This window comes from Myxococcus sp. CA033 (assembly GCF_013336625.1).
GTDB lineage: Bacteria > Myxococcota > Myxococcia > Myxococcales > Myxococcaceae > Myxococcus > Myxococcus llanfairpwllgwyngyllgogerychwyrndrobwllllantysiliogogogochensis.
This window is the reverse complement of the sequence record NZ_JABUMU010000001.1, coordinates 916,260-1,031,263: the sequence shown is the minus strand read 5'-3', so window position 1 is coordinate 1,031,263 and position 115,004 is coordinate 916,260. Positions and strand designations below refer to the sequence as shown.

At 69.1% G+C, this 115,004-nt stretch carries 98 protein-coding genes (2 of these 98 cut by a window edge); 59 read left to right on the top strand and 39 right to left on the bottom strand.

Translation table 11 applies throughout. The annotated features are described in order from the left end of the window. A protein-coding gene (locus tag HUA78_RS46175) for a hypothetical protein (protein WP_254623536.1) crosses the window boundary here: on the bottom strand, positions 1-502 show its beginning. The gene continues 989 nt to the left of window position 1, outside the view; 502 of the gene's 1,491 nt are visible here — the first part of the coding sequence; the start codon lies at positions 500-502; its stop codon lies beyond the left edge, outside the window. Between the two features lie 332 nt (positions 503-834). Between HUA78_RS46175 and HUA78_RS04020 the strand changes: the two genes are divergently transcribed. Continuing rightward, positions 835-1,242, top strand: coding sequence for a response regulator (locus HUA78_RS04020; protein ID WP_141649448.1), 408 nt, complete (start codon positions 835-837; stop codon positions 1,240-1,242). A 24-nt stretch (positions 1,243-1,266) separates the two neighbouring features. Here HUA78_RS04020 and HUA78_RS04015 read toward each other — a convergent pair whose 3' ends face one another. After that, complete coding sequence (locus HUA78_RS04015) at positions 1,267-1,593, bottom strand: PilZ domain-containing protein (protein WP_141649449.1); 327 nt, start codon at positions 1,591-1,593, stop codon at positions 1,267-1,269. 270 nt (positions 1,594-1,863) lie between these two features. On the opposite strand from HUA78_RS04015, the gene HUA78_RS04010 reads away from it, so the two are divergent. The 11 genes from HUA78_RS04010 (at position 1,864) to HUA78_RS03960 (ending at position 10,743) form a co-directional block, all read left to right on the top strand. Then, positions 1,864-2,283: a hypothetical protein gene (locus HUA78_RS04010; RefSeq protein WP_174453648.1), complete on the top strand. Its 420-nt coding sequence runs from the start codon at positions 1,864-1,866 to the stop codon at positions 2,281-2,283. 17 nt (positions 2,284-2,300) lie between these two features. Next, complete coding sequence (locus HUA78_RS04005; RefSeq protein WP_174475695.1) at positions 2,301-2,783, top strand: ATP-dependent helicase HrpB; 483 nt, start codon at positions 2,301-2,303, stop codon at positions 2,781-2,783. A gap of 9 nt (positions 2,784-2,792) precedes the next feature. Beyond that, entirely contained in the window at positions 2,793-3,596 is an 804-nt protein-coding gene (locus tag HUA78_RS04000; RefSeq protein WP_174453106.1) for a flagellar M-ring protein FliF, read from the top strand. 94 nt (positions 3,597-3,690) lie between these two features. After that, on the top strand, positions 3,691-4,125 hold the full coding sequence (locus tag HUA78_RS03995; RefSeq protein ID WP_371745489.1) for a hypothetical protein: 435 nt from the start codon (positions 3,691-3,693) through the stop codon (positions 4,123-4,125). A 217-nt stretch (positions 4,126-4,342) separates the two neighbouring features. Then, complete coding sequence (gene sctQ, locus HUA78_RS03990; RefSeq protein WP_246137797.1) at positions 4,343-5,419, top strand: type III secretion system cytoplasmic ring protein SctQ; 1,077 nt, start codon at positions 4,343-4,345, stop codon at positions 5,417-5,419. An 8-nt stretch (positions 5,420-5,427) separates the two neighbouring features. Beyond that, positions 5,428-5,841, top strand: a complete 414-nt coding sequence (locus HUA78_RS03985; protein ID WP_174475694.1) for a flagellar biosynthetic protein FliO — start codon at positions 5,428-5,430, stop codon at positions 5,839-5,841. Further along, positions 5,838-6,560 (top strand): type III secretion system export apparatus subunit SctR, encoded by a 723-nt coding sequence (gene sctR, locus HUA78_RS03980; RefSeq protein ID WP_141648565.1) that lies wholly within the window; start codon positions 5,838-5,840, stop codon positions 6,558-6,560. The genes HUA78_RS03985 and sctR overlap by 4 nt, the downstream gene beginning before the upstream one ends. A gap of 4 nt (positions 6,561-6,564) precedes the next feature. After that, positions 6,565-6,834, top strand: coding sequence for a flagellar biosynthetic protein FliQ (locus HUA78_RS03975; RefSeq protein WP_141648564.1), 270 nt, complete (start codon positions 6,565-6,567; stop codon positions 6,832-6,834). Continuing rightward, on the top strand, positions 6,831-7,625 hold the full coding sequence (locus HUA78_RS03970) for an EscT/YscT/HrcT family type III secretion system export apparatus protein (RefSeq protein ID WP_141648563.1): 795 nt from the start codon (positions 6,831-6,833) through the stop codon (positions 7,623-7,625). Before HUA78_RS03975 ends, HUA78_RS03970 begins: the two co-directional genes overlap by 4 nt. Further along, on the top strand, positions 7,622-8,671 hold the full coding sequence (locus tag HUA78_RS03965) for a flagellar biosynthesis protein FlhB (RefSeq protein ID WP_174475693.1): 1,050 nt from the start codon (positions 7,622-7,624) through the stop codon (positions 8,669-8,671). Before HUA78_RS03970 ends, HUA78_RS03965 begins: the two co-directional genes overlap by 4 nt. Beyond that, positions 8,668-10,743 (top strand): flagellar biosynthesis protein FlhA, encoded by a 2,076-nt coding sequence (locus HUA78_RS03960; protein WP_174475692.1) that lies wholly within the window; start codon positions 8,668-8,670, stop codon positions 10,741-10,743. The genes HUA78_RS03965 and HUA78_RS03960 overlap by 4 nt, the downstream gene beginning before the upstream one ends. A 6-nt stretch (positions 10,744-10,749) precedes the next feature. Here the strand turns inward: HUA78_RS03960 and HUA78_RS03955 are convergent, their stop codons facing one another. The 6 genes from HUA78_RS03955 to ligA form a co-directional block, all read right to left on the bottom strand. Further along, entirely contained in the window at positions 10,750-11,100 is a 351-nt protein-coding gene (locus HUA78_RS03955) for an HU family DNA-binding protein (RefSeq protein ID WP_141648560.1), read from the bottom strand. Between the two features lie 124 nt (positions 11,101-11,224). Next, complete coding sequence (locus HUA78_RS03950; protein ID WP_371745488.1) at positions 11,225-12,607, bottom strand: YhjD/YihY/BrkB family envelope integrity protein; 1,383 nt, start codon at positions 12,605-12,607, stop codon at positions 11,225-11,227. A 698-nt stretch (positions 12,608-13,305) separates the two neighbouring features. After that, complete coding sequence (locus HUA78_RS03945) at positions 13,306-16,107, bottom strand: Rne/Rng family ribonuclease (protein ID WP_174475691.1); 2,802 nt, start codon at positions 16,105-16,107, stop codon at positions 13,306-13,308. Between the two features lie 553 nt (positions 16,108-16,660). Next, positions 16,661-17,104, bottom strand: a complete 444-nt coding sequence (locus HUA78_RS03940; RefSeq protein WP_141645932.1) for a DUF3052 family protein — start codon at positions 17,102-17,104, stop codon at positions 16,661-16,663. Then, complete coding sequence (locus HUA78_RS03935) at positions 17,101-17,388, bottom strand: acylphosphatase (protein ID WP_141645931.1); 288 nt, start codon at positions 17,386-17,388, stop codon at positions 17,101-17,103. The genes HUA78_RS03940 and HUA78_RS03935 overlap by 4 nt, the downstream gene beginning before the upstream one ends. 12 nt (positions 17,389-17,400) lie before the next feature. Further along, positions 17,401-19,425: an NAD-dependent DNA ligase LigA gene (gene ligA, locus HUA78_RS03930; RefSeq protein WP_174461502.1), complete on the bottom strand. Its 2,025-nt coding sequence runs from the start codon at positions 19,423-19,425 to the stop codon at positions 17,401-17,403. A gap of 584 nt (positions 19,426-20,009) precedes the next feature. Here ligA and rho point away from each other — a divergent pair. The 3 genes from rho to HUA78_RS46170 are packed head-to-tail and all read left to right on the top strand — an operon-like array spanning position 20,010 to position 22,531. Further along, positions 20,010-21,635 (top strand): transcription termination factor Rho, encoded by a 1,626-nt coding sequence (gene rho, locus HUA78_RS03925; protein ID WP_174453115.1) that lies wholly within the window; start codon positions 20,010-20,012, stop codon positions 21,633-21,635. 22 nt (positions 21,636-21,657) lie between these two features. After that, positions 21,658-21,972, top strand: coding sequence for a hypothetical protein (locus tag HUA78_RS03920; RefSeq protein WP_141645929.1), 315 nt, complete (start codon positions 21,658-21,660; stop codon positions 21,970-21,972). A 58-nt stretch (positions 21,973-22,030) separates the two neighbouring features. After that, positions 22,031-22,531: a tetratricopeptide repeat protein gene (locus HUA78_RS46170; protein WP_174475690.1), complete on the top strand. Its 501-nt coding sequence runs from the start codon at positions 22,031-22,033 to the stop codon at positions 22,529-22,531. Positions 22,532-22,559: 28 nt separating this feature from the next. On the opposite strand, the gene HUA78_RS03910 is transcribed toward HUA78_RS46170, so the two are convergent. Next, the gene (locus HUA78_RS03910) at positions 22,560-23,792 is read right to left on the bottom strand and encodes an AI-2E family transporter (protein ID WP_174467071.1); all 1,233 of its coding nucleotides are present in this window, start codon (positions 23,790-23,792) and stop codon (positions 22,560-22,562) included. A 221-nt stretch (positions 23,793-24,013) separates the two neighbouring features. Here HUA78_RS03910 and HUA78_RS47645 point away from each other — a divergent pair, with 221 nt between their 5' ends. After that, positions 24,014-24,883 (top strand): GIY-YIG nuclease family protein, encoded by an 870-nt coding sequence (locus HUA78_RS47645; RefSeq protein WP_174453119.1) that lies wholly within the window; start codon positions 24,014-24,016, stop codon positions 24,881-24,883. 95 nt (positions 24,884-24,978) lie between these two features. On the opposite strand, the gene HUA78_RS03900 is transcribed toward HUA78_RS47645, so the two are convergent. The 4 genes from HUA78_RS03900 to HUA78_RS03885 all read right to left on the bottom strand — a co-directional run bounded on the left by HUA78_RS03900 (position 24,979) and on the right by HUA78_RS03885 (position 27,656). Then, a complete protein-coding gene (locus HUA78_RS03900) occupies positions 24,979-25,437 on the bottom strand; it encodes a hypothetical protein (RefSeq protein WP_141645926.1) in 459 nt (152 codons plus the stop codon). Between the two features lie 14 nt (positions 25,438-25,451). Continuing rightward, complete coding sequence (locus HUA78_RS03895; protein ID WP_174475689.1) at positions 25,452-26,249, bottom strand: permease; 798 nt, start codon at positions 26,247-26,249, stop codon at positions 25,452-25,454. A gap of 105 nt (positions 26,250-26,354) precedes the next feature. Next, positions 26,355-26,852, bottom strand: coding sequence for a hypothetical protein (locus HUA78_RS03890; protein WP_174461499.1), 498 nt, complete (start codon positions 26,850-26,852; stop codon positions 26,355-26,357). A gap of 18 nt (positions 26,853-26,870) precedes the next feature. Then, on the bottom strand, positions 26,871-27,656 hold the full coding sequence (locus tag HUA78_RS03885) for a glutamine amidotransferase (protein WP_246137498.1): 786 nt from the start codon (positions 27,654-27,656) through the stop codon (positions 26,871-26,873). 58 nt (positions 27,657-27,714) lie between these two features. Here HUA78_RS03885 and HUA78_RS03880 point away from each other — a divergent pair, with 58 nt between their 5' ends. From HUA78_RS03880 to HUA78_RS03870, 3 genes are read left to right on the top strand one after another with little or no spacing between them, the layout of a single operon-like run. After that, positions 27,715-29,205: an aldehyde dehydrogenase family protein gene (locus HUA78_RS03880; RefSeq protein WP_174475688.1), complete on the top strand. Its 1,491-nt coding sequence runs from the start codon at positions 27,715-27,717 to the stop codon at positions 29,203-29,205. A gap of 31 nt (positions 29,206-29,236) precedes the next feature. Continuing rightward, positions 29,237-30,703: a glutamine synthetase family protein gene (locus tag HUA78_RS03875; protein WP_174453125.1), complete on the top strand. Its 1,467-nt coding sequence runs from the start codon at positions 29,237-29,239 to the stop codon at positions 30,701-30,703. A 23-nt stretch (positions 30,704-30,726) separates the two neighbouring features. Beyond that, positions 30,727-31,911, top strand: coding sequence for an iron-containing alcohol dehydrogenase (locus tag HUA78_RS03870; RefSeq protein ID WP_174475687.1), 1,185 nt, complete (start codon positions 30,727-30,729; stop codon positions 31,909-31,911). Positions 31,912-31,962: 51 nt separating this feature from the next. On the opposite strand, the gene HUA78_RS03865 is transcribed toward HUA78_RS03870, so the two are convergent. The 4 genes from HUA78_RS03865 to HUA78_RS03850 all read right to left on the bottom strand — a co-directional run bounded on the left by HUA78_RS03865 (position 31,963) and on the right by HUA78_RS03850 (position 35,328). Next, positions 31,963-32,559: a hypothetical protein gene (locus HUA78_RS03865; protein ID WP_246137497.1), complete on the bottom strand. Its 597-nt coding sequence runs from the start codon at positions 32,557-32,559 to the stop codon at positions 31,963-31,965. Positions 32,560-32,741: 182 nt separating this feature from the next. Continuing rightward, positions 32,742-34,025, bottom strand: coding sequence for an Nramp family divalent metal transporter (locus HUA78_RS03860; protein ID WP_174453126.1), 1,284 nt, complete (start codon positions 34,023-34,025; stop codon positions 32,742-32,744). A 14-nt stretch (positions 34,026-34,039) separates the two neighbouring features. Continuing rightward, complete coding sequence (locus HUA78_RS03855) at positions 34,040-34,531, bottom strand: hypothetical protein (RefSeq protein WP_174453127.1); 492 nt, start codon at positions 34,529-34,531, stop codon at positions 34,040-34,042. 116 nt (positions 34,532-34,647) lie between these two features. Then, on the bottom strand, positions 34,648-35,328 hold the full coding sequence (locus tag HUA78_RS03850; protein ID WP_174453128.1) for a hypothetical protein: 681 nt from the start codon (positions 35,326-35,328) through the stop codon (positions 34,648-34,650). Positions 35,329-35,690: 362 nt separating this feature from the next. On the opposite strand from HUA78_RS03850, the gene HUA78_RS03845 reads away from it, so the two are divergent. Then, positions 35,691-36,422, top strand: a complete 732-nt coding sequence (locus tag HUA78_RS03845) for an HAD family phosphatase (RefSeq protein ID WP_174475686.1) — start codon at positions 35,691-35,693, stop codon at positions 36,420-36,422. Between the two features lie 293 nt (positions 36,423-36,715). Here HUA78_RS03845 and HUA78_RS03840 read toward each other — a convergent pair whose 3' ends face one another. The 6 genes from HUA78_RS03840 to HUA78_RS03815 all read right to left on the bottom strand — a co-directional run bounded on the left by HUA78_RS03840 (position 36,716) and on the right by HUA78_RS03815 (position 43,741). After that, positions 36,716-38,560 (bottom strand): glycosyltransferase family 39 protein, encoded by a 1,845-nt coding sequence (locus HUA78_RS03840; protein ID WP_174475685.1) that lies wholly within the window; start codon positions 38,558-38,560, stop codon positions 36,716-36,718. Beyond that, positions 38,557-39,507 carry a hypothetical protein gene (locus HUA78_RS03835; RefSeq protein WP_174467062.1) on the bottom strand — a complete coding sequence of 317 codons (951 nt, stop codon included), beginning with the start codon at positions 39,505-39,507 and terminating at the stop codon, positions 38,557-38,559. Before HUA78_RS03835 ends, HUA78_RS03840 begins: the two co-directional genes overlap by 4 nt. Further along, a complete protein-coding gene (locus HUA78_RS03830; protein ID WP_141645914.1) occupies positions 39,494-40,006 on the bottom strand; it encodes a hypothetical protein in 513 nt (170 codons plus the stop codon). The genes HUA78_RS03835 and HUA78_RS03830 overlap by 14 nt, the downstream gene beginning before the upstream one ends. Positions 40,007-40,080: 74 nt before the next feature. Continuing rightward, positions 40,081-41,055: a CarD family transcriptional regulator gene (locus HUA78_RS03825; protein ID WP_141645913.1), complete on the bottom strand. Its 975-nt coding sequence runs from the start codon at positions 41,053-41,055 to the stop codon at positions 40,081-40,083. A 72-nt stretch (positions 41,056-41,127) separates the two neighbouring features. Further along, a complete protein-coding gene (locus HUA78_RS03820; protein ID WP_141645912.1) occupies positions 41,128-41,340 on the bottom strand; it encodes a hypothetical protein in 213 nt (70 codons plus the stop codon). An 88-nt stretch (positions 41,341-41,428) separates the two neighbouring features. Then, positions 41,429-43,741 (bottom strand): serine/threonine-protein kinase, encoded by a 2,313-nt coding sequence (locus tag HUA78_RS03815; RefSeq protein ID WP_174475684.1) that lies wholly within the window; start codon positions 43,739-43,741, stop codon positions 41,429-41,431. 131 nt (positions 43,742-43,872) lie between these two features. On the opposite strand from HUA78_RS03815, the gene HUA78_RS03810 reads away from it, so the two are divergent. Both HUA78_RS03810 and HUA78_RS03805 read left to right on the top strand, forming a co-directional pair. Next, positions 43,873-44,871 carry an App1 family protein gene (locus HUA78_RS03810; RefSeq protein WP_174461490.1) on the top strand — a complete coding sequence of 333 codons (999 nt, stop codon included), beginning with the start codon at positions 43,873-43,875 and terminating at the stop codon, positions 44,869-44,871. Further along, positions 44,868-45,803: a hypothetical protein gene (locus tag HUA78_RS03805; RefSeq protein WP_371745487.1), complete on the top strand. Its 936-nt coding sequence runs from the start codon at positions 44,868-44,870 to the stop codon at positions 45,801-45,803. Before HUA78_RS03810 ends, HUA78_RS03805 begins: the two co-directional genes overlap by 4 nt. A gap of 3 nt (positions 45,804-45,806) precedes the next feature. Here the strand turns inward: HUA78_RS03805 and HUA78_RS03800 are convergent, their stop codons facing one another. Next, a complete protein-coding gene (locus HUA78_RS03800) occupies positions 45,807-47,123 on the bottom strand; it encodes a hypothetical protein (RefSeq protein WP_174468003.1) in 1,317 nt (438 codons plus the stop codon). A gap of 343 nt (positions 47,124-47,466) precedes the next feature. Here HUA78_RS03800 and HUA78_RS03795 point away from each other — a divergent pair, with 343 nt between their 5' ends. Then, positions 47,467-49,269, top strand: coding sequence for an acyl-CoA dehydrogenase family protein (locus HUA78_RS03795; protein WP_141648207.1), 1,803 nt, complete (start codon positions 47,467-47,469; stop codon positions 49,267-49,269). 10 nt (positions 49,270-49,279) lie between these two features. Here the strand turns inward: HUA78_RS03795 and HUA78_RS03790 are convergent, their stop codons facing one another. Then, a complete protein-coding gene (locus HUA78_RS03790) occupies positions 49,280-49,987 on the bottom strand; it encodes a PilZ domain-containing protein (protein ID WP_141648206.1) in 708 nt (235 codons plus the stop codon). Positions 49,988-50,251: 264 nt separating this feature from the next. On the opposite strand from HUA78_RS03790, the gene mraZ reads away from it, so the two are divergent. The 18 genes from mraZ (at position 50,252) to ftsZ (ending at position 77,590) form a co-directional block, all read left to right on the top strand. Further along, positions 50,252-50,704: a division/cell wall cluster transcriptional repressor MraZ gene (gene mraZ / locus HUA78_RS03785; protein WP_141648205.1), complete on the top strand. Its 453-nt coding sequence runs from the start codon at positions 50,252-50,254 to the stop codon at positions 50,702-50,704. Positions 50,705-50,750: 46 nt separating this feature from the next. Beyond that, on the top strand, positions 50,751-51,137 hold the full coding sequence (locus HUA78_RS03780; protein ID WP_141648204.1) for an STAS domain-containing protein: 387 nt from the start codon (positions 50,751-50,753) through the stop codon (positions 51,135-51,137). A gap of 4 nt (positions 51,138-51,141) precedes the next feature. Further along, positions 51,142-52,056 carry a 16S rRNA (cytosine(1402)-N(4))-methyltransferase RsmH gene (rsmH, locus tag HUA78_RS03775; protein ID WP_174475683.1) on the top strand — a complete coding sequence of 305 codons (915 nt, stop codon included), beginning with the start codon at positions 51,142-51,144 and terminating at the stop codon, positions 52,054-52,056. Next, positions 52,053-52,466 (top strand): cell division protein FtsL, encoded by a 414-nt coding sequence (locus HUA78_RS03770; protein WP_141648202.1) that lies wholly within the window; start codon positions 52,053-52,055, stop codon positions 52,464-52,466. Before rsmH ends, HUA78_RS03770 begins: the two co-directional genes overlap by 4 nt. After that, positions 52,463-54,481 carry a penicillin-binding protein gene (locus HUA78_RS03765; RefSeq protein WP_174475682.1) on the top strand — a complete coding sequence of 673 codons (2,019 nt, stop codon included), beginning with the start codon at positions 52,463-52,465 and terminating at the stop codon, positions 54,479-54,481. The genes HUA78_RS03770 and HUA78_RS03765 overlap by 4 nt, the downstream gene beginning before the upstream one ends. 51 nt (positions 54,482-54,532) lie before the next feature. Beyond that, positions 54,533-56,056, top strand: a complete 1,524-nt coding sequence (locus HUA78_RS03760) for a UDP-N-acetylmuramoyl-L-alanyl-D-glutamate--2,6-diaminopimelate ligase (protein WP_141648200.1) — start codon at positions 54,533-54,535, stop codon at positions 56,054-56,056. 32 nt (positions 56,057-56,088) lie between these two features. Further along, entirely contained in the window at positions 56,089-57,492 is a 1,404-nt protein-coding gene (gene murF / locus HUA78_RS03755) for a UDP-N-acetylmuramoyl-tripeptide--D-alanyl-D-alanine ligase (protein ID WP_174453136.1), read from the top strand. Next, positions 57,492-58,670: a phospho-N-acetylmuramoyl-pentapeptide-transferase gene (mraY, locus tag HUA78_RS03750; RefSeq protein ID WP_141648328.1), complete on the top strand. Its 1,179-nt coding sequence runs from the start codon at positions 57,492-57,494 to the stop codon at positions 58,668-58,670. Before murF ends, mraY begins: the two co-directional genes overlap by 1 nt. Positions 58,671-58,693: 23 nt before the next feature. Then, positions 58,694-60,061, top strand: coding sequence for a UDP-N-acetylmuramoyl-L-alanine--D-glutamate ligase (gene murD, locus HUA78_RS03745; protein ID WP_174461486.1), 1,368 nt, complete (start codon positions 58,694-58,696; stop codon positions 60,059-60,061). 4 nt (positions 60,062-60,065) lie between these two features. Beyond that, positions 60,066-61,229, top strand: a complete 1,164-nt coding sequence (ftsW, locus tag HUA78_RS03740) for a putative lipid II flippase FtsW (RefSeq protein WP_141648326.1) — start codon at positions 60,066-60,068, stop codon at positions 61,227-61,229. After that, positions 61,226-62,371 (top strand): undecaprenyldiphospho-muramoylpentapeptide beta-N-acetylglucosaminyltransferase, encoded by a 1,146-nt coding sequence (gene murG, locus HUA78_RS03735; RefSeq protein ID WP_141648325.1) that lies wholly within the window; start codon positions 61,226-61,228, stop codon positions 62,369-62,371. Before ftsW ends, murG begins: the two co-directional genes overlap by 4 nt. Beyond that, positions 62,368-63,786, top strand: a complete 1,419-nt coding sequence (murC, locus tag HUA78_RS03730) for a UDP-N-acetylmuramate--L-alanine ligase (protein WP_174461485.1) — start codon at positions 62,368-62,370, stop codon at positions 63,784-63,786. The genes murG and murC overlap by 4 nt, the downstream gene beginning before the upstream one ends. 5 nt (positions 63,787-63,791) lie before the next feature. Beyond that, positions 63,792-64,727, top strand: coding sequence for a UDP-N-acetylmuramate dehydrogenase (gene murB / locus HUA78_RS03725; protein ID WP_174453139.1), 936 nt, complete (start codon positions 63,792-63,794; stop codon positions 64,725-64,727). Next, positions 64,724-65,680 carry a D-alanine--D-alanine ligase gene (locus HUA78_RS03720; protein WP_141648322.1) on the top strand — a complete coding sequence of 319 codons (957 nt, stop codon included), beginning with the start codon at positions 64,724-64,726 and terminating at the stop codon, positions 65,678-65,680. The genes murB and HUA78_RS03720 overlap by 4 nt, the downstream gene beginning before the upstream one ends. Before the next feature lie 137 nt (positions 65,681-65,817). Further along, the gene (locus HUA78_RS03715; protein WP_174453140.1) at positions 65,818-66,672 is read left to right on the top strand and encodes a cell division protein FtsQ/DivIB; all 855 of its coding nucleotides are present in this window, start codon (positions 65,818-65,820) and stop codon (positions 66,670-66,672) included. A 44-nt stretch (positions 66,673-66,716) separates the two neighbouring features. Continuing rightward, positions 66,717-67,949 carry a cell division protein FtsA gene (gene ftsA / locus HUA78_RS03710; protein WP_141648320.1) on the top strand — a complete coding sequence of 411 codons (1,233 nt, stop codon included), beginning with the start codon at positions 66,717-66,719 and terminating at the stop codon, positions 67,947-67,949. 373 nt (positions 67,950-68,322) lie between these two features. Continuing rightward, positions 68,323-75,921, top strand: a complete 7,599-nt coding sequence (locus tag HUA78_RS03705; RefSeq protein WP_174475681.1) for an Ig-like domain-containing protein — start codon at positions 68,323-68,325, stop codon at positions 75,919-75,921. A 442-nt stretch (positions 75,922-76,363) separates the two neighbouring features. Continuing rightward, positions 76,364-77,590, top strand: a complete 1,227-nt coding sequence (gene ftsZ, locus HUA78_RS03700; protein WP_141648353.1) for a cell division protein FtsZ — start codon at positions 76,364-76,366, stop codon at positions 77,588-77,590. Between the two features lie 19 nt (positions 77,591-77,609). Here ftsZ and HUA78_RS03695 read toward each other — a convergent pair whose 3' ends face one another. Beyond that, a complete protein-coding gene (locus HUA78_RS03695) occupies positions 77,610-77,993 on the bottom strand; it encodes a hypothetical protein (RefSeq protein WP_246137771.1) in 384 nt (127 codons plus the stop codon). 141 nt (positions 77,994-78,134) lie between these two features. On the opposite strand from HUA78_RS03695, the gene HUA78_RS03690 reads away from it, so the two are divergent. Genes HUA78_RS03690 through HUA78_RS03680 form a run of 3 tightly spaced genes read left to right on the top strand, consistent with a single transcriptional unit; the run spans position 78,135 to position 80,512 of the window. Then, positions 78,135-79,487, top strand: coding sequence for an acetyl/propionyl/methylcrotonyl-CoA carboxylase subunit alpha (locus HUA78_RS03690; protein WP_141648352.1), 1,353 nt, complete (start codon positions 78,135-78,137; stop codon positions 79,485-79,487). Positions 79,488-79,529: 42 nt separating this feature from the next. Next, the gene (locus HUA78_RS46160) at positions 79,530-79,742 is read left to right on the top strand and encodes a biotin/lipoyl-binding carrier protein (protein WP_141648351.1); all 213 of its coding nucleotides are present in this window, start codon (positions 79,530-79,532) and stop codon (positions 79,740-79,742) included. Positions 79,743-79,747: 5 nt separating this feature from the next. Then, entirely contained in the window at positions 79,748-80,512 is a 765-nt protein-coding gene (locus HUA78_RS03680; protein ID WP_174475849.1) for an enoyl-CoA hydratase/isomerase family protein, read from the top strand. Positions 80,513-80,542: 30 nt separating this feature from the next. Here HUA78_RS03680 and HUA78_RS03675 read toward each other — a convergent pair whose 3' ends face one another. Together HUA78_RS03675 and HUA78_RS03670 are read right to left on the bottom strand one after the other, a co-directional pair. Further along, positions 80,543-81,136, bottom strand: coding sequence for a response regulator (locus HUA78_RS03675; protein ID WP_141648350.1), 594 nt, complete (start codon positions 81,134-81,136; stop codon positions 80,543-80,545). A gap of 103 nt (positions 81,137-81,239) precedes the next feature. Next, on the bottom strand, positions 81,240-83,024 hold the full coding sequence (locus HUA78_RS03670; protein WP_371745486.1) for an FHA domain-containing protein: 1,785 nt from the start codon (positions 83,022-83,024) through the stop codon (positions 81,240-81,242). Between the two features lie 66 nt (positions 83,025-83,090). On the opposite strand from HUA78_RS03670, the gene HUA78_RS03665 reads away from it, so the two are divergent. Beyond that, positions 83,091-84,734, top strand: coding sequence for a rhomboid family intramembrane serine protease (locus HUA78_RS03665; RefSeq protein WP_254623534.1), 1,644 nt, complete (start codon positions 83,091-83,093; stop codon positions 84,732-84,734). A gap of 49 nt (positions 84,735-84,783) precedes the next feature. Here HUA78_RS03665 and HUA78_RS03660 read toward each other — a convergent pair whose 3' ends face one another. The 3 genes from HUA78_RS03660 to HUA78_RS03650 form a co-directional block, all read right to left on the bottom strand. Next, positions 84,784-85,782 carry an RNA ligase (ATP) gene (locus tag HUA78_RS03660; protein WP_174475678.1) on the bottom strand — a complete coding sequence of 333 codons (999 nt, stop codon included), beginning with the start codon at positions 85,780-85,782 and terminating at the stop codon, positions 84,784-84,786. A 116-nt stretch (positions 85,783-85,898) separates the two neighbouring features. Then, positions 85,899-86,774 (bottom strand): hypothetical protein, encoded by an 876-nt coding sequence (locus tag HUA78_RS03655; RefSeq protein WP_174465912.1) that lies wholly within the window; start codon positions 86,772-86,774, stop codon positions 85,899-85,901. Between the two features lie 2 nt (positions 86,775-86,776). Next, positions 86,777-88,036, bottom strand: coding sequence for a hypothetical protein (locus HUA78_RS03650; protein ID WP_174475677.1), 1,260 nt, complete (start codon positions 88,034-88,036; stop codon positions 86,777-86,779). Positions 88,037-88,273: 237 nt separating this feature from the next. Here HUA78_RS03650 and HUA78_RS03645 point away from each other — a divergent pair, with 237 nt between their 5' ends. From HUA78_RS03645 to HUA78_RS03630, 4 genes are all read left to right on the top strand, one after another. Next, positions 88,274-90,583 carry a glycosyltransferase family 39 protein gene (locus tag HUA78_RS03645; protein ID WP_174475676.1) on the top strand — a complete coding sequence of 770 codons (2,310 nt, stop codon included), beginning with the start codon at positions 88,274-88,276 and terminating at the stop codon, positions 90,581-90,583. Continuing rightward, positions 90,580-91,497 (top strand): ABC transporter ATP-binding protein, encoded by a 918-nt coding sequence (locus HUA78_RS03640; protein ID WP_174475675.1) that lies wholly within the window; start codon positions 90,580-90,582, stop codon positions 91,495-91,497. The genes HUA78_RS03645 and HUA78_RS03640 overlap by 4 nt, the downstream gene beginning before the upstream one ends. Before the next feature lie 3 nt (positions 91,498-91,500). Beyond that, positions 91,501-92,301 carry an ABC transporter permease subunit gene (locus tag HUA78_RS03635; protein WP_141645500.1) on the top strand — a complete coding sequence of 267 codons (801 nt, stop codon included), beginning with the start codon at positions 91,501-91,503 and terminating at the stop codon, positions 92,299-92,301. 221 nt (positions 92,302-92,522) lie between these two features. Then, the gene (locus HUA78_RS03630; protein ID WP_174475674.1) at positions 92,523-93,575 is read left to right on the top strand and encodes an SPFH domain-containing protein; all 1,053 of its coding nucleotides are present in this window, start codon (positions 92,523-92,525) and stop codon (positions 93,573-93,575) included. A gap of 75 nt (positions 93,576-93,650) precedes the next feature. Here HUA78_RS03630 and HUA78_RS03625 read toward each other — a convergent pair whose 3' ends face one another. Next, positions 93,651-95,426 carry a chromosome segregation protein SMC gene (locus HUA78_RS03625; RefSeq protein ID WP_174453149.1) on the bottom strand — a complete coding sequence of 592 codons (1,776 nt, stop codon included), beginning with the start codon at positions 95,424-95,426 and terminating at the stop codon, positions 93,651-93,653. A gap of 30 nt (positions 95,427-95,456) precedes the next feature. Between HUA78_RS03625 and epmA the strand changes: the two genes are divergently transcribed. From epmA to HUA78_RS03610, 3 genes are read left to right on the top strand one after another with little or no spacing between them, the layout of a single operon-like run. Continuing rightward, on the top strand, positions 95,457-96,461 hold the full coding sequence (gene epmA, locus HUA78_RS03620; protein ID WP_174475673.1) for an EF-P lysine aminoacylase EpmA: 1,005 nt from the start codon (positions 95,457-95,459) through the stop codon (positions 96,459-96,461). Further along, a complete protein-coding gene (locus HUA78_RS03615; protein ID WP_141645496.1) occupies positions 96,458-97,201 on the top strand; it encodes a 1-acyl-sn-glycerol-3-phosphate acyltransferase in 744 nt (247 codons plus the stop codon). The genes epmA and HUA78_RS03615 overlap by 4 nt, the downstream gene beginning before the upstream one ends. Next, positions 97,198-97,887 (top strand): inorganic pyrophosphatase, encoded by a 690-nt coding sequence (locus HUA78_RS03610; RefSeq protein ID WP_174453152.1) that lies wholly within the window; start codon positions 97,198-97,200, stop codon positions 97,885-97,887. The genes HUA78_RS03615 and HUA78_RS03610 overlap by 4 nt, the downstream gene beginning before the upstream one ends. Positions 97,888-97,947: 60 nt before the next feature. Here HUA78_RS03610 and HUA78_RS03605 read toward each other — a convergent pair whose 3' ends face one another. Continuing rightward, positions 97,948-99,018 (bottom strand): hypothetical protein, encoded by a 1,071-nt coding sequence (locus HUA78_RS03605; RefSeq protein WP_174453153.1) that lies wholly within the window; start codon positions 99,016-99,018, stop codon positions 97,948-97,950. A gap of 122 nt (positions 99,019-99,140) precedes the next feature. Here HUA78_RS03605 and HUA78_RS03600 point away from each other — a divergent pair, with 122 nt between their 5' ends. Continuing rightward, a complete protein-coding gene (locus HUA78_RS03600; protein ID WP_174453154.1) occupies positions 99,141-99,656 on the top strand; it encodes a hypothetical protein in 516 nt (171 codons plus the stop codon). A 6-nt stretch (positions 99,657-99,662) separates the two neighbouring features. Here HUA78_RS03600 and HUA78_RS03595 read toward each other — a convergent pair whose 3' ends face one another. Continuing rightward, positions 99,663-100,598, bottom strand: coding sequence for a TonB C-terminal domain-containing protein (locus HUA78_RS03595; RefSeq protein WP_371745485.1), 936 nt, complete (start codon positions 100,596-100,598; stop codon positions 99,663-99,665). 746 nt (positions 100,599-101,344) lie between these two features. Here HUA78_RS03595 and HUA78_RS03590 point away from each other — a divergent pair. From HUA78_RS03590 to HUA78_RS03575, 4 genes are all read left to right on the top strand, one after another. Continuing rightward, complete coding sequence (locus HUA78_RS03590; RefSeq protein ID WP_141645492.1) at positions 101,345-102,790, top strand: nicotinate phosphoribosyltransferase; 1,446 nt, start codon at positions 101,345-101,347, stop codon at positions 102,788-102,790. Positions 102,791-102,815: 25 nt separating this feature from the next. After that, on the top strand, positions 102,816-103,787 hold the full coding sequence (locus HUA78_RS03585; protein ID WP_174475672.1) for a nicotinamidase: 972 nt from the start codon (positions 102,816-102,818) through the stop codon (positions 103,785-103,787). A gap of 107 nt (positions 103,788-103,894) precedes the next feature. Continuing rightward, positions 103,895-106,375 (top strand): type VI secretion system tip protein VgrG, encoded by a 2,481-nt coding sequence (gene tssI, locus HUA78_RS03580; protein ID WP_174475671.1) that lies wholly within the window; start codon positions 103,895-103,897, stop codon positions 106,373-106,375. Between the two features lie 24 nt (positions 106,376-106,399). Next, on the top strand, positions 106,400-109,084 hold the full coding sequence (locus HUA78_RS03575) for a peptidoglycan-binding protein (RefSeq protein WP_174475670.1): 2,685 nt from the start codon (positions 106,400-106,402) through the stop codon (positions 109,082-109,084). Between the two features lie 24 nt (positions 109,085-109,108). Here HUA78_RS03575 and HUA78_RS03570 read toward each other — a convergent pair whose 3' ends face one another. The 4 genes from HUA78_RS03570 to HUA78_RS03555 all read right to left on the bottom strand — a co-directional run bounded on the left by HUA78_RS03570 (position 109,109) and on the right by HUA78_RS03555 (position 113,311). Continuing rightward, positions 109,109-109,807 (bottom strand): hypothetical protein, encoded by a 699-nt coding sequence (locus HUA78_RS03570; protein ID WP_174475669.1) that lies wholly within the window; start codon positions 109,805-109,807, stop codon positions 109,109-109,111. A 289-nt stretch (positions 109,808-110,096) separates the two neighbouring features. Then, positions 110,097-111,215, bottom strand: a complete 1,119-nt coding sequence (locus HUA78_RS03565) for a glycerate kinase (RefSeq protein WP_141645487.1) — start codon at positions 111,213-111,215, stop codon at positions 110,097-110,099. A 239-nt stretch (positions 111,216-111,454) separates the two neighbouring features. Further along, positions 111,455-111,952 carry a YkgJ family cysteine cluster protein gene (locus tag HUA78_RS03560; protein WP_141645486.1) on the bottom strand — a complete coding sequence of 166 codons (498 nt, stop codon included), beginning with the start codon at positions 111,950-111,952 and terminating at the stop codon, positions 111,455-111,457. 51 nt (positions 111,953-112,003) lie between these two features. After that, positions 112,004-113,311 (bottom strand): class I SAM-dependent rRNA methyltransferase, encoded by a 1,308-nt coding sequence (locus HUA78_RS03555; RefSeq protein ID WP_174461468.1) that lies wholly within the window; start codon positions 113,309-113,311, stop codon positions 112,004-112,006. Between the two features lie 30 nt (positions 113,312-113,341). Here HUA78_RS03555 and HUA78_RS03550 point away from each other — a divergent pair, with 30 nt between their 5' ends. Next, positions 113,342-113,881 carry a hypothetical protein gene (locus tag HUA78_RS03550; protein WP_141648065.1) on the top strand — a complete coding sequence of 180 codons (540 nt, stop codon included), beginning with the start codon at positions 113,342-113,344 and terminating at the stop codon, positions 113,879-113,881. Between the two features lie 81 nt (positions 113,882-113,962). Then, a complete protein-coding gene (locus tag HUA78_RS03545; protein ID WP_141648064.1) occupies positions 113,963-114,514 on the top strand; it encodes an FxsA family protein in 552 nt (183 codons plus the stop codon). Positions 114,515-114,532: 18 nt separating this feature from the next. Here HUA78_RS03545 and HUA78_RS03540 read toward each other — a convergent pair whose 3' ends face one another. Next, a protein-coding gene (locus HUA78_RS03540) for an acyltransferase (RefSeq protein ID WP_371745484.1) crosses the window boundary here: on the bottom strand, positions 114,533-115,004 show its 3' end. It continues 632 nt past the right edge of the window; 472 of the gene's 1,104 nt are visible here — the last part of the coding sequence; its start codon lies beyond the right edge, outside the window; the stop codon is at positions 114,533-114,535.

Sequence of the window (115,004 nt, the reverse complement as noted above, 5' to 3'; positions counted from 1 at the left end):
CGTCGAGCACGGGAAGCTCGTCGGTCCGGCTTCGTCGTGGAGGGCTGCCAGGCGCGCGGCGCAGCTCCAGCACGCCTCGTTCCAGCAGGGCCTTGAGGACGACCTTCACCTCGATTTCAGGCAGCCGCGCCGCGAGGGCGAGCTGGGGCACCGCGTGGACTCCGTCGACGAAGGACGCGATGTGGGCCTCGAACGGGTGGAGGGGCTGCAACGCGATGTTCAGTCCGGCACGAAGGTGCGGCACGGTGTCCGCGTCCATGGGCACGGTGAATCGCGCGGTGGCCAGGTCCTGCGGCGCGGGGCGCTGGGGCGGCGGCCTGGGCACTTCCATGGTCCTGCTGCGCTGGGGTGGGGAGAGCAGGGCCCGGACGATGGTGGGCTCCGTGACGATGTACTCCCCGCTGGCCTGCTCCGGGTCCAGGAGCAACCCGCAGAACTCACACTGGAAGTCGTCCCCTTCCACCGTGCCCCTGCACTCTGGACATTCTAGTTTTGCGGCCATTTCGGGCCCATCATAGCGCTCCGGGACCCCCATCACCTGACGCCTCGCGGGGAGGGGTGAAAATGGGGGCCCGGGGGGCGCGTCCGGAGGGACAAGGCGGCTTCATCCCCCTGTCAGACTGGCTGATGAGCGGGCGGGCATGGAAGTCAGGCATCCCCTCTCCCGTTGGCTTACGTATGGCTGATGCGTGGTGCTCCACACAAATGATGGAGCAACCCTGGTGCGCGTGGTGTCGGCGGGGCTATACCGCGCGCGGCAGGTGGCACCGGCAGTGGGGGTGGCGCGCCCGCGAATCATCGTCCCTCTGAGGTCCAGAGTCGCGCCGGAGAAACATGGTTGGCATGTCCCAGGCACCCTTCCACATCCTGCTCGTCGAGGATGAACCGGTCATCCGGGAGCTGGTGCGCTCGATGTTGAGCGACGGCACCGTGGAGGTGGTGTGCGCGGCCAACGGGCTGGAGGGACTGAAGCTGGCGCGCAGCCGGACCTTCCACCTCATCCTGATGGATGTGGTGTTGCCGCAGCTGGACGGAATCTCCGCGTGTCGCATCCTGAAGAGCGACCCCGTCACCGCGACGGTGCCGCTCTACATGCTCACCGCGAAGGCGAAGAAGTCGGACATGGAGAGCGCCACGCTGGCGGGCGCGGACGGCTACATCCACAAGCCCTTCCGAGGCGCGGAGCTGATGGCGCTGGTGGAGCGCCTGCGAGTGGCCTCGCCTCGCTCGGAACCGGCCTGAAGCGACGGGGACGGACCTCCCCGCTCAGGGCAGGCGCGGATGGAGGAAGCGCGCCAGGGCGATGAGGTCGTCCCAGTCGAGCTCACCGAACTCCAGGGCCACGCCGTCCGCTTCCCGGCGGCGGATGGTGCAGGTGGTGACGATTTCCTTGTCCCCTGGCAGCGGCAGGCTGAGCGTCAGCTGGCGCTGGGCATCTCCGGGGTGCGCGAGCAGGAACAGCCCCGCCATGGAGACATCGCGGGCGCGGGCCATGACGGCGCGTCCTGGCAGGAGCACTTTCACGGGGAGGGACGCCTCGACGCGCGGGTGGAAGCGCTCGGCGATATGGGGTCCACCATTGGAAGTGTTCATCGGCTCAGCTCCTCACTGCGACAGGGTGCGACAACTCTGAGGCACCTTGCGTGCGAGGCAAGTTTCCGTCCTCGCGCCGCCGTCCCGTGAGACGGACGCTCCTCCCGGCCCCTGGAGTTTTCCTGGCGCGCGCGACGCGGCCATGAGCGCGGGATTGCTTGGGTTTTCATCTGGCACGTCGCCTGAAGAGCCCCCTGCGCAACCCGCCGCCGGAGGCAGCTCTTGGACCCGAACCACCGCAGGCTTCAGTCGCTCAGCATCACCCCCACCATGCCTCGGCAGACGCCGCGCAATGACTTCGGCACGGTGCTGGCGCACGCGGCCCACCAGGTGGTGAGCAAGGGGGCGGGGCTCGTGGGCGGGATGATTCCATCGGGTCCCATCCTGAGCGCGGCCGTCTCCAGTACGAAGATGGCGGTCTCCTCGGTGGTGCCGATGGGAGCGACGACCACGTCGGCCGCGTCCACGTCCGCAGCGGGCGCCTCGCTGGGGACGCCGACGGGCAACGGGGATGCGTGGGACCTGCTGGAGGCGCAGAAGGCGCTCAGCGCGGACGGCCAGAAGTTCAACGCGGCCTATCTGCAGCTCCAGAACGAGATGCAGCGGGAGAGCCGCGAGCACAACGCGGTCTCGAACATCATGAAGGTCCGCCACGACTCGGCGAAGGCCGCCATCAACAACATCCGCTGAGAGGGGCGCGGCGAGCAATGAGCGTGGACAAGGTGGGAGCGGTGAGCGGTGCGGGCCTGGCGTCCGTGGAGCCCGGCCGGGAGCGATTCGACAAGGTGCTGGAGGGAGTCCGGGCCCCCGCGCGCGAGGCGACGACCTCGGTGACGACGGAAGGCGTGGCGCGTCCGCCCGTCGAGGCCACGAGGGGCGTGGCTCGGGCCGAAGGCGGGGGGACGCAAGCCCCGGCGGGATGTTCGGAGGCGAGGACGGGGACGCGGGTGGACTCCGTCCAGACGGCGCGAGAGCAGCAGGCCGCGCAGGCATTGGAGCGGGTGGGGCAGGCGCAGAAGCGCTTGGACCACATCCTGGAGCTGGCGGAGTCGGGTCGCGACTTCACGCCGGGGGAGTTGCTCTCGTTGCAGGCCCAGGTCTACCGGGCGAGCCAGGAGCTCGACCTCGCCGGCAAGGTTGTCGAGAAGGCGACCGGCGGCGTCAAGCAGGTCCTGCAGACGCAGGTTTGAGGAGCGCGCATGTCTTCGAGTTCCCTCCGCTGTCTGCTCTTCCTGTGGCTCTTGTGCGCCACCGCGTGTCGAGAGCGCATCCAACATGGCCTGGATGAGCGGCAGGCCAACGAGCTGCAGTCCGTGCTCATCGAGCGAGGGCTGGATGCTCGCAAGGTGCCGGAGGCGGGCAAGAAGCCGTCCTGGGCCATCGAAGTCACGGGAGACCAGTCGTCGGACGCGGTGCGTGTCCTCGCGGAGCTGGGGCTGCCGAGGCCCGCGGCGGAAGTGGGCTGTGATGTCTTTGGTGGCAGCGGACTGGTGCGCACGCCAGTGGAGGAGGGCGTCTGCCGGGTGCGCGTGTTGGAGCGGGGCCTGGAGAAGACGCTCCAATCCGTGGAGGGAGTGCTGCTGGCGCGAGTCCACCTGGTGGTGCCTCCAGCGCCACGACCCGGGCAGACAGCGGTGCCATCCAAGGCCTCGGCGATGCTGCGAGTGACGCCGGGCAGTGCGGCGAGGGTGCGTCAGTCCTCGGACGTCTTGAAGGCGCTCCTGGCGGGAGGTGTGGAGGGGCTCTCCTCCGACGCGGTGTCGCTGCTGGTGGACGAGGTGCCCGCGCGGGTGGAGGTGGCTTCGGCGGGTGGCCTGTCTTCTTTGTCCAGACTGCGGGTACTGCTCGCCGTGCTGGGGGTGTTGGTGACGGGGCTGTCGGGAGCCTTGGTGTGGGCGACGCTGCGGATGCGTCACTACCGGGAGCGGAGCGTGGTGCCTGCCGCGCCGCCGGTCCCTGCTCGTCCCGTGCTCTCGGCTGGAGCGGCTCGCAAGGTCGCCTGAGCAGGCGACGGAGAGACTCATCATGGATGCGACACGTGTGGGTCGGGCATCGCGCCCGGCGAGGAAGGGTGTGCCCGCTCCGACCCAGGAGCCGATGCCCGCTCCGGTTCCGAATCCGCTGGCGGAGCAGGCGACGACGATTCGTCGTCAGCCTCCAGCGCTCCCGTTGGAGCGCTATGCGCTGGTGGCATGGGTCCTGGGACGGGAGCGAGCGGGAGAGCTCCTGGAAGGTTTGGGAACGGAGGCCTTGAAGCGAGCCAAGGCGCATTTGCGGCGCATCGCCGCGCTCCCGTCCGCGCAGCGACAGGCGAAGGTCGCGAAGGAGTTCGGCGAGAGGAGCGATGCGGCGACGAGGCTGAAGGCCTTGATGGACGAGGTTCCGGAGCTGCTTCGCAAAGAGGTGTTCCGTCGTCTCCCGGCCTATCACCGGACCCTGTTTCCGGGTCGCAAGGTGGAGCCCGTGGACCCGCTGGCGCCACCGTTATTGTCGGCGCTCGCCGAAAGACTCATCCGGGAAGCCACGCGCTGAAGTCCTCGCGTGGCGCCGTCCTGGCCCGTGTACGCGGCATCCCAGGCGCGGATGCCCATTCACTCCAAACCCGCGTCACCACGAGCGCCCCTCCTGGCGGGCGTCGTGCACGAGCGGGGTGTCACCCCTTGCCCTTGGCGAACCTTCGATGAATTCAGAGACAGAGCCCTCCCATTCTCCCGAGCCACGTCGGCTGCGACGGTTGGGGGCGCGCCGGATGAGTCGGGCGCACGTCGTGCTTTCGCGGCGGCCCCGCGTGGCGAGCCTGGGGCGTGAGGCCCTGGACGAAATCTGCGCGGCGCTGGGCCGGGAGCTGAGTTGCTCGGTGACGGCCGAGGCCCGGTTGCTGGATGCCATGGTCTCACCCGTGAATGGGCTGCAGCGGCCTGCGGTCTTCGTCCTGCTGGAGCTGTCGGCGGTGGGGGGAGTTGCGGTGCTGGAGTTGGAGCCCGCGCTGGCCGTTGCCGCGCTGGAGCGAATCGCCGGCCCGGGTGGCAAGCCGGGAGTGGCGACAGAGCTGGCGAGGCTGGAAGAGGCGACGCTGGCGTATCTGGTGCTGGTGGCGCTCTCCGCTGTGCGCTCCAAGTCGCCGCTGTATCCCGCCCTGGCGCCCCGGCTGTCCGCCGTGACGATGCGACGTGAGGACGTCGTGGCTCGGCTGCGGGGGCGGCAGCCGCTGGTGGGCGTGGAGCTGGATGTTTCGGTGGGGCCGGTGCGTGCGGGAGGACGGCTGTTGCTTCCCTCACCGGTGCTGCAGTCGGTGTTCCAGGAGTTCCCAGTGGAGCGCGACACGAGCGTCGCATCGGAAGTGCTCGCCGCGGCTCTGAAGATGAGGTGCCTCATCGGACAGACGCCCCTGTCGCCCCAGGCCATGGATGCGCTCGCGGTGGGGGATGTCGTTGTCTTTGAAGGCGTGCGTCGCGAGGACACGCGCCTCTTCGGCCCCGGACGGCTGGTGGCCCGGGGCTTCTCGCTCGCGGGGACGTTTCAGCCCGAGGGTTTCTCGCTGTCCCGTGCGCGTGTCCGCGTGCATTTCCAGGAGTCGAACATGGTGGTGGTGAACGAACGAGGCGAGGGCATTCCCCCGCTCCCCGTGGACGTGGAGGTGGAGTTGACGCGGGTGCTGGTTCCACTCTCGGAGCTGGCGGCGTTGAAGCCGGGCGTCCTGCTCCCGTTGCACATCAATGCCAGTGAGCCGGTGTTGTTGCGCGTGGGAGACCGGGTGGTGGCGCGCGCGGAGTTGGTGGACCTCGAGGGCGAGGTGGGCGCTCGTGTCCTGGCCCTGTTGCCGTGAGTGAGCACATGAATGTCCGGCGCGCGTCGCTCTCTCCTCGCACGCGCCTTCAAGTCGCGACGCTGCTCGTCCTCGGGTTGGCCTTGCTGGGGCCCCTGGGCGGAGTGTCCGTGGTGTCCACGGCTCGGTGGCTCCTGATTCTGGGGACACTCTGTGGCCTGGGGTGGTGGTGGTTTCGACGGGGGGCCCAGGGGCCCCGCGTGGCAAGTGCCGAGCGGATGCAGGTCATCTCCCGGGCAGGCCTGTCGCCTCGTTGTGGCCTTGCGCTGGTGGAGGTCGAGGGGCGGGGCTTTCTCGTGGCCTTCGGTGATGCGTTCGCGGAGGTCCATCCGCTGCCCGAGCGGGAGGAGGTGCCACGGACCTTCGCCCAGGCGCGGCGACCGCGTCCGGGGCGTGGTCTCCGGAAGGGGATGAGCTCATGACGGGCGGCCTGGGAATGCTGGCGCCAGTCATGGCCGTGGCGTCGGAGGGGGCGCTCAGCCAGCAGTCCTATGCGGGAAGCCCGCTGTCGATGATGGGCATGCTGGCGGTGATGTCACTGCTGCCGTTCGCGGTGTTGATGTTGACGAGCTTCTCGAAAATAGCGGTGGTGTTGTCGCTGGCACGCTCGGCCATGGGAACCCAGCAGGCGCCGCCCACGCTGGTGCTGACGGGACTGGCCGCGGTGCTGACGGGCCACATCATGGCCTCGGTGATGGAGCGGACGTACGACGCGGGGCAACGCGCCTATCAGGAGCTGGAGGCCGGCTCGGGCGTGCGGATTCTCGATGCGGCGGCACAGGTGGCGGAGCCGCTGCGCGGGTTTCTCGTGAAGCATGGCAGCCCCGAGGAACGCGCTCGTTTCGTGGACCTGGCGCGAGAGCTGCGTCCCCCAGAGGAAGTGGACTCGGTGCGCGAGACGGACCTCTTCGTCATCATTCCCGCCTTTGTCATCACGGAGTTGAAGGAGGCCTTTCAGATTGGCTTCCTCGTCTTCCTCCCGTTCCTGGTGCTCGACATGGTCATCGCCAATGTGTTGCTCGCGCTGGGGATGCAGACGTTGTCGCCTGGCCAGGTGAGCCTGCCTTTCAAGATTCTTCTCTTCGTGGCCGTGGATGGCTGGTCGCTGCTCGCGCGCGGCCTCATCCTCGGTTACCGGTGACTCGATGACCCAGGATGTGTTGTTGACCCTGGGGCGTGAGGCTTTGCTGTTGATGGTCCTCGCGTCCTTGCCACCCATTGGGGCCAGCCTATTGGTGGGCTTCCTGTCGAGTCTCTTTCAGGCGACGACGCAGCTTCAGGAGAGCACGCTATCGGTGGTGCCGAAGCTGTGTGCGGCGGTGGTGGCGTTGGTGCTCTCCGGGCCGTGGATCGCCGGGCAGTTGACGCGATTCACACAGCAGCTCCTGATGCTCATCTCCGAGGTGTCGGCGTGAGCCTGGAGTTGCTGCGCGCCCACCTGGAGGCGCTGGGCCCGGACGCGGTCGCCGTGGCGCTGTGTGCCGCACGGCTCCTGCCCGTGGCCTTCCTGTGTCCGCTGTTGGGAGGGCAGGCCACGCCCACCACGGTGCGGCTGGGCTTGGTGTTGTCGCTCTCGCTCTTCCTGCGGGCGGAAGGTGGCGTTGGACTGGCGGAGCCCGTGACTTCGTCGCTGGAGTTGGGGGGATGGGTGTTGCGAGAGCTGGCCTACGGGGTGTCGGTGGGGCTGGTCGCGGCGCTGCCGTTCGATGCGGCGCGAATGGGGGGGCGATTCATCGACCTGCTTCGCGGAACGTCCGCGGAGGCCAGCCTTCCGCTGGCGGGGAGTCGGGAGTCGGCCACGGGCGAAGGGCTCTATCATCTGCTGGTGGGACTGGTGACGTCGGGGGCGGTGGCTCCGCTGGTCTTCGGCGCGTTGGTGCGTGGCTTTGGCGTGGTGAAGCTGGGGGCCTTCGTGCCCACGGAAGCGGCGACGTTGCATCTCGTCGTGCTCGCGGGCGGCGCGCTGGCCACGGGACTGGCGGTGGGCGCGCCGATGGCGGCCGCGATGCTGACGGTGGATTGCTTTCTGGCATTGGCATCGCGCGCGGCGCCGCAGGTGAACCTCCAAGAACTGGGGGCTCCGTTGCGAATCCTGGGGGGCGGCGTGGTGCTGTGGTTGGGCATCGGGATGCTGTGTGAGCGACTGCTGGCGGAGGTTCTCTCCACGGAGGGCACGCTCTCCTTGCTGGGGAAGCTGGCCCAATGAGTGGAGAGAAGACGGAGTTGCCGTCGGCCAGACGCCTGCGTGAGGCGCGCCGCAAGGGGCAGATTCCCCGCAGCCGGCTGTTGTCCTCCAGCGCGGTGATGTTGGGGGGCGTGCTCGGGTTCATCTCGGGCGCGCCGGGGATGTTCGAGCGTCTCCAGGAGTGGACATCGCGGCTGTTCCTGGTGCAGCAGCCGGAGGGCGCCTGGGAGGAAGGGCTCTGGATTTTCGTGCGCCTGAGTGCGCCGGTGCTGGGGGGCGCGTTCGCGGCGTCACTGGCGGTCTCCGTGGCCACCGTGGGATTCGAGGTGAACCCGAGCCATGTGGCGCCGAAGCTGGAGCGCGTCAGCCTCTCCTCAGGACTGAAGCGCCTCTTCAGCGTGAGACCGTTGAAGGAGCTGGGCAAGGCGTTGCTGGTGGTGTGGGTGGTGGCGATTCTTGTCTGGGGCGAGGTGGAGTCGGTGGGGCCGGACGCGCTGCGCACCGCCTGGCTGGCCGGAAGTGAGGGGCTGCCACTCATGCTGGAGCAACTCACGGAGCTGATTCGCCGCGTGGCCTGGGTGCTGCTCGTGCTCGGCGTTGGAGACTACGTGCTCGCCAGGCGGAGCCACCTGCGCGAGCTGATGATGAGTCGCGAGGAGCTGAAGCGCGAGCACAAGGAGAGTGAAGGGGACCCACGGCACAAGGGACAGCGTCGGGCCTTGCACCGGCAGCTGGCTCAAGGGGGGCCGGCACGAGGGGTGCAAAAAGCCACTGCCGTGGTGGTCAATCCAACGCATCTGGCGGTCGCGCTTCGCTACGACGCGCGGGAGTGTGAGGCGCCCTACCTCGTCGCGAAGGCCCGGGAGGAGGACGCCTTGATGCTTCGGGAGGAGGCCCAGCGGCTTGGAGTGCCGGTGGTCCGAGACATTCCGTTGGCGAGAAGCCTCATCCACTACGACATCGGGGAGCCCATTCCCGAAGAGCTGTACCAGGCCGCGGCGGTCGTCTTGCGCACGGCGATGGAGTCGCGGGACGCGGACGGTGTCCCCCGGAGACAGACCTCATGAAGGTGTTCGCGAAGTGGTTGGTGAAGGCGCGAAGCTCGTCGGACCTCGTGCTGGCGGTGGCGATGGCGGCGGTGCTGGGGGCGCTCATCATTCCCCTGCCGGCGTGGCTGCTGGACGTGGGGTTGGCGGTGAACCTGGCGGCGGCGGTGGCGTTGCTGGTGGCGTCGTTGAGGGCCAGGGACGCGCTGCAGGTGACGTCATTTCCCTCGCTGTTGTTGTTCACCACGTTGTTCCGACTGGCGCTCAATGTCTCGTCCACGCGGCTGGCGCTCGCGGAGGGGCACGCGGGCGAGGTCATCCAGGCGTTTGGTGAGTTCGTCGTCCAAGGAGACTACGTGGTCGGCGGCGTGGTGTTCGCCATCCTTTCGCTGGTCCAGTTCCTGGTGGTGGCGAAGGGCGCGGAGCGTGTCGCGGAGGTGTCCGCGCGCTTCACCCTGGACGCGATGCCGGGCAAGCAGATGTCCATCGACGCGGACCTGCGAGCGGGGGCCATTGACCAGGCCCAGGCACGGAAGCGGCGGAGGGACCTGGAGCGGGAGTCTCAGATGTTCGGCGCCATGGATGGCGCGATGAAGTTCGTGAAGGGAGACGTCATCGCGGGCCTCGTCATCGTCGCGGTGAACCTGCTGGGCGGCTCGCTCATCGGCGTCCTGCAGGGAGGGATGACGTTCTCGGAGGCCGCGGCGACCTTCGCGCTCATCGCCATCGGAGATGGCCTCGTGTCCCAGGTGCCGTCCCTGTGCATCACCGTGGCGGCGGGACTCGTCGTCACGAGGGTGGCGTCGGAGCGGGAGGAGGACTCGCTGGGCTCGGAGATTGGCTCGCAGTTCTTCGGTGAGGCCCGGACACTCTGGGTCGTGGCGGGATTGTGTGTGGCGCTCGCGTTGATGCCGGGCATGCCGCACCTGACCTTCTTGCTGCTGGCGGCGGGACTGGTGGGACTCGGGCGCGTCCTGCAGCGAGGACTGCCCCGAGAGGGCGCGGCGACGCGCGGCGGGGATGCGACGGGTTCCAAGGAAGGAGTCGAGGAGAAGGCGGGGGCTGCTCCGGAGAGCGCCGTGGTGCCCGTGGGAGTGTCTCCTCTCACGCTTGACCTCGCGCCGGACCTGACAGTGCTGGCGGAGTCGGCGGCTGGGGCTTTCGTGCACCAGACCTTGAACGCCGTGCGCGACGAGCTCTTCTTCGAGCTGGGCGTGCGCATCCCTGGCATCCGGGTGCGGACCCAGGCGGCCTACCTGGGCACCGGGGAGTACCGCATCCTGGTGGACGAGGTGCCGGCGGGAGGCGGGCAGCTGAGTGTGGGCGTGCTCTATGCGATGGTGCCTCCCGACGAACTCGCGTTCCTCCAGGTGAAGGCGGAGGCCGCGGTGGAACCGTCGACGGGCAGGACCATCAGCCGCGTCCCTGAAGCGGGGCGGGGACCCGTGGAACTCGCCCAGGTCCAGGTCCTGCGGCCCGAGGAACTGCTGGCGGACCATCTGAGAGGCGTTTTGCGGAGCCGGGCCGCGGACCTGCTGGGCCTTCAGGATGTCCAGGGGCTGCTGGATGGCCTGGAGACTCGTGCTCCCATGCTGGTGAAGGAAGCGCTGCAGAAAGTCCCTCTGCCGCTGCTGGCGGACGTGCTGCGAAAGCTCCTCCAGGAAGGCGTCAGCATTCGAGACCTGCGAGCCATCCTGGAGGCGCTCGTCTCACCCACCACGGAAGGAGACGCCTCCGCGCTCGCCGAGCGCTGTCGTCAGGCCCTGCGCCGCTACCTCAGTCACAAGTTCGCGCCCACCGGGCCGCTGTATGCGTACCTCGTGGACCCGGAGGTGGAAGAAATCCTGCGGTCCACCGGACCTCGGGGACCCGCGCCAGACCCGGACCGGGTGGCGGAAATCCTGGAAGGCGTCCGACAGGTGGCGACAGGAGGAAGGGCGGTGCTGCTCACCGCGCCAGACGTCCGGCGGTCACTGCGAAGGCTTTGCGAGGGAGCGTTTCCGGAAGTGGCCGTGCTCACCTATGGGGAGCTGGACGGCGCCCTTCAGATTCGTCCCATCGGCAGGCTTTCGCCCGTGCCGATGGGGTCCTGAGTCGACTCAGAGGCCCGTGCCGGTGCTGCCGGGGCTCTTGCTCTCAGGGGAGGGCAAGTCGCTCTGGGCCTGCTGGGGGGCGGGACGGTTGACCCGGTCCCTCAGTTCCTTGCCCGTGCGGAAGAGCAGGCCCCGCTTGGGCTTCACCGGGATGACCTGACCCGTCTTCGGGTTGCGTCCCTGGTAGCCCTGGTAGTTCTTCACGTGGAAGGCGCCGAGGCCGCGAATCTCGATGTTCTCACCGCGACAGAGGGCATCCTTCATCGACTCGAAAATCGTCTCGATGGTGGCCTCAGCCTGCTTCTGCGTCACGCCCCGCTTGGCCACGAGGATGTTGATCAGATCGGACTTGAGCATCGGACGCTCCCGCAAACCCGGTGACCCCTTGGCGACAGGGCACTCTGGCCCGTGGTGAATCAGGAAAACATAACAGAACGCGCCGGCACTGCAAGCAGGGTGGACTCCCAACCACCTAGAAACTTTACGGATTTCCGCCTGCCGCCACCTTGGTGGGGGCAGAAGGGGCCGTGTCCGCCAATCCGGGCCGCAAGGGGACCACCAGGTCGGTCCACCGTGTCTGACGCAGGCGCTCGACGCCGAGGCAGTCCGCCTCCTGGAAGAAGTGCTCCACCTGCTCGAAGCCCGCGGCTCGCGGTCCATCCCAGGTATCCGCGCCTCCGGAAATCATCACCCCGTGCACGGCGAGGGTGGTGTCCGCGAGGGTGAGTGAGGCTGGATCCCTCGCGGGCCGCAGTCCTCCCCGGCGTTGGCGCTCCAGCAGCCCCGCGGCCTCCATGCGGTCCACGACTTCGTGGACGAGCGACTCGGGGACGCGAAGCCGGGTCGCCAGCTCGCGGGGCGTGGGAGCAGGCCCCCCATCCACCCACGTCAGCGTGGTCTCCTGGGCGATGCGGGAGGCCACCAGCTCATGGGCCCGGGGGTGGGTGCCGAACGCGAAGAGGGAGTCGCGGAAGGCGGTGTGCTCGACGGCGTAGGAGAGCCGCGCGCCGAAGAGCAGCAGCAGCCAGCTCACGTAGACCCAGGCGAGAAAGAGGGGAAGGGCGCTCAGCGAGGCATAGAGCAGGTTGTAGCGGAAGCTCCGTGCGGCGAACTCGGCGTAGAGGGACTTGGCGACCATCCACCCGAGCCCGGCGACGAGTCCTCCCGCGAGGGCGGAGCGCACCCGGACGTGCGCATAGGGCGTCCAGAAGTACAGCATCGTCAGCCCCACCACCGCGACGAGCGTGGTGCCCAGGGCGATGAAGGCTCCGGGATACGGCAGGCTCTGCAAGACGCCTCGTACCGCCCGGGTCCCCGTGAAGGAAGCGGCCAGGAAGATGGGCCCCAGCAGCAACAGGCCGGCGTAGATGAGCAGGCGGATGCCCCACGGGCGCTGGCGGCGGATGCCCCACAGCTCGTTTACCGCGCCGTCGATGTGGCGCAGCAGCGAGCCCGCGGACAGGAGGATGGCCAGGAAGCCGATGCTGCCGATGGCCACCGAGTTGCTCTGGTCGAGGAGCCGGTTGAGCACCGCGGCGGACTTCTCCTGGACGCCTGGTGCGAGCAGCTCGCGGACGACGGAGCGCAGCCGTTCCTCGAAGCGGTCCTGGTGGAAGGCATTCAGCAGGACCAGGCCGACCGTCAGCAGGGGCACCAGCGAGAACATGCTGATGTAGGTGAGGGCGGCCGCGCGAAGCCGGAGGTTCTCTCCCCGAAACCCCTGGCCCACGGTCCTCGCGGCGAGCACGGTGTCCGTCGCGAAGCGGCCCACCGGAGTGCCCTCGATGGGTGCCCAGACGCGCAACGCCCAGGCTCGTGCCCGGTCTCGGGTGTTTCGCAGCCATGAAAGCGGAGTCTGGGCCACGGCCGCTCTCAGGTACGCCAGCCCACGAAGGGGCGCGCCCCTCGAAGGCAGGGGAGAAGGGGGCGGCGACAGGAGGTCTGGAGCGGAGCGGAGATGAGGGTCATCCGGAACGGAAGTGGGGCAGGGACGTCGACGACGCTCCGCGACATGGAGCGGCAAGGCTAGTCAAACCCGAGCCTCCTGGGCCAGCCCACCCCAGTGACGAGGGTGACTGGGGCACACCGCCCGACATCCCCGCCCGGCCCCAAGGGTATGGCCAGGACGTGAGGCCGCCGCTCTCATGGCCCTCGAGTCGGAGGTGAGGTGCCTCGGCCGCGAAGGCGTGGCTTTTGGGGGGGCACGACGGAAGACCCGGTGCCAGGTTCGAACCTTGTCACCGACGAGCCGTGGACCTTGTTGGGGCGAAGGTTCGCCCGAGTACCTGGCGCCGGTTTGGCGAGATGCCTCAGGGGAGTTTTGGGCGCTGGCCTGGCGAAGCCTTGCGTGAAGACTCCTGCCCGCCTTTGGGCGAGGCCGCGCGCAAGCGACTGGCTCTGGCGAATGAGACCTTGCTGGCTCTCGAACTCGCCCTGACTGCGAGCGCGGGATGCGCCGCCCTCGGGACAGAGGGCGGCGCCAATCTCAACCCTCACCCCTCAGCGAGGTGAGGGTTCGATGGGGTGGGGATGCGATGGCATCACCCACTCCACCGTGGAGCCTCAGGCCGTGCCGCCCGAGGGGTCCGAGCCGCCCTGACCAGAAGCCGGAGGCGTCGAGCCGCCACCACCGCTCTCGCCGCCACTTCCTCCGGACGTACCCTGGCCACCGCCGCGCTCACCGCGACGCTCGCCGCGCTCACCTCGTTCGCCGCGCTCACCACCGCGGTCGGCACGCTCGCCGCGCTCACCACCACGGTCCGCACGCTCAGCACCACGTTCGCCGCGCTCACCGCCACGGTCCGCACGCTCGCCGCCGCGCTCAGCACCACGGTCCGCACGCTCAGCACCACGGTCCGCACGCTCAGCACCACGGTCCGCACGCTCGCCGCCGCGCTCACCACCACGTTCGCCCCGCTCGCCGCTCCGGTCTCCGCGAGGACGGTCGCCGCCACGCTCCGGGCGTCGGCCGCCACCGCCACCGCTACCGCCACCGCTACCCCCGCCGCCACCGCCACCGCCTCCGCCGCGGTCATCTCGCCGGTCGCCGCCCCGGTCCCGGTCCCTGCCACCACCTCGGCGGTTCTGGTCCTGGCGTCCGAAGCCACCGCTGTCCGGCTTGCGATGCTGCATCGCCAGCTCGCCATCACCCGAGCCCGGTGACGACGCCACCTTGTGCTCCGGCCCCGTGGCCGAGCGTCCGTAGATGTCGTACTGCTCGCGGTGGTAGTTCTGCTGCGCCTTGACCTGGATGGACTTGTTGTAGCGGTCCATCAAGTGCCGCAGCTCGTTGCGCTCCTCGCCCTGGAGCAGGCGCGCCACTTCCGCGTTGCAGTTGATGACCAGCGTGGAGTCCTTGTAGCCCGGCGCCTCCCGGCGAATCTCGCGGAAGATTTCGTACGCCACCGTGGTGGCCGTCTTCACGAAGCCGTTGCCGTCGCAGTACGGGCAGTCCTCGTGCAGCACCCGGCCAATGGACTCGCGCACGCGCTTGCGCGTCATCTCCACGAGACCCAGCTCGGAGATGCGCAGCACGTTCGTCTTCGCCTTGTCGCGCCCCAGCGCCTCCTGCAGCGACTTGAAGACCTTGTCCCGGTTCTGCGCCTTCTCCATGTCGATGAAGTCGCAGATGATGATGCCGCCGATGTTGCGCAGCCGGAGCTGGTAGACGATCTCCTTGGCCGCCTCGACGTTGATCTTGGTGATGGTCTCCTCGAGGCTCTTCTTGCCGACGTAGCGGCCCGAGTTGACGTCGATGGCGGTGAGCGCCTCGGCCTGATCGATGATGAGGTAGCCGCCGCTCTTCAGCCACACCTTGCGCTGAGTGGCGCGCTGCAGCTCCTGCTCGATGCCGTACGCGTCGAAGACGGTGTCGTCGCCCTCGTGCAGCGCCACCCTGTCCCGCAGCGCCGGGTCCTGCGCCGTGACGAAGCCGAGGATGCGCTCGTACTCCTCACGGTCGTCGACGACGAGCTTCTCCACGTCGTGCGCGAACAAGTCGCGCGTGGCGCGCAGGATGAGGTCCAGGTCCGGATGCAAGAGGCCCGGCCCGCCCCGCTTCTCGTTCTTGCGGACGACCTGGTTCCACACCTCGATGAGGAACCGGATGTCGCTCTCGAGCTTCTCCTGCGGCACGTTCTCCGCCACCGTGCGCACGATGAAGCCCGTCCCGGGCGGCCGCAGCCGGTCCACGATTTCCCGCAGACGCCGGCGCTCCTTCTCGTTGGAGATGCGGCGGCTGATGCCCACATGGTCCACCGTGGGCATGAACACCAGCTGACGGCCGGGAATCGAGATGTGCGAGGTGAGGCGCGCGCCCTTCGTGCCGATGGGGTCCTTGGAAATCTGGACCACGACCTCCTGGCCCACCTTCAGCAAGTCCTCGATCTTGTCCGTCCGGCGCTGCTTGACCTTCTCCTTGCCGCCGCCTTCGTCGTGCTTGTCCCGGCGCTTGTCGTCCTGCTTGTGCCGGCCCTTGTCCTTCTCCTTCTCGCGGGCGCGCGGCTCACGCGCCTCCCGGGCCTCGCGCGGGGCGCGGCGCTCTCCGGAGACCTCGGCGGGACGCGCGGCGACGGCCGCCTCCTCACCCGTCGGAGGAGGAATCAGCTCGCTCAGCGCGGTGGCCGCGTGCGGCGGCGGCTCGGGCGGAATCATCGCCACGGCCAACGCGGTGGCCGTTTCGTCGGAGAGGGGCGTGGACTCGGGGGAAGCCTCGGACGTGCCCTCCGTCGGGGATGTCTCGAGCACCGCGACGGCCACGGACGCCGTCTCCACGACGGGCGCCGCCGGCTCGGCGGACACGGTCACCTCGGTCGCGACCACCGTCACGGTGGCCTCGGCGGCGGCCGCGGGGGCCTCCTCGACCGACTCACCGCCCGGGGCCTCGGTGGGGGCTGACGGCACCTCGATGGACGGCGCGGTCGCCGCCAGCTCCATGATGGTGTCGCGCGGCAGGGACTCGGTGCGGTGGGCCTGGTCCTCACCGGCCAAATCCGCCGCTTCCGCCTCCACGTCCACGCTCGGACCCGCGTCCCGTGCCGCTTCTTCGGCGGCATCGGCCTCGGACTCGGTGGGCACGTCGGGGGCGTCCTCGTGCTCTCCCTCCGTCAGCTCGAACTGGGCCCGGGCGAAGTCCGGGTCATAGACGACGTCGCTGACGTAGAGGAAAGCGGCCTTCTCCAGGCCGATGTCCACGAAGGCCGCCTGCATGCCGGGGAGCACCCGGACCACGCGGCCCTTGTAGATATTTCCGACGACGCCCTTGTCCTTTTTACGCTCGAGGTAGAACTCCGCGATGTGCCCGTTCTCGACGAGCGCCACGCGGGTCTCCCGACCCGCGGCGTTGATGACGAGGATGCTGCTCATGGACGAATCCTGGACGCGCGCGCGGTAGGGCGGACCTCACCGGACGGGAGGCGGCAAGACGCCGCGCCTCCGAGCACGCTGCGAAGGGAGAGGCGGCCTCCGGTGGCCCTCCAGTCAGGACGGCCTTCCCGGTCTGTCCGGGTACGGCTCGCGTCACGCTGTCGAGGGCCAAGGGGACCACCGCCTGCTCCTCCGAATTTAGTCGCTCCGCTTTGCGACCGGCACCCTGCCGGGCGGAGCCTTGTCTTCAACCGCGTTCGAGGTCCTCCACCACGCGCGTGCCGCCCGCTCCTTCCTTCCACACCCGGTCGGTGCCCTTCAGTGGGTCACCTTGGGGGGGCGACTGGAGCCCCGGCGCAGCCGACGCGCCCGGAGGTATCCGGGAACGCAACCCGTCAAAAATTCACGACTGGGCGTGACCTTCGCCAATGCGGAGTGTCACACAAGCGCCCAGAAACACGGGGAGTTTTCCACGCCCCCGGCACACGTGTAAAGCCGAGAAACGGCATCCATCCACTGTCGGGCAGATGCCGGATGCCTCCCTGGCGGGTTCTCAGGCCTGGGCGGGGGCCTGCTTGCCGCCTGACGGCTTGTCCAGTCGCCCACGCGGCCGGCGCACGAGCCTCAGGCCCGTCCACGTCGAGTCGATGACGCAGATTTTGTTGTCGACCAGGCCGATATCCAGCGCGGCCTGGCGCACGAAGTCCTCGGAGAGGTTCGTCTTCACGCCCTCGCCGCCGGGCCAGCAGACCCAGATGCCGCCGGTGAGGGCCATGGCGCGCGCCAGGGCGGGCAGCCGCTGCACCAGCTCCTGCGCGTCCTGGGAGAAGAAGAGGATGACATCCAGGCCCGTCACCGCGGTGATGAGGAACTCCACCCCGTCCGGCAGCGGATTGAGCTTCTGCACGAAGCCGCGCGGCGGGTTGATGACGGAGACCTTGGAACCGGCCCGGATGCCCAGCATGGCCGGCAGGGATGCCAGCGCGTAGGGCGTCATGATGTGCGCTCCACGATGAAGTGACTGTACTCGCCAGTGGCCTCGCCGTCCGTGCGCCCGACGCTTTCGACACGCGCCTGGGACGGACCCCGGTGACACCAGCGGATGAATTCTTCCATCATTCCAGGCTCACCCTCCACCACCGCCTCCACGGAGCCGTCCGAGCGGTTGCGCACCCAGCCTACGAGACCCAGGCGCGTGGCCTCCACGCGGGCGCTCTCCCGGAAGAAGACGCCCTGCACCTTGCCCTGGATGCGCAGCGTTGCCCGCCGCGTGCCGCTCATGGACTGAATGCCTCACCCTCTGACGTCCGTCTGCAACAGCTGCAGGAACGCCTGCTCGTCCAGGATTCTTACCCCGAGTTCCTGGGCCTTCTTCAGCTTGGTGCCGGCATCCTCCCCGGCCACCACGAAATCGGTCTTGCGCGAGACACTTCCGGCCACCTTCCCACCCCGACGCTCCACCTCCTCCTTGGCCTGGTCCCGAGTCATACCTGTCATCGAGCCGGTGAGCACCACCGTCTTTCCGACGAAGGGGCCGCCCGTGCTGACCTGGGGCGGGGCGGGGGAGACCCCGGCGTTGAGCAGGGCGAGGATGGCCTCCCGGTTCTGGGGCTCCTGGAAGAAGGCGTGGATGACCTGGGCCATGACGGGGCCCACATCCTTCACCCGGGTGATGTCGTCCAGTGACGCCTCGAAGAGCTGGCGCACATCCGGGAAGCCCTCCGCGAGCGCCTTGGCCGTCGCGTCGCCCACGTGTCGGATGCCCAGCGCGTAGAGGAAGCGGCGCTGGGTGGTTCCCTTGGAGTGCTCCAGCGACTCCAGGAGGTTGTCCGCGCTCTTGTCACCCATGCGCTCCAGCGTCAGGAGCTTCTGCTTGGTGAGGCTGTACAGGTCCGCGAAGGTCTTCACGGTGCCGGTGGCCACCAGCTGCGCGGCCAGCTTGTCGCCCAGGCCTTCGATATCCATGGCGATGCGGCTGGCGAAGTGGCGGATCTTCTCCACCAGCTGCGCGGGGCAGGACGCGCCCGTGCAGCGGATGACCGCGCCGTCCTCGTCCTTCACCGCGGCGGCTCCACAGACGGGGCAGTGCTTGGGGAACTCGAAGGGCTGGGAGCTCTCCGGGCGCTTGGAGAGCACCGTGGAGACGATCTCCGGAATCACGTCTCCAGCGCGGCGCACGAAGACGGTGTCGCCCTTGCGCACGTCCTTGCGGCGCAACTCGTCTTCGTTGTGCAGCGTGGCGCGCGCCACGGTGACGCCGCCCACCTTCACGGGCTTCAAGTGCGCCACGGGGGTGAGCGCGCCGGTGCGGCCCACCTGGATGCCGATATCGAGCACCTCCGTGGACTCCTCCTCCGGAGGGAACTTGTAGGCCACCGCCCAGCGGGGGCTCTTGGAGACCTGGCCCAGCCGCTTGCGCTGGTCCTCGTCGTCCACCTTCACCACCATGCCGTCCACCTCGAAGGGCAGCTCATGGCGGCCCTTCAGGGAGGCGTCATAGGCCTTTCGCACGCCGTCGATTCCCTCGGCGCGCACGTAGCGGTTGATGGGCAGGCCCAGCGACTTCAAGTACTCGAGCTTCTCGATGTGGGACTTGAAGGCGGGCACGCCCTCGGTGGGGACGCACTCGTAAAGATAGACGGAGAGGGGGCGCGCGGCCGTCTCCTTCGGGTCCAGCTGGCGCAGGCTGCCGGCCGCCGCGTTGCGGGGGTTGGCGAAGAGCGGCTCGCCTTCCTCTTCCCGCTTCTCGTTGAGCTTCCGGAAGTCCGCCTTGCGGATGAAGACCTCGCCGCGCACCTCCAGCAGCGCGGGCACCTTCACGTCGTCCAGCGGGAACAGCTCCATGGGCAGGCTGCGGATGGTGCGCAGGTTGCCGGTGACGTCCTCGCCCGTGGTGCCGTCGCCGCGCGTGGCGCCCTGGACGAAGACACCCTTCTCGAAGCGCAGGGCGATGGCGAGTCCGTCCAGCTTGGGCTCACACACGTAGGTGACGCCAGGCTGGCCCAACAGCTTGCGCACGCGCTCGTCGAACTCTACCAGCCCCTCGTCCTCGAAGAGGTTCGCGAGCGAGAGCATGGGGACGCGGTGGACCACCTCGCCGAACTCGTCGGCCGCCTTGCCGCCCACGCGCTGGGTGGGGGAGTCCGGCGTCTGGAGGCTGGGGTGTTTCTCCTCCAGGCCCTGCAGCTCGCGCATCAACGTGTCGTATTGCGCGTCGCTGATCTCCGGCGAGTCGAGCACGTAGTAGCGGTGGTTGTGGTGGGCCAGCTCACGACGGAGCTCGCGGGCTCGTGCTTCTGCGGTCTTGAAGTCGTCCACGGTGGGCGGTCCTTACCCCAAATCGCCCCCTGCGAGGGCGTGTCCAATGCCGCGCAATCTAGAGCGTCCCTCCGACATCGCGTCGAGCCCGTTCCCGGACGTAGGGGCCACGCGCTCGCGGACACCCTGGCACGTAGGCTGTGAATCGCGCCGGGGGTGAGGGCCCGCGAGGACCTGGCACCGGGGCGCCGTGCGGGGATGCCCGGGAGGGCACCTGCGAGGGCTCACGGACCGCGAAGCAACCTCGCGGGTCCTGGTCCCCGGGTCTGAAGTGTCCCTGGTGACGGTGGAAATGTCTGGCGACGGGCTCCTGTTGCTCCAGGAGGAAGAGTCCGTGCCAAAGGCCTCAAGATGCCTTGACAGGCCAGGAGGGGGTCAATAACGTCCCCGCGCGGTTCATTGGCGCAGGAGTTTCGACGGCGCCATCTCTTCCCCAAACCACCGGCCCGCGCCCGCGCAGTCCCGTTCAGGGATTCCGGTAGGGCTGTCCTCCTGGAAGGTGCTTCCGAGGCCGCGCGGAATCTCCCCCGGCAATCGAGCGTCCGAGTCCTCGGGCACCCCACCAATCCCCAAGCGTTCCAGACATGCGCAAAGCCCGTACTTCGAGAGAGAAGGCCGCCGACGTCGTAGTTCCCGTCGAGGCCGACGACAAGCCCCGTCGCAAGCGCGCGGCGGCGAAGACCGCCGAAAGGGAAGATACCGAGAAGCCCTCCCGCACCCGCCGCCCCCGCCGCGACGAGGAAGTCAGCGCGGAGCCGGAGGCCGAGGTGAGCGCCGAGCCGCCCCGCCCGGTCCTGACCCCCATTTCCCGTCCCGTCCGCGACGACGACATCCAGGAGGCGCGTCTTTCCTCTGGAGAGGACGATTCGCCGGCGGCCACGCTGCCTCCCGCGCCGGAGGTCCCCGACGCGCCCGCGATCACGGAAGTCAGCCGCGACGGCGCGCCGATGCAGGTCATCAAGCTCAATGACCTGAAGCGGATGAAGATCACGGACCTGTCCAAGATGGCCCACGACGTGGGCATCGAGAACTACCAGGGTCTGAAGAAGCAGGACCTCATCTTCGCGCTGCTGGGCGGCATCGCGGACAAGCGCTTCGAGGTCCACGCCGAAGGCGTGATGGAGATGCTCAGCGACGGCTTCGGCTTCCTGCGCAGCTCCGACAGCGACTACCAGCCCAGCCCGGACGACATCTACGTGTCTCCGTCGCAGGTGCGCAGGTTCAACCTGCGCCCGGGCGACACGGTGACGGGCCCCATCCGCCAGCCCCGCGAGGGCGAGCGCTTCTTCGCGCTCCAGAAGGTGGACAAGGTCAACTTCACGGACCCGATGTCGGACGCGGCGCGCGAGCGCATCCTGTTCGACAACCTCACGCCGCTGTATCCGACGCGCAAGCTCAAGCTGGAGCACGAGTCGTCGGAGATGACCACGCGCATCATCGACATGTTCTGCCCCATCGGTCTGGGACAGCGCTGCCTCATCGTCGCGCCGCCGAAGGCCGGCAAGACGGTGCTGCTGCAGAACATCGCGCACGCCATCAGCCGCAACCACCCGGACGTGTACCTCATCGTGCTGCTCGTGGATGAGCGCCCGGAAGAAGTCACGGACATGGAGCGCAGCGTGCGGGGCGAGGTCGTCTCCTCCACGTTCGACGAGCCCGCCACGCGGCACGTGCAGGTGGCGGAGATGGTCATCGACAAGGCCAAGCGCCTCGTCGAACAGAAGTACGACGTCTGCATCCTGCTCGACTCGATTACCCGTCTGGCGCGCGCCTACAACACGGTGGTTCCCGCGTCCGGAAAGATTCTCTCCGGCGGCGTGGACGCCAACGCGCTGCACAAGCCCAAGCGCTTCTTCGGCGCCGCGCGCAACATCGAGGAAGGCGGCTCGCTGACCATCATCGGCACCGCGCTCATCGACACCGGCAGCCGCATGGACGAAGTCATCTTCGAGGAGTTCAAGGGCACGGGTAACTCCGAAATCGTCCTGGACCGGAAGCTGATGGAGAAGCGCATCTTCCCGACGCTGGACATCAACAAGTCCGGCACGCGCAAGGAAGAATTGCTCTTGTCGCCGGGCGATCTCGTGCGCATCACTGCGCTGCGCCAGGTGCTCCACCCGTTCACTCCCATCGATGCGATGGAGTTCGTGCTCAAGCACATGCGTCCGACGCCGACGAACGCTGACTTCCTCGGCTCGATGAACCGGTAAGCCACCGCCCATCGGAGGGTCCATGTCTCGTCCCATGTTCGTCCGTCTGCTTCCCCTCTTCATCGGGATGTCACTCGGAGGTGGACTGGGATGCGATGTGGACCCCCTGGGGCCGCTGGATGACGCGCCCCCGGTGCTGTCCGACCGGACCTGCTACTCGGATGACGACTGTGTCGCCAATGCCTGCTGCGGGCTGGGGACCGCCGTCACCCACGCGGATGAAGGCCCGAGCTGTGGCGGTGTGAGCTGCACGGGCGGGTGCCCGGAAGGCTCCATCGACTGTGGCCGCTGCATCCCCTTCTGTCGTGGAGCACGCTGCGACGCCGCCTGTCAGTGAGGCGACTCCCGCGGCCTCACGCCTTTCATGCCGCCATGCGGGCTGCGAAGCTGGGGCGGTGACGACGACCGAACTGGAGTGGGAGCGGCGCATCGCGGAGCTGTGGGCCTCTTTCGACGGGGCTGCTCCCGGTGACTTCCTCGCCCGCGTGGAAGCGCTCTCGGCGGAGCTGCCGGTGGGGCATCCGCGAGCACTGTTCGAGCGGGCGTCGGCCCACGACTCACTCGGACAGGAAGCGCTGGCCGCGCCGCTGTATCGACAAGCCCTGGCCTCGGGACTGAGTGGCGGCCTGCGGCGCCAGGCCGTGATTCAACTGGCCAGCACGCTGCGCAATCTGGGCGAAGTGCAGGAGAGCGTCGCGCTCCTCACCGCCGAGCGGGCCGTCGGGTCCGATGAACTCGATGACGCTGTCTCCGCGTTCCTCGCGCTGTCGCTCGTGGATGCCGGACGCGAGCGGGAGGCGGTGGGGCTCGCGCTCGGTGCACTGGCGCGTCATCTGCCGCGCTACAACCGCTCTCTCTCGAACTACGCCAAGGCGCTCGGGGGCAGGGCTCCGTAGTCGTCTCGCGCGGGAGACGAAGGGGTGCTCAGGCCGCCGGAGTCCGCTGGCCGGTGACCGTGGCCGGCTCGGAGGAGGGGAGCGTCACCACGGGCTGCGGTTGCGCCTTGAGGCGGGCGTAGTCGAAGCAGGCCACGAGGATGGCGGTGATGGGCACGGCGAAGAGCGCGCCCACGAGGCCAAAGAGTCGTTCTCCCGCGATGAGCGAGAAGGCGACGATGACCGGATGGATGCGCGCGGCCTGCCCCATGATTTTGGGGTTGAGGAAGTACGCCTCCACCGCGTGGATGCCGATGATCCACACCAGGATGGCCAGGCCCTTCTTGAAGCCGTCCGCCATCGCGATGAGGACGATGGGCACCGAGCTGAGGATGGTGCCGAAGATGGGGATGAGGCTGAAGAACGTGGCGATGGTGGCCAGCAGGAAGGCGAACTTCACCCCGAAGAGCAGCAGCCCCACGAAGGTCAGCGCGCCGTTGACGACGCAGATGGTGACCTGACCCCGCACGACGCCGGACAGCGAGCGGTCGATTCGCTCGGCGAGCTGCCTTGCGTCGTGCGCGTACTCGGCGGGCACCAGGGTGCCGCAGTACCGGCGGATGGCCTGACCGTCGATGGAGAAGAAGGCCGCCACCATCAGCACGAAGAACAGCGTGAAGACGCCCGCGGCGACCCCGGCGATGATGCTGCGGGACACGCTGACGATGTCCCCCAGGTTCTCCTGCACCAGCGACGAGACGCGCTTCACCGTGTCACTCAGCAACTGCTCCAGGTCCAGCGCGAGGCTGAAGTGCCCTCCGCCCGCGGCGTCCGCGCCCTCCAGCGCCCGGTTCGAGAGCGCCACGGGAATGCCGTAGTCGCTGAGCCATGCCTCCCCGCGCTGCGCGAGCACCTGCACCTGCTCCGGCGTGAGCGTGTTGGCCAGTGCCATCGTGTCCCGGCTGACGCGCGCCATCTCCCGGTAGAGTTGGGGAACCAGCGCCACCAGGAAGAGATACACGCCGACGAAGAAGCCCGCGTAGATGAGCAGGATGGCCGCCCAGTGGGGGACGTTGCGTCCGGCGACCTTCAGCCGGGTGATGCGAGAGACGAGCGGCTGCACCAGGTACGCGATGAGAGCCGCGCCGGCGAAGGGCATCACCACCGAGCGGAACGTCACCAGGGCCGCCGCTACGACGAGCCAGAGTGCACCCAGGATGAGCAGGCGCTTGCGGCGGTCGGTGGTGGGCGTCGGAGGCGGGGTGTCCAGTGGCTGCAACATGCCTCGGGCTTACGGCAGTGCCCGCGCGCTGACAAGGCCCGGCGTCCCTGGTTCTCGTCCGCCCTCCGAGCCGGGGGGCTGCTCCGGTTCCAAGCGAGCGGAAAGTTCGTGGTCCCAGCTTCCTGACGAGGGGACCGCTCACGACTGCTTGTATCGACTGACTTCAAGCCCGGTCTTCAAGCAGACTTCGAGGGGTATTCCGCTGGCTCAGGAGGGGCGTGGTGGCAGGAAAGACCATCAAGTTGTTCTTCGTGGACGGGGACCCCAGTGGTTTGCGGGTTGCGGACGTCATGAACTGGGCGGGTATTGCCCTGGCCGTTCCGCGAAACCATCTGCCCCAGTTCAAGTCGCGCAAGGAGGCCGTGCGCCCAGGGGTGTACATCCTGCTCGGCGATGACCCGGACGCGGTGGGGGAGGTGCGTGGCTACATCGGTGAGACCGAAGCGCTGGGTCTGCGGCTCGCCCAGCATGCTCGGGACTCCTCGAAGGAGTGGTGGACCGAGGCCGTGGTCTTCACGTCGAAGGACGGCAACCTCACCAAGGCCCATGCGAAGCACCTGGAACTCGCGCTGCACACGCTCGCCAGCGAGGCGGCTCGGGTCAACCTGACGAATGGCGCCGCTCCTTCGGGCGCCGCGCTCCCCGAGTCGGACCTGGCTGACATGGAAGGCTTCCTCGAATACGTGCGGCTCACGCTTCCCCCGCTGTCTGGACGTGCGGGCCAGATGCTTGAGCCACGGAGTGGGACGCGGACGAGCGGGCCCGAGTTCACCTATTTGGTGCTCAAGGCGCAGGCTCGGATGCGGAGGTCCTCCGAGGGATATGTCGTGCTGCGCGGCTCGACGGCGGTCCGGAAGACCTACGACTCGATTTCGAAGGGGTACCGGGCGCTCCGCGAAGGGCTTATTCGCGACGGCACGCTGGTCCCTCACGAATCCGCCGAACTGCTTCTGTTCCGCACGGATGCTGTCTTCACCAGCTCTTCGGCGGCGGCCGTGGTGGTCGCTGGCTCTCCCCAAAGCGGCCCTGCTGGGTGGCGACTGCCGGATGGGACGAGCCTGGGTGCCGTCGAGGCCGCTGAACTCGAATAGCCGTCGTCCGTGATGGCTCGGTTCGTTGCTCCTCGACTCGCGATACGAGACGTCGGAAGTCGCGCGTCAGGTCGCTTCCTATTGGCGAGACCTGCTTACGCCTGGGCGCCCTGGGCGAGCCGGAGCTTGGTCTCCAGCTTGTCCAGGCAGATCTGCATCTGTTTGCGTTTGACGCGGCCCTCGGTGGCTTCTCCCAGGCTCAGCATCTGCTCCGTGAGCCAGCGCGCGAGGAACAACAGCGACAGCCGGTCCTCCGGCGCCAGTCCTCGTTCGAGGTAGCGCTTGTTGCGCATGTAGTCGTCGAACGCGTCCGTCTCGTGCATCAGCTCCCACCGCGTCAGTCGCAGCGCTTCGGTGTAGACGACCGGCGCGGGGCGCGGATGAGGCTCGGTGAACAGGGGCGCGAAATGGCCTCCCGTGTCCAGGTCCACCTCCTCCACCGGCGGCGGCCACTTCTGGAGGTCCTGCGCCAGCAGCTTCGCCACCTCCTCCACGAAGTGGTCCATGAGCGGCACGGGCTTCAGGTCGAAGAGGCGGTCCCAGCGCGAGGGCATGTTCCCTCTCTACCTCAAGAGGCGGACGGTGGCAGCGACACGGCGCGCAGACCCTGCGCGCATTCGCCATAACCCGCGACCAGCTCGCGCCGGATGACCTCGTAGACCGCCCGCCGGGTGAGCAGCTCTCCGTGGCCCACGTCGGGAAGTTCGCGGTTGAACACCTGCGGCTGCCCCTCCACGTCCAGCCGCGCCGATGCCCAGGGCGTGACTTCATCCATCTTCGAGTAAAGCGACGCCAGCCGCACGTTCCGCGGAAACGCCCCCATGCGCAGTTGCTTCAGGAACGGCGACACGGGCGTGAGCTGCCACATGCTGCGGCTGAACCACCCGAGCGTCGCGCACCCCAGGTACGCCAGCCGCGAACCCCTGTGCGGAGTGCCGAGCGTGATGAGGTTGCGCACCCGCGCATCTCCGCCCAGGCGCTTCACGTAATACATGCCGATGAGGCCCCCCTTCGAGTGGCCGACGATGCTCAGCGGCCCCATGTGCGGATAGCGCGTGTACATGCGCTCCACCTTCTCACGCACCTTCCGCGCCAGCGCGTCGATGCCGCACGTGTTGAACCGATCCAACGCCCCGCCCAGGTGGATGGACCAGACGGAATAGCCGTCACGCCGCAGCCGCTGCTCCAGCACCTCGAACACGCGGCGCGTGCTGAAGAAGCCATAGAGCAACAACACCGGCCGGGGACAGTGCGTGAAGTCCGTCCTCCGGACGATGTGGTTGGCGCGCGCGTCCAGATGCAGATGACCCGCGAGGTTTCGCAGTCGTCGTGTCCACCGGCGGTAGTGCGGAACGAGAGGATTCATGGCGCACTCGGTCGGCGCGAGGAGCGCCGTCCGGACACAACCTGTGAATCACGGCCTCGTTCCGCCGGGCTCGCGCGGGGGCCTCAACCCGCGAACGCGTGCTGCTCAACGTCCGGCGTCGGACGGCCCCGGCCCAGCGTCCGGAATTCCACCATCCCCCGTGCCTCCGTCCGTGCCTGCATCCGCCCCACCATCGCCCGGCCCCGTCACGCAGCACGCCGGAACCTTCGCGAAGTACAGCGCCGCCTGCGAGCAGAAGGCGCGGATGTCTCGGTGGTGCGCGCCGCAGCCGGTGACGAAGCGGCCGTCCTCGCAGACGGGCTCGGGCGCCGTCGCCGGGTCACACGCCGTCAGGCTCCGCGCGCACACGGCCCGCGAGCGATAGAAGCGCGCGTCGCTCCGGTCTCCCGGCACGACGGTGCAGGTGGTGCCCTGGTCGCACTCCTGGAAGATGGCGCCGGTGGAGCAGGGGCCCACCGTGCAGGCCGTCTCGCAGTTGAGCGCCTCCGAGTCGTCACAGCGAGGAGCCTGGGAGCACGGGTCACCGTCCGAGCAGGCGGAGACGAGAAGGGCGAGCAGCAGCGACGGCAGGAAGCGCGGCAAGGGGAGCCTCGAAGGGGGTCAGGTGAAGCGCTCCAGGAAGTTCATCAGGATTCGCCTCCCAGCGGGAGTGGGAGTCAGGCCCGCGAGCAATCGGGGCACCTGCGCACCGGGCGGAATCCCCCGCGCCACGGCCTCCTGCTCCAGTCCCTCCTGGCGCGCGTGGATGACGGCGCGCAGGGCGTCCGGCGCCGCTTCCGGGTGGAATTGCACGCCTCGGACCTTCGGGCGGAACGCCAGCGCCTGCGCGGCCGTGTTGGCGTTGCCCGCGAGCACCGTCGCGCCCTCGGGCACCTGCGCGACGATGTCCTCGTGCGTGGCCTGGGCGGCGAAGACCTCCGGCACCCCGTCGAACAGCGCGTCCCGACGCCCCGCCTCGGTGAGCCTCACCTCCACCGTGCCCGTCTCCCGGCCCTGCGGATTTCGCGCCACGTGTCCACCGTACGCACGCGCGAGCAACTGATGACCAAAACACACGCCAAGCACCGGCGTGCCCTTCTCCCCGGCCTCCACCATGAAGTCCGCGACGCGCTCCATCCACGGCTCCAACCGCGTCACCGACAGAGGGGAGCCCGTCATCATCACCGCGTCGTACGCATGCGCGTCCCGTGGCAACGGCGCGTCGCGGTGCACCGGGAGGATGTCGAAGCGATGGCCCTCCAGTCCGATGGTGCCCAGGAACCACTGCTCGTAATCACCGACGGTGAGGCGCACGGACTCAGCAGCCTCGCCGGCTTTCAGCAACAAGACGTTCTTCACCACCGCAGGTTGCCGCGTCTGGACGTCATTCCTACCCTGTCGTGCCACCTGTGTTCGCTCCTGGCCAATCTGTCTGGAACGCCCCTGTGCGCCCCGAGGAATCCCCATGCTAGACGCCCGCTCGCTCTCCCCCCGGCTGCCCGTCCTGCAACTGCTCATCGATGGGCAGGGCGTGGACCCCCTCGAAGGGGGCTCGCTCCCGGTGGTGAATCCCGCCACGGGTGAGAAGGTGTGCGATGTCCCCAGCGCCACCGCCGCCGACGTGGACCGCGCGGTGAAAGCCGCCCGTCGCGCCTTCGAGTCCGGCCCGTGGAGCAAGATGTCCGCCCGGGAGCGCGGCAAGCTCATCCGCAAGCTGGCCGACCTGCTGTGGCAGCGCCGCGAGGAGTTCGCGCTCGTCGAGTCGCTCAACAACGGCAAGACGTTCCGCGACGCCGTCCGAGGCGACGTGGCCCCGGGCGCTGGCACGCTCGCGTACTTCGCGGACTGGGCGGACAAGATTCATGGCGAGGTGCTCCCGGTGGACGGCCCCTTCCACACCTACGTGCTCAAGGAGCCGGTGGGCGTGGTGGGACTCATCGTCCCGTGGAACTACCCCACCTGCATCCTCTGCTGGAAGCTGGGGCCCGCGCTCGCCGCGGGCTGCACGGTGGTGGTGAAGCCCTCCGAGATGACGCCGCTGACGGCGATGAAGCTGGGCGCGCTCGCGCTCGAGGCGGGCTTTCCTCCCGGAGTCCTCAACGTCGTCACCGGCTACGGGGACCCCGCGGGCGAGGCGCTCGCGCGGCACCCGGACGTGGACAAGATTTCCTTCACCGGCTCCGGTCGCACCGCGCGCCGGCTGATGCAGGCGTCGGCGGGCAGCAACCTCAAGAAGCTGACGCTGGAGCTGGGCGGCAAGAGCCCGCAGGTCATCTTCTCCGACGCGGACCTGGAGCGCGCCGTGGAGGCGTGCTTCTGGGGCATCTTCGGCAACAAGGGCGAGACGTGCAACGCGGGCAGCCGCGTGCTCGTGCAGGACGGCATCTACGATGACTTCGTGGCCCGGCTGGCGGACCGCGCGCGCAAGCTGCGCGTCGGAGACCCGTTGGACCCATCCACGGAGATGGGCGCGCAGGTGAGCCAGAAGCAACTCGACACCATCCTTGGCTACGTCGAGAGCGGGCGGCAGCAGGGCGCGAAGCTCCTGGCCGGTGGTGAGCGCGACACGGAGAACGTCAAGGCGAAGGGCTACTTCATGCGGCCCACCATCTTCGGCGACGTGAAGCCGGACATGAAGATTGCCCAGGAGGAGATTTTCGGACCGGTGCTCAGCTGTCTGCGCTTCCGCGATGACGCGCAGGCGCTGGAGCTGGCCAACGGCACGCTCTACGGCCTGGCCGCCTCGCTGTGGACGCGCGACGTGGCGAAGGCGCACGCGCTGGCTCGCAAGGTGAAGAGCGGCGTGGTGTGGATCAACTGCTTCAACGAGTTCGACGATGCCGCGCCGTTCGGCGGCTACAAGGAGTCCGGCTGGGGCCGCGATTTGTCGCACCACGCGCTGGATGGCTACCTCCAGTGCAAGGCGGTGTGGACGCGCCTGCCGACGGACACCTGAGCATTCCCTCACCCCAGGAAGGAAGGTCCCGATGCCGACCCGTCCCAAGGCGAAGGTACTCACGCATCCGACCGTGGCTCGCAGGGCTCGCGCGAAGGAGCGCGGTGGCCCCGTGCGCGGCGCCGCCGTGCCCCGGGACTCGGGCGGCACCGACACGCTCAAGCGCTGGCTCGACGACAACGGCGTGAAGAAGGTGAAGGTCGGCGCCATCGACATCGACGGTGTCTGGCGCGGCAAGTACATCTCCCTGGAGAAGTTCCTCAGCGCCGCCAAGGGTGGCCTGGGCTTCTGCGACGTCGTCTTCGGATGGGATTTGGGCGACGAGCTGCTGGACAACACCCAGGTGACGGGCTGGCACACCGGCTATCCGGATGCGCACGCGACGGTGGACGTGACGACGGGGCGGGTGATTCCGTGGGAGCCCGACACCGCGGCCTTCCTGCTGGACTTCGTCAACCCGGACGGCACGCCCTTCGAGGCCAGTCCCCGGCAGCTGCTCCAGAAAATCGCCGCGCGCGCACGGGAGCAGGGCTACCTGCCTCGCTTCGGCGCCGAGTACGAGTTCTTCATCTTCAAGGAGCAGCCGGACACGCTGAAGCAAAAGGGCTTCCAGGACCTCACGCCGCTGACGCCCGGCATGTTCGGTTACTCGTGGTTGCGCACGTCGCAGAACGCGCCGCTGGTGCATGCGCTCATCGACGGGTGCAACGGCTTCGGCCTCAACATCGAGGGCTTCCACACCGAGACGGGGCCCGGCGTCTTCGAGGCGGCCATCCGCTATGACGATGTGGAGCGCTCCGCGGACAAGGCGGCCCTCTTCAAGACGGTGGTGAAGGAGCTGTGCGCGCGCCAGGGCCTCACCGCGTGCTTCATGGCGAAGGTGAACGCGAAGCTGCCAGGGTGCTCGGGGCACGTGCACCAGTCGCTCTGGGACCTGAAGGGCGAGCACAACCTCTTCCACGAGGAAGGCTCGCCGCACGGCATGAGCCGCCTCATGCGCCACTACATCGGCGGGCAGATAGCGCTGATGCCGGAGCTGACGGCGCTCTACTGGCCCACCATCAACAGCTACAAGCGCAGCGTGGAGAACACCTGGGCGCCCACCACCGCGGCGTGGGGTCTGGAGAACCGCACCTGCGCCGTGCGCGTCATCGGTGAGAACGCCAAGGCGATGCGCATCGAATACCGCCAGCTCGGCGCGGACATGAACGCGTACATCGGCATGGCGGCGAGCCTGGCCGCGGGCCTGTGGGGCATCGAGAACGAAATCGAGCCGCCCCCCGCGTGCAACTCCAATGCGTACGCGTCCCACGAGGCCGCGCCGCTGCCGCGCAATTTGAGAGATGCCGTGGCCCTGCTCAAGCAGAGCGAACGCGCCCGGGAAATCCTGGGCGAGGGCTTCGTGGACCACTTCGTGCGCACGCGCGAGTGGGAGGTGCGCCAGTACGAGCGCGCCGTCACGAGCTGGGAGTTGGAGCGCTACCTGGAGCTCATCTGATGAGCCCGAGGGAGGAACCCGCGATGAAGCCGTTCGACATTCCCGCTGAGCCCCGTATCACCGAGATGGCGTGGCCCACCCGCATCGTCCTGGGCGCGGGCGCGCTCCAGCGACTGCCCGCCCAGGCGCAACGCTTGAACATGAAGCGCCCGTTGCTGGTGACGGACGCGGGCGTGGTGAAGGCGGGGCTCGCCTCCCGCGTGCTCGAAGTCTTGAAGACGGCGGGCCTGGCGTGCGCCGTCTTCGACGGCGTGGAGTCCAACCCCACCGAGAAGGACGTCTTCGCCGGCCTGGAGGCCTATCGCCACCACAACTGCGACGGGCTCATCGCGCTGGGCGGCGGCAGCGCGCTGGACGCGGGCAAGCTGGTGCAACTGCTCACCACCCACGAGCCTCCGCTCAGTCGCTATGACGACGCGAAGGGCGGGGACCAGTACGTGAAGGACGACCTGCCTCCGCTCATCGCCATTCCGACGACGGCGGGCACGGGCTCGGAGGTGGGCCGCTCGGGCGTGGTGACGCTGGCGGACACGGGGCGCAAGACGGTGATTTTCAGCCCGGCCCTGCTGCCTCGCGCCGCCATCGTCGACCCGGAGCTGACGCTGGGGCTTCCTCCCGGCGTCACCGCGGCCACCGGCATGGATGCCTTCACGCATTGCCTGGAGGCGTACCTGGCCAATGGCTTCCATCCGCTGGCGGACGCGGTGGCCATCGACGGCATCCAACGCGTGAGCCGCTCGCTGGTGACGGCGGTGCGGGAGGGCACGGACCTGGCGGCGCGCACGGACATGATGATCGCCGCGATGCAGGGTGCCATGGCCTTCCAGAAGGGCCTGGGCGCGTGTCACGCGCTGGCGCATGCGCTGACGCCCATCTCCGGCGTGCACCATGGCCTCGCCAACGCCGTCGTGTTGCCCGTGGTGATGGAGTTCAACCGCGCTTCGAGCACGACGCGGCTGGCGCGCGTGGCCGTGGCGATGGGGGATACCTCCAATGCCCGTGAGGACGTGCTCGCGAGCAACGCCATCGACCGGGTGCGCAAGCTCAACGCGGCCATCGGCATTCCCACGCGGCTTCGCGACGTGGGCGTCAAGGAAGAGGACCTGCCGAAGATCGCCGACAAGGCCTTCCAGGACGCCTCGCACCTGAGCAACCCGCGCAAGGTGGTGGAGGCCGACCTGCTGGCCATGGCCCGCGAGGCCTGGTGATTCAGCGTCGTTCCGGGGGAGGCGAGCGCCTCCCTCGGGGTGACGGACCGCTCAGTTGCCCTGGTCCGAGGCCGCCGGCAGGACGCCGGTGGTGCCACCGTCTCCGAGCACCGTGGCGCCCAGGTCCTTCTCGCTCACCGAGCCAGGGCCGGAGTCGGTGACTTCGCCGTGCGAGCCCACCACCGCGCCGGTCATCTCCGCGGTGCCTTCCTCGGGAACGAAGTCCAGCGTCTCCACGTAGACGCGCCCGGGCAGGCGCAGGTCCATCGCGTTGATGCGCTCCTGGCCGCGCAAGTCATAGAGCTGCTGCGCGACGGGGCCCGCGGGGATGCGGTCGTCGGAGAAGAAGATGTAGACCTTCACCTTCCCCTCCTGCGTGGGGACGCGGAAGCTGGTGTTCGCGATGGGCTTGTTCGAGTCGCACCGGATGGAGCGGTTCTCCCGCGTCAGCGTGAGCTGACGGATGACGCCCTTCTGGGACACCGTGTAGAGCATGCAGTAGGGGAGCTGCCCGGCGGAGGGGATGACCTCCATCGTCGCGGGTCCCGTCTTGCGAATCTGCGCGCGCGTGGGCCGGTCGTCCTTGCTGCCGTTCTGACAACCCGCGCTCATCGCGGCCACTGTGAGCCATGTACTCCAGCGCTTCATGTGTCCCTCCCGGGGGCGTGGAAGAACCACCGTTCGCGGCTCCAGCCTACTGCGAGCCTCGTGCTCCAGGGAGGTCCTGGCGTCCGCTCGCGCACTCTCCGGCGGCCCCAACGACCGCCAGTTCACATCCTCGCTCCAAGGACTCTCCGACGAGCGCCCGGCCCTCACGGGCGCGCCGCGTCTCAGGGGCCTTGCAATTTACGCAGTGCGTCGAGTGCTTCCTGGAGACCGACGCCGAGGAAGAGCAGCAGCGTGGCGACGAGCGCGGCGTTGGTGAGCCAGCCATTGCGCAGCGAGCCCACCCAGGCGCGTCGGTTGTTCATCCACAGCAGGGTGGCGGCGAGCAGCGGCATGAACAGCGCGCCGACCACGGCGTAGGCCAGCTGCGCGCGCTGGAGCGGCGCCCAGAGCATGGGCAGCGGGACGATGGCGAGCGCGACCAGGTACAGCCGCCATGCGCGGGTGGTGCGCAGGTCCACGGCGGGCCCCGGCGGGCCTTTGCGGTGGATGCGCAGGAAGTCCGCGAAGAGGTAGGGGATGCCCTCCCAGACGCCCAGCAGGCTGGAGAAGACCGCGCCCCAGAAGCCCGCGAGGAACACCCAGTAGCCGGCGGGACCGATGACCGCCTCCAGCCGCGAGGCGAGCAGCGACGCCACCTTCAGGCCGGTGCCCTCCAGGCGCAGCGTCGAGCCGATGATGACCATGGCCGCGCCGAACATCCCCGTCAGCGCGTAGCCCACGGTGAGGTCCGCCTGACAGGTCTTCAAGCCGAGTGGACCCTCGCGGCCCTTCTCTCGAATCCAGTAGCCATACGACAGCATCGTCACCGTGCCGCCCACGCCGCCGAGCAGACCCAGCACCCACACGGTGCTCTTGTCGGGCAGGGAGGGAATCACGAGCCCACGCGCGGCGGCCGCCCAGTCGGGTTGCGAGGCCACGGCGGTGAAGAGGACCGCGCCGAACATCAGCGCGATGCAGGCCGCCATCAGCTTCTCGAAGAGGCGGAACCCGCCGAGCCCGACGAGCGCGAGGCCGACCAGCGAGTGAATCACGCCCCAGATGCGCCGGGACGTCTCCGGGTCTCCACCCAGTGGCCACAGCGCATCTCCCGCCGCGCCACACGCGGAGATGAGCGCGCCGCCCGTGAAGAAGCTCCAGCCCAGCAGATAGATGAAGAAGACATTGCGCAGGCCCGGGCCCAGCCGCGCCCAGCCCTCCAGCAAGGTGGTGCCGGTGGCGAGCTGCCAGCGCGCGACGCCTTCGTTGAGGAAGCCCTTGAGCACCGAGCCCACGACGGCGGCCCACAAGATGGCCACACCCACGGCCGAGCCTCCCAGGCTCGCGGTGAGCAGGTCTCCCGCGCCCACGCCCGTGGCGGCGACGAGGATGCCGGGCCCGAAGCGAGCCATCAGCCCGGGCCTCGCGGGAGCGGCGGACTGCGCGGAGGAAGGTGCCGGGCTTTCCATGGGGCCCCGAAAGGCTACCACCCCCAGATGAGCGACATCGTCATGGAGCCCGAGCAGTCATGCAGCGGCGGGCGTGGACCGCCTCTCATGCCGAGCTGGGCCTGAATCGTCTTCCACTCGTCGATGAAGGATTGGTGTGCCGCCACCTCCTGACGTGAGGTGACGTGCGTGGCTCCCGGCTCGGCCAGCTTGGTCTGGAGGAACTGGGCCTGCTGGTGGAGCTCGTTCGCCGCGCTCGCGAGCCGCTCGGTGCTCAGGGGGCGAGGATGGGGCAGGTGAGGGTCCTCGGTCGCGTGACACTCCACGGCGCGCGTCAACAGCTCACCCAGGCTCTCGAAGGTGCTCTGGGAGAACGCGACGCGGACGAAGGTGTTGGGGTGGGTGGACAGCTCGGTCATGGAATCGCGCAATCGCGCCAGCGCGGACCAGCCGAGCCAGACGGACGCTTCCGGGTCCTGGGCCTCCAGATTGACGACCCACTTCGAATGGATGTCCCGTGCGTCCATGCCAACGAGTCTGGCACGACTCCTCAGGCCAGGTCTGGAAGGGCCTGCTCGATGAGGTCCGCGGCGCGCCCTGCGCCCCCCGACTTCTTCGCCGGGGAGCGTGGGCTGACGTCCGCTCAGGGCATGTCGGGGCTCATCCCCGGGCACTTGCCGGGCTTCATCTGGTCCGCCGTCTTGTGGACCTCGCTGCTGAGCTGCTTCTGCTTGGACGGGTCCATCGCGGTGTAGACGATGATGACGCCATCCGGCGTGTCCTGGACGCTCGCGCTGGAGGGCATTGTCGGCGCGCCCGCCATGCCGGAGCCACCCATGCCGGTGTCGTCCAGGCCGTCCTGCTCTTCCAATGGGCTGTCACCCAGGTCCTCGCGCTGGGCCTCCTGCATGGGCGTCTCCTGCTGCGCGCGCTGGGTGCTCTCCGCCTGCTCGTGGAGCATGGCCCGGCTGCGCTGCTGGAGCTCCGCCACCTGCGTCGGCTCCGGCGTGCTGATGATGAGCGCCACGCCTTCGGGCACGTCCTGGGCGCGGGCCATGGCGCCCGAGACGGACATGGGACAGTTGGGCTCGGAGACGCCCTTGTGGTGCTTGCCATGGTGCTCGTCACCCGGCGGTGGTGGCTGCGGCCCCATGTCAGGGGGGACTGCCTCCGCGGTGGCCGGTGGAGGCGGCTGGGCGGGCGGAGGCTGGGTGCTGGCCTGCGGCTCGGCGCCCTCGGATTGAGAGCCCCGCTTGGAGCAGCCGACCGAGAAGCAGAGCGCCGCGGACACGGCGAGAATCGACGGAAGCCTGGACAGATGCATGTGGAAGTCCCCCCGGGCGTGAGCCCTTCTCGCGGAAGGTGGGCAGGGGGACCGGGCGTCGGCAATGCGACCGCATCCAGGGCCGCCCGGTGGCCCCGCCCGGCGGACGGTGGTGTCTATCCAGGGGGAGACGCGCCCCCAGGCGACCTTCGCCATCGAACACGTCGCCAGAGAAGGCCAGGTGCGGTGGATGGGCCGCGTGATGACTCGCCAACGCGGGTGCGGCTCCTGTCTGCTCGCCTCGTTCAATGCGCGACACGCTGTCTTTCATGTCGGCATCCAAATCCATGGCCACCTCCGTCACATCTGGGCGCGTGCGCGGGCCTCCGGCCGGGAGGCTCGACCGCGATGAAAGGTTTGGTATGAGAAGGCTCGCGGTGCTCGACCTGGATGGGACGCTGACGCCAGACACCCTCGGCGCGTTGCTGGTGAGGGAATTGCTGGCACGAGGTGCCTGCGAGGCTGAGATGGGGCAGGGCTTCCTGTCGGCCCTGGCGCGTCACCGTGCGGGGTGTCAGGACTTCTACACCACCGTCGCTGAAGTCTACCAAGGGCTGGGGCGCGCCGTGGCGGGCGTGGCTGTCTCCAGCGTCGAGCGCGCGGCGGAGGAGGTCTGGGCTCACGCCCAGGGGCGAATGTTTGGCTTCGTACGCCCGCTCGTGCGGATGCTCGAGGCGGAGGGCTTTCTGGTGGCCATCGTCTCCGGCAGTCCCATCGAGGTCGTCCAGTTGGTGGCCAACGACCTGGGCATCGATGTCTTCCGGGGCGCGGTGATGGGCATCCGGCACAATCGCTACACCGGGCGCGTGCTCCAGGGCCCCGGCCTGATGGGCGGAAAGCCGCGCATCCTCCGGGAGCTGGAGGCGCTTCATGAGGTCTGTCTGGCGGCGTCGCTCGCCATGGGCAACTCACCTTCCGACGGGGAGGTCTTCGGGTTGGTCGGGTTGCCGGTGGCCTTCGAGCCCTCCGATGAATTGGCGGGACTCGCGGCGCGCAATGGGTGGTGCGTCGTGGACCGGCATGACGTGTTGCGAGTCCTTCTCCGGCTCCTGTCGCGCTCCGCGGGTGGGGAGGATTCTCTCGAGCCCGGTTGAAGGTCGTCTGGGCGTGCCCATGGCGCGTGGCGTTGAGTCGCTGGGTGCCTTTGGAGGGAATGGGTTTTCGGGTTGCTATTGCAGTGCGATGGAGTGATTGCGTCTGTGGTGTGGGGGTGGTTGCCTTTCGCGTGTGTGTTTTGTGGGGTGGGTTGCTGTCTGGTTGGTGTCCGGCTCTGAACTTGCGTCCTGGCGGTGGTGCTTTCGGCCTGTGGTGGGATCGAGGACACGAGTCCTCCAGAGGATGCGCTGGGCCAGCAGGAGGCGGGCATCGACAACGGGGCCCGTTGTCTCTACCGTGACTCGGGCCGGACGTAGACGACCACTTGGGGTGTCTCGTCCAGGTACAGGCCCGTCGCCGGCGTGCGTGTGCCGAACGCCTGCCACGTCTGGAACTCGTACTCGCGAAACTCCTGGTGGTACTGGTACGCGACGACGTCCGCGTCGAAGGGACTGCCCACCGCGCGCAAGTCGGGCCGGAGCATGCCGTTGCGCTGGTAGTCGCGGAACGAGCCGCCGTGCACCTCATGCAGGAACAGCCGCGCGCCCGGCTTCGCGTGCTCGTTGATCCACGGCAGCACGCCGGTGACATGGCTGGACCAGAACTGGCGCTGCATCCCCAGCGTCGCCGCGCCCGGCGCGCCTCCCGCGAGTTCCGAGTAGGCCGCCGTCCCGTAGGGGAACACGCGCGCCGAGTACACCAGCGCGGGCGTCAGGAGCAGCGCGAACACGGCCACCGCCACGGAGGCACCCGGCAGCGAGGGCCAGCGGCCCCGGAGTCGCTCCACCAGCGCCGCGCAGCCCCGGGACACGGCCTGCCCTGAGAGCAGGCCCAGGAACACCATGGACGGGAACCAGTGCTTCACCCCGCCGAAGTGCGGCACCTGGGGATGGCTGATGATGAGGATGGACGTCACCGCGTTCACCCCGACGAGCGCCTCGGCCATCGTCAGGGGGCGCACCCAGGCGCGCGTCCGCTCCCACTGCCCCAGCACCACCCGCGCCGCCAGCGCGACGAAGCCCGTCACCATGGGCGCCATGAGGCTGGTGGGCACCGTGAGCGCCGTCTTCACCAGCACGTAGGACAGGGGGAAGGGCGGCTCGCGCAGCAGCGTGCCCAGATAGAACCAGGCATAGTGGTTGTGCTTCGCGTGGAAGGCCAGGTACCACGCGGTGCGGTCCACCGGCTGGTGCCAGAGGTAGGGCCAGTGCAGGTAGAAGATGACGGGGCCGAGCACCGCCATCGCCGCCACCGGCACCAGCGCCCGCGTCACGGGCGCGCTGACCTTCTCCAGGCCCTTGAGCATCCACGCGCCGCCCGCCGCGAGGCCCACGAACAGCAGCGTGTGGGGACTGAGCAGCAGGAACTTCTTCTGGAAGCCCTCGCCGCCGCCCAGCGACAGCACGAGCAGCCCGTAGAACACCGCCACCGCGGTGAACAGGCCCACGAAGCGAAGCAGCCACCCGCGTGCCTGTGGCTCACCCTCGCTCGCGGTCCACGCCCGCCACAGCGCGAAGGGCGTCAGCACGAAGGGCAGGAACAGCGCGTTGTGCTTGGCGGCCAGCGCCAGTCCGAAGGCCACGCCGCAGGCGACTCCCCAGCGCGTGTCTTCCAACGCCCGCCAGAAGCAATACACGACAAGCAGCCACAGCGCGGCGACGGGCAGGTCGAAGCACGCCAGCTCCGCGTTGAAGTACTGACGCGGCACCAGCATGAAGGCGAGCGCGGCGAACAACCCGGCCGTGCGCCCATACAGCGCGCTGCCGAACAGGAAGCTCAGCGCGGGCACCAGCGCGGCGAGGGCGAAGGCCGGCAGCCGGAACGCGGTGGCCGAGCGCATCCACCCCAGCGTGTCGTGGAAGAGCAGGTGGCTCAGTCCGAACAGCGTCTTCATCAGCGCGGGGTGCTCGTGGTTGTAGTCCCACGCGCGGACGATGGCCGCGTCCGTCAGCGCCTTCGCCGGTGAGTGGAAGAGCTGCCGGAACCAGCCCGCGTAGCCCTCCGCCGCGGCGAAGTAGACGCTCTCGTCGCGCGTGAAGCCCACCGCGGACTCCGTCCACCACAGCGCCACGAAGGCCAGCGCCCACAGCGCCCACGCCAGTCGCTTCTCATCCCGGGTGGCGGGCCTGCCCATCATCCCTTCACCCCCACCGCCGGCTCCACCGCCAGCACGTCCAGACACACCGCCCGCCGGTCCGGATTCTCCGAGCGGACCCAGACCTTCACGGTGCGCGCCTCGCCCGAGGGCAGGTGGACCTCCGACTTCTTCACGCCCTCCTGGCCCGGCGGTATCGCCACTTCCAACAGCCGCGCGCCGCTGGCCGCGTCGTCCACGCCCAGCATGGCGGTGGTCAGCCGCGCGTCCTTGGGAAAGGCGTACTCGAAGATGATGCCGCCCTCCAGCCGCAGGCCCACGTCACCGGGCACGCCGTCCAGCTCCGCCACCAGTCGCTTCGCTCCACCCGGAGCGGGCATCCACAGGCAGCGGCGCGGCTCGTAGAGGATTTCGTGCCACTCCCGCGCGACATACACGTTGCCGGGGCCCGGGCAGCGGTGCGCCGTTCCATCGAAGGGACACTTCTCGCGCGAGCCGTCGTCGGACTCCAGATACACCCGGGCGCGAGCGACGGCGTCCGCGGCATCGAAGCGGCGCGGCCGGTGACGGCCATTCTCGTAGAGCGTCAGCGACAGCGGCCCCTCGCGGGTGGCGGTGCCCACGGCGCGGCGCTCCGGGAGGAAGCCCGCGAGAAAGGCGGCTTCATCCGAGCGAGGCAGCTCCGGCTGGCCCAGCACCCAGATGCGCGGATGCGCGGAGAGGTCATCCCGGTCCGAGCCCAGGTAGCCGTAGACGGGCAGGGACGGAGGCAGGAAGAGGCGGGCGCGCTCCGCCCACCAGGGGAAGAGGAGGACGGCGTCACCGGGCCGGGCCTCCGTCTTCAGACGCTCCGCCACCGCGCGGTAGCTCTCCTCGGAGGGGAGCTTGCCCGGCAGCCGCAGGTGGAAGAGCAGACTCAGGAGCGCGACCAGCAAGAGGCCCCCCAGCTCCACGAGGGGCAGCGCGCGTGTGACGCTAGGACTTCGCAAGGCGAATCTTCTGCTCGCTCTTTTCCCGGCAGAAGGTGCAGAAGATGGGCTCGCCCGAGGAGAACGACGGCGTCCAGGGCGGGTACATCGAGCACCGCGGGTCCAGGCAGTGGTGCAGCTCCCAGAGGTGGCCGAGCTGGTGGAGCGCGTGGCGGGCCACGGGCTTGAAGCCGACCTCCAAATCCTTGTGGGGCAGCAGGGTGATGACGGCGCGGTCCTTGCCCTGGCGCGCGAAGCCCGGGGTGGGCGCCACGCCGCTGGGCAGCTCACGCTCCTTCAGCTTGCGCGAGGTGAGCAGCAGCACCTTGTCATCCTGGTAGGCGCGAATGCCCTTCACCTGGTCCAGCAGCTTCTCGGCGTCGAGCGGCTCGCCGAGCCCGGGAGGAATCTCCGCGGTGCCGGAGTGCTCGCTGCCCACGCCGAACGCCGTGTAGAGCGTGCGGTTGAGCTTGGCGAGCTGCTTGTCGTCGAAGGGGTCCAGCGTCACGACGCGAATCACGGGGCGTCACCTCGGCGCAAAGGGCCCTCGGGAGGGGGCCATGAGCACCGCCCCCGGGACTCGGGTGTCGACTGTCAGTCCTCGCCGCCCTCGGCGGGCTTCGCCTTGGGCGGACGGCCACGCTTCTTGGGAGCGGCGGGTTCGGCGCCCTCCGCCTCGGGCGGCTTGGCCTTGGGCGGACGGCCGCGCTTCTTGGGCGCGGGGGCTTCGGCGCCGGGCGGAGGAGCCTCCGGCTTCGGCTTCGGCGGACGGCCGCGCTTCTTCGGGGCGGCGGGCTCGGCGCCCTCGGCTTCCGCGGGCTTGGCCTTGGGCGGACGGCCGCGCTTCTTGGGCGCGTCTTCGTCGGAGGACTTCTCCTCGGACTCCTCGCCCTCTTCCTCGGAGGAGGTCTCTTCCTCGGACTCGGAGGCCTCGGCCTGCGGCTCCTCGTCGGAGGGCAGGTCCAGGTCTCCGTCGAGCCCCAGCAGGTCGCCATCCAGACCCAGGTCGTCTTCTTCTCCGCGCGCGAACTCGGCGGCGGTGCGCTTGGGGCGCTCACGGCCGGGCGGGAAGAGGACGATGTCGATGGCGTCCTCGGCGTTGACCTCGGCGGTCCCGAGCGCGGCGGCAACCTCCGACACCAGCAGGTGCCGGGCGTTGTCGTACAGCTCGCGCTCCTTGGTGGGCAGGGGCCGCAGCTCGCTGAGGATCTGGAGATCCTTCACGACCTCGGCCAGTCCCAGGATGCCGCCCTGGGTCATCCGGTCCAGGTTGGTGCGAGCGCGCTGCTTCCAGTCCAGGTCGGCCTTGTCACCGTCCGAGCGCAGGAAGGCGAAGACGCTCTTCACGTCCTCGGCATTGGCGACCTTGCGCACGCCGATGGCGACGATCTTGGCCTGGGGCACCATGACGACGGCGCCGTCTTCCTCGCGGCGCATCGTGACGAAGACGAGGCTCTGACCGGCCACGACCTTCGTATCGATGGCGGTGACGCGGCAGACACCCTGATTCGGATAGACGACCCGGTCGCCGACCGCGAGCTGGTTGAGTGACGCGGACCCTTCAGGCATGTCCCCCTCACGGGCAGATGGACGTCAAAGGAGGCCCGGGCTTAACACCGAGTCGCGCTCGACGCCACGAGATTACCGGTGAACCGACGCCGTGCGTTCGCCCGTTCGCTGTGCCTCCAAAAGGATGCCCAGAAGCTCCTTCTGCCGCGCGTCCAGCGCCGCCTCCACCTGCGCCTGCGTCGGCTCCGCTTCCGTGCTCCCTGGCCGCGCATCCACGCGACCGGACAGCCCCACCGTCCCCAGCACCACCGCCCCGACCACGGCCACTGCCACCAGTTTCAACATGTTGAGCCCTCCTTGTCGCTCAGGGTAGGGGGCGGGCCCGGAGGATCAACTTTTCGGCGACAGGCCGCTGCACGGCTGTAGCAACCTGCTAGCGGGTGGGGCGCTCGTTGCGCCGCTCTGGAGGGGCGGTGGGGATGACCTCCAGGAGGAGGGTGCCGGTGTTGTCGGCCAGGTTGTCGTCCGGGAAGGCGAGCTGGAGCCAGGATGCTCCCCTGAGCCGCGAGGGCTGACCCACTTCCAGGAGCGCCAGGCCACTGGGCGAGCCGTCGGGGCCCTGGTCCGTGCCCACCAGGCCGAGCACCCGTCCCACCGGACCGCCACTCAAGCCCCGCGTCCGGGCGGGCTCGGCCGTGTAGCGCAGCACCACCTCGTAGGTGGTGCCAGGGTCCAACGCGTGGAGGGTGAAGCGGTCCGCGCGCGAGAGCTTCACGGCGTGTTGGCGCGCATCCAGTCGGAACGGCGGATGGGTGGGGCCGCCCAATTCCCGCACCCGTACCTGGAGCCCGCCACGGTTGTCGTCGCGACGTGCGTCCAGCGCGAAGACATAGAGGACGGAGGCGTGGCGGATGAGCTGCTCCTCGGGGCCGAGCAGTCCGAAGGACTCGTGCGAGGACAGCTCTCCGTCGCCTTCCAGGAAGTAGCCGGCGTGCTCCACGGCCATCGGTCCACCCAGGGACATCCGTCCTTCGGTGTGCACCAGGTAGGTGCGGGCCGGGTCCAACGGCACGCGCGCGGCGGACGTCACCGGGACGCGGAAGGCGTGGCTCACGGCGGACAGACGCAGGGCTCCGGGGGCCCAGTCCGCGTCCTGGAGCGGAGGGGCATGGGGGGCCCTGGCCGCGGCGAGTGCGGCGGCGCCTGAGGCGGGAGTGTTCAGCCGTGGACGGAGGTGCGCGTGGACGGCGAGGGTGTTTCCCCGCTCGGCGCGCACCACCTGACTCCACGGCACCATGCCGGGGATGTGGACCTCCAGCAGGTGCTCGCCGTCCGCGGGCAGGTGCGTGAGGAGGGCGGGGGTGACGGAGCCCAGCGTCCTGCCATCCACGCGAATGGTGGCGCCGGGAGGCGAGGAGCTGAGCTCCACGGAGAAGGTGCCGTTGCGCCCCATGGCCATCACCACGAGCGCCACGCCCACGGCGGCCAGCACGGGCGCGCCCAGTGCCACGGCGCGGGGCAGCCGGAAGCCAGGACGGGGCGGGGCGGGATGAGGCGGCTCGGTGGGGGCCTCGCTCTCCGGGGTGGGACCGGGCACCGCGGGGATGGGCTGGGTGGTGCGCTCGCGTCGGCCCTCGCCGGGCGTCGGGGGACGCGGCGGGGGGATGGACTCGGGCGGCGGCGGGAGTTCGAGCGGGGACGGTTCGTGGACCGTGTGTCGCTCGGAGGGGGCCTTTGCCCAGCGGGCCATCTGCGCGAGGAACTCTCGCGGCAGCAGCACGGGCCGTCCATCCGCCACCAGCTCCGTCTCGAACAGGTAGCCCATGAAGTGGGCCAGCGCGCTGGAGGAGACGTCGGGCGTGGCGGTGTGCAGGTAGCGGGTGAGGGCCTCGGCGAAGGCCTCGGCGGTGGGGTAGCGCTGCTCGCGCTCCACGGCGAGGGCGGTGAGGAGGATGCGCTCCAGGGCTGGAGGGATGTCCGGGGCCAGTTCGCGCGGACGCGGAAAGTCGCCCAGGGCGATTTTGCGCATCACGTCCGGGACGGAGCCCTCGAAGGGCAGTCGCCCGCACAGCGTCTCGTACAGCAGAGTGCCCGCGGCGAAGATGTCCGCGCGGGCGTCCAGCTCCCGGCCCCGGGCCTGCTCCGGGGCGAAGTACGCGTACTTGCCCTTGGCCTCCGCCTCGTCGGGCTCGTCGCTGACGCCATGGCTGGCGAGCCGGGCCCGGGCGATGCCGAAGTCCACCAGCTTCACCTGGCCCTCGAAGCTCAGGAGCACGTTCTGCGGGCTGACGTCGCGGTGGATGATGTGCAGCGGACGGCCCCGGTCATCCAGCCGGGTGTGGGCGTAGGCCAGCCCCTTGAGCACCTCCACCGTCACCAGCAGGGCCAGCGGTTGGGGTAGGGTGTAGAGCCCCTTCTCCCGGGCGCGTCGCAGCACGCGTGACAGCGGATGCCCGTCCACCCACTCCATGGCGATGAAGTACTGGCCGCCCACTTCGCCAAAGTCGAAGACCTGGGCGATGTTGCCGTGGCTCAGCCCCGCGGCGATGCGCGCCTCGTTGACGAACATGGAGACGAAGGCGCTCTTGTCCGCGTAGCCCGGCAGGATTTTCTTGATGACGACGGGCTTGGTGACCCCCGCCACCGCCGTCATCCGGGCGCGGTAGATCTCCGCCATGCCGCCCGTCGCGATGCGCTCGAGCAACGTGTACTTGCCGAAATCGAGCCCTTCGGACGGGTGCTCCACGTGTCTTCCGGCTCCTCTGGGCGCACCGGGCCGCTGTGCTGCCCCTCCACGACTCCACGACGCCTCTTGAGGCCCGCGCGAAGCTATCATCAGGGCTCCAGGAACGTTAACACGGGAAAATTCCGTTGAACATGCTCACTCGTCTCTTTGTCCTGGGTGTCTTACTCGGGGGCTCCCACGCGGTGGCGGCGCCCGCGGTGCTGTTGGCGCCGGTGTTGGGGTTGCCCGAGCGCGTCATGCTTCAGGGGCGCGTGCTGAAGGAGGCGCCCTCGGACGGCAGCTCGGCGCTGTCTCGGAACCTGCGACGGCTGGCGGCGCCCAACTGGGAGGGCGCGAAGGTGTCGGTGCGCTTCCAGGGCGTCACCGCCATCGTGACGAGCGGGCACGACGGTGGCTTCGAGGTCACCTTGATGCCGCCCGAGGGAGGCCGCTTCAAGGAGGGCGCTTCCGAGGCGGAGGCGTGGGTGGAGGGCGCCATCACCAGCGCGCGCGTGGAGGTGCTGCCGGCGTCGACGTCGCTGCTGGTGGTCTCCGACTTCGACGACACGCTGGCGGTGACGCAGGTGACGAAGCCGGCGAAGCTGGTGCAGACGGCGCTGCTGAAGGACTCGGACACGCAGGAGGTGGTGCCGGGCATGGCGGCGCTCTACGGATGCCTGCGGGGGAGCGCGACGTCCTCGGCGTTCGCGCTGGTGAGCGGCTCGCCCGTCCAGTACCTGCCGCGCGTGCGCGGGTTCCTGGAGCGGCACCAGTTCCCGGCGGGCTTTGGCGTGTACCTGCGGGACCTGGGCCCGTCGTCGCTGTCCAACTACAAGCAGCCCATCATCCGCCGCCTGCTCACGCAGTTCCCGCTGCCCGTCGTGCTGGTGGGGGACTCAGGGGAGAAGGACCCGGAGGTCTACGCGCAGATTCGCGAGGAGTTCCCGGGACGGGTGAAGGCCGTCTACATCCGCGACGCGGGGCGCACGAAGGACGTGAAGCGCTTCCAGGACATGGTGCTGTTCAAGGACGCGCGTGAAGCGGCGGAGCACGCCGTCGGCCTGGGGCTGGCGGACGCGGCCTGTGTGGCGAGCGTGCTGCCGAAGCCCTCCGTGTCGCTGCCGGCCACCGCGGGCCCGACGCCTCCATGACGTTCGTGCAGTGTGTCGCGGAGGTTCGAGGCAGCGAGGGGCGGCGGCGACTCGACTGGCTTCGCCTCGCGACCCGGCGGTGCCTCGAAGCGCGGACGCGAATCGCCTCTCTCGGTGTTCGACGCCTCGTGGTGCTGCTGTGTCCGCTGCTCGCGGTGGTGGGCTGTCGAGAGGAGAAGGCCGCCGAGCCGCTCCAGTCGCTGAAGCCCGCGCCATTGCCTTCGCTCGCCACGGGAGGGAGTCGAGCGTCCGAGGATGGAGGGCCTGTCGCTCGAGGCGACGTGCCCGAGTCCGTGCCCGTGTATGGCGAGGCGCTGCCGTCCAACGCGTTGCGACTGTCGCTGGCGGGTGAGCACGCGCGGCTCGGGGACGAGACGTTCGAGCCCTCGCGTCCGGCATCCCTCGCGCGTCTCGCGGAGCGGGTGAAGGGGCGCGAAGTCGTGCTGGTGCCCGACGCGGACACGTTCCTGGCGCAGGTCTCCGAACTGCTCGCGATGCTGCGGGACTCCGCCGAGACGGTGTGGCTGGCGCATCCGGATGCACCGGTGGCGTATCCGCTGGTGCTTCGCGATGAGGAGGGCTTTCGCGAGTGGCTGGCGGAGGTGGCGCCGGGAAAGCTGCGCATCATCCAGCGCGCGGACGGCTTCGAGCTGAGCACCAGCGTGGGCAAGCTCCCCGGTCCCGATGCGAATGGTCCCTCGGTGCCGGTGCGCGAGGGGCGCCAGGACCTGGCGACGTTGCGGCACGGGTTGGGGTTGCTCAAGGGCCGCTTCAAGCAGTCCGAGGACATCTGCCTGGTCCCCTCGTTTGGCACCGAGGTCTCCCAGGCCGCGCGTGCGCTCGGAGCCGTATACACGGCCCCGGGCGAGCCCTTGTTCGACACCCTGTGCCTCGTGTTCCCGACGCCTCCTCGTGTCAGGGATGGGGGCTGACGCTCAGGGCTGGAAGCCGAACAGGAAGAGGTCCGACACGCCGCTCGCCGTCCATGTCCGCGAGCCCACCTGGAGCGTGTCGTGGAAGAGGCCGAGGACCGCGGCGCGGCCGTCCTTGGAGACGGCGACGGTGCCCTCGTCGAGACCGGGAGAGCTGCGGTCCAGGCCGCTGGGGAAGCTTTGTACCCAGCGGCGCTGGCCCTGGATGCGGTCGAACTTCGCGACGTAGACGTTGGCGGCGCTCGACGGGTTGCCGGGCAGCGGGCCCAGGATGCCCAGGTCCGAGCTGCCCGCCTGATAGCCCCCGACGACGGTGACGCCGTCGCGCTCGTCCATGGCGACGCTCTCGATGTCGAAGCCGAAGTTGTACGCCCAGCGCTCCTCGCCATCGCGCGTCCAGGCGACGACGAACGCGTCCTGGTTGATGCCGAGGTTGCCAGTGGAGGTGTGGGTCTGCCCGGCGAAGGTGAAGGTGAACGCGTACGTGCCGACCATCACCACGCGGTTGCCATGGGTGGCCAGGCCGAAGGCGAAGCCCAGCGCGCCAAGCAATCGCCGACGCCAGCGCGGCTGTCCTTCGGGCGAGAGCATGACGAGGTAGGGCTCCGAGGAGCTCGTGGCTCCCAGGGCATCGCCACCCACGAAGAAGTTGCCCTCGCTGTCGGCGGTGGCGGTCCGGCCCAGGCTCTGGGTGGTGTCCGTGTCGACGAAGCGCCACAGCCGGGTGCCCTCGGAGTTGTGCTTGAGGAAGGTGAGCCGGGGGCTGCCTTGTGACGTCACGCTGTAGCCACCGATGCCGATGTTGCCGTCGCGGTCGGTCACGAGCGTCTGGACGAAAATGTCGGTGGAGAGGATGGGACGCAGCCAGAGCAGGCGACCGGTGGCACTGAGCTTCACCAGTTGGAGGCCGTCGCTGAACAGGCTGCTGCCGGGGCTGACGCCGATGGCCTCGACGATGATGATGATGTTGCCCTGTCCGTCCACCGCGTGACGAAGCGCGTAGAGCCCGCTGATGACTCGGATGACACTCGGCTGGCCCTGGGCGTCATGACGAACGAGCGCCAGGGCCCGGTCCGTCGGCCCACCCGGTGCCTGGATGGGGCCCGCCCCCACGTCGATGCTGCCTGTGAAGTTGATGAAGGAGATGAAGCTTCCGTCCTTGCCGGAGGCAATCCGTCCGGTCTCGTCGTCCCCAGGACCGCTGAGCTGATGGGCCCATGACAGGCCTCCCGCGAGCGGCTCGGCGGCGGTCGACCTCGCGCTGCCCGCGATGACGCCCACGACGCACAACCACGACAACACCCGTGTCCTCATCCCCATGACAACCCCCATTCACAGGAGCGGAAGAGGGCCCCTGATTGAAGTGAGGTCGCATGGGTGAGCACTGTGAATGGCGGGGGCTCGCCCCGACGGACGTGATTGTCGCTCACGGCACAATCCGCTGCGGCCTTGTGACCCATGGAGACGGCGTGGCCGTTCCGCTCAGCGGAACGGTCGTGTGCCACCTCGGTACTGCCTGGCGAAACCGCCGGGCTGAACCCGAGAGAAAAGGGCTGGCCTGCTCGCCACTCCTCCTATGATGCGGCGCTTCATAGCTTGCCAAGGATGGGCCGACTCTCCGCTCGACGGACGTGAGGCCCTTCGCGCATCTGGGAGGTCATCGATGGCCGCAGTGAACGAGCCCGCCGCGTCGAAGGAAATTCCCACCGGAGGGGCCTTCCTCTTCCAGGAGGTCGGTACCTCCCGCTTCGTCACGCCGGAGACCTTCACCGAGGAGCAACGCCTCTTCTTCCGCACGGCGCTCCAGTTCAGCCGCGAGCAGGTGCTGCCCCAGGCGGTGCGAATCGAGCACAAGGACAACGTGCTCTTGCGCGAGCTGCTGCGCCACGCGGGCGAGCTGGGTCTGCTCAGCGTGGACATCCCGGAGGCCTACGGCGGCACGGGCCTGGACAAGACCACGTCGCTCCTGCTCGCCGAGGCGATGAGCCTCAACGGCTCCTGGTCCGTGACGTTCGGCGCGCACACGGGCATCGGCTCGCTGCCCATCGTCTGGTTCGGCAACGCCGCGCAGAAGGCGAAGTACCTGCCCAAGCTGGGCACCGGCGAATGGGTGGCGGCGTACGCACTCACGGAGCAGGGCAGCGGAAGTGACGCGCTGGGCGCGAAGACGAAGGCGGTGCGCTCGCCGGACGGCAAGCACTGGATTCTCAACGGCTCCAAGCTCTACATCACCAACGCGGCGTTCGCGGACGTGTTCATCGTCTTCGCCAAGGTGGACGGCGACAAGTTCACCGGCTTCATCGTGGAGAAGGACACCCCGGGCCTCACGGTGGGGCCGGAGGAGCACAAGATGGGCATCCGTGGCTCGTCCACGTGCCCGCTCTATTTCGAGGACGCACGCGTCCCGGCGGAGAACCTGCTGGGCGAGGTGGGCAAGGGCCACAAGATTGCCTTCAACATCCTCAACTACGGTCGGTTGAAGCTGGGCGCGGGCGTGCTCGGGGGCATGAAGCTCCAGCTCGGCAACGCGCTGCGCTTCGTGCAGGAGCGCAAGCAGTTCGGCACGCCCATCGTCCGCTTCCCGCTGTCGCGCGAGAAGCTGGCGCGCATGGCCGCGCTCATCTACGCGTTGGAGAGCATGACCTACCGCACCACGGGCCTCGTCGACGCGCGCCTCGCCGCTCGCGACAAGTCCGCCCCCGGGTACGAGGGGCATCTCCTGGCCGCCGTGGAGGAGTACGCCATCGAGTCCTCCATCATGAAGGTCTACGGCTCGGAGGCCCTGGGGCAGGTGGTGGACGACGCGGTGCAGTTGCACGGCGGCGCGGGCTACATCGAGGAGTACCCCGTCGAGCGCGCCTACCGCGACGCGCGCATCAACCGCATCTTCGAGGGCACCAACGAAATCAACCGCATGCTCATCACCGGCATGCTCATCAAGCGCGCGGTGAAGGGTGACCTGCCGCTGTTCGCCATGGCGGGCAACGTGGCGGAGGAGCTGTCGCGAGGCGAGAAGCCCCGGGCCCGGACCGACGACGCGCTGGCCCCGCAGGAAGTGGCCGCCGAGGTCGCCAAGCGCCTGGCCCTCCACGGCCTGCGCGTGGCGGCGGAGACGTTCGGTCCGGAGCTGGAGCAGCACCAGGAGGTGCTCGCCTCGCTCTCCGACGTGGTGATGGACGCCTTCGCCCTGGACTCGCTGGTGACGCGCACCCGACAGGCGGCGTCCGGCGGAACGTTGGATCCGGTGCGGCTGGCGCTGGTGCGCCTGTTCGCGCTCGACAGCATCCCCCGCGCCTACGACAGGACGCGCCGCGCGCTGTGCGCGACGCTCCAGGGTGACGCGCTGGACAAGGAGCTGAAGCGGCTGGCCACGCAGGACATCTTCACGCCCTACAACCCCGCGGAGCTGCGCGAGACGGTGATGGCCGCCATCGAGTCCGCCGGCGGCTACCCCTTCACGGAGTAGCCAGGCGCCGTCACGGCATCCGCGTCACGGCGTCCATGCCAAAGCTCACCCGCGCCTTCCAGGGCGCGGGGGGCAGCGACTCCAGCGCGAGCAGCGCGTCCAGCCGCTGCTGCATGGGCGCCCGCAGCCGGCCGAACGTGGCGCCGAAGCCGGGCGTCGCCTCGGTGGCGTTCTTCCGGGGCACCGACGACGTCCACACCACCTCGCCGTGCAGGAGCAGCGAGCCGCCCGTCAAATCCATCTCCAGCAGGAAGGGCGTGCCCACGCGCACGTGGCGGGGCAGGGTGGGCGCCATCACCTCCAGCCCCACGCCGCCTCGGGAGATGTCCCGGACCAGGAACGTCGGCGACAGGGGCGTGGCCTCCACCGCGCGCAGGTGCAGCGGGAGCCGGGGAAAGCGCCGCAGCCCCTCCTGCTCCTGGGCGGCGAAGATCCGCTTGAGCACGGCGTCCAGCGCGGTGCGGTCCTCGCTGGCGCCATAACGCACGGTGACCAGGTAGTTGCGCTCCTCGCGGGGCTCCACCTGCACGACTTCGCCCAAGACCTCCACGGGCCGGGGTACCCCTCCGGCATGCAGCTCGAAAGTGAAGCGAGTCCCCAGCGGGAGGCTGCGCCGCGTCTGGAGCGTGGCGCCACCTTGACCCACGCTGCGCGTGTACTCCCCCACCAGGGACTGCGGGCTCTTGTAGGCCACCTTCAGTCGCACGTTCGTGTTCACGGAGCCGTCACTCTGCGCTCTTCCCGGAGGGAGCTCAAGTTTGCCCCCTCCCCACGGGTAGGGCGCCGCGGCGCGCCAAACACCTGACCTTCCAGGTGTGACGGGTTGTCTGGATGTCGGGAACCCACTGGCGGCGTGTTCCAACCTGTTGCGCTTTCTTGACCCCCCCTGGGGGGCCGCGTATGAATGCCGCCCGGTAGTGGCAAGAAGTGGGAAGGAGTGGAGCTTCATCCCCTGAAGGGCTGAAAAGGTGGATCGTCCCCCGTGTTCCGAGGCGTCTATGAGCACCAGATCGACGCGAAGGGGCGGACCAGCCTCCCGGCGAAGCTCCGGGAGACCTTGGTGGGGGCCTATGACGAGCGGCTCATCATCACCACGGCCCTGGACCGGTGCCTCCACGCGTACCCGGTGCGGGAGTGGGAGGCGCTCGAGGCGTCCCTCGCGCGGCGCAATCCGATGGAGCCCGGGGTGAAGACGCTGATGCGCCTGTACGTGGCGAGCGCTCAGGAGTGCCCGTTGGACCGGCTGGGGCGGCTGCTGATTCCGCCGTCGCTGCGGACGTACGCGGGGCTGGAGAAGGACGTGGTGTGGGCGGGGATGGTGAAGGTGATCGAGCTTTGGAGCCGCGAGGGTTGGGCGAAGGCCCAGGAAGAGGCCCGCCAGGAAGCGGCCTCCGCGGACGTGATGAAGGTGCTTTCCGAGCTGCGGCACCAATAGCCGGAAAGTCGACAAAAGGTCGGAGTCCCGAGAGGGTGGCACGCGTATGAATCAGGTTCTGGAGGTCCGGCGGAGGGCGACGAGCGCACTGGCGGGTGCCGAGCGCGTGGAGACGCTCATGCTGGAGGGCGAGCTGAGCGAGCAGGACCTGCTGAAGCTGTGCGACGAGCTCACCCAGCGCATGCACCGGGGCCTGCGTCAGGTGGTGCTGGACCTGTCCGAGGTAGGGCACCTCAACTACCGGGGCGTCAAGCCGCTGATGGCCCGCGCCGAGGCGTTCCGCCGCACGGGTGGAGACCTGAAGCTGTCTGGACTGTCGCCGTACCTGGCCGCCATCTTCCGCGCGGCCGGCGCGCACGACACGTTTGAAATCTACCCGCACATGAACGACGCCCGCGCCGCGTTTTCACTCGCGCGGGCTCCCTTCGTCTGACCGCGTGGGGGACTTGGACTTCCAGCATCAGACCGTCCTTCTGCGTGAAGCCGTGGAGCTGCTGCGAGCCGGAGCGGGCAAGGTGATCATCGACGGCACACTCGGGGGTGGTGGCCACACGGAGGCGCTCCTTGCTCAGGGCGCGTCCGTGGTGGGCGTGGACCGCGACCCGGTGGCGCTCGCCGCCGCCGCCGCCCGCCTGGGGCCCAATCCCCGCTTCCAGGGCCGCGCTGGAAACTTCGCGGACCTGCCCCGCGTGGCCGCGGAGCTGCTGCCGGTGGATGGCGTGCTGGTGGACCTGGGGGTCTCCTCCCCGCAGCTGGATGTGGCCGAGCGCGGCTTCTCCTTCATGAAGGACGGCCCGCTGGACATGCGCATGGGCCCGGACGGCCCCACCGCCGCGGAGCTCATCGCGTCCACGGACGAGTCGGAGCTGGCGCTCATCCTGAAAGAGTACGGCGAGGAGCCCTTTGCCCGGCCCATCGCCCGCGAGCTCAAGCGCGCGCTTCCCACGCGCACGCTGGAGGCCGCCGAGGTGGTGAAGCGCGCGGTGCCCCGCAAGGCGTGGCCCACGCGGATCCACGTCGCCACCCGGACCTTCCAGGCGCTGCGCATGGCGGTGAACCAGGAGCTGGAGGCGCTGGACTCGCTCCTGGCCGCGCTGCCGTCGCTCCTCAAGGTCGGTGGCCGCGCCGCGGTCATCTCCTTCCACTCGCTGGAGGACCGCAAGGTGAAGGAGGGCTTCCGCACGCTGGAGGGCCGCTGCACCTGTCCTCCGGGCCTTCCCATCTGCGTCTGCTCCAGCGTGGGCAACTTCAGCGTGGTGACGAAGAAGGCCGTGGCCGCCTCGGACGAAGAGATTTCGGCCAACCCCCGCTCTCGAAGCGCGCACCTGCGCGTGGTGGAGAAAGTGCGATGAGCAAGGCGTCGTCCTCCCAGCGTGGCTCCGTGTCGTTGACGGGGGTGCTGTTGCACCTGTTGCCCGCCGTCCTCCTGTTCTCCCTCTTCGCCGCGGTGGGCATGCTCCATGTCACCAGCCGGGTGATGGTGGTGGACATGGGCTACCGGCTGTCCCGCGCGGAGGCGGAGAGCCGCTCGCTGACGCGGGACAATGACCGACTCAAGCTGGAGCTGGCCACGCTCAAGGCGCCGGGCCGGCTGGAGCGCGTGGCGCGCGAGCAGCTCGGCATGACGATGCCCGCTGGCAGCGCGGTGGTGTCGCTGTCCTCGGAGAAGCCGGCTCGAGGCAGCGCTTCCGCGTCCGCTCCGTCCCCGTCTCAAGACAAGCCCGGCGTACGCGTGGCGGGCCGTGGAGGTTCGGGCCGGTGAGGGATTTCAAGGCGACACGGGCCCCGGAGTCCAACGCGAAGGGACTGAAGCTGCGTGTGCAGCTTTTGTTCAGTCTCTTCCTGTTGCTCCTGGGTGTCGCCTTCGGTCGGGCCGTGCAGTTGCAGGTCTTCGAGCAGGAGAAGCTGCGCGGAATGGCGCAGGACCAGTACGTCCGCCAGATTGAGATTCCCGCCCGTCGCGGCGACATCTTCGACCGTCGCGGCACGCCCCTGGCCCAGAGCGTGGAGGTGGACTCCATCTGGGTGGATCCATCGATGCTGCCCGACGTGCGTCAGGCCTCGCGCTCGCTGGCCAAGGCGCTGAAGGTGGACGCGGACGAACTGGGCGCCAGGCTTGCGCGCTCCAAGCGCTTCGCCTGGGTGAAGCGTCAGGCCAAGCCCCAGGAAGTCGCCGCGGTGAAGGCGCTGGGCCTGCCCGGCATGGGCTTCACCAAGGAGCCCAAGCGCTTCTATCCGCAGCGTGAGCTGGGCGCCCACGTGGTGGGCATGGTGGGCATGGACGGCAAGGGCCTGGAGGGCCTGGAGCTGGCCTTCGAGGACGAGCTGTCCGGGCAGAACTCCCGCATGTCGGGCTTCCGCGACGCCAAGGGCCGCAAGCTGTTGGTCCAGGGCGCGTTGGATCCGCTGGAGCGGCAGGGCGCCGCCGTCACGCTGACCCTGGACCGGCATCTGCAGTACGTGGCCGAGAAGTCGTTGGCCAAGGCCGTGGAGGAGGCCAAGGGCATCGCCGGCATGGTGGTGGCGTTGGATCCGAAGACGGGGGAGCTGCTGGCGCTGGCCAACCACCCCCGCTTCAACCCGAACACTCCGGAGAGCATCGCTCGCGGAACGGTGCGCAACCGAGGCGCGTTGGACACCTTCGAGCCCGGCTCCACCACCAAGCCCTTCGTGGTGGCCACGGCGCTGGAGGAGAAGTCCGTCACCGAGGAGAGCGTCTTCTTCTGCGAGAACGGCGCCTGGCGCGTGGGCCGCCACACCATCAACGACACGCACTCCTACGGGTGGCTGGCGCCCAGGGGCATCCTCCAGGTCTCCTCCAACATCTGCATGGCGAAGATGGCCCAGGTGCTGGGCCGCGAGATGATGGTGGCCGGCTACCATGCCTTCGGCTTCGCCGAGCGCACGGGCCTGGCCCTGCCGGGCGAGGGCCGGGGTGTCATCCCGTTCCCCAAGGCGGAGGTCTCCCTGGCCACCCAGTCGTTCGGACAGGGCATGACGGCCACCGCCGTGCAGATTGCGGCGGCCTATGGTGCGCTGGCCAACGATGGCGTGCTGATGCGTCCCTACCTCGTGTCGAAGGTGGTGGACCCCGACGGGGTGGTGCTGCTTGAAAACCGTCCCACCGAGGTCCGCCGGGCGGTTTCCGCGAAGGTGGCCCGGCAGGTGGTGGGCATGCTCGAAAGCGTGGTGGTCAAGGGAGGTACCGCGCCCAAGGCCGCCATGGAGGAGTACCGGGTCGCCGGCAAGACGGGAACCGCCCAGAAGGCGGATCCAGTGGCCCGGGGCTACTCGGACAAGCGGATTGCCTCCTTTGTCGGCATGGTGCCGGCCGAGGATCCGCGCATTGTCATCCTCGTGGTGGTGGACGAACCCAAGACAGACGTGTACGGGGGGCTCGTGGCTGCCCCTGCTTTCAAGGAAATTGCGACCGCTGCCATGGCCCACCTGGCCGTGCCCCCGTCTCGGACGGTGGCACCCGGGGTGGCCATGGCCGCCGCAACCCCCGTGCCTGTCGCGGCGAAGCCGGTGGCGAAGGCCACCGAGCCCGCTCGGCCGGTGTTGGAGGAGGCGGTTTCGGAGAGCCCTGAGGCCGGCACGGTGCGTGTGCCGGACGTCCAGGGCGCCGGAGGTCGTGAGGCCGTGGTGAAGCTGCTCGCCGCGGCACTCGAGCCACAGGTGATGGGCAGTGGACGTGTGGTGTCTCAAACCCCCGCCGCCGGCTCACTGGTGGAGAAGGGGGCCCGGGTGACGCTGGAGCTCGCGACGCGGCAATGAGGCCGCGCTCGTTCCAGGCCCCGCGCTTGCAATTCGTGTGAAGGGGAAGAGATGAAGCTGACGGATGTCCTCGCAGGGTGTGGTGCCGAGCAGACCTCGGGTGGTCGTTCCGCGGTCGACGTCACCGGTGTGACCCAGGACTCGCGGCATGTGAAGCCTGGCGACTTGTTCATCGCCATTCCCGGCACCAAGGAGGATGGTGCCCAGTTCATCGGGGAGGCCGTGTCACGCGGAGCCGTGGCGGTGGTCTCCGAGAAGCCGGTGCCTTCCTCGCAGGTGCCCTTCTTCAAGGTGGGCAGCGCGCGCAAGGCGCTGGCCCTCATCGCCGCGAACTTCCATGGCCGGCCGGCCGACAAGCTGACGTTGCTGGCGGTCACCGGCACCAACGGAAAGACGACGACGTCGTTCCTGTTGGAGGCGATGAGCGCGGCGGCCTACGTGTCCACGGGTGTCATTGGCACGCTGGGCTACAAGTTCGGGGGCAAGACGGTCGAGACGGCCAACACGACGCCGGATCCGCTGGAGCTGCACCGCATCTTCCGGGAGATGGTGGACGCGGGTGTGGAGACGGTGGTGATGGAGGTGTCCAGCCACGCGCTCGCGCAGGAGCGCGTGCACGGGCTGACCTTCAAGGCCGCGGGCTTCAGCAACCTGAGCCGCGACCACCTCGACTACCACAAGGACATGGAGGACTACTTCCAGGCGAAGCGGAAGCTCTTCGCGGAGAACCTGTCCTCCACGGGCGTGGCCGTCGTGAATGGCGACGACACGTATGCCAGCCGCATCTACAACGAGCAGCGCGGCCAGAAGCGGATGGCGTGGAAGTTCAGCCGCACCGGCAACGGTGAGATTTCGGCCTCGGACGTCACCTTCACGCTGGCCGGCATCACCGGCACGCTGAAGACGCCCTCGGGCGACATCGCGCTGAAGAGCAAGCTCTTGGGCCCCCACAACCTGGAGAACATCCTCCTGGCGGTGGGCATCGGCATCGGCGCGGGCTTCTCGCGCAGCGACGTGAAGGTCGGCATCGAGCGGATGACGCCCGTGGCCGGCCGCATGGAGCGCGTGGAGAACTACGGCCCCGCGGGGGCGCCCGCCGTGTTCGTGGACTACGCGCACACCGACGACGCGCTCAAGCGCGCGCTGGAGGCTGCGCGCGCGATGGCCAAGGGCCGCGTCATCACGGTCTTCGGCTGCGGAGGAGACCGGGACAAGGGCAAGCGTCCGTTGATGGGCGCGGTGGCCGCGGAGGCCGCGGACCTGACGGTCATCACCAGCGACAACCCGCGCACGGAGGACCCGGAGGAGATCATCAGCCAGGTGACGTCGGGCGTGGAGAAGGGCGGCCTGCGCCGCATCTCCGCGAACAAGGCGAAGTCGGGCGAGAAGGGCTACCTCGTCGAGGCGGACCGTCGCACCGCCATCGAGCAGGCCATTGCACTGGCGAGCGCGGACGACGTCGTCCTCATCGCTGGCAAGGGCCACGAGACCTACCAGCAGGTGGGCAAGGAGAAGCTCAGCTTCGATGACCGCCAGGCCGCCGCCAAGGCACTGGCGAGCCGCACCGCCGGCTGAGAAGGCTCGCGGACGGGACGCCCCACACCCCTATGGCAGCTCGATTCAGCGACGAAGAGGTGGTGCAGGCGACGGGGGCGACCCGGCTCGGAAGTCCCGGGCCGGCCGCCTTCGAGGCCGTCTGCACCGACACGAGGGCACTCACCCCGGGGTGCCTCTTCGTGGCGCTGGTGGGTGAGCGCTTCGACGCCCACGCGTTCGTGGACGTCGCGGCCAGGGGTGGGGCGGCCGGCGCGGTGGTGGGGCGGGGCCGTGCCCTGCCCGCGCTGCCCGCCGGTTTCACGCTCTACGAAGTCGACGACACGCTGATGGCGTTGGGGGCCCTGGGCCGCCACCACCGTCAGCGCTTCCGCATTCCCATCTGCGCGGTGGGCGGCTCCAACGGGAAGACGACCACCAAGGAGATGGTGGGCGCCATCCTCGCCACGCGGGGCCCGGCGCTGAAGACGGAAGGCAACTTCAACAACGAGGTGGGCGTCCCCCTGACGCTGTTCCGGCTGGAGCCCCAGCACGTGGCGGCGGTCATCGAGGTGGGGATGAACCGGCCCGGCGAAATCCAGCGGCTCACCCGCGTGGTGCGGCCGGACGCGGGCGTCATCACCGTCGTCCAGCCCGAGCACCTGGAGGGGCTGGGCAGCCTTCAGGGCGTGGCGGACGCGGAAGGGGAGATGTTCCAGGAGATGGGGCACGGGACGACGATTGTCGTCAACGCCGATGACCCGCTCATCCCCGCGCAAGCCGAGCGCAGTGAAGCGAACCGGCTGACCTTCGGCCGCGCGGAAGACGCGGATGTGAGGCTGGTGTCGGTGGAGACGAAGGGCCGCGACGGCATGGTGGCCACGGTGCGCCACCTGGGCCGCGAGTGGCCGGTGCGGCTGGGCTTCATCGGTCCGCACAACGCGCAGAACGCGACGGCGGCCTTCGCGGTGGCGCTGGCGCTGGGCTACACGGCGGAAGAGTGCGTGAAGGGGCTGGAGGCGGCGAAGCCGTACGCGCGGCGCCTCAACGTGGTGGACGGGTTGGGGGGCGTGACGGTGATTGACGACTGCTACAACGCGAACCCCGCCTCCATGGACGCGGCGCTGGAGACGCTGGGCACGCTGGTGACGCCTGGGGGCCGCGCGGTGGCGGTGCTGGGCGACATGCTGGAATTGGGCCCGGGCGAGCTGGAAGAGCACGCGCGGCTGGGCGGGCAGGTCGCGAGCAAGGCGGCGCTGGTGGCCTTCTTCGGCCCGCGCTCCGCGGAAGGGTTCAAGCACGCGGGGCTGGGTGGGTCCGCGGCGCATTTCACGGAGGTGGAGCCCCTGGTGGCGTGGTTGACGCCGAGGCTGCGCCCCCACGACGTGGTGCTGGTGAAGGCGAGCCGCGGAATGCGGCTGGAGCGGGTGGTGGCCGCATTGACGGGCACGACCGCGTCCTCCGGAGGAAACCACTAGTGCTGTATCTGCTCTACGAGCTCATCCAGAACACGGAAGCGGGGCGGGTTCTCAACTTCCTGCGCTACCCCACCTTCCGCATCATCGCCGCCGGGGTCTTCGCGCTCGTGCTGGGCATGTTGATTGGGCCGCGCCTCATCGCGAGGCTGCGCCTGAAGCAGCACGGACAGAGCAACGTCCGCGAGGACACGCCGGACTCGCATCAGAAGAAGAAGGGCACGCCCACCATGGGTGGCGCGCTCATCCTCATCTGCATCGCCGCGGGCACGCTGCTGTTCGCGGACCTGAAGAGCCGCGCCGTCTGGGTGGTGCTGCTCCTGACGTTCGGCTACGGCTTCATCGGCTTCCTGGACGACTGGCTCAAGCTGTCCAAGCGCAACTCCAAGGGCCTGGCGGGGCGCAAGAAGATGGTGCTGCAGACCGTCTTCTTCCTCATCGCCGTCTTCGGCCTGCTGACGACGTGGACGCAGCCGGACGGCTCGTTCGGCCCCACGCTGCTCATCAACACGCGGCTGACGCTGCCCTTCATTCCGTCCCACTGGTTCAACCTGGACCTGGGCTGGTTCTACGTCGTCTTCGCCTGGATTGTCATCGTGGGCACGTCCAACGCGGTGAACCTCACCGACGGCCTGGATGGGCTCGCGATTGTCCCCACCATCGTCTCCGCGATTACCTTCGCGGTGCTCTGCTACGTGGCGGGCACCACGCTGAGCATCGCGGACTCGGTGACGGTGGGCGGCACGACGAAGCTGGTGGCCACGCCGCTGTGGCAATACCTGGGCATCCTCCAGGTGCCGGGTGGCGCGGAGCTGGCCGTGTTCTGCGCGGCCATCGTCGGTGCGGGCATCTCCTTTCTCTGGTTCAACACGTATCCGGCCTCCGTGTTCATGGGGGACATCGGCTCGCTGGCGCTGGGTGGCGCCCTGGGCGGGCTGGCGGTGCTGTCCAAGAACGAGGTCGTCTCCGCCATCATCCACGGCATCTTCTTCGCGGAGGCGCTGAGCGTGATGATTCAGGTGGCCTCCTTCAAGATGACCGGCAAGCGCGTGTTCAAGATGGCGCCGGTGCACCACCACTTCGAGCTCAAGGGCCTGGCCGAGCCGAAGATCATCGTCCGTTTCTGGATCGTCTCCATCCTCTGTGGTGGCGTGGCGCTCCTGTCGCTCAAGCTGCGCTGATTCTCCCGAGGGGTGGAACATCCATGACGTTCGCGCTGTCCGGGCAGAAGGTGCTGGTGTACGGGCTGGCGAAGAGCGGCGTGGCGGCGCTGCGCTTGTTGTGCCAGCGGGGCGCGCGCGTGACGGCGCTGGACGCCCGGAGCGAGGACGCGCTGGGTGACGTGGCTCGCGAGGTGAAGTCGCTGGGCGCCACGCTCGTCACCGACCCCGCGACGCCGGGCCTCTTGGAGTCGCAGTCGCTGGTGGTGGTGAGCCCGGGCGTGCCGCTGGCGCTGCCGGAGCTGCGCGCCGCCGCCGCCGCGGGCGTTCCCATCTGGGGCGAGGTGGAGCTGGCGTGGCGCTTCCTGGAGTCGGTGCCGCTGTTCGGCATCACCGGCACCAACGGGAAGAGCACCACCACGGCGCTCACCGGAGAGCTGTTCGTCCAGGGAAAGAAGCGCACGTTCGTCGGTGGCAACCTGGGCCGGCCCTTCAGCGAGGCCGCGCTGTCCCCTGGAGACTGGGACGCGCTGGTGGTGGAGCTGTCCAGCTTCCAGCTCGAGGGCATCCAGACGCTGCGCCCGCGCGGCGCCGCCATCCTCAACCTCACGGCGGACCACATCGACCGGTACGCGGACCATGGGGCGTACGGCGAGGCCAAGGCCCGCATCTTCCACCACCAGCGAGAGGGCGACTTCGCGGTGGTGAACGCGGACGACGCGGACGTGCTCGCGCTGGCGTGCCAGGCGCGGGTACCCGTGTACGGCTTCAGCGTCACGGGCAAGCCGGTGGCGGACGCACCGACGCTGGCGGGGCTCGCGGTGGCGGAGGCGGGCGGCTTCCGGCTGGATTTCCAGGGGGAGAAGTACCGGCTCTCCAACCGCGCGCTCAGAGGCGCCCACAACGCGCAGAACGCGATGGCGGCGACGCTGCTGGCGCGGCTGGGCGGCGTCCCGGCCGAGGCGGTGCAGGCGGGACTGGACAGCTACCCGGGCCTGCCGCACCGGCTGGAGAGCGTACGGGTGTTGGACGGGGTGGAGTGGGTGAACGATTCGAAGGCCACGAACGTGGACTCCGTGCTGGTGGCGCTGCGCGCGTTCCAGGGCGGGCTGTGGCTGATTGCCGGTGGCAAGGGCAAGGGCGCGCCGTACGCGCCCATGGTGGAAGAGGGGCGGGGCAAGGTGAAGGGCGTGCTGACCATCGGCGCGGACTCGGACCTGCTCGCCCGGGCGTACGAGGGGCAGGCGGCGGTGCATGCGTGCGGCACGCTGGCGGCGGCGGTAGCGAAGGCGCGTGAGCTGTCGAAGTCAGGTGACACGGTGCTGCTGTCGCCCGCGTGTGCGTCGTACGATCAGTTCAAGAACTTCGAGGACCGGGGCGACAGTTTCAAGCGCCTGGTCGGAGCGCTGTGACGGCATGAAGACCTCTCCTCCGTCGAATGCTCCCGTGCGGTTCGACCCCATCCTCCTGTGCGCCGTGCTGGGCCTGGTGACGATGGGACTGGTGATGGTGTACTCGGCGAGCGCGGTGCTGGCGCAGGACAAGCTCGGCGACAGCCTCTACTTCTTCAAGCGGCAGGTCACCGCGGCGGCCCTGGGCCTGGTGGTGATGGCCGTGGCGATGAAGCTGGGCTGGCGCAAGCTGGCGCGCTGGGCGTATCCGCTGCTGCTGGCGGCCATTGTCCTGCTGGTGCTGGTGGCCATTCCGGGTATCGGCTCCACGGCGGGCGGCGCGCGGCGCTGGATTCGGCTGCCGGGCTTCAGCCTCCAGCCGGCCGAGGTCGCCAAGTTCGCCTGGGTCGTCTACCTGTCCTACTCGCTGGCGAAGAAGCGCGAGAAGGTGGCGACGTTCTCCGTGGGCTTCCTCCCGCACCTGGCGCTCTGCGGCATCCTGGTGATGCTTTGCATGCTCCAGCCCGACTTTGGCAGCAGCGTGCTGCTGGTGTTCATGTTGTTCGTGCTGCTGTTCGCCGCTGGCGCGAAGCTGAGCTACCTGGTCGGCTCCGTGTTGCTCGCGCTGCCGCTGGCGTACGTGGCGATTGCCTCCAGCCCGTATCGAATGAAGCGCATCCTGGCCTTCCTGGACCCGTGGGCGCACCGGCATGACGTGGGCTACCAGGTCGCCGAGTCGCTCATGTCCATCGGCTCCGGCGGCGTGGTCGGCCTGGGCCTGGGCGACGGCCGGCAGAAGCTCTTCTTCCTGCCGGAAGCGCACACCGACTTCATCTTCTCCATCCTCGGCGAGGAGACGGGGTTGATTGGCGTGGGCGTGCTCGTCTCGCTCTATGCCATCGTCCTGTGGCGCGGCGTGCGCGCGAGCCTCGCGGCCGGAGAGACCTTCGGCACGTACCTGGGGTTGGGCTTCACCTCCATCATCGCGTTCCAGGCCACGGTGAACATGTGCGTGGCCATGGGGCTGTTGCCGACCAAGGGCCTGACGCTGCCGTTCGTGTCGTACGGAGGCACGTCGCTGGTGGTGCTGATGGGCGCGGCGGGGGTGCTGCTGTCGCTGAGCGCCAGCGCGCAGGGAGCGCCTCGGAGCGCGCGGGCGGGTTCGGACTTGAGGGAGGTGGCGGCGTGAAGGTGCTCATCGCGGGGGGCGGCACCGGGGGCCATCTCTTCCCGGGCATTGCCCTGGCGGAAGAGGTGGTGACGCGTCACCACGCCAACGAGGTCGTCTTCGTGGGGACCGAGCGGGGCCTGGAGGCGCGCGTGGTTCCGCGCGAGGGCTATCCGCTGGAGCTGGTGAAGGTGCAGGGCCTGAAGGGCAAGGGCTTCTTCTCCCTGCTCAAGGCGCTCTTCGCGCTGCCCCTGGCCTTCATCGAGTCGTTCCGCATCCTCGCCCGGCAGAAGCCGGACGTGGTGGTGGGCGTGGGCGGCTACGCGAGCGGGCCCGTCGTCCTGGCCGCGTGGCTGATGGGCATCCCCACCGCCATCCAGGAGCAGAACGCGCTGCCGGGCCTCACCAACAAGCTGTTGGGCAAGGTGGTGCGGGTGGTCTTCATCGCCTTCGATGAAGCGCGGCGCTTCTTCCCGGAGAAGAAGGTGCAGCTCATCGGCAACCCCATCCGCCGCAAGCTGATGGACAACTACCTGCGCAGCCACGTGGCGCACGAGAACTTCTCGGTGCTCGTCTTCGGCGGCAGCCTGGGCGCGCGGGGCATCAACCAGCGGATGTTGGAGGCGCTCGACTCGCTGGGCGACTTGAAGGAAGGCCTGCGCTTCGTGCACCAGACGGGGAAGAACGACCTGGAGATGGTGCGCAAGGGCTACACGGACAAGGGCTTCCACGCGGACGTGGTGGAGTTCATCGACGACATGTCGAGCGCGTACGCGATGGCGGACCTGGTCATCTGTCGCGCGGGCGCCACCACGCTGGCGGAGCTGACCGTGTGCAAGAAGGCGAGCATCCTGATTCCCTTCCCGCATGCGACGGATGACCACCAGACGGTGAATGCGCGGGCGCTGGTGGACGCGGGCGCGGCGCTGATGTTCCAGGAGTCGGAGCTGACGGGCGCGAAGCTGGCGGAGACGCTGCGGACGTTGAAGTCGCAGCCCGAGCGGCTCAAGGGCATGGAGAAGAAGGCGGCCCTGCTGGGCCGTCCCGAGGCGGCGAAGGAGCTGGCCGACGTGTGTGTGGACCTGATGGTGCAGACCTGGGGCCCCACCGGCCGCGAGCGTCCCACCCCCGAGGCGAAGACGGCACCCAGGAGCAAGTCGTGACGAAGAACAAGCCCCCCAGCCTCTTCAAGACGCGGCACGCCGCGCAGGTGCACTTCGTGGGCATCGGCGGCATCGGCATGAGCGGCATCGCCGAGGTGCTCATCAACCTGGGCTACCGGGTGTCCGGCTCCGACCTGAAGGAGAGCGACATCACCCGGCGCCTGACGCGCATGGGCGCCACCATCTTCGAGGGGCACAAGGCGCAGAACCTCGTGCAGGCGGACGTGGTGGTGATTTCGTCCGCGGTGCGCAAGGACAACCCGGAGGTCGTCACCGCGCGCCAGCGGAAGATTCCCGTCATCCCCCGCGCGGAGATGCTCGCGGAGTTGATGCGGCTGAAGTACGCCGTCGCCGTCGCGGGCAGTCACGGCAAGACGACGACGACGTCCATGGTGGCCACCGTGCTGAGCGCGGCGGGCCTGGACCCGACGGCGGTGGTGGGCGGCAAGGTGAACGTGCTCGACTCCAACGCCAAGCTGGGCAAGAGCGAGCTGATGGTGGTGGAGGCGGACGAGAGCGACGGCAGCTTCCTCAAGCTGCACCCGTCCATCTCCATCGTCACCAACATCGACCCGGAGCACATGGACCACTACGGCTCGCTGGAGGTGCTCCAGACGGCCTTCGTGGAGTTCTGCAACCGGGTGCCCTTCTACGGCCTCAACGTGTTGTGCCTGGACAACCCCAACGTCCAGGCGCTCCTGCCGCGCATCGAGAAGCGCTTCGTCACCTACGGCAGCTCGCACATGGCGGACTACCGCCTGGAGAGCATTGCCCTGGACGGCTTCACCACCACGTTCCATGCGTTCCGCCGCGAGGAGGACCTGGGCGAGTTCCGCGTGCGCATGGTGGGCGCGCACAACGCCTTCAACGCGCTGGCCGTCATCGCCGTGGCGGAGGAGATGGACATCCCCCTGGAGACGGTGCGCACCGCGCTGGCCGAGTTCGGCGGCGTGCAGCGACGCTTCACCGTGAAGGGCGAGGCGAAGGGCATCACCGTGGTGGATGACTACGGTCACCACCCGACGGAGGTGCTGGCCACGCTGGCGGGCGCTCGGCGCGCCTTCGGTCGCCGCGTGGTGGTGGCCTTCCAGCCGCACCGCTACACGCGCACGCATGACTTGATGAAGGAATTCACCACGTCGTTCAACGACGCGGACGTGCTCTTCGTCACCAACGTCTACGCGGCCGGCGAGGAGCCGATTCCGGGCGCCACCGGTGACGCCCTCGCGGACGCCATCCGCGCGCACGGCCACCGCGACGTGACGTTCGTTCCCAAGCGCGCGGACCTGCCGGCGGCGCTGCTGCCCCGGCTGCGCGAGGGAGACCTCGTGTTGACGCTTGGCGCGGGAGATATCACCCACGTGGGGCCGGACCTGCTCGGCCTGCTCGGCAACGCGGCTCCGACGAAGGGCTAGCCGACATGGTGGAAGCGGGCGTGAAGACGGCGCTGGCGGCTCGCGTGGAGCGACTGCCGGATTGCGAAGTGAAGGCCGGCGAGCCGCTGGCTCCGCTCATCAGCGTCCGGGTGGGCGGCGCGGCGGAGGCGCTGGTGCGTCCGCGCTCGCCCGATGCGCTCGTCGCCGTGCTGAAGCTCGCGCGGGACGAGGGCGCGCCCGTGGCCATCCTCGGGGGCGGCGCCAACACGCTGGTGGGTGACGGCGGCGTGCCTGGTGTCACGGTGAAGCTGCCGGGGGACCTGTTCCCCGAGCTCATCGAGGTGGGGCCGGAGGACGGGCTCATCACCCTGGGCGCGGGCGCGGCCATCGTGAAGCTCGTCAACGTGATGCGCGGCCAGGGACTGGTGGGCGCGGAGTTCCTCGCGGGCATCCCCGGGACGCTCGGCGGCGCGGTGTCGATGAACGCGGGCACCAAGAATGGCGAGGCGTTTCGCGTCATCGAGGCGGTGGAGGTCGCCACGCCTGACGGGGTGGGGTGGCTGACGAAGGCGCAGGTGCCGCATGCGTACCGGCACTCGGAGCTTCCGCCCGGGGGCGTGGTGACGCGGGTGCGCTTCCGGCTGCCCAAGGGCGACGTCGCCGCCTCCAAGGTCGCCATGGACGCGGACCTGGGCTACCGCAAGCGGACGCAGCCGTTGAGCCAGCCCAACTTTGGCAGCGTCTTCACCAATCCCCCCGGAGACCATGCCGGGCGGTTGATTGAGCTCGTGGGCCTCAAGGGGCACACGCTGGGGCGGGCACAGATTTCGACGCTGCACGCCAACTGGATTGTCAACCTGGGCGGGGCGACCGCCCGGGACGTGCTGGGGCTCATCACGCTGATGCGGACGCGTGTGCAAGAGCATTCCGGTGTCGACATGAAACCCGAAGTCAAACGCGTGGGAGAGTTCCTGCCATGACAGCGAATCGCGGCGCCTTCTCGAAGGACGAACTCAAGAACAAGCGCGTGGGCGTGCTGTACGGCGGCCTGTCGTCCGAGCGCGAGGTGTCCTTGCGCACCGGCGCCGCTGTGGCCGGCGCGCTGCGCTCCCTGGGCTACGACGTGGTGGACATCGACGTGGGCAAGGACCTGCCCGCGCGCCTCATCGCGGAGAAGGTGGACGTGGCATGGTTGGCGGTGCATGGCCGCTACGGCGAGGACGGCAGCCTCCAGGGCCTGCTGGAGTCCATGTTCATCCCGTACACCGGCAGCGGCGTGCTCGCGTCGGCGATGGCCATGGACAAGGTCTACGCCAAGCTCGTCTTCATCGCCCAGGGCATCCCCACGCCCGCATACCGCGCCTTCGCCGACGAGGCGTCCGCGCTGGCGGCGGGGGACTCGCTGGGGTTCGACTTCCCGGTGGTGGTGAAGCCCAGCCGCGAGGGCAGCAGCGTGGGGGTGCACATCTGCAAGGCGCGCGCGGACTACGACGCCGCCGTGAAGGACGCCGCGAAGTATGCGGGCACCCTCCTGGTGGAGCAGTTCGTCAAGGGACGTGAAGTGCAGGGTGGAGTGTTGGACGATGAGGCCCTGGGCGTCATCGAGGTCCGCGCCGCCCGCGAGTTCTACGACTACGATGCCAAGTACAAGGCGGGCACGGGAACGCAGTACCTCTTCCCCGCACCCCTGCCTCCGGATCAGTATGCACGGGTCAACGAGGTGTGCCTGGGCGCGCACCGGGCCCTGGGCTGTGCGGGGGCTTCGCGCTCGGACGTCATCGTCACCGACGGAGGCGATGTGTTCCTGCTGGAAACAAACACGCTGCCAGGCATGACGGCCACCAGCCTCCTGCCCAAGATTGCCGCAGGACGTGGTATCGACTTCCCAGCCCTGTGCGAGCGCCTGTTGCAAGGCGCATGTCTCAAGGCCTGAGACGGCCTTCCCCCTCGTCAAGTCCCCCCTCGAAGTCCTGGCCTCTCGTGGGGCCGGGGCGCTACAGCGACGTCGCTGTAGCCAAAAACTGGCGTGGAGATCCATCCGCGCGCAGCATGGGTCCCAGCGTTCCCACCATGGCCTTCGGTCGAAGCAAAAACCGCCGCCGTCAAGACACTGCCCAGCGAAATGAGGCCGTGAAGAGCGTGGTGCGCTCGCAGGGGCCGGGCGTGGTGAAGGTGGTGGCGCTGACGCTGGTGACGGGGCTGCTGGTGTGGGGTGGGGTGGAGCTGCGCCGGTGGGCGCTGGTGTCGCCCCGGTTCGAACTGGCGGCGGTGTCCTTCACCGGCCTGCAGCGCGCGTCGCGCGTGGAGCTGCTGCGCCTGGCGGCTTTGACGAAGGGTCAGAACCTCTGGGCGTTGGATGTAGGGGGGCTGGAGCGGGCCATGCTTCAGCACCCGTGGGTGAAGAAGGTGGACGTGACGCGGCGCTTCCCGAACCGCGTCTCCGTGGAGGTGTCCGAGCACGTCCCGGAGGCGTTGGCGGTGATGGGGGAGCTGTACGTGCTGGACGAAGAGGGCGAGCCCTTCAAGCGGGTGACGCCGGGGGACGGGCTGGATTTGCCGCTCGTCACCGGGGTGGACCGCGAGGGCTACGTGACGGACCCCGCCGTGGCGCGCCAGCGGTTCCAGGCGGCGCTCGAGGTGGCGCGGGCGTACGCGAAGGAATCGCCGGGCAAGCCGGAGCGGCTGTCCGAGGTGCGGATGGAGGGGCGGGAGGTGACGCTGGTGGCCGCTTCCGGGCAGGAAGTGCGCCTAGGCGAAGGGAATTCCGAGGTCAAGCTGCAGCGGTTGGGCCGTGTCCGGCGCGAACTGGGCGCCAGGGGGCTTGCAGCGGAGATCATTCACCTGGATAACCGGGCCCGGCCCGGTTGGGTGGCGGTGAAGCTTTCGAGCCCCGTGTCCGAGAGGAACGGGAGCGCGAGGCAGTAAGAGGACGCCCCTTTCACGAGAGTGGGGGGCCTGGGAGGGTTGTCATGGCGAAGCAGAAGTCGGGGGAGATTATTGTCGGCCTCGACATCGGCACGACGAAGATTTGCGCCATCGTCGGGGAGCTGACCGACAGCGGTATCGACATCATCGGTATCGGGACGCATCCGTCGAAGGGGTTGCGCAAGGGCGTGGTGGTCAACATCGAGGCGACCGTCTCCTCCATCCGCCGCGCGATTGAAGAGGCGGAGCTGATGGCGGGCGCGGAGATTTCCCACGTCTACACGGGCATCGCCGGTGGCCACATCAAGGGTTTCAATTCCCAGGGCATCGTGGCGGTCAAGGACAAGGAGGTCCGCGAGGCGGACATCGCGCGCGTCATCGACGCGGCGAAGGCGGTGGCCATCCCCCTGGACCGGGAAGTCATCCACGTCCTGCCCCAGGAGTTCATCATCGATGACCAGGGCGGCATCAAGGAGCCCCTGGGCATGGCGGGCGTGCGCCTGGAGGCCAAGGTGCACATCGTCACGGGCGCCGTCTCCAGCGCGCAGAACATCGTCAAGTGCGCGAACCGGACGGGCCTGAATGTCTCCGACATCGTCCTGCAGCCGCTGGCGAGCGCCGAGGCGGTGCTGGGCGAGGACGAGAAGGAGCTGGGCGTGTGCCTCGTCGACATCGGCGGCGGCACCACGGACATCGCCATCTTCTCTGGCGGCTCCATCGTCCACACGGCGGTGATTGCGCTGGGCGGCAACAACCTCACCAGCGATATCGCCATCGGCCTGCGCACGCCGGCTCACGAGGCCGAGCGCATCAAGCAGAAGTACGGCTGCGCGCTGGCGTCGCTCATCAACAAGGACGACACGCTGGAGGTGCCGAGCGTGGGCGGCCGCCAGCCCCGCGTCCTCGGGCGGCAGATTCTGTGCGAAATCCTGGAGCCGCGCGTGGAGGAGATCTTCCAGCTCGTGCACCGTGAGATTCAGAAGTGCGGCTACGAGGACCTGCTGGCCTCGGGCGTGGTGATTACCGGTGGCTCCACGCTGCTGGCGGGCATGCCGGAGCTGGCCGAGGAAGTGCTCGGGCTGCCGGTGCGTCGGGGCATGCCGCGCGGCATCGGCGGGTTGGTGGACGTGGTGAAGAGCCCCATGTACGCGACGGGCGTGGGCCTCGTCGTGTACGGCGCCAAGCACCTGGACCGGCGCATGTTCCGCATCCGCGAAGAGAACGTGTACAAGAAGGTGAAGGGCCGCATGCGCGAGTGGCTCGAGGAAATCTTCTAGCGCCTCGGGACGCGTCCGCATCCTGGCGCCACGCGAAGGGGCTCTCCGGAAGGAGGGCCCCTTTTGCTTTTTCGACGGGGCGCGTCACGAACCGGCTCGGACGCCACGGTCTGGGCTGACGCGTCAACGAGGACCCGAGGCCCTGGGTTGACGAGTCAATGCGGGCCCGCAAGGCCCCAGTGGGGTGGGTCATCCGGTCCGGTTTCCAGAATCCGGATCCGTGATTCGGATCCGCTGCTTCGTCTCAGAGGGGACGGGAGGGAGAACCCCCCTGGGCCGGGGTAGGACCAGAAGTGGACGGAGGGTGGCTCCTGGATTGCTATGTGCCGTCGATGCCGCCCGGGCCCCACTTCACTCCGCGCGGCCCAGGCCTATGAAACCGAACCCACAAACTCCTACTTCGCTGGTCGAGTCGCGGCGCGTACGTGCTCGCTTGCCCGCCGTCGGCCTGCTGGCACTCCTGTGTGCCGCGCTGGTGGCCCCTTCCGCCTACGCGTCCGCTGACACCTTCCACCTGGGCGATGGCTCGGACGGCGCGCTCACCGTCAACGCGCCGGGCACCGTCGTCAACACCTATACGCGGGTGACGGCGGCGGTTCCGGCCGGCCAGAGCTTCGTCACGGTCACCTCGACGACGGGCTTCGCGGTGAATGACCTGGTGCTGGTGTTCCAGGCAGCGGGCCTCACGGCCCCGACGTCGGGCAGCCAGACGCCCATCGACCTGAACGCTCCCGCCAACGTGGCGGTGGGCCGGTGGCAGTTCGGGCGCGTGCAGGCGCTGACGGCGACGCGCCTCACCTTCACCGCGCCGCTCACGGTGGCCTTCGCGGCCAACACCGGGACGCAGGCCATCCGCGTTCCCGAGTACTCCACGGTGACCGTCAACGCGGCGGGAAGCCTCGTCGCCAGGCCGTGGGATGGCACCACGGGTGGCGTGCTCATCTTCCTGGCCACGGGCGCGGTGAACAACGCGGGCTCCATCTCCGCGACCAACGCGGGCTTCCGCGGCGGCATCTTCTGGAATGGTGCCGGAGATGGCTGCACCGGCATCAACCAGGCCTATCCGGGCGGCGCGCCGAAGGGCGAGGGCGTGGCGCTGGGGAGCTACGACAACACGGACCCCTTCGCGGCGGGAACGACGGGCTACGGCAACATCGCGAACGGCGCGGGCGGCGGTATCTGCCACAACTCGGGTGGCGGCGGTGGTGGCAGCGCGGGGGCGGGTGGCAAGGGCGGCCGCACATGGAGTGGCGATACTCATGCCACGACTGGCGCTCCTGCTCCCTCTCGTGACGTGGGCGGTCTGGGCGGCACGCGCATGGACTTCAGCGCGGTGGACCATCTGCTCTTCGGTGGTGGTGGCGGTGCGGGTCATAGCAACGACGACTTTGGCGGCGGCGGCAGCGCGGCGGGCGGCATCGTGTTCATTCGCGCGGCTTCGCTGGCTGGCGCGGGGACGATTTCCTCCAATGGCGTGGCGGGTGAAAACGCTCGCGAGGATGCCAACGACGCGGCGGGTGGAGGTGGCTCAGGTGGAACGATTTATCTGCGCGTCACGGGTGCGTTGACCTGCGGCAACAACCTGGTGTTGGCGCGCGGCGGTAACGGCGGCAGCACGGTCTTCCCTGAGCACGGCACGGGCGGCGGCGGTGGTGGTGGTCACATCCTGCTCCAGGGCGGCACGATGAATTGCTCCCCCTCCGTCGCGGGCGGTATCCCGGGCACGCAGCCCACGGCGGGCGCTCCGGATGGCCTCACCTACGGCGCCATCGCGGGCAGTCCCGGTGTCATCACCACCCTGGCGGGCCCCTTCGTGACGCCGTCGGCCCCGGTGGTCGTGACGCCCGCCAACGGCTCCACCACGGGCGTGCGTCCTCCCATCACTGGCACTGCGACCCCGAACTCCTCGGTCGTCATCTCCGTGGACGGCGTGGTGCTGGCCACCGTCACGGCGGATGCCGCGGGCAACTTCACGTACACGCCGGTCGTGGACCTGACGACGGGCGTGCACACGGTGAATGCCGTGTCCGTGCTGAACGGCGCCTCGAGCATGGTCAGCAACACCAACACCTTCACGGTGCAGAACGCGCTGCCTCCGCCGGTCGTCGTCACTCCGGCGAACAACGCGGTGCTCACGACCGCGCCAACGCAAATCACTGGCACGGCGTCGGGCGGTGCCACGTCCGTGGTGCTCACGCTCAATGGCGTGACGTACCCGGCCATCGCCGTGACCGGCGGTAACTGGACGTTCCCGATTCCCGTCGCGGTGACGGACGGCGTCTACAACATCTCGGTCGTGTCCCAGGATGCGACCCGTACGAGCACGGCCACGACGTCCACCTTCACGGTGGACACGGCGACGTCGGTGAGTGTCACGACGCCGGCCGAGGGTGCGGTGCTGACCAACGGTGTGGTGACGTACTCGGGAACTGCGGAGCCCGGCGCCTCGGTGGCGGTGGTGGTGGATGGCACCACGGTGGGCACGGTGACGGCGGCGGCGAACGGCACCTGGTCGGTGCCGGTGGCGACGCCGCTGGCGGATGGGCCGCACTCGGTGACGGCGACGGCGACGGATGCCTCGAACCACACCGCGACGGACACGAACACCTTCACGGTGGACACGGGCACGTTCGTGAGCGTGACGACGCCGGCCGAGGGCGCGGTGCTGACCAACGGCGTGGTGACGTACTCGGGTACCGCGGAGCCGGGCTCCACGGTGGTGGTGACTGTCGACGGGAATACGGTGGGCACGGTGACGGCGGCGGCGAATGGCACCTGGTCGGTGCCGGTGGCCGCGGCGCTGGCGGACGGCGCGCACTCGGTGACGGCGACGGCGACGGATGCGCTGAACCACACCGCGACGGACACCAACACTTTCACGGTGGACACGGGCACGTTCGTGAGCGTGACGACGCCGGCCGAGGGTGCGGTGCTGACCAACGGAGTGGTGACGTACTCGGGCACGGGTGAGCCGGGCGCCACGGTGGTGGTGCGTGTCGACGGCGCCACGGTGGGCACGGTGACGGTGCCGGCGAACGGAATCTGGTCGGTGCCGGTGGCGACGCCGCTGGCGGATGGGCCGCACTCGGTGACGGCGACGGCGACGGATGCGCTGAACCACACCGCGACGGACACCAACGCCTTCACGGTGGATGCGACGACGAACGTGAGCATCACCACGCCGGCGGAAGGCGCGGTGCTGGACGACGGCGCGGTGACGTACTCGGGCACCGCGGAGCCGGGAGCCACCGTGACGGTGGTGGTGGACGGCAATACGGTGGGCACGACGACGGCGGCGGCGAATGGCACCTGGTCGGTGCCGGGCAACTCGTCGCTGGGCGACGGTCCTCACTCGGTGACGGCCACGGCCGAGGACGCGAGCGGCAACACCGCGACGGACACGAACACCTTCACGGTGGACGCGTCGACGAACGTGAGCATCACCACGCCCGCGGATGGCTCGACCATCAGCGACCCGATGGTGACGTACTCGGGTACCGCGGAGCCGGGCGCCACGGTGACGGTGGAAGTGGATGGTACGGTGGTGGGCACGACGACGGCGGCGGCGAACGGCAGCTGGTCGGTGCCGGGCAACTCGTCGCTGGGTGAAGGTCCTCACACGGTGACGGCCACGGCCGAGGACGCGAACGGCAACACCGCGACGGACACGAACACCTTCACGGTGGACACGTCGACGAACGTGAGCATCACCACGCCTGCGGATGGTTCGACCATCAGCGACCCGATGGTGACGTACTCGGGTACCGCGGAGCCGGGCGCCACGGTGACTGTCACCGTGGACGGCACGGTGGTGGGCACGGTGACGGCGGCGGCGAACGGCAGTTGGTCGGTGCCGGGCAACTCGTCGCTGGGCGAAGGTCCCCACACGGTGACGGCCACGGCCGAGGACGCATTCGGCAACACCGCCACGGACACGAACAACTTCACGGTGAACACGTCGACGAACGTGAACATCGCCACGCCGGCGGACGGCTCGACGGTCGGCAACCCCGTGGTGACGTACTCGGGTACGGCCGAAGCGGGCGCCACGGTGACTGTCACGGTGGACGGCACGGTGGTGGGCACGGTGACGGCGGGTGTCGATGGCAGCTGGTCGGTGCCGGTGGCCACGACGCTGACGGACGGCTCGCACACGGTGGTGGCCACCGCCGAGGACGGCGACGGCAACACCGCGACGGACACGAACACCTTCACGGTGGACACGGCCACGACGGTGAGCATCACCACTCCCGCCGAGGGCGCGGTGCTGACCGACGGAGTGGTGACGTACGTGGGGACCGCGGAGCCGGGCGCCACGGTGACTGTCACGGTGGACGGCACGGTGGTGGGCACGGTGACGGCGGCGGCGAACGGCAGCTGGTCCGTGCCGGTGGCGGCGGAGCTGGCGGATGGAGCGCACTCGGTGACGGCCTCGGCGGAAGACGCCCAGGGCAACACCGCGACGGACACCAACGCCTTCACGGTGGACGCCACGACGTCGGTGAGCATCACCACGCCGGCGGAGGGCTCCACGGTGACCAACCCGGTGGTGACGTACTCGGGTACGGCGGAGCCGGGCGCCACGGTGACGGTGGTGGTGGACGGCACCACGGTGGGTACGGCGACGGCGGGCGTCGACGGCAGCTGGTCGGTGCCGGTGGCCACGCCGCTGGTCGACGGGCCGCACTCGGTGACGGCCACGGCGGAGGATGTGAATGGCAACACCGCCACGGACACGAACACCTTCACGGTGAACTCCGTGCCGGACACGCGCATCACCGCGAGCCCGCCCGTGAACACCGCCAGCACCGACGCGGAGTTCAGCTTCAACTCCGTCACGGGAGACCCGCGTGACACCTTCGAGTGCTCGCTCGACGGCGCGGCCTTCACCCCCTGCACCAGCCCCATCAACTTCACGGGCCTGCCCGAGGGAACGCACACCTTCCAGGTGCGCGCGGTGGACGCGGACGGCGACGTGGACCCCACGCCCGCCCACTTCATCTGGTCCATTGGCCTGGACACGGACGGCGACGGCCTGACGGACACGGAGGAGATTGCCATCGGCACGGACCCGAACAACCCGGACACGGACGGCGATGGCGTGTCGGACGGCATCGAGGTGGAAGTCGGCGGGACGGATCCTCTCGACGACGACTCGGATGACGACGGTCTGATGGACGGCACCGAGGACAAGGACCACGACGGCATCGTCGACGCGGACGAGACCGACCCGAACGAGGCGGACACGGACGGCGACGGCATCCAGGACGGCACGGAGCTGGGCCAGACCGTGCCCGAGGGCTCGGACACCGACGCGACGGTCTTCATCCCCGATGCGGACCCGACCACCGTCACCAACCCCCTCAACCCGGACACGGACGGTGGCAGCGTGCGTGACGGCGTGGAGGACGCGAACCACAACGGCCGCATCGACCCGGGCGAGACGGACCCGAACCTGGCCGCCGACGATGTGGACTCCGACCTGGACGGCGTGAGCGACGAGCGCGAAATCGAGCTCGGCATGGATCCGCATGACGCGGACACGGACGACGACGGCGTGCCGGACGGCGATGAGGCCCTCACCGACACGGATGGGGACGGCACCATCGACGCGTTGGATCCGGACAGCGACAACGACGGCATCAACGACGGCACGGAGAGCGGCGTGACGCGGGAGACGGCGCCTCCGGGCACCAACGTCGACTCGCCGAACTTCGAGCCGGACCTGGACCCCACCACCACCACCGACCCGACGAATCCGGACACGGATGGTGATGGTCTGAACGACGGCCGGGAGGACGCGGACCACAACGGCCGCGTGGACGCCACGGAGACGGACCCGAACGACGCCGACACGGACGACGACGACCTGAACGACGGCGTGGAAGTCACGGGTACCAATGCGACGAACCCCCTCAACCCGGACACGGACGGTGACGGCCTGAACGACGGCCGCGAGGACGCCAACCACAACGGTGGCTTCGACAACGGCGAGACGGACCCGAACAACCGCGACACCGACGCTGGTGGTGCGAGCGACGGTGACGAGGTCAACGGGGGCTCCAACCCGCTGAACGGCGATGACGACTTCGTCGTCGTGGGCCGTGGCTGCAGCACGGGAGGGGCGGGCACCTTCGTTCCGCTGGCGCTGCTGTTCCTGGCACTGCCCCTGTTCGGTCGCCTCCGCCGCGTGGCGGGGCGCTCGTCGCGGGGCGTGGCGGCGGCCGTCACCGGAGGCCTGGTCCTCGCGGGCACGCTCGCGGCCCAGCCTGCCCATGCGCAGGTGACGACGCCGGGCCCCGTGTCGCAGTCCATCGACGTGCAGCGCTTCAAGCCGGGCCCGGGCGCCGAGGACATCCTCGGCATCCACAGCGCCCGCGTGCAGCGCCACCTGGGGTTGAACCTCGGCCTGTCGCTCAACTACGGGAGCAAGCCGCTCAACTTCCTGGACCCTCGCTCGGACCGGTTCATCACCGCGCTGGTGAGCCGTCAGCTGGGAATCGACCTGATGGGCGCGGTGGGTCTGTTCGACCGCTTCGAAATCGGCGTGATTCTGCCCGTGACAATTCAGGGCTCGGACCCGGCGCCGCAGGTGGACGCGTCCTTCTCACAGGGCGTGGGTGGCGGTGGTATCGGCGACCTGCGACTGGTGCCGAAGGCGCGCCTGATTGATGGGGAGCGCTTCGGCCTCGCGCTGGCGGTGCCGGTGTCGCTTCCCACGGCGGGTGGCAACGACTTCCTCGGCGGTTCCGGGGTGAGCGTGCAGCCGAAGCTGGTGGCCGAGTACGGCGAGAAGGTCCGCTTCGCCGCCAACGTCGGTGTGGACATCCGCGAGAAGCAGGTGCTGCGCAACCTGACGGCGGGCAATGCGTTCACCTACGGCCTGGGCACGGAGATTCCCTTCACGCTGGGCCGCCTGCCGCTGTCCGCCGAGGCGACGGTGATTGGCGCCATCGGCCTGGACGAGCAGGACACGGAGGAGAGCCCGCTGGAGCTGCTGGCCGCGCTGAAGTACCGCGCGGTGAGCGGTTTCACGGCGCACCTGGGCGGTGGACCGGGCCTCACCCGGGGCTACGGCACGCCGGGCTACCGGCTGCTGGCGGGCTTCGGCTACAGCCCTCCGCCCGAGCCGAAGAAGGCGGCGCCTCCTCCGCCGGTGGACACGGACGGCGACGGCCTCTACGACCCGGACGACAAGTGCCCCACGCAGCCCGAGGACAAGGACGGCTTCGAGGACGCGGATGGCTGCCCGGACCCGGACAATGACCAGGACGGCATCCTCGATGGCGACGACAAGTGCGTGAACGAGCCGGAGACGAAGAACGGCTTCCAGGACGAGGACGGCTGCCCCGACGAGGCTCCGCCCGTGGACACGGATGGCGATGGCCTCTTCGACCCGGATGACAAGTGCCCGAACCAGCCCGAGGACAAGGACGGCTTCCAGGATGGGGACGGCTGCCCGGACCCGGACAACGACAAGGACGGCATCCCGGACGTCGCGGACAAGTGCCCCAACGAGCCCGAGGTCATCAACGGCGTGGCGGACGAGGACGGCTGCCCCGACAAGGGCAAGGTGAAGGTCCAGGTGGATGGCGAGCGCATCCTCATCCTGGAGAAGGTCTACTTCGCCACGGGCAAGGACATCATCCTCCCGCGCTCCTTCCCGCTGCTGAAGCAGGTGGCCGCGGTGCTGCGCGCCAACCCGCAGGTGGAGCTGCTGCGGGTGGAGGGGCACACGGATGACCAGGGCAACGACGCGTCCAACCTGGACCTGTCCAAGCGCCGCGCCGCCAACGTGCGTGCCTTCCTGGTGAAGGAGGGCATCGACGCCGCCCGCCTGGAGTCGCAGGGCTACGGTGAGACGAAGCCCGTCGACACCAACAAGACGGCGAAGGGCCGCGAGAACAACCGGCGCGTGGAGTTCAACATCGTCCGCATTGGCAAGGTGGAAGTGGAGCGCGTGGCCCCCTGATGTCGTCGCGCCGCCCCGGGCGCCCACCGTGGTGCCCCGGGGCTGACAGCCAAAGTCGTTGACGCGAGGGTGGTTCCGGCAAGTCGTCCGGGGCCACCCTCGGTTTTTTAGGGGAGGTCCGTCCACCACCCGGAGTCGGGGGCGCGTGACGCTCCGTGAAGACCCTCCACGTGTGTCGTGGAACAGGGGGGAAAGGGGTGGCGCCGATGCGGGGAGACCTGCCAGGGTGCTCCATCCAGCGCGAGTCAAGGGGCGAAGTGGACCCGCCACGCCGCGCTGCCTGCTTTCGGGGCCGCTGCGTAAGTCCGCGTCAGGACTCGGCGCCGCGCCATCCCGCTACATGTGCGTAGCGGAATACTTGCCAAAGATCCGGACTTGCTGATGATTGCGGAGGTTGGAGGCTTGCGCGCTGCATCGCGCGACGCCTGCCGAAAGGACCGCCATGGACCAGTTCGATCAGAACAAGCAGGCCGCCAAGATTCGGGTCGTCGGGGCGGGTGGGGCCGGCTGCAACGCGGTCAACACGATGATTCTGTCCAAGCTGGACCGCGTGGACTTCATCGCCGCCAACACGGATATCCAGGCGTTGGCCGCCAGCAAGGCGCCCACGCGGCTGCAGCTGGGCCAGACGCTGACCAAGGGCCTGGGCGCCGGCGCCAACCCGGAGATGGGCCGCGAGGCCGCGCTGGAGTCGCGAGACCAGATTGCCGCGGTGCTCGAGGGCGCCGACATGGTCTTCGTCACGGCGGGCATGGGCGGCGGCACCGGCACGGGCGCGGCGCCCATCATCGCCGACATCGCCAAGAGCCTGGGTTGCCTCACGGTGGGCGTCGTCACCAAGCCCTTCCTCTTCGAGGGCAACAAGCGCCGCAAGCAGGCCGAGCAGGGCATCGTCGAGCTCAAGGCCGCGGTGGACACGCTCATCACCATTCCGAACCAGCGCCTGCTGTCGCTCTCCAACGAGCCGATGCCGCTCCTGGAGACCTTCAAGCGCGCCGATGAGGTGCTGCTGAATGCCGTGCAGGGCATCAGCGACCTCATCCAGTACCACGGCTACATCAACGTCGACTTCGCCGACGTGAAGACCATCATGAGCGACAAGGGCCTGGCGCTCATGGGCACCGGGCACTCGTCCGGCGACAAGCGCGCGCTCACCGCCATGCAGCAGGCCATCTCCAGCCCGCTGCTGGAGGACGTCTCCATCGACGGCGCCACGGGCCTGCTCATCAACATCACCGGCGGTCGGGACATGACGCTCCAGGAGGTCAACGAGGCGTTGACCCTGGTCCACGACGCGGCGGACAGCGAGGCGGAGATCATCTTCGGCTCGCTCATCGACGACCAGATTCAGGATGAGGTGAAAATCACCATCATCGCCACCGGCTTCGTCCACCGCGACGCGCCCAAGGTGCGCACGGTGACGCCGGTGGTCCAGGTTCCCCTGGCGCGGCCCGCGCAGCAGTCGGTGCTCATCCACAGCGTGCGCGAGGAAGTGGCCAGCCTGGTGCCTGCCAAGAGCGGCGCTTCCCGTCCGCTGGCGGCCGTGGACAACAACAAGTCCGTCAGCAACCGGACCGCCGTGGTGAAGGACTCCGCGCTCCCCCTGGACGAGGACCAGTTCGACATCCCCACCTTCCTGCGCCGCCAGGGGCAGACCGAGCTGCCGTAGCCGTCAGGCGACGTGGGGCTCAGCGGGCGGGCAACCGCGCCACGCTCGCCTCGTCACGCCCGGCCAGCTTGTCCGCGCGGGTGAAGAGGGTGTCCAGCTCTTCATACAGCGCGTCGATGCGCTCCTGCTTGCGGGGCGCCGGAATCACGCCGCCACCGGCCAGCTCCTCCAGCCGGGCACTGGCGCGCTGCAGCAACTGGAGCGCCTTGAGGAGCGACAGCCCTCGGCGCGTACCCTCCTGGGTGAAGAGCGTGCCGCTCTGCGTGAGGGCTTCGAGCGTGCCTCGGACGCTGCGGACGCGGTCCGACTGGCGGGTCCGGTAGAGGTCCAACCGACGCGCGCGGCGAGCGCCATGGAGGTCGACCACGCCAACGCCGGTGCCTGAGGAAGAGGTGGGCTTCACGGTGTGGCAAGGTACGTCATGCCTTTGTAGAGCCGCAAATTTACTGGACTGTAGGGACCTGTTGCACGCCTGCCCGCGCCCTTGTCAGGGAGGGGGGCGGGGGTTAGGTTCGCCGCCCTTCCGCACACGAGGGCACGCGCCATGTTCCAGAAGTTGCTCATCGCCAACCGGGGAGAAATCGCCCGTCGCATCGGCGCGGCGGCCCGGCAGATGGGGCTCAAGACGGTGGCCGTGTACTCGGACCCGGACGCGGAGCTGCCGTTCGTGAAGGAAGCGGACGAGGCCGTGCGCATCGGCCCCGCTCCGGCGAAGGACAGCTACCTGAGCATCCCGGCGATTCTCGAGGCCGCGAAGAAGACGGGCGCCCAGGCCGTGCACCCCGGCTACGGGTTTCTGTCCGAAAACGGAGAGTTCGCCCAGGCGTGCCAGGACGCGGGACTCATCTTCGTGGGTCCGCCGCCGGAGGCCATGGCGCGGATGAAGGACAAGAGCCAGGCGCGCAAGCTGGTGTCCGCGGCGGGCGTCCCCGTGGTGCCCGGCAGCGAGGGTCTGGTGCCGGACGTGGCCACCGCGCTGGCCGAGGCCGAGCGCATCGGCTACCCGGTGTTGTGCAAGGCCGCGGGCGGCGGCGGCGGCATCGGCATGGCGGCGGCGAACAACCCCGCCGAGTTGGAGAAGGTGTTCCGCCAGTGCACGGACCGGGCGAAGTCCGCCTTCGGCCGTGAGGGTGTGTACCTGGAGCGCTACTTCCCCGCGCCTCGCCACATCGAGGTGCAGATTCTGGGAGATCACCACGGCCACCTCATCCACTGTCTGGAGCGCGAGTGCTCCATCCAGCGGCGCCACCAGAAGGTGGTGGAGGAGGCGCCGTCCGTGCTGTTCGCGGACGGGAAGAACGCGGAGCTGGCCCAGACGCTCTTCACCGCGGCCGTGACAGCGGCCAAGACGTTCGGCTACGCCAACGCGGGCACGGTGGAGTTCCTGTACTCGGACGGACAGGTCTACTTCATCGAGATGAACGCGCGGCTCCAGGTGGAGCACCCGGTGACGGAGCTGACCACGGGGCTGGACCTCATCGGCTGGCAGCTGCGCATCGCCGCGGGCGAGCACCTCACGGTGAAGCAGGAGGACGTGAAGCGGCGCGGGGCGGCGCTGGAGTTCCGCATCTACGCGGAGGACCCGGTGAAGTTCTTCCCGTCACCGGGGCCGCTGAAGGTGTTCCAGCCTCCCACGGGCGAGGGCGTGCGCCTGGACGCGGGCTATGCCGAGGGCAACACCGTCACGCCGAACTACGACCCGCTCATCGCCAAACTCATCATCTCCGGCGCCACGCGCGCGGAGGCGATTGAGCGCTCGGTGACGGCGCTGCAGGACTTCCGCATCGAAGGCATCAAGACGAACATCCCGCTCCACCTGCGAATCGTTCAGGATGCGGCCTTCAAGGCCGGCGAGCTGGATACGCATTTCCTGGAGCATCACGCGAAGCCGGCGTAGTGGCAGGCTCCCGCTTCATCACCCCTTTGGAGGAACGGACTTATGGCGGACGTTGCGGCGCATATCACCGGCACCGTGTGGAAGATCGAGGTGCAGGTCGGCCAGCAAGTCAAAGAGGGCGACACGCTGGTCATCCTCGAGTCCATGAAGATGGAGATGCCGGTGGAGACGACCGAGGCCGGCACCGTGAAGGAGATTCGGTGCAAGGAGGCTCAGTCCGTCAACGAGGGTGATGTCCTCGTGGTGCTCGGGTAGTCGTGGTGGAGCCCTCGGTGGAGGTGGAAGACCGCGAGGGCGGCGTTCGGGTGTTGACGCTGTCCAACCCGGCCCGGCGCAACGCGCTGAATGACGCGATGCTGGCCCGGTTGGACGCGGCGCTGGAGCCCGCGCCACACGTGCGGGTGCTGCTGGTGCGGGGCGCGGGCGGTACCTTCTGCGCGGGCTACGACTTGACGCACCTGGGGCCCCCGGGTGCGGACGGGCGCCTGCCGGATGACGCGCTGGTGGAGTGTCTGCTCAAGCTGGAGCACCACCCCGTGCCCAGCGTGGCGCTGGTGCAGGGGGCGGCCGTGGGCGCGGGCTTCGACCTGGCGGCCTCGTGCGACTTCCGGGTGGGCGCGCCGGACACCGTCTTCCTCATGCCCCCGGCGAAGCTGGGCATCGTCTACTCGCCGGAGGGCCTGGCGCGGGCGACGCGCCTGGTGGGCCTGTCCCGGGCGAAGCAGCTCTTCCTCACGGCGCGGAAGCTGGATGCGCGTGAGGCGCTGGACTGGGGACTGCTCGACGCGTGCGAGGGCGACGCGGAGGCCCAGGCCTTCGCGCTGTGCGCGACGCTGGCGGGCCATGCACCGGGCGCGGTGTCGGGGATGAAGGAGTCCTTCGGGCTGCTGTCGCGGGCGCCACTGGGTGACGCGGAGCAGGCGAGGCTCAGAGCGCTTCGCGCGGCGGCGTTTGGTAGCGAGGACGCGAAGGAAGGGCGTGCGGCCTTCCTGGAGAAGCGTCCGCCCCGCTTCACCGGCCGCTAGTCACGCGGCCGGCGAGGCGGTGTCGGGGCTTCAGGTGTCGCCGAACAGCTCGCCCATGCGCAGCTGCAGCGCCGAGGCAATCTTGTAGAGCGACGAGATGGACGCGGAGGACTCCGCGCGTTCAATCTGGGACAGCAGTGACACGGACAGGCCGGTGCGTCGCGCGAGCTGCTTGAGCGTGAGCTCCTGCGTCTTGCGCGCGTCGCGGATGGTGCGACCGATGGCGCGGTGCAGGTCCGCCTCCGGGTCCTGGGACAAGCCCTTCTTCTGGAGGGCGTTGCGGACCGCGGTGATGAACTGCTCCGGCTCCATGGGCTTCTTGACGTAGTCAGAAGCCTGGGCCTTGAGCGAAGCGACCGCCGTATCCACCGTGGGGTACGCGGTGGCGACGATGACGGCAACGTCCGTATCGTACTTGCGGATCAGCTCAAGCACCTCGGTCCCCGACATCTGCGGCATCATCATGTCGAGGATGACGAGGTGGAAGTCGGAACCTCGGAGGATCTCCACTGTCTGCGTGGGGTCCGTCGTGGTCACGACCTCGTAGCCTTCGCGGGTCAGCACCAGCTTGAGGTAGTCGCAGTTGTCCTGCTCGTCATCAACCACCAGGATGCGAATCTGCACAGCGTCTCCTCGCTGCAGGTGAACTTCGTCGAGCTGGGGCTCGGGGAGGGGGCGAGCACGTGCAGCCGATGGGGGATGGTTCTCCTCCCTGGTTTTACAGCTTTCAGCCGTCGTAGTCTTTCAGTTGTGACTCGACGCCCTTGCGATAGGGATGGTCGGCCGGAGCGAGTTGCAGGAACTTCCGGTAGTGCTTCGCGCCCTCGTCAATCTCGTCGAGCCGGGCCTTGGTGATTCCCAGCATGAGATGGCAGTCGGCGTTCTCCCCATCCAGCTTGGCGCATTGATCCGCGACCACGAGCGCCTCTCGGTACTTCTGCTTCTTGATGAGCGCACCCGCGCGCGCCACGAGCTGAGCGGTCTTCTCGTTGAGCTCGTCCGCGGCGTTGGCAACAGGCGGGGGCTCTTCCTTCCCGGCGGCCGGCACCGCCGCCGGAGGAGGCTTCGCCCTGGCCGCTTCGAGCTCCTTCAGCTTCGCATCGTACTGGGCCTTCAGCGACGTATACCGCGCGGTATAGAGCTTGGTCTTCGCGCTGGCTTCGAGCGGCGCCTTCGCCTCATCGGGCCTGTTCGCATCCAGCGCCTGCTTGGCCTTGTTGAGTTCGGTCTCGACGACCTCTTCGACCGCCACGTCGTCCAGGAGCTTCTTCGCGTCGCGGGGGTACTTTCCGTCCGCGCCGCGGGTCTTCTCCAGCTCGGTCCGGGCGCCCTTGAAGTCCAGGGCTTCGAACGCCTTGAGCGCCGCGGCCATGAGCTCTTCGGTCGTCGGCTTCACCGGCTCGGGCGGGGTCTCCGGTGGGGCAGTCGTCGTCCCGGTCTGCGCCGTCGGCGGAACCCGGGTGTCCTCGGGCGGCTTCACGGGAGGGGCGGGCGGAGGCTCCACGGGCTGGGTCGGCTGAGCGACCACCGGGTCCTGGATGGGCTGATTGCCCGTGCCCTGGCCCTGCTTGGACATCCAGAACGCGACGCCACCACCACCCAGGAGCAGGGCGATGAGCCCGGCCACCAGCGGCATCTTCGACATGCCGCCTTCGCTGGCGGGAGCGTCCTCGCCGTCGCCGGCATCCCCCGCGCCCATGAAGCGCAGCTTCACGTGACCCAGCTCGACGATGTCGCCGCTGTTCAGGGTGGCCTGGGCGTAGCTCTCGCCGTTGACGGTCATCCCGTTCGCCGACTGCATGTCGATGACGCGCCACTCACCCGTCGCCTCGCGCACCAGCTTGGCGTGGGTGCGTGACAGCGAACGATGGTCCAACGTGATGTCGTTGTCGTCCGTGCGACCGATGCGCAGCTCGGTCCGGATGCACGCGAACTCCTGGCCCCGCAGCTCGTCCGGGGTCAGCACCACCAGCCGGGGCGCATCCTTTGTATCGATGTCCTCCAACTTCCGGGGCCGGTCGGCCTCGACATGATCCAACCGGATGATGGAGGTCGAGTTCCGCCGCTTGTCCGCGGAGGCTTGGGATGGGGGCGTGTGGTCGTGCTCGTCGCCGTCTCCAGGTGCCTCCTCCTCACTCTCCGAGCGGTCAGGCTCCTCGGGCTCGGCTTCCTGCCGGCGTGTGGGTACCTTGGTGGTGATGGGGCCAACGGCATTCGCGGCGCCCTCGGCCTGGAGTGCCAGGTCGTAGTCGCCAATCTGGATCAGATCGCCCTCACTGAGGGGCGACTGACCAGCGATGCGCTCTCCGTTGATCCGGGTGCCATTATAGCTACCCAGATCCTCCACCACGACATGGCCGTTCAACCGCACCAGTCGTGCGTGACGACGAGACACGTTACGTTCGGTCAGGCGGATGGTGTTTCCCTCCTGACGTCCGATGGTGATCTCGTCGCGCACGAAGGGAACAACGGTCTTGCGCCCCTCGTCGTCTTCGATGATGAGCTTCAGCACGGGTCCGATCCGCGTACAGTCATAGCAGAACGGCCTTTCAACGCACAAGTCATGCATCCCCCTCAAATGACAGGGCTTTCTCCCCAGGAGGCGGGGCAGCCGGGTCTGTTGTCCATCGGTCAATCGGCCGGCCAAGGGAGCGCTCGTCCGATTCCCTGGGTCACCCTGGCCCTCGCGGGGCTCCTGGTGGCTGTCCACGGGGTCCTCGTTGCCCTGGGTCCCATCGACGTGGACGCGCTGGTGCGTTGGGGCGCGAAGGCAGGGCCGCTGGTGCTCGAGGCGGGGCAGGTCTGGCGGCTCTTGTCGGCCAACCTGCTGCACCGGGATGCGCTGCACCTGGCGCTCAATGTCACCGTGCTGGTGGCGGCGGGGACGGCGCTCGAAAGAGCCTGTCGCCGTCGTGACTATGTCGCGCTGCTCATCGCCACCGGACTGACCACGATGGCGAGTTCGCTCGCCTGGTCGGGCGCGGTGAGCGTGGGTGCCTCCGGGCTCGTCTATGGATGCATGGGCGCGCTGCTGGTGCTGGGCCGGCGTCACCGCTCGCGCCCGGGCTTCCGCGTGCGGTGGCTCTCCGGGGAAAGCGCACTTCCCACGGTGCTCGTGTTCCTCTGGATGGGTTGGACCTCCGTGGGCGTGGACAACGCGGGGCACCTGGGTGGACTGGTGGCCGGGTTGCTGGCGGGAGCGTTCCTGGATCCACGCGATTCCGAGCGGGCCTCTCGGACGAGTCTGGCGAGGCCGCTGGCAGGGGTGCTCGCGGCGCTGTTCGTGGCGGGCGGGGTGGTGATGGAGCGCTCGGGCTGGCGCGTGGAGCGGGACGACGGGTTCGGCGTCGCGGTGGCGATGCCCGAAGGCTGGCGGGGCGAGGTGGACAGGCAGGGACGGAGGACCTTCTCCAATGGATTGCCCGGACTGGGGCGCGCCACGTTCTCCGCGGAGGCCATCGAGGCGGGCGAGCCCGTGGATGGTCTGGCGCAGGCCCGGCACTTCCACGATGAGACGCTGCCCTTGGGCGCGCCCGGACCCGAGGGGCGGACGTTGTCGGTGCAAGGGCCGTCGCGGACGCTGGTGGGAGGACGTGTCGCGCAGCGGCTGCGCGCGGAGCTCGAAGGGCCCGATGGAGGGCGCCACCTGCTCGCCTTCTTCGTGCCTCGGGGAGAGTGGGTCTATCGCCTCGTCTTCACCTGGCCCGCGCGGTGGCCCGCGTATCAGGAAGTCGTGGGCCGGATGGTGGCGGAGCTGCGCTTCGACGAACCCTCGGTGCTGCGCGAGGCGCGAGGGCGGGCGCTGCTGTCGCCCGGAGCACCGGGACCTCAGCGGGAGCTGGGCGCGGTGTTGCGGCGGCTGGGGTTGTCCCGGGAGGCCGTCACTCCGCTCGCGGAGGCGGTGCGTTTGTCACCCTCGCACGTGGGCGCTCGGGTGGAGTTCGCACGCGCGCTGCTCGATGCCGGTCGCGTGGAGGAGGGGTGTCATGCGGCGGACGAGGCCCAGGTCTATGGCCCCTCGGACACGGGGGCGCTGGAGGCGGGCGTACGGTGCGAGCTGGCCCGGGGCGCGCTTCCCCGGGCGTTGGAGCGACTGGAAGAGGCGCGACGCGTGGACCCACAGGATGCGCGTCTGCGGGCCGCCGAAGCCGCGCTGAGGACGGTGCTGGAAGCGTCTCCGTCCTCGATTCCCCGAGAGACCTCGAGTCCAACGCCGCGCTGACGCGTTGGCTCCGAGGCCTCCTTCGGGAAGCCGTGGGCTCTGCCCGGCCTCAGTCCTCGTCCTTGAGCAGGAAGTCGTTGTTGATGACCTTGAACGACAGCCTGCCGCCCAGCGTGGGCGAGTGCCGCTCGACGAGCGGGCGGATGACGATGCCCTCCTTGCGGTTCTTCGTGCCCGGGTAGAGGCCCTGGGCGAGCCGCAGGTAGTGCTCCAGTCCCTGGTCGAACGTCCGCGCGTCCTCGCCCGTGATGACGTGCTCCACCGGCACCGTGCGCAGCCCGTGCCGCGCGCAGAACGAGACGAAGTCCGCATGGCCCAGGAACTGTCCCGTCCGGGTGTCGTGGACGCTGAAGACGAACAGGTCCACCTCGGCGAGTCCCAGGCGGTTCTTCTGGATGCCGGGGCCACACAGCTCCCCCTGGATGGCGAAGCCCGGAGGCAACGCGGTGTCCAGCGAGTACCGCTTCGCCACGGTCCACGCCCGGTTCGTTCCGGGTCGCAGAGACCAGTTCCGGGAGCACGCCACCAGCGGGCCGTCGAGCGGCTTGAAGAACGTCGCGGAGGTCCCATCCAGCTTCATCGTCACGAAGAAGTCGTGGCCTCGAAGCTCGTCCAGGACGCCGAGCGCCGACTGCAGGCGGATTTCATCCGTCCTCGGCACCTCGCCCGGGAAGGGCCCGGCCACGTCGCTGCCCTCGGGCGGTGCCGGCTCGTACTTCACGACCCCCAGGCTGTCGCGCACGTCCGTGCCCTCGGGGGGCACCGTGCCCTCCAGGATGGACGTGGGCAGCGCGAGCCCCTGGGACAGCACGCCCCGCAGTCGCGCGGTCTTCACGCGAAAGCTCCGGGCCCTGAGGAACTCCGCCCAGGGCGCGCCCTCCGGAAGCTGGCTGTCGATTTCGAAGAAGACGCACGCGTCACCGGGGGCGAACTCGCCCTTCCTCACCACCACGTCCCAGCCCATCACCCGTGCCTTCAGGATGTTGTCGGCTCCGGGGATGGCCTCCAGGTGGTCGATGCGCTGAATCGAGACGAGCTTTCTCTCCATGACGGGACCTCCCTCCTCGCCACCGGCGAGGGCCGGGGCTCCCGAGCGACGCCCTGGAAGGCTCCGGCTGACGGTGCCTCGATATCAGGAATCCCTGGGCTTCGGGCACAGCGGACTCACCACCGCGCGCTGAAGGCTCGCACCACGATGCCCGCGCCGAGCGTCCACTCGTCACGGCGCGAGAGGCCCGCGTCACCCACGACGTAGCCGCCAGAGAGCCGCAGCGCCACGGGTTGGTCCGCCACGGCGAGGAACACGCGCTCCAGGGAGGCATCGGCGCGGGCGCGGAAGTCCGTTCCACCTTCGAGGCCAAGGGTCCACCCCGCGAGCCCCGAGGCACGAAGGGCCCACAGTCCATCTTCGCTCTCCAGGCCCAGGTCGAACATGAGCGAGGTGAAGGGAGACAGCGCGTGCTCGGTGGTGTCTCCCGCGCGGCGCAGCGTGTGGCTCGCCACCGGGCCGAAGCCGAGCCAGGCGCGCCCGGTCTCCGAGCGCAGCGGGTCGACAAGGAGCCCCATGCGCCCCGTCTCCAGCGTCCACCCTGGACCTTCCCACTCGCGCCGCTCCAGGTGCGCGGCGCGCAGCGCCACCGTCACGTCGAACGGGAAGGGGATGCGCACCGGCCGCGCGGTGGGAATCAGGATGAAGCCTTCCTCCAGGTGGCGACGCAGAAGTCCGTCATAGGCGGTGAAGCCCCAGCCTCGCCGCTCGCCATCCCAGAGGTCCACGCCCAGGAGTCGGTGGTTGGTGAACCAGGGCGTGCCCTTGCTGCGGCTGGTGCGCCCGGTGCGGATGCGCACGCTCGAGTGCAGCGTCAGCGCCCCCACGCCGTCGCGCACCGTCGCGCCCGTGCCCACCACCCAGCCATCCCCGGGGTCGAAGCAGGTGGGAAACGGCTCGCCCCGCGAGTCCGTGGGGAGACACGGGTCCGGTGACGGAGGGCCCGCGCCTGGCGCCGAGGCCAGGAGCAATGCGAGTCCAAGCGCGAGCACGTTCAATCCCGGGCCTTTTCGGCGATGGGCGCGGAGCGGCGCGCGGGGGCCCACAGCGAGAAGCGCAGGCCCGCCGAGGCGGACCACTCCCAACGCTCCGGCAGGAAGGCGATGTCGTTGCGCCACACCCCGCGCGCGTCCGCGACCAGGCTCAGCGGCTGGTCGTTGATGGCCAGCAGGATGAGCTCGTAACCGGCGGAGAGCCTGAGCCGCTCGGGCCTGAGCGGACGACCCTCCACGGCACGCGACAGGAGCACCTTCTCCGCCTCCACGCCGAAGCGCAGGTGGTGGAACCCATCCCGGTCCAACGTCAGGTTGCCTTCGAGCGCCGCGCCGGGCACCAACGTGCTGATGCCGTTCTCGTAGTCGCGCTCCGCGGAGGGACCCGCGCGCACGCGCACGTAGGACACCAGGTCTCGCGAGTGCCACAGGTCCAGGGTGGCGTGCAGGGTGCCCCAGGTGAGGAACCCACCCCGGGCCTGGCCGCGCTCCAGGTCCTCCACGCGCAGCGTCTCCAGCCACACGCCCAGGTTGATGCTGACGTCGTACCGTCGCGGCTCACCGAAGAAGGTCGTTATCCGGAAGAGCGGCTCATCGCGCTCGACGCTGAAGTCGTAGCGCAGCAGCGAGAAGTCGATGGAGGGCTCGCCGAGCGACAGCTCCGTCTCCAGGAAGTGCAGCCGGTGCAGCCGCTTGCGCGCGGCCAGCTCCAGCGCGATGCCGAAGTCCAGGCGCACGCGGTCCTCGCGCGCCTCGTCGCCGGGCCACAGCGGGCTCCAGGCGCCGCCCAGCCAGACGCGCCGGTGCAGGTCGAAGTTGAACTGCATCACCCGACCGCGCTCGTCGCGATACCAGCCCGGCGGCGCGTCCGCGATGGAGGGCTCCAGCCGGTACGTGCGCAGCTCCTCGTTCGGGACGGGCGCGGCCTCCTCGGGGACGCAGGGACGCACCCGCTCCAGGAAGCGCTCCGTCTCCTGGCCGTCGACATCCAGCTCGCGGCGCGGGGTGATGAGACAGCGACGCTGCTCGTGACTGCACTGTGCGCGCCACTGGCCGGAGGGCACGTTCGGCGTCGGCGGCAGCTCCAGGCACAGCGCGGGCCGCTCCGAGTCCTGGAAGGGCAGCGGCACGGCGGGCGGCTGGATGATGGGTGGCGCGACCTCGGCGGGGGCGACCTCAACGGGGGTAACCTCAGCGGGCGGGCCACCCTCCACCTGCCCCAGGAGCAGGGCACAACCCAACGTCACCGCGGACACGAGCATGGAGCCTCCAAATCTGGACGGGGGCGGGCAATACAAGGCCCGTGCCCCCGCTCGCCCGGCGGGCTCCCTCCATGTGGGCCTCCCACCTTCGTGCAGGCTCCTGCACAATGGCGCGCACGCTGCCTCACGGTGTGCCTCCGGCGGAGGTCGACCGGCGAGGGTGGCGGGGATATAAGGCCGCGTCCTGCCCGTGGTGCGCAGGCAACCGCCCGAAACGACTCAAGGAGCCCTTCACCCGTGGCGAGCGACGGCGAACAGCAGGAACAGCAGCAAGAGCAGACCTTCGCCGAGGCCATTCTCGGCAAGGAGACCTTCTCGGCGCGGTGGATGCAGCGGTGGCTCGCGCTCTCCGCCACCACCCGGGTGGTGTTTTCCACGGCCCTCTTCGCGGGCCTGCTCTTCATCCCCTACCTGGGCGCGGTGGGCCTGTGGGACTGCTGGGAGACCCACTACGGCGAAGTGGCGCGGATGATGATCGTCCGCCGCGACTACCTGTATCCCTTCTGGGAGAACGCGTGGTTCTTCTCCAAGCCGCCGCTGACCATGTGGATGCAGGCGCTGGGCATGCAGGTGGTGGGCACGGTGCGCTCGGGAGGCCAGCTCGGGCTGTACACCGAGTGGGGCATGCGCGTGCCCTTCGTGCTCCTGAGCATCACCGCCGTGACGCTCCTGTCCCTGGCCGTGTCGCGCGTGGTGAACCGCCGCGCGGGCCTGGCCACCGGCTTCGTGCTGGCCACCATGCCGCTGTACTTCCTGCTCACGCGGCAGACGGTGACGGACACGCCGTTCGTCACCACGTTCGTCTGCGCGATGGCGTGCGCGCTCATCGGCCAGCTCGATGACACGACGAAGCACCGCGCCGCCTGGTGGTACGGCTTCTATTTCTTCGCGGGCCTGTCCACGCTGGCCAAGGGCCTGTTGGGCGTGGGTCTGCCCGCCGTCATCCTCGTGCTCTACGCGGCGCTGGCCGTCATGCCCTGGGACGGGCCGAGCCTCGATGCGCATCTGCGCTGGCTGACGGACGGAGGCTTCCGCAAGGACGTCCGAGAGGGCCGCCAGCCCATGCCGGTGCTGTGGGCGCAGATGCACAAGATGCACCTGGGCACGGGCATCCTCGTCTTCTTCGCGGTGGCCGCGCCCTGGTACGTGGTGATGTCCCTCTTCAAGAGCGTGGACGACGAGGGCAAGCTCTTCTGGTACCGCTTCTTCGTCCACGACCACCTCAACCGCCTCACTGCGGGCGTGCACACCACCACGCCGGGTGGCACGTTCATCTACTTCATCGAGCAGGGGGGCTTCGGCATCTTCCCCTGGGTGGCCCTGCTGCCCGGCGCTTTCGCCATCATCGCGAAGCTGAAGCTGCGCTCGGAGAAGAAGGCGGACCACCTGGCCATCATCGCCGTGGTGTGGGTGGCCTTCTCCTTCTGGCTCCTGGCCTCCAGCGCCACCAAGTTCCACCACTACGTCTTCCCCGTCCTGCCCGGCCTCGCGGTCCTCATCGCGCTCTTCATCGACCGGCTCTGGGAAGAGGGCATTTCCGCGCACGCGGTGAGCCTCATCTTCGGCCTGGTCCTCTTCGTCCTCGTCGGCAAGGACCTGGCGGAGAACCCGAAGAACTTCACCGACCTGTTCGTCTACAACTACGACCGGCCCTATCCGCAGGACCTGGTCACCAAGCCCATCGCGTTCTTCTCCCGCGCGCTCTGGACGGGCGACCTCGTCACGCTGGTGCTGCTCGCCTTCGGCGTCTACCTGTCGTTCGAGGCGTTCTCGCCCAAGACGCGTGAGAAGGTGACGCCGGGCTCGCGCGCGGTGGCGCTGCTCATGCTCCTGGGTGGCGCGGCCACGCTGGCCGCGGTGGCGTCCGGCGCGAAGGTGTCCGCGACGGGGCTGGTGGGCGTGGCGGTGGCGGTGGTGGGCGGCTTCCTCGGGTGGCAGTCGCTGCGCCCGAAGACGGAAGGTCGCGCGTCGCTCCAGGCCCTGGCCGCGGTGCTGGCGCTGGCGGGCGTGGTGCTGGCGGTGCGCGGCTTCAAGAATCCCGCGGGTGAGGACTCGCTGCTGCGCTCGCTGTCGGAGCCCGTCAACATCAAGGGTGCGCTGGGCTTCGTCTTCGCGGTGGCGGGCGCCATGGCCGTCGTGGCGACGCTGATGCGGGCGCGGGTGATGTTGTTCGGCACCTTCTGGGTGCTGGCCGCCGGCTTCGCCCTCTGGTTCAACTGGAACCACTGGGTGGACCTGTCCCACCACTGGACGCAGAGAGACCTCTTCTGGCGCTACTACTCGCAGCGGCAGGAAGGCGAGCCCATCGTCGCGTACCTGATGAACTGGCGCGGCGAGACGCTCTACTCCAGCAACACCGTGGAGCAGTACCGCAGCGGTGACTACAACGCGAAGCTGCGCTCGCTCGTCGCTCGGCCCGGTCGCGAGTGGGTGCTCGCCGAGCAGAAGATGCTCTCCTCGCTGCGCAGCGCGGTGGGCGCGGACAAGGTCGTCACCCCGGTCGACAAGGACATCAACAACAAGTTCGTCCTGGTGACCATCGATTGAGCGGCATCGACGTCCGGGGTCTGGGCAAGCGCTTCGGCGAACGCGTCGCCGTGGAGGGGCTCACCTTCCACGTGCGGCCCGGTGAGGTGTTTGGCCTGTTGGGGCCCAACGGCGCCGGGAAGACGACGACGGTGCGCATGCTCACCGGTCTGTTGACCCCCAGCGAGGGGGAGGCCGTGGTGTGGGGCCACCGCGCGGACCGCGACGGCGAGGGGCTGCGCAAGGTGGTGGGGCTGCTCACCGAGCAGCCCGGTCTCTACGAGCGGCTCACCGCCCGGGAGAACCTGCGCTTCTTCATGAAGCTGCACGAACTGGACGAGTCCAAGGCGTGGCCGCGCACGCAGCACTACCTGGAGCGCTTTGGCCTGGGAGGCCGCGAGCAGGAGCCGGTGGGGGGCTTCTCCAAGGGCATGCGTCAGAAGCTCGCCATCGTCCGCACCCTCGTGCATGACCCGCGCGTCATCTTCCTGGACGAGCCCACCAGCGGCCTGGACCCGGAGTCCGCGCGCACGGTGCGCGACGCCGTCGCGGAGCTGGCATCGGAGGGGCGCACGATTGTCCTCTGCTCGCACAACCTCTCGGAGGTGGAGCGGCTGTGCGAGCGCGTCGCGGTGGTGAAGCGGCGGCTGCTCCTGATGGGGCCGGTGCGGGAGCTGCGGCGCTCGGGGCAGTCGCTGGACGTGCGGGTGGACGGCGAGGCGGAGCGCTTCCGCAACGCGCTGACGTCGCTGCCCTTCGCGCCCAACGTGCTGGCCGAGGGCATGCGGCTGCGCGTCATGCTGGAGGACGAGGCCCACGCGCCAGACGTGCTGGCGTGCCTGGTGGGCGCGGGCGCGCGCGTGCACAGCGCGGTGCCGGCGCAGCGTCCCCTGGAAGAGGTGTACCTGGACCTGCTTCGTGAAGAGGGCGCTTGAGCCATGGCATTCCGTCCGCGTCGAGCCCTGGCCGTGTTCTGGAAGGACTTCCTGGACCTGCGCAAGAACGTGGGGCTGCTCGTCTCCATGGCGGTGCTGCCGGCCGTCATGGTGCTGGTGCCCATCGTCGTCGTGTGGACGTACGTCAACACGCCCAACAGGGCCGACCTGCGCAGCGTCGCCCAGTTCTATGACCCCACGCTGCCCTTGGGCGCGAGCGCGGCGCGCTTCCTCATCGACAAGACGCTCACCGACTGGTTCGGGCTGTTCCTCGTCATGCCCGTCTTCGTCCCCATCCTCATCGCGTCCCAGAGCGTCGCGGGAGAGAAGGAGCGGCGCACGCTGGAGCCGCTGCTCGCCTCGCCGGTGACGGCCGCGGAGCTGGTGGCGGGCAAGAGCCTGGCTGCGCTGGTGCCCGCGGTGGTGATTACCTGGGTGGCCTTCATCATCTTCTGCGTGGGCGTGGACATCGTCGCGTGGCCGATGGTGCAGGGGCCCCTGATGCCCAACGCCCTGTGGACCTTCGGCGTGCTGGTGATTGCCCCGCTGTTCGCCTTCTTCGGCAACGGCGTCGCGGTGCTCATCTCCGCGCGGGTGAGCGAGGCCCGCATGGCACAGCAGATTTCGGCCCTGGTCGTCCTTCCGCTCGTCGGCATGGTGGGCGGGCAGGTGGCCGGCGTCCTGAAGGCCGGGCTGGGCTTCTATGCGCTCCAGGGCGCGGTGGTGCTGGTCCTGGACGTGGTGCTCCTCTTCGCCAGCATCCGCCTGCTGGACCGCGAGCGCCTGGTCAGCCGCTGGGGCTGAAGTTCCCCCGGGAGGCCTCCCACCCGTTCACCGGCGGCCACCCCAGGGCCGCCTGGCGGGCGAGCGGCTAGGCAATCGCCAGTGAAACTGGCATCTTCCAGGGAGGGCTGCCGGGCGGAAAGCGGGCGCGCTTTCGTCACGGACGCCATGTTCTTAGAGAGGGTCGGGTGGGGGCGCGGATTTGCCGGCCGCCATGGCGGCCACGGAGGCGCTGACTAGCAATGGGTATCTTCGACACCATCAAGGGTGAGGCGAAGCGCAACTTCATCGCTCGCGCGGACACGGCGAAGGGGGAGATCATCTACAAGTATCCGGAGAACAACATCCGGATGCTCACCCAGCTGACCGTCGACGCCGATGAGGTCGCCCTCTTCGTCAAGGACGGCAAGGTCGAGGGCAAGCTGGGGCCCGGCCGTCACCAGCTCGACTCGAACAACATCCCGTTCCTGTCCGCGCTCGTGGAGAAGTTCACGGGTGGCAACCTCTTCGTCGCCGAGGTCTTCTTCGTCTCCGTCCGCGAGTTCGCGGGCGTGAAGTTCGGCGGGCCCATTGGCGACGTTCGGGACCCGGAGACGGGCCTGGGCATCGGCACCATGGTGTACGGCGACTTTTCCATCCGCGTGACGGACCCGGAGAAGCTCGTGGTGGGCCTGGTGGGCATGGGCCGCTCCAGCAACGAGGAGCTGCTGGGCTGGTTCAAGAACCAGGTGCTCAAGGTGACGAGAGATCGCATCGCCGAGCTGCTGGTGAAGAAGCGCTGGCCGCTGCTCGACGTGACGAGCGGTGCGTACACCGAGGAAATCGAGACCGAGGTCATCAGCGGCCTGAAGCCCCACGTGGACGGCTACGGCCTCACCGTGGTGCGGATGGGCAACTTCCACGTCAGCATCAAGGAGGAGGACGAGGGGACGCTGAAGAAGCTCTCCAAGGACGTCGCCTACTCCCGGCTGGCCGGTGGCTTCCAGCAGTACGCGCAGGGCCAGGCGATGCTGGGCGCGGCCGAGGGCATGGCCAAGGGCGGTGACGGCAGCGGCTCCGGCAACGCGCTGGGCGGCATGGGCATGGGCATGGGCTTCGGAATGGCCCAGCAGTTCATGAACCAGAACCAGCAGGGCCAGCAGCAGCGCCCCCAGGAGCCCGCGCAGCAGGCGGCTCCCGCCGACACGCGCAGCCCCGCGCAGCGCCTGAAGGAAATCAAGGAGCTGAAGGACGCCGGCGTCCTCTCCGACGAGGAGTACAACGCCAAGCGCGCGGAGCTGATGAAGCTCCTGTAGTCCGCTCGGGAGGAAGTCCTCCCCGGCACACCGTCAGGGCCTCCGTCCCCATGTGGGCGGGGGCCCTTCGTGTTTCTAGCGGCCGTCGCCGGTGCCCGCCTTGGGCGGAAGCGTGGGGCCCTGCTGCGTCCCCTGCGGCGCGGTGAACTCCTCCAGCCCCGGAGGCGGCGCGGGCTGGGTGAATCCCTCCAGGCCGGGCGCCGCGGGGAGGATGCTGTCCTCCACGCCCTCCAGGTTCAGCCGGATGGGCACCTGGAGCGTGGTGCCCAGGCGCAACAGCAGCACGTCCGGTTCGATGCCCTTCTCGCCAATGGCCTCGGCCACCTCGCGCGAGGACAGCGCGTTGCCCTTCGCCCACAGCGCCTTGAGGAACTCACCCGACTGCGGCGCGTGCCACCACGCGGGACCGAAGCGCGCCTTGAGCTGCGCCTGGAGCTGGCCCGCGAGGAACCACGCGCGGAAGCTGTCCGCGGACTGGAAGAAGTCCTCCTGGTCCACCAGGTAGCGCGCGGTGTCCTCATCCGTCATCGGGATGTCGTCGGTGCGCGACATGACCTGGCGGTACAGCTCCTTCGGGTCCACCTCCACGCGCCGGTGCAGCTCCAACTGGTACAGGAGCCGGCCCGCGGCGTGGCGGATGAGGTACAGCTTGTGCGCGCTGGAGGCCGCCAGGTACTGCGAGCGCTGGTCTCCACTGACGCCCGCGTGCTCCTCCAGCCACACCGGGTCCTCCAGCAGGTCCTCGAAGAGCGACGAGTACGCCTCGCCCACCGTGGGGTTGCCCAGCCGCGCCAGCTCGAAGCGCGTCTCCTTCGTGAAGGCCGAGTGCAGCGCGTGCCCGAACTCATGCAGCACGCGCGCCTGATGCAACACGCCCGAGCCCGGCTTGAAGGACAGCCGCACATCGTCCGGCACGCGCACCGCCAACGCCAGCGGCCGGGTGTTCTTGCGCGGCAACTCCCGCGCGTCGATTTGAACGTTCTTCAGCTCGGCCAGGTCCAGGCCCATCCCCGACAATGTGCCGTGCGCCTTGAGCAGGGACTCCCCTTTCGGGAAGGCGTCCTCCACCTCGCGCGAGCGGAACAGCCGGGGGATGTCCGCGCGGGTGATGTCCTTGAAGGGCACTCCCAGCTCACGCTGCGCGAGCCGCTCCATCACCAACCGGTACGGCGCCTGCGTGGCCTGGAGAATCTCCTCCGCCAGCACGCTCAACTTGCCCAGGTCCGCCTGCCGCAGCTCGCTGCCGAAGGCCTCGTACGAGGGGAAGCCCAGCTCCTTCACCAGCTCCTCGGCGCGCTCCTCCTTGCGGCGCAGCGTCTGGTTGAGTCGCTCCAGCGGAGGCGTCGCCGCCGTGTACAGCGCCTTGCGCCGCGCCGCGCTCCGCTCGTTGGCGAGCAGCCGCTCCAAATCCCGGTAGCGCAGCTCCTTGCCGTCGACGGTGAAGGTGAGTGACGCCTCCAGGTTGGCGGACGCGTCGTTGTACTCGGCCAGCGCGTGCGACAGGTACTCGCCGGCGAAGTGCGAGTGCAGCGCGGTGAGGGCGCGCACCTCGCGCGCGTCCTGCGTGAGTTGCCGCAGCCGGTCCACCTTGCGGATGTTGTCGAGCGTGAAGAGGTCCTCCTGGCCCGCGTACGTCCCGGAGACGTCCACGTGGCGGCCCTCCGTCCAGAACACCCAGACGAGCCGGTGCTGCGCCTCCAGCAACGTCTCCGCTCGCGAGGCCAGCGCGCGCACATCCGTCGTCAGGCGCTGCTCCTCCGTGGGAGGCTGCCGGGAGTCGGCGGGGGGCCCCTTGGGGCAGGCGCTGAGGCAGAGGGCAACAGCGAGGAGGAGGGGAATCCTTGGGTGCATGTCGGGCCTCATGTTACTTCCGACAGGCCCATGCCCAACCTTTCTCAATGGCGGGCCGCCCGGGGACGCCAGGCCCTCTACTCCGCCCTTCGACGTTTCTTCGTCGCCCAGGGGTATCTGGAGGTGGAGACGCCGGTGCTCATCCCCACGCCGGGAATGGAGCCGCACATCAACGCCTTCGAGGCGGGCTTCATCCCCGAGACGGACGTCGGCACCGCGCGCACCCTCTATCTGCACACCAGCCCCGAATACGCGATGAAGCGTCTGCTCGCCGACGGGGCCGGCCCTCTCTTCCAGCTGTGCAAGGTGTTCCGGAACGGCGAGGTCTCCGCCACGCACAATCCGGAATTCACGATGCTGGAGTTCTACCGGCCCCAGGCGGACTACCACGCCATCATGGCGGACCTGGAAGGCGCGCTCGCCGAAGCGGGGCGCTCCACCACGGAAGGTGAGCCCGGCGCCGACCCGGCCTTCTTCACGCGCACGCCCTACGAGCGCCTGACGGTGCGCGACGCCGTGTTCAAGGCGACGGGCGTGGACATCCGCGTGCACTCGGACGGGCCCTCGCTCAAGCGGGCCGCCGAGGCCGCTGGCGTGCGGACGGGCGACGCGGAGAGCTTCGATGACGTCTTCTTCCACCTCTTCCTGCAACGCGTGGAACTCGGGCTGGGCCATGAGCGGCCCACGTTCCTCATCGAGTACCCGGCGTCCATGGCGGCGCTCTCTCGCCTGAAGCCCGGGGACGCCTCGGTGGCGGAGCGGGTGGAGCTGTACGCGAAGGGCCTGGAGCTCGCGAACGGGTTTTCCGAGCTGACGGACGCAGCCGAGCAGCGGGCGAGGTTGCTCGAGGAACAGGACCTCAGGCGCAAGCTGGGGCGTTCCGTGTATCCTTTGGACGAACGGTTCCTTGACGCAGTAGGTCGAATGCCGCCCTCGGCGGGAATCGCCGTGGGGCTCGACAGAATCCTGATGCTGCTGCTCGGGGTCCAGCGCATCTCGGACGTGCTCCTGTTCCCCGCCCACGAGTTCGTGTGATTCGAGACATCGTCCGGACGGCGTTCGCGGGTGTTTCAGCAGTGGGCCTGACGGGGGTGTTCTCCTCGGTCATCTCCGCGTTGTCGGTGGGAGGCGCGCACCGGGAGGCGGACAAGGCCCTGAGGGTCTGGGCGCGGGGCGTGCTGGCGTCGGCGGGTGTGCGTCACGAGGCGGTGGGGCTGGAGCACATTCCCACGGAGGGCCACGTCGTCTTCGTGTGCAACCACCAGTCGCACTACGACGCGCCGCTGAACATGGCGTACGTGGAGACGCACACGCGCTTCGTGGCGAAGGCGGAGCTGTTCAAGATTCCGGTGTTCGGCGCGGCGCTGCGGCGGGCGGGCAACATCCCCGTGGCGCGCAGCGGCGGCAGTGAGGACCGGGCCCGGTTGGAGGAGGCGGTGACGGCGCTGCGCGAGCGGGTGAGCGTGCTCTTCTACGCCGAGGGCACTCGCAGCGAGGACGGACGGCTGCGGCCGTTCAAGAAGGGGGCCGCGACGCTCGCCATCCAGGCGGGCGTGCCGGTGGTGCCCATGGCGGTGTCGGGGACGCGGCTCATCCTTCCCAAGGGAGGACGGGCGGTGCAGTGGGGCCAGCGCGTGGCGCTGGTGGTGGGCAAGCCCATCCCCACGCAGGGCCTGACGATTGAAGACCGCGACGCGCTCACGGGCGAGCTGGAAGACGCGGTCGCGCAACTCTACTCCGAGGCGTGCAGGCGCTCGGGAGACGTACCCACATGAAGAAGTCAGCACCTCAGAAGTCGTTCGCGGCTCATCCCTGGCACGGCATCACCCCCGGGAACGAGTCTCCTGAAATCGTCACCGCCTATATCGAAATCGTCCCCACGGACGCGGTGAAGTACGAGATGGACAAGGAGTCAGGCATCTTGAAGCTGGACCGGCCGCAGCGGTTCAGCAGCCAGTGCCCGACGCTGTACGGCTTCATTCCCCAGACGTACTGCGACGAGCTGGTGGCGAAGCGCTGCGCCGAGCGCACGGGCGTGAAGAACATCCAGGGCGATGGGGACCCCATCGACATCTGCGTGCTGACGGAGAAGGTCGTCAGCAATGGCAACCTCCTGGTGCGCGCGGTGCCCATCGGCGGCTTCCGGATGATCGACGGCAACGAGGCGGACGACAAAATCATCGCGGTGCTCGAGTCCGACCTGGTCTACGGAGAGCTGCAGCACATCGCCCAGCTCCCGCGTCCGCTGTTGGACCGTCTCAAGCACTACTTCCTCACCTACAAGCAGATTCCCGGTGAGGGAAAGCGCAGCGTCGAAATCGCGGAGGTCTACGACAGGCCGGAGGCGATGGAGGTCATCCGCCGGAGCATGAAGGACTATGACCGTGTCTACGGTCAGTCCCCTTCGACGCCGGTGCGCAGCCGCACGCGTCGCCCCGCTCGGAAGTCCCGCGCGTCCTGACGTCGAAGCCACGCGCGGAAGCGGGAGTGAGTCCCGCTCCGCGTCGTCGGGCCTCGCCGCTCAGGGCTGGTTCGGGTCCGTGCCGATGCCCTTGAACGGGTTGAAGGTGTACGTCGTGGAGAACTGCGACGCCGGGCTGAAGTACCAGGCCGCGAGCTTCGCCGGATCATTCGCGATTTCGCCTCGGAGGATGGGACCGTCGTTCTGGTCATCCCAGCCCCAGGGCGAGTTGGCGGAGTTCGAGCCGCAGTTGCCCGCCACGAGTCCGCAGCCGCCGCTGGTGTCTCCCCGGAACGTCCCGTACGAGGAGAACAGCGTGGTGAGCTCCCGCCTCGGCCAGAGCCCCTCCGCGCCGTAGATGTCCACGAGCTTGTAGCGCACGTCGGAGTCCGTGGCGGACGAGGGCTGCTCGGCGAGCGAGAGGGACGGGAAGTACTTCACGCCGTCACCGACGATGTCGTACGCGGGCCACGCCTTGAGGCCATGGCCCTTGGCCTCCTGCGCGGTGATGGGGTGGAGCTGTCCCTCGAACGAGGCCAGCGACAGCGTGCCGTCGAGCGACTCCGAGCCCGAGCCGAGCGGACTGCCCGAGGGCACGAAGGAGAAGAAGTCCTTGTGCGCCACCGTCACCGCGCCGACGAGCGCGCCGTACTCGCTGCCGTCGCGCTGGATGACGAGCAGCACGCCTTCGCCGTCGTTCTCATGTTCGGTGTCGAAGATGCTGTCGGACCAGTCTCGCGGGTGGAAGAACGTGTAGAGCAGGTACCAGTGCGTGCTCGTCTCCACCACGGACTGATACGCATGCGCGGAGAGCACGCGTGAGCCCGTGTTGTCCCAGTTGTTCGTCCCGCTCCAGTCCCCGTCGAAGTCCACGCGGGTGAGGAAGTCGGACTTGCCGCTGAGCGAGTGCGAGCCCGTCACGTCCACGTCCTGGTAGTGGATGGGTGCCCACCGCTTCGTCAGCGCCGCGCGCGCCGCCGTGGAGCCCACGCCATCGAGCAGCGCCCGCCGCGCCTCTCCGAACGGGTCGTCTTCCGAAGAGCCCTCACCGCAGCCGGGCAGCAACGCGAAGGTCAACGCGACGACAGTGAGGACGAGGACATCGGAAACACGACGGAGGAGCGACGTCATGCGGGCCTGCCTTTCGGGAGGCGGACACTCCATGTCATCCAGGATGGGTTGTGAAGACTGTCTATCGTGAAGAGCGCGTTAAGCCCGAGTGACCTGGTGGTTCCAGGGGGAGGTCCGTCGGGATGCGCATGAGTTCTTGGTGGGTGGTGCCGTCGATGTTGGGGCTGTCGTCGTTCGCTGGGGCGCAGGTGCCCCAGGCAGGGGTGTCCTCGTTACCCCTGGAGCGGCGGGCGAAGTCGTATGTCGATGAGGTGAGCTATTTTCAGACGGAGGCGGAGTTCCAGGCGTGGTTCGAGCTCCGCGCTCACCTGAGGCAGAACTTCGACGACATCTGTGGCGACACGTTCTGTGAGGGGGACTACGCGAACATCGAGTCCATCGTGTTTCGCTGTTCGGTGGAGACGCGGACGGGTGTCATCGGGCAGTGCCTCTGGGTGTTCGGTGGGAGCGCCGAGAACATCGATTCGCGCACGGGAGTCATCTCCACGCAGACGCGGACATGGGCCTGCAGGAGTCCGCTGGCGCGTGGAACGACGATGGCGAAGCTGCTGACGGCGCTCGCGGGGCCGGAGCCGCTCTACGCGACGTTGCCGGGGACGAGCACGACGCTTTACGACGGCCTGGTGGACTGCCTTTAGGTCGCGCTAGCGAAGCTCGACGAGGCGCACGCGCTTGTAGATGCGCTTGTCCAGGGGCAGGCGCGTGTCGATGAAGCCGAGCGCCTCGTCGAACTCGAAGGTGAAGGTGGGGATGGGCGGGCTGATGGAGATGATCAGCTCGAACTCCCAGAGGCTGACGATGCGCTCGCGGCTCCCCACGGCTTCGGCGGGCGGCGGTGGGAGCTTCTCCGCGGCGGAGCGCACGTCCTTCACCGCCTCCTGGTCCACTTGAGGCTGGTGACTGGGCTCCACGAGCAAGACGTCGAGCAGGCGTCCCTGGCGGTCCTGGACGACGCGGATGAGGGCTCGGCGCGTGGAGCGGAAGCCTTCGCGCATCTTCTCGCGCAGCTCGCTGCGCATGCGCAGGGCCGGGTCTCCCACCGTGCTGGTCGGGCGGCGCTTGTCGTCCACGGGCTGGTTGTTCGCGACGAACGCGCCCGAGGAGCCGTAGTTGGCGGCGCGCTCGCTCCAGGCGCGGCCATAGGCGCGACTGCGCTCCATGCCCATGTCGAAGTAGCCCTGGAGGCCGTGCTCCTTCACGGAGCGGTCCGCGTCCCACAAGGCGACCAGCTTCTTGCCGAGCTGGCTGAAGTAGGGATGCACGAGCCCTCGGTCCACCTTGCCGCGCCCCACGCTCTCCGAGACGAGGTCCTCCACGAGCGCCTGGGGCGTGGGGGATTTGCGTGCGTCCCGGATTCCCACGTCGGGCGCGGCCGTGGTGTCGCTCAGTCGCATCGGCGCCGCCTGGGTCCGAGCCGCCAGGAGCAGTCGCGAGCCGGAGGACTCCGAGAGTCGCGTGGAGTCCGCGGTCCGCGCCATGCTCTCCGGTGCGAGCGCGAAATCCGTGAGGGCGGTGGAAGAGGGCGCCGCCCGCGGAACATCGTTGGCGAGGAGCGGATTGGCGCGGGGGCTGTCGCTCACGGAGCCACGTGGCGCGTGTTCCCTCGCCAGGTCCATGGGCGGCGATGTATCGGCGAGTGCGTCGCTCGGCACGCGGGGCTCGCGTTCCGGTGCCTGCTGCGCGGCGGCGGACGTGTCGGTTCGCGGGCTGCTCCGCTCATTCTCTCGAGCGAAATCAGCGGGGGATGTATCGGTCCGCGGGCTGCTCGGCTCACTCTCTTGTGCACGCTCGGCGGTGGCGGCCGTATCGGCCAGTGGTGTGGTCGAGGCGTGGGGCGTGCTCTGTCGTGCTCGTTCCGTGGCGGCGGACATCTCTGTCGCCGAGTTGCTCGGTGGAGGAGGCCCGCTCTCTTCGGCTCGCGGCGTGGAGTCGGGCGCATGGGGAAGCGTCTTGTCTCCACGTGGGCGCTCAGTGAGCGCCTGCTTGTGCGCGCTCGACGCCTTCGGGGGACGTGCCTCGCTCTCCTGTGCCGGGTTCGCCACGGCCGACGAGGTCACCTCCACCTCCACCCATTCCAGCTCGGCGGGGCGGGGGAGGGCTGCCGGTGGCCGCGTGGCTGGAGGCATTCCGTCGACGGCCAGCCACAGCAGCCCGTGCACGGCCACACTGGCCGCGAGCGCGGGGAGCAGGCGTCGGGAGGGGGCCGGCGACATGGACTCTGCTTTTAATCGAGTCGACACCGCACGCCCGGGAAAGCGAGCCAGAAGGGTAGGAAACCCATCATGGCGCGCGTAGTCTCAAGAAACACCGGAGGAAGGCACCCAGGATGGCGACCTCGCTGCTCGCGACGGATGGCTACAAGTTCAGCATGGCGGAGGCCGGCTGGCCGTTGCGCCGGGAGACGTTCTATTACTCACACCGCAAGGGCGGTCTCCAGGTCATGCCCCTGGACCTGGCCGCCTACGTGCGCTCGCTCCTCCCCGAGCCGAAGCCCGAGGACTACGACTTTCTCGCGCGCTACGACTACGAGATGGGCGTGGGCTTCAAGGCCGCCATCCTCCGCAAGGAGAAGCTCTCCATCCGCGCCATTCCGCGCGGCACGCTCTTCTTTCCGCGCGAGCCCATCCTCACCCTCACCGGCCCCTCCGCCCTGGTCTCCTGGGTGGAGCCGCTGCTGCTCCAGCTCAACTTCCGCATCCAGGTCGCCACCCAGGCCCTGATGGACCGGGATGTGCTGGCCCGCGCGCTCGCCCGCGTCACCTGCGAGGAGCAGAAGACCATCGCCCTGGAGACGCTCGACGCGGTGGGCGTCAAGCCCGTGCCCATCACCGTGGACTCGGACGGGTATGCCCAGCGCGTGCGCGCCACCGTCCAGGAACTCGTCGACGTGGTGGAGGACCCCGCGCGCATCTTCGAGGTGGGCCTGCGCGCGGCGACCTGTCTGGGGCAGCACGACATCGCCCTGCGCGCCTGCAAGGACGTGGGCGTGACGCGCACCAGCAACGTGGAGGGCGCGCGCTCGCTGGGGATGATGCCGGTGGGCACCATGGGGCATGAGCACATCCAGCGCTACGGCTCGGATGATGCCGCGTTCCGCGCCATGCGCGAGCGCCGCCCCCAGCGCTCCAGCTACCTGCTGGACACCTTCGACACGCTCACCTCGGGCATCCCCGCCGCCTTCCAGCTCATCCGCGAGGACCCGGGCTCCGGCGACTCCATCCGCTTCGACTCCGGCAACAAGAAGCTCCAGTACCTCTACGCCGTGACGCGCGCGCGCGACATGGGCATCAAGCCCGTCAACATCCTCGAGGATGGTCTGGACGCGGAGGCCACTCGCGAGTTCGAGGAGCTGCGGCGACAGGTGGGCTGGGATCCGAGCGCGCAGTTCTACGGCTACGGCGGCCACATCGTCGCGCGCACCATGGACTGCCCCTTCACGCGCGACAGGGTGGCCGCCATCTACAAGCTGTCGCAGACGGGCCCCCAGCCGGTGATGAAGTTCGGCAACGAGCTGGCCGAGGGCAAGCAGAGCATCCCCGGCACTCCCGTCCTCTTCCGCCGTCGGCATGGCTCCGGCCCCATTGGCCTCGTGGGCCAGGAAGGCGAGCCGGTGCCGGAGGGCTACTTCCCGCTCATGGAGGCCGAGCCGGAGAAGCCGTCCCTGGTGGGCGCGCTGGAGGCGAGCGCGGAGCCCGCGAAGATTGCCCAGACTCCCGCCACGAAGGCGCTCGTCGAGGAGCTGACGCGGCGTCACTTCCCCAAGGGCCGCTGATACAGGCCCACCCCTGGAGGACCGCATGTCGCTGCCCATCCCCCGCTTCCACGAGGACGCTCGCTCGGGTCAGCTCTACCTGGAGCGCACCGCCGAGGTCGCCGACGAGGCCCGACGCTATGTCGCCGAGCACGGCGTGCGCCCCGCGCGCGAGGACCGGGTGCGCATCGCCGCCTTCGGTATCGACGTGCAGGCGGCCTTCTGCACCCCCGGCGCCAGCCTCTTCGTCCCCGGCGCCGTCGAGGACACCCAGCGCACGCTGCGCTGGCTCTACTCGCACCTCAACCGGGTGACGGAGCTGGTGTTCTCGCTCGACACCCATCGCATCTTTCAAATCTTCCATCCCGCCTGGTGGAAGGACGCGGAGGGACGGCACCCCGCGCCGATGACGCAGGTGTCCGCGGCGGATGTCCGCTCCGGCCGCTGGCGGGCCACGCGCTTTCCGGAAGAGAGCCTGGAGTACTGCGAGCGCCTGGAGGCGCAGGCGCGCTACGTGCTCACCATCTGGCCGTACCATGCGCTGCTCGGGGGCCTGAGCCACGCGCTGGTGCCGGCGTTCTACGAGGCGAGCGTGTTCCACGCCCTGGCGCGGGACACGGCCACCCACTTCGAGCTGAAGGGCGAGCACCCGCTCACGGAGAACTACTCCGTGCTCATGCCCGAGGTGACGGAGGTGAAGGGGCAGCGTGTGGGCGAATTCAATACGCGCCTCTTCGAGCGGCTGATGACGTTTGATCGCCTCTACGTCTTCGGTCAGGCCAAGTCGCACTGCGTCCTGTCCACGCTGAGGGACCTCCGGGAGCACATCGAGCGGACGGACCGCTCGAAGATGGGGCGGGTCCACATCCTGGTGGACGCGATGAGCCCGGTGCCCGCGCCGCCGCTGGAGCCGCTTCCGCCCTCGCTGGACTTCCCACGAGTGGCGGACGAGGCCATCGAGGAGCTGCGGCGGGCGGGGATGCGGGTGGTGCGCACCACGGAGCCGCTGGACGTTTGAGCCGGACTTCCGGCGTGGGGCGTGCGCCGGGATTCACTCGGTGTGGTAGAATTCCGCCTCCGTCCCCGGCCTGCCGTTGATGGCTTGCCGCTGGTGAAGGGGGAGTCATGTCACGACAGAGCTCACCGGCGTTCTCGCTGAAGGTCGGCCCCCATGGCCCGGACGGGTTGGGCGTGTCGGGTGTCTCCGGCTCCGAGGGCCTCAGCCGGCTGTACGACTTCCGTGTGGACTTCTTCACGGTGGACGCCGAGCCGCTCGAAGTGGCGGAGCTCGTGGGACAGGACGCCCTGGTGACGTTCTCGGTGCGGGATTTCGCCGCCCGGCACGTTCACGGCTGGGTGCGCGAGGTGGAAGCCCTGGGGATGAAGACGGGGCGCAGGCGTTACCGGGCGCACGTGGTGCCGCGGTTGTGGCGACTGACGCAGGCCCACAAGAGCCGCATCTTCCAGGAGAAGACCGTCCCGGACATCCTCAAGGCGGTGCTGAAGGAGAACGGCATCGAGGTGCGCGCGGCCCTGTCCGCCGCCTACGCGCCGCGCGAGTACTGCGTGCAGTACCGCGAGACGGACTTCGCCTTCCTCAGTCGGCTGATGGAGTGGGAGGGCATCTTCTACTTCTTCGAGCACGCCGAGGACGGGCACACGCTGGTGCTGGGCGACAAGCCGAGCGCGCACGCGCCGCTGCCGCAGGGCAAGGCACTGCCCCTGCGTCCCAGTCTGGGCAAGGCGGTGGTGGAGGAGGAGTACCTCTCCGCGTTGGAAGTGGTGCACCGGCTGCGTCCGGGCGCCGTGCACCTGAAGGACTACGACTTCGAGAAGCCCGCGCTGGATGTCTCCGGAAAGACGGAGGCCGCGGAGGGCGTGACGGCGCTGGAGCTCTACGACTATCCCGCAGGCTACGTGACACCGGGCGTGGGCAAGTCCACGTCGAGCGTGCGCGTGGAGGAGGCCACGGTGGGAGGCCGGACGCTCGCGGGTGACAGCGTGGCGCCTCGGCTGACGCCGGGGTTCCTGCTGGAGGTGGAGCTGTCCGAGGAGGACGTCTTCGCGGGCGAGTACCTGGTCACCGACGTGGTGCACTCGGGCCTGCAGCCGGACGTCTCCGGGGGCAGCGAGTCGCTCCAGGGGCTCTATCGCAACCAGTTCCAGCTCCTGCCCAAGGCGGTGCCCTTCCGGCCGCGACGCAAGACGCCGCCGCCGCGCATCGCGGGCCTGCAGACGGCCACGGTGGTGGGGCCCTCCGGCGAGGAGATCCACACCGACGCGCATGGCCGCGTGAAGGTCCAGTTCCACTGGGACCGCGAGGGCAAGAGGGACGAGAAGGCCTCCTGCTGGGTGCGCGTGGGCCAGCCGTGGGGCGGTCCGGCCTGGGGCGACGTGTGGCTGCCGCGCATCGGTCAGGAGGTGGTGGTGCGCTTCCTGGAAGGCGACCCGGACCGACCGCTGGTGGCGGGCGCCGTCTACAACGGCTCCAACATGGCGCCGTACCCGCTGCCGGACGAGAAGACGAAGAGCACTCGCAAGAGCGCGTCGAGCCCGGGCAGCGACGGCTTCAACGAGGTGCGCGTCGAGGATTCGACGGGTGCGGAGGAGATCTTCACCCACGCGCAGAAGGACGAAGACCTGCTCACGGAGAACAACAAGGACCAGCAGGTCGGTGGGTACGAGTCGCTGCTGGTGAAGAAGGACCGCAAGCGCACGGTGGAGGGGTTCCAGTCGTTGCTGGTGAAGAAGCACGACGTGGCGATGGTGGAGGGCAACCAGTCGCTGCTGGTGGAGAAGGACCGTGAGAGCACCACGCTCGGGAGCCACGACGAGGCGGTCGACGGCAACCAGGTGATGTCGGTGGGCGGCAACCTCTTCGTGGACGTCTCCAAGGCTTCATCGGAGATGGTGGGCGCGGCGAAGGCCACCACGATTGGCGGAGCGCTGGCGGTGTCCGTCGCGCTGGCCTTGAACGAGGCGACCGGAGGTGTGAAGTCGCTTCAGGTCGGTGCCGCGCACTTCGAGAACGTCATGGGTCACCGCAGCGAGACGGTGGCGGAGAAGACGGAGCGGAAGGTCGGCACCGACTGGAAGACCGAGGTGAAGGGCGGCGCCACGGTGACGGTGGGCAAGGACCTGAAGGAAGAGGTGAAGGGCCTGTTCCAGATTGCCGTCAAGGAGGAGACGACCTTGATGGCCAAGACGTACTCGCTCAAGTCCGACAAGCTCTCCGTCATCGTCAACGGGAACCTGGCGTTGCAGGTGGAGAAGTCCGGCAACGTGAAGCTCTACGCCAAGACGCTCACGCTGGATGGCTCCGAGGTGAAGTTCAAGGGCGCCAAGGTGAAGATGGAGGCGGCGGGTTCGGCGAAGAGCGAGTCCATCAGCCTCAAGGAGATTGGAAAGCTGCCGCCGGCCGAGTCGGGCTCGATGAAAATCAAGATGAAGAGCCGGAGCGGCGGGTCCGTGGAGGGGCGCGAGTTCGAGCTCAAGTTGCCGGATGGCAGTGTCCGCAAGGGCACGCTGGACGGGCAGGGCGGCGCGAAGCTCGACAAGCTGCCGGAAGGTGAGTCCGTGCTGTCGTTCCCGAAACCGCAGGGCTGATTCGCTGGAAGGACCCAACTCGCAATGAGCACACGGCACAAGGTCAAGCAGGGGGAGTGGCTCTCGAAGATTGCTCGGCAGTATGGGTTCGCCAAGTGGCAGGAACTCTGGGACCACCCGGACAACGCGCCCCTGCGCGCGAAGCGGACGAATCCGTTCTGCCTCCAGGTGGATGACGAGGTGGTCATCCCGGAGCTGCCGGGACTCAAGGTCTCCGCGGGCTCCAGCTACAGCTTGCAGGGCGGAGACCCGCCGGACCGCATCCGGCTGGGCATGCGACGGGCGAACGCGCCGCTGGGGCTCAAGCGCTACGAGCTGAAGCTGGGCGAGAAGCTGCTGAAGGGGACGCTCACCTTCCAGGGGCTCCTGGACCAGCCGCTGCCACCGGAAGCGACGGAGGCCACGCTCAAGGTCTGGACCTCCGAGGAGCCCGAGCTGTCGTGTGAGTGGCAGTTGAAGCTGGGCCACCTGGACCCGCTGGATGCGCTCAGTGGCGTGCAGGCGCGACTGGCGAACCTGGGTTGGTACAACGGCCCCATCAACAACGAGCTGACGGAGGACACCCGCACGGCGCTGGCCAGCTTCCAGTTGGCGCTGCTCCTGACTCCCACGGGTGAGCTGAGCAAGGAGACGCTCGAGAGCCTCGCGGACCGGCACGAGCAGAACGGAGGCACGGAGGTCCTGCCGCCGTCCTTCGGGTCGGACGATGACGAGGAGGAAGTCGAGGAGGGTGGAGGCTCACCAGGTGGTGAGTCGTCGGCGGGAGCGGGAGCACCTCCGCCTCCTGCGACGGGTTCGGCGAGTGCGAGTCCGCAGGGTGGTGGTTCGAGCACGGGTGGCTCGGCGAGCGGCACGGGTGGTTCGGGCACGACGACGGCTACGACCGCGCAGAGCGGTACTGGCACGGGTGGCTCGGGCACGACGACCGCCGCGACGGGGCAGACTGGCGGAGGGACCTCGACGGGCGGCGCGGCGACGGGTGGCACGGCTGCCGCCGCCACCGCGCAGCAGAGCGCCACGGCCGTGGACACGCATCGCTACGGTGGCTTCGTCCTCCAGCGAAGGGACCGCGACGACCAGCACCGCTGGGGTGGCGCGGTACAGCCTGTCGCCCAGGGCAACAACGGCGCTCCCACCCTGGTCGCTCCCGGTACTGGCACCGTGGGCAATGCCCTCACCGCGCCCACGCACGTGCTCCGGCTCCAGCGTGACCTGCGCGAGCTGGGCTTCCTCATCGGCGGCACTCCGGACGGCGCCTTCGGACTGGGCACCGACTGGGCCGTGCGCGAGTTCCAGATCTACTCGAAGATGGAGAACGTCGCGCAGGAGGACACCGCCAACACGAGCACCAACTACGTGGAGCGGCTGTCCCAGGTGGCCAACACCCAGGTCTACCAGGGCGCGGTCAGCGGCATCGTCAACGACGACACCGAGCAGCGCATCCGTCACTGGCTCACCAATCGTTGGCGCTGCCCCGTCATCGTCCGGGCGATGAACGTGGCGAACGGCAACCCCACCACGGTCTTCCAGGACAACCTCTGGCGGCACGACGACTGCGCCAACACCGCGCCGCGCATCTACGTGCGCGACTTCACCGGCTACTACACGCTGCCCACCGGCCGGAACGAGGACGACCTGCGCGTGCTCGGCACGTACACCACCTATCCCAGCTACGGCGGGCCGGTGAGCATGCCCACCCGACACACGTGGGCGACGTCGGAGTTGCTGCCGTCCAACCTGGTGGGCGTCGCCAACTACAACTCGATGACGGCCTCCCAGCGCTCCACCTACAAAGTGGTCCGCGCCGCCGCCGAGCAGGAGAACCTGGGGTACTTCGACTCGCTCAACGCCTACGACAACGCCTTCATCTCACTGGGGCCGTGTCACTGGACGCTGGGCATCCTCTTCGCCGGCAGCGCCGAGCCCTCCGAGGGTGAGCTGTGCGGCTTCCTCGCCTACCTGCGCTCCAGCAACCAGGCCGCCTTCGAGGAGGCCATCGAGTTCTTCGGCCTGCGCATCGACGAGGACTGGGACGCGGGGGCCGGCAACGGCGCCACGCTCTACAGCAGCAGTGGCAAGAAGTACTCGGGTTGGCCCGCGCAGCAGCGCGACGACGCGACCTGGGCGCGGATGGACGAGACGGAATCGGCGGGCAACTACTACAAGACGTATCACTGGTACTACCGCTTCCAGATGGCGGGACGGACCATCGAGGGATTCCAGCGCGCCATGTGGAACGCGGCCCGCATCCGCCTGCGAGACATCCGCGACACGCCCTGGGGCACGGGTGTGGCCAACGTGGGCACCGGCGCCAACGCGCGTGCTCCGACCGTCGGCGACGTGGCGACGTCCGAGAAGCTCATGGGCATCCTGCTGCGCTGGCACATCTTCCGTCCCGGCCATGTCGCGGCGCAGAACTCCGCGGGGCAGCGGCTGCGCAATGCCTTCACGGCCGCGAAGCAGGCGAACCCCACGCTCAATTGGACCCAGGCCCCCAACCTCTGGACCAACGCTCACGAGACGGCGCTCATCACCCACATTCTCGCGGAAGCCTCCAGCGTGAATGACTCGGTGGACAACGTGGCGAACTGGCCGGGCTGGCTTGGGGGCACGGTGCAGACGACGAATCCGCGCAACTACCAGCTCGCGCTTCCCGCGGGCACCACGCTGTTGTCGACGCGCAACTCGTTCAACTTCGACGTGCCTTGAGTCGCCGGGAGGCGGAGTCGCCCGTCAGGGCTTCTCCGTCTCCGTGGATGCGTCCTGGTAGGTGTCGCCCTGGAAGCGCATCGTCACGCGCTTCGTCGTGGGCGCATCGAGCGTGCCGCCCTTTTCCCGGTGCACCACGTCGCGCCAGCCCTGGGTGCGGGTGTCCAGCGGCTTGAGCTCCAGCGTGTACTCGGGGCCCCAGACGGGGGCGTACCGGTCTCCGCTGCAGTGGACGTAGAGGGCCTGCACGGTGGCGCCATCGCTCCCGGCGTCCGTGGGGAAGACGACGTAGAGGTCCTGCTGGCCACGGCCGTCCAGGTCCACTTCCGCTGCTCGCAGGGCCTTCCCATGGCCAGGGTCCGGCTCCACCTGAAGGGCAGGGCGCGTGCCCTTGCCCACCGTGGTGATGCGGAAGGTCTCATCGCGTGCGCAGGGACCCGATGCGGACGCCGTGGGAGCGGGGCTGCCTGCGCCTGGGGCTGTCGCGGGCGGTGTCGTGGACGCGGGGCTCGGGTCGCCTCCCGTGCCCTGTGCCGTCGTGGCCCCTGTGCCTGGGTTGCCTCCCGTGCCCGGAGCCGTCGTGTTGCCAGTGCTCGCGTTGCCTTTCGTGCCAGTGGCCGGCGTGACCCCGGAGTTCGAGCTTCCGCCCGTGCCCTGCGCCGTCGTGGAGGGGGATGCACTCGTGCCTGGCGCATGGCCCGTGCCGCCAGTTCCCTGACCCATCACCGGAGAATCCGCACGGGAGGGCGGAGGGGCTTCACCACTTCGAGCCTGGGACGAGGGGGACGCCGAGGCGGTGCGGAGCGACCCCTCGGTGCAGGCGGACGCAAGGCATGCTGCGGTAGCGGCGAGCAGGACGTGGCGCATGGCCGTGAAGTGTACCGCTCCCTCCCGTGCGTGTGCAGGCGCGCGCGCCCCATCCCCTTGCCGAGCGCCTCGCGGGCAAGCCCTCCCGCGCCACAGGACAGGTCTCCTTGTGCGGCGGCCTACATCCCGGGCGAGGCCGAGACTGTCAGCGACCGGACTTGAGCCGCGCCACCGTCCACCGCGCCACGGCTTCACGGAGCACGTCCGCCGCCGAGGCCCCCGGACGCGCCTGGGCGCTCAGGTCCACCACCGTGTGGAACAAGTCCAACTCCAGTCCCTCATCGCGCTGCACCGAGCCTGCGAACAGCTCCACCGGCGTGCCGTGCTCTCGCGCCAGTCGCGCCAGCCCACCAGGCCCCTTGCCCAGGGACGTCTGCCGGTCGAAGCGGCCCTCGCCCGTGAGCACCACCTCCGCGAGCAACACGCGCCGCTCCAGTCCCAGAGCGCGCGAAACCAGCTCATACCCGGGCACCAGTCGCGCACCCGCGAGCGCCGTCAGTCCGAACCCGAAGCCGCCCGCGGCACCCGCACCGGGCCAGCCCGCCGCCGTGTCGCCCACCACGCGCGCGAAGTGCGCCAGCGCCGCTTCCAGCGCCTCGACCACCTCCGCGTCCGCGCCCTTCTGCGGACTGAACAGGTGCGCGGCGCCATCTGCCCCGAGCAGCGGCGACGTGACATCCGTGGCACCCATCAGCTCCACCTGTCCGAGCCGGGGATGACGCTCCGTCGCCTCCACCCGAGCCAGCGCCGCCAGCGCGCCTCCACCCGGCGGCAGCGGGTTGCCGTGCACGTCCAGGAAGCGATAGCCCAATGCCGTCAACGCGCCCGTGCCGCCGTCTGTCGTGGCGCTGCCACCCAGGCCGACGATGAGCCGCTCGCAGCCCGCGTCCAGCGCGGCGCGCATCAGCTCGCCCGTGCCATACGTGGAGGCCCGTCGCGCGTTGCTCGGAGTGGGCTCCATCCGCGTCAGCCCGGACGCCGCCGCCATCTCCACCACCGCGGTGCGGCCATCCTCCAGCAAGGCCCAGTGGGCCTCCACCTGCTGACCCAACGGACCATGCACATGGCACACGCGGCGCTCGCCCCGCGTGCCCGACAGCAGCGCGTCCACCGTGCCAGGTCCACCGTCGGCGAGCGGGGCGACATCCAGCACCACCTCGGGCGAGATTTCCCGCACGCCCTTGGCCATGGCCTCGGCGGCTTCCGCGGCCGTGAGGGTGCCCTTGAACTCCTGAGGTGCCACGAGCCAGCGAGGAGAAATCACGGCAGCGACTCCCGACTTTTCATCGGGTGGCTTCGATGACCTGTCGCTCCCTGCATCCGACTTCTCCGCAAGCCCACGCCTCCGCATCCGATTGACGCTGCAATCATTGCCCCGTCAGCGGACGAGTTCACCCTGATACATGCTCCCCTGTTATCAAAACTCCCGAATTGCAACGTTGCCTTGACTCCAAGAGCCGGATTCATCGCAGACCGGGTGCGGGCGCGGTACAGACAGACCCGTCAGGGTGTCTGTCGCGACGCCGCCGAGGCGATTGCCTCCGCGTGCCATTCGAGCAGGGGACGCGGCGCTTTCAGCGTGGCATCCCGGCTCTGGGACACGCGCTCCAGGCGCTCGAGCAGCACGCCCACGGTCTCCGCGGGTTGGCGTGCGGGGCCGCGAATGCGCTCGCAGAAGAACGTGCGGCAGCCGAACGGACGGTCCGCGTACACGGTGCAGCGCTTGCCCGCCGCATCCAGGTAGGGGCACCCGCCGTCCGCGCGGGGTGGGGGCAGGGGACGGCCCTTCGTCAGGAGTTCCCACTCGGGCAGCCACAGCCAGGGCTGGCGGCCCGTCGTGGCCAGCTGGCAGCACTCGCCGCTGGCGGAACACGAGAAGGGGACGTAGGCGGCGTCCGCTTGACGGTAGATGGTGCGCACTTCCTTCAGTGCGCGCTCCTTCTCGCGAGTGCCCCCTGGCGCGCGCGAGTCCTCGTCTTCATCCCAGTCCCGGGTCCGCATGGTCAGCGCCGTTGTCTCATGCCACCGGAGCGCGGGTCGATGCGGGGGGCCTCACAGGGCGCGCAGCACGTAACACTTCAGGTAGCGGGTTTCCCGCAGGTTGAGCAGCACGGGGTGGTCCTTGCCGGCGCCACGTCGCTCGATGATCTGCATGCGGCGGCGCGCATCCGCGGCGGCGGAGGCGAGCATGTCCTCGAACGCCTGCTCGTCCACGTGGTACGTGCAGCTCGCGGTGATGAGGATGCCGCCGGGCCGCAACAGCTGCATGGCGCGGAGGTTGATTTCCTTGTAGCCGCGCACCGCGGCGGCGATGGCGTCCTTGTTCTTCGCGAAGGACGGCGGGTCCAGGACGATGGTGTCGAACTTGCGACCCTCGTCCACGGCGTCGCGCAGGAAGTCGAAGGCGTTGGCCACCACGACGTTCAGGTTGGAGAGCTTGTTGGCGGCGGCGTTGTCGCGCAGTTGGGCGGCCGCCAGCTCCGAAATCTCCACCGCCGTGACGCTCTGGGCGCGCGTGGCGAGCTGGAGGGCGAAGCCTCCCACATACGAGAAGCAGTCCAGCGCCTCGCCATGGGCGTACTGCGCGGCGACGACGTGGTTCTCCCGCTGGTCCAGGAACGCGCCCGTCTTCTGGCCCTCGAGCAGGTCCGCGCGCACGCGCACCAGGCCCTCGTCGAAGGAGACGGGGCCGGGCGCCTCGCCGCGCAGCATGCCCTTCTCCGGCGTCAGGCCCTCCAGGTGGCGCACGCTCACGTCCGAGCGGTTGACGATGCCCTTCGGCTGGAACTGCTCCTGCAGCAGGTCCGCGATGAGCGCCTTGCGCTGCTCCACGGCGGGCACCAGGAACTGGACGCTGAGGTAGTCGCCGTAGCGGTCCACCACGAGGCCCGGAATCCCGTCCGCCTCGCCGTGCATCAGCCGGTACGTCGTCTCGCCCGGGAGCGCGCGGGTGCGCAGGGCCTGCGCGGCCAGCAGGCGCTGACGGAAGAAGTCGTCGTCCACGGCCACGTCGTCGAAGCTGAGCCAGCGCAGCGAAATCTTCGACTGGCGCGAATAGAACGCCTTGCCGATGAACCAGCCGCGCCCGTCCACCACGCGCACCACCTCGCCGCCGACGAGGCCCGGGTCACCGTTGAGGTCCGCGCGATAAATCCACGGGTGCCCCGCCTGCCAGCGGTCCACGCCCCGGCGCACCAGGGAGACCTGGGGCAGCCCGTCCGGGCCAATCTCGGGGGAAGTCCGGTCCGGGGCGACCTTTTCGGGACGGTGGTGGGGGCGGCCACGGCCCGAACCGTGAGGCGGGGAGGAGGGCCTGCCACCGCGATGGGGGCCAGAAGGGGGCTTGGATGAGGTGGGCATGGCGATTCGCGGCGTATACTCGCAACCCGCGTGAGATACGAGTTGCTCCTACAGACGATGACGCCGGGCATGCCCTACGAGGCGGCGCGGGTGGATGGCCTCCTCTCGCAGAAGCGGGTGACCGTCCGTCCGGACGGCAACCGCCTCTGGCATTTCCAGCACGGCGACGTGGAGGTGGGAGTGCTGCGCGAAGGGGGCCGGGTGGTGGCCACCGAGCTGCGAATCCCCCTCGCCGAGCGCTCGGACCTGGTGCGCGAGGTGGTGGCCGAGGCCGCCCAACTGGCCTCCAAGGCTGGCGCCCGGCTCGTGGACCCCCAATTGGGCCGCTCCCTGGTGGCTTCCGACGAGGGCGTGGTCGCGGACCAGTACATGCGCACGGTGCGCTACGCGGGCGGCGCCTCCGGGATGTCGTCCGAGACGATGGGCGCCTCTTCCTCGTACACGCCGCTGACGACGGAAGGGCCCAGGGGCTTCCAGCCGGGCGCGAAGTTCTTCCTCATCGCCATTGGCGCCTTCTTCTTCCTGTACCTGCTCGTGGACTCGATGCTGTCGGGCCTCGGCGGGCGTTAGGTCCTCCGGGCGGGCATGAAGGCGCCTGCTTGCCCGCAGGGTTGTCCGGCACGAGGGAGCGCTCGGCGTTAGGTTGTGGGCGTGTTCAAGTACTTCCTGCTCGCGCTCATCGTTCCCTTCGTGGAGCTGTACCTCCTGGTCGTCATTGGCCGTGAGGTGGGATTCCTGCCGACGCTCGGCGTGGTGTTGCTGACGGGTGTGGTGGGCTCGTGGCTCGCCCGTCGCGAGGGCGGCAGGGTGATGCGCCGCTGGCGAGACGCCCTGGCCCGGGGGCAGGTCCCCGAGGAGGGGTTGTTCAGCGGCGCGCTGGTCATGCTCGGCGGCGTGCTGCTGGTGATTCCCGGTGTCCTCACCGATGTGGTGGGACTGTCGCTGCTCTTGCCGCCCGTGCGGAGGTTCGTGACGGCGCGCCTTCGCCGTGCCGTGGAGCGACGCATGCGCGACGGCTCGCTGCGCGTCACCACCCTCGGAGGCGTGGGCTTTCCGGGGCCATTCTCGGGCGAGCCTTCCCCCCGCGCTCCGTTCCCCGAGTCGTGGACGGACGACGCGGCGAGCCCGTCCGCGCGAATGCGCTCCGGGGCTTCGCGGTCCGAAGTCGACGCGGAGTTCACCGAGGACGAGCCGCGACACTGAGCCGCGCGGCTCGGGGCCTCAGCCTCGCGGACTCATCCGGGCGCTGCTGAGGTTGGCCTTCAGCGTGGTGGAGCCCGAGCGCCAGGGGCGGGCCTGGTCCGTCAGCCAGCGGCCAAGCCGGGCCACACCCGCGCAGACCAGCAGCAGGCCGAGTCCCACGCCCAACGCGGCGGGAATCCCCAGCGTGGGGCCCACGCGGCTGGCGAGTCCCGCGATGTCCGCCCAGCCGTACACCACCGGCAGGTGCAGGACATAGAGCCACAGTGACAGCCTGCCCAGGGGCGCCAGCAGCCCACTGAGTCGAACGGGGGCCAGGTTCACCACCCCCAGCACCATGAGCCCCTGGCCCACGCGGTAGGCCACCATCCACGCGCTCGCGGGGCCCCAGTCGGCCACCGTGAGCTGGGTGAGCCCGAGCACCCCCGAGCCCAGCGCCAGCAGCGCCAGGCCCTGGGGCCAGCCCGGCTTCAACAGATGAAGCGCATAGGCG

What these genes read in the sequence shown, in the direction of transcription:
- HUA78_RS03660 (WP_174475678.1), bottom strand. Translation starts at nt 85,782, where the DNA reads ATGGAGAGAAAGCTCGTCTCGATTCAGCGCATCGACCACCTGGAGGCC.
- HUA78_RS04000 (WP_174453106.1), top strand. Translation starts at nt 2,793, where the DNA reads ATGTCTTCGAGTTCCCTCCGCTGTCTGCTCTTCCTGTGGCTCTTGTGC.
- HUA78_RS03575 (WP_174475670.1), top strand. Translation starts at nt 106,400, where the DNA reads ATGAGCACACGGCACAAGGTCAAGCAGGGGGAGTGGCTCTCGAAGATT.
- HUA78_RS03850 (WP_174453128.1), bottom strand. Translation starts at nt 35,328, where the DNA reads ATGCATCTGTCCAGGCTTCCGTCGATTCTCGCCGTGTCCGCGGCGCTC.
- HUA78_RS03935 (WP_141645931.1), bottom strand. Translation starts at nt 17,388, where the DNA reads ATGAGCGGCACGCGGCGGGCAACGCTGCGCATCCAGGGCAAGGTGCAG.
- HUA78_RS03865 (WP_246137497.1), bottom strand. Translation starts at nt 32,559, where the DNA reads ATGAAGCGCTGGAGTACATGGCTCACAGTGGCCGCGATGAGCGCGGGT.
- HUA78_RS03875 (WP_174453125.1), top strand. Translation starts at nt 29,237, where the DNA reads ATGCCGACCCGTCCCAAGGCGAAGGTACTCACGCATCCGACCGTGGCT.
- HUA78_RS03945 (WP_174475691.1), bottom strand. Translation starts at nt 16,107, where the DNA reads ATGAGCAGCATCCTCGTCATCAACGCCGCGGGTCGGGAGACCCGCGTG.
- HUA78_RS03780 (WP_141648204.1), top strand. Translation starts at nt 50,751, where the DNA reads ATGAATCAGGTTCTGGAGGTCCGGCGGAGGGCGACGAGCGCACTGGCG.
- HUA78_RS03820 (WP_141645912.1), bottom strand. Translation starts at nt 41,340, where the DNA reads ATGTTGAAACTGGTGGCAGTGGCCGTGGTCGGGGCGGTGGTGCTGGGG.
- HUA78_RS03805 (WP_371745487.1), top strand. Translation starts at nt 44,868, where the DNA reads ATGACGTTCGTGCAGTGTGTCGCGGAGGTTCGAGGCAGCGAGGGGCGG.
- HUA78_RS03720 (WP_141648322.1), top strand. Translation starts at nt 64,724, where the DNA reads ATGACAGCGAATCGCGGCGCCTTCTCGAAGGACGAACTCAAGAACAAG.
- HUA78_RS03605 (WP_174453153.1), bottom strand. Translation starts at nt 99,018, where the DNA reads ATGACGTCGCTCCTCCGTCGTGTTTCCGATGTCCTCGTCCTCACTGTC.
- HUA78_RS04020 (WP_141649448.1), top strand. Translation starts at nt 835, where the DNA reads ATGGTTGGCATGTCCCAGGCACCCTTCCACATCCTGCTCGTCGAGGAT.
- HUA78_RS03995 (WP_371745489.1), top strand. Translation starts at nt 3,691, where the DNA reads ATGCCCGCTCCGGTTCCGAATCCGCTGGCGGAGCAGGCGACGACGATT.
- HUA78_RS03900 (WP_141645926.1), bottom strand. Translation starts at nt 25,437, where the DNA reads ATGCCCTCGCGCTGGGACCGCCTCTTCGACCTGAAGCCCGTGCCGCTC.
- HUA78_RS03600 (WP_174453154.1), top strand. Translation starts at nt 99,141, where the DNA reads ATGCGCATGAGTTCTTGGTGGGTGGTGCCGTCGATGTTGGGGCTGTCG.
- ftsA (WP_141648320.1), top strand. Translation starts at nt 66,717, where the DNA reads ATGGCGAAGCAGAAGTCGGGGGAGATTATTGTCGGCCTCGACATCGGC.
- HUA78_RS03570 (WP_174475669.1), bottom strand. Translation starts at nt 109,807, where the DNA reads ATGGGTCAGGGAACTGGCGGCACGGGCCATGCGCCAGGCACGAGTGCA.
- HUA78_RS03555 (WP_174461468.1), bottom strand. Translation starts at nt 113,311, where the DNA reads ATGCCCACCTCATCCAAGCCCCCTTCTGGCCCCCATCGCGGTGGCAGG.
- murB (WP_174453139.1), top strand. Translation starts at nt 63,792, where the DNA reads ATGGTGGAAGCGGGCGTGAAGACGGCGCTGGCGGCTCGCGTGGAGCGA.
- HUA78_RS04015 (WP_141649449.1), bottom strand. Translation starts at nt 1,593, where the DNA reads ATGAACACTTCCAATGGTGGACCCCATATCGCCGAGCGCTTCCACCCG.
- HUA78_RS03845 (WP_174475686.1), top strand. Translation starts at nt 35,691, where the DNA reads ATGAGAAGGCTCGCGGTGCTCGACCTGGATGGGACGCTGACGCCAGAC.
- HUA78_RS03825 (WP_141645913.1), bottom strand. Translation starts at nt 41,055, where the DNA reads ATGCCTGAAGGGTCCGCGTCACTCAACCAGCTCGCGGTCGGCGACCGG.
- HUA78_RS03590 (WP_141645492.1), top strand. Translation starts at nt 101,345, where the DNA reads ATGGCGACCTCGCTGCTCGCGACGGATGGCTACAAGTTCAGCATGGCG.
- HUA78_RS03635 (WP_141645500.1), top strand. Translation starts at nt 91,501, where the DNA reads ATGGCATTCCGTCCGCGTCGAGCCCTGGCCGTGTTCTGGAAGGACTTC.
- HUA78_RS03810 (WP_174461490.1), top strand. Translation starts at nt 43,873, where the DNA reads ATGCTCACTCGTCTCTTTGTCCTGGGTGTCTTACTCGGGGGCTCCCAC.
- HUA78_RS03610 (WP_174453152.1), top strand. Translation starts at nt 97,198, where the DNA reads ATGAAGAAGTCAGCACCTCAGAAGTCGTTCGCGGCTCATCCCTGGCAC.
- HUA78_RS03880 (WP_174475688.1), top strand. Translation starts at nt 27,715, where the DNA reads ATGCTAGACGCCCGCTCGCTCTCCCCCCGGCTGCCCGTCCTGCAACTG.
- HUA78_RS03955 (WP_141648560.1), bottom strand. Translation starts at nt 11,100, where the DNA reads ATGCTCAAGTCCGATCTGATCAACATCCTCGTGGCCAAGCGGGGCGTG.
- HUA78_RS03625 (WP_174453149.1), bottom strand. Translation starts at nt 95,426, where the DNA reads ATGCACCCAAGGATTCCCCTCCTCCTCGCTGTTGCCCTCTGCCTCAGC.
- HUA78_RS03760 (WP_141648200.1), top strand. Translation starts at nt 54,533, where the DNA reads ATGAAGCTGACGGATGTCCTCGCAGGGTGTGGTGCCGAGCAGACCTCG.
- HUA78_RS03960 (WP_174475692.1), top strand. Translation starts at nt 8,668, where the DNA reads ATGAAGGTGTTCGCGAAGTGGTTGGTGAAGGCGCGAAGCTCGTCGGAC.
- HUA78_RS03630 (WP_174475674.1), top strand. Translation starts at nt 92,523, where the DNA reads ATGGGTATCTTCGACACCATCAAGGGTGAGGCGAAGCGCAACTTCATC.
- HUA78_RS46160 (WP_141648351.1), top strand. Translation starts at nt 79,530, where the DNA reads ATGGCGGACGTTGCGGCGCATATCACCGGCACCGTGTGGAAGATCGAG.
- HUA78_RS03585 (WP_174475672.1), top strand. Translation starts at nt 102,816, where the DNA reads ATGTCGCTGCCCATCCCCCGCTTCCACGAGGACGCTCGCTCGGGTCAG.
- HUA78_RS03800 (WP_174468003.1), bottom strand. Translation starts at nt 47,123, where the DNA reads ATGGGGATGAGGACACGGGTGTTGTCGTGGTTGTGCGTCGTGGGCGTC.
- epmA (WP_174475673.1), top strand. Translation starts at nt 95,457, where the DNA reads ATGCCCAACCTTTCTCAATGGCGGGCCGCCCGGGGACGCCAGGCCCTC.
- ftsZ (WP_141648353.1), top strand. Translation starts at nt 76,364, where the DNA reads ATGGACCAGTTCGATCAGAACAAGCAGGCCGCCAAGATTCGGGTCGTC.
- HUA78_RS03975 (WP_141648564.1), top strand. Translation starts at nt 6,565, where the DNA reads ATGACCCAGGATGTGTTGTTGACCCTGGGGCGTGAGGCTTTGCTGTTG.
- HUA78_RS03840 (WP_174475685.1), bottom strand. Translation starts at nt 38,560, where the DNA reads ATGATGGGCAGGCCCGCCACCCGGGATGAGAAGCGACTGGCGTGGGCG.
- HUA78_RS03770 (WP_141648202.1), top strand. Translation starts at nt 52,053, where the DNA reads ATGAGCAAGGCGTCGTCCTCCCAGCGTGGCTCCGTGTCGTTGACGGGG.
- sctQ (WP_246137797.1), top strand. Translation starts at nt 4,343, where the DNA reads ATGAGTCGGGCGCACGTCGTGCTTTCGCGGCGGCCCCGCGTGGCGAGC.
- HUA78_RS03940 (WP_141645932.1), bottom strand. Translation starts at nt 17,104, where the DNA reads ATGACGCCCTACGCGCTGGCATCCCTGCCGGCCATGCTGGGCATCCGG.
- sctR (WP_141648565.1), top strand. Translation starts at nt 5,838, where the DNA reads ATGACGGGCGGCCTGGGAATGCTGGCGCCAGTCATGGCCGTGGCGTCG.
- HUA78_RS04005 (WP_174475695.1), top strand. Translation starts at nt 2,301, where the DNA reads ATGAGCGTGGACAAGGTGGGAGCGGTGAGCGGTGCGGGCCTGGCGTCC.
- HUA78_RS03665 (WP_254623534.1), top strand. Translation starts at nt 83,091, where the DNA reads ATGACAGGGCTTTCTCCCCAGGAGGCGGGGCAGCCGGGTCTGTTGTCC.
- HUA78_RS03985 (WP_174475694.1), top strand. Translation starts at nt 5,428, where the DNA reads ATGAATGTCCGGCGCGCGTCGCTCTCTCCTCGCACGCGCCTTCAAGTC.
- HUA78_RS03965 (WP_174475693.1), top strand. Translation starts at nt 7,622, where the DNA reads ATGAGTGGAGAGAAGACGGAGTTGCCGTCGGCCAGACGCCTGCGTGAG.
- ftsW (WP_141648326.1), top strand. Translation starts at nt 60,066, where the DNA reads ATGAAGACCTCTCCTCCGTCGAATGCTCCCGTGCGGTTCGACCCCATC.
- HUA78_RS03650 (WP_174475677.1), bottom strand. Translation starts at nt 88,036, where the DNA reads ATGCTCGTGTCCGCGGTGACGTTGGGTTGTGCCCTGCTCCTGGGGCAG.
- HUA78_RS03855 (WP_174453127.1), bottom strand. Translation starts at nt 34,531, where the DNA reads ATGGACGCACGGGACATCCATTCGAAGTGGGTCGTCAATCTGGAGGCC.
- HUA78_RS03795 (WP_141648207.1), top strand. Translation starts at nt 47,467, where the DNA reads ATGGCCGCAGTGAACGAGCCCGCCGCGTCGAAGGAAATTCCCACCGGA.
- murF (WP_174453136.1), top strand. Translation starts at nt 56,089, where the DNA reads ATGGCAGCTCGATTCAGCGACGAAGAGGTGGTGCAGGCGACGGGGGCG.
- HUA78_RS03705 (WP_174475681.1), top strand. Translation starts at nt 68,323, where the DNA reads ATGAAACCGAACCCACAAACTCCTACTTCGCTGGTCGAGTCGCGGCGC.
- rho (WP_174453115.1), top strand. Translation starts at nt 20,010, where the DNA reads ATGCGCAAAGCCCGTACTTCGAGAGAGAAGGCCGCCGACGTCGTAGTT.
- HUA78_RS03860 (WP_174453126.1), bottom strand. Translation starts at nt 34,025, where the DNA reads ATGGAAAGCCCGGCACCTTCCTCCGCGCAGTCCGCCGCTCCCGCGAGG.
- HUA78_RS03870 (WP_174475687.1), top strand. Translation starts at nt 30,727, where the DNA reads ATGAAGCCGTTCGACATTCCCGCTGAGCCCCGTATCACCGAGATGGCG.
- tssI (WP_174475671.1), top strand. Translation starts at nt 103,895, where the DNA reads ATGTCACGACAGAGCTCACCGGCGTTCTCGCTGAAGGTCGGCCCCCAT.
- HUA78_RS03715 (WP_174453140.1), top strand. Translation starts at nt 65,818, where the DNA reads ATGGCCTTCGGTCGAAGCAAAAACCGCCGCCGTCAAGACACTGCCCAG.
- HUA78_RS04010 (WP_174453648.1), top strand. Translation starts at nt 1,864, where the DNA reads ATGCCTCGGCAGACGCCGCGCAATGACTTCGGCACGGTGCTGGCGCAC.
- HUA78_RS03920 (WP_141645929.1), top strand. Translation starts at nt 21,658, where the DNA reads ATGTCTCGTCCCATGTTCGTCCGTCTGCTTCCCCTCTTCATCGGGATG.
- HUA78_RS03690 (WP_141648352.1), top strand. Translation starts at nt 78,135, where the DNA reads ATGTTCCAGAAGTTGCTCATCGCCAACCGGGGAGAAATCGCCCGTCGC.
- HUA78_RS03895 (WP_174475689.1), bottom strand. Translation starts at nt 26,249, where the DNA reads ATGAATCCTCTCGTTCCGCACTACCGCCGGTGGACACGACGACTGCGA.
- HUA78_RS03560 (WP_141645486.1), bottom strand. Translation starts at nt 111,952, where the DNA reads ATGCGGACCCGGGACTGGGATGAAGACGAGGACTCGCGCGCGCCAGGG.
- HUA78_RS03910 (WP_174467071.1), bottom strand. Translation starts at nt 23,792, where the DNA reads ATGTTGCAGCCACTGGACACCCCGCCTCCGACGCCCACCACCGACCGC.
- murD (WP_174461486.1), top strand. Translation starts at nt 58,694, where the DNA reads ATGACGTTCGCGCTGTCCGGGCAGAAGGTGCTGGTGTACGGGCTGGCG.